Origin of the sequence: Caulobacter sp. S45 (assembly GCF_009765965.1) — a bacterium.
In the GTDB taxonomy this organism is placed as follows: Bacteria; Pseudomonadota; Alphaproteobacteria; order Caulobacterales; family Caulobacteraceae; genus CAHJWH01.
Genome location: NZ_LMUL01000010.1, coordinates 1 through 112,639 on the forward strand (window position 1 = coordinate 1; position 112,639 = coordinate 112,639).

The following is a 112,639-nucleotide window of genomic DNA, read 5'->3' on the forward strand; positions in this document are numbered from 1 at the left end:
TCGGCGGCGGGCGCCTCGGCCACGGGCTCTTCGACCGCAGGCTCTTCCACCGGCGGCGGGGGCGGCGCGGCGGCGGCGGCCGCGGCGGCTTCCGCACGGTCGGTCTCGCGCTGGGCGCGCTCGGCGGCGCGTTCTTCGGCCTTCTTGCCGGGCTTGCCCTTATTGGGGTTGTTGCCGTGCGCCCACTCGACCAGGCCGAGGGTGGACAGGAAGCGCGCCACGCGGTCGGTGGGCTGGGCGCCCTTGGACAGCCATTCCTTCACGCGCTCGAGCTTCAGGGTGAAGCGCTCGGGATGGTCCTTGGCCAGCAGCGGGTTGAACGTGCCGACCTTCTCGATGAAGCGGCCGTCGCGGGCCGAATGGCTGTCGGCGACGACGATGGAGTAGTAGGGGCGCTTCTTGGCGCCGCCGCGGGCGAGGCGAATCTTCAACATTTCAATCTGTCCTTCGGTCTGTTCTGTTTATTTCTTCTTCAGGCCCGGCAATCCGGGAAAGCCGCCGCCAAGTCCGGGCAATCCGCCCAGCCCTGGGAAACCGCCCGGCGATGGCGGTGTCTCGTCTCCGGCTTCGGGAAGCTTGCCGCCCCCCAAGGCCTTGAGCATGTCCATGTTCACGCCGCCGCCGGGACCGCCGGCCAGCGGCGAGCCCTTCAGCGCGTTCATCATGCCGCCGGGGGGCGTGACGCCCCGGGGCATGCCCTGCATGCCGCCGCCGCCCATGCCCAGCGCGGAGGCCATGCGGGCCATGTTCTTTCCGCCGTCCCGGCTCATCGCCTTGAAGGCGTCGGCCATCTGGCGATGCTGCTTGAGCAGGCGGTTGATCTCGGACACCTCGACGCCCGCGCCCTTGGCGACCCGGCGCTTGCGCGAGGCGTTGAGCAGGTCCGGCTTCTTGCGCTCGGCCTTGGTCATCGAGGTGATGATGGCTTCCTGGCGCTTGAACACCTGGTCGGTGATCCCGGACTCCGCGATCTGCTTCTTGGCCTTCTGCACGCCGGGCAGCATGCCGAGGATGCCCTGCATCCCACCCATCTTCTGCATCTGGCGGAGCTGGTCGGCGAGGTCGTCCAGGTCGAAGACGCCCTTGGCCATCTTCTTGGCCATCTTCTCGGCCTTGGCCTGGTCGAACTCGGCCGAGGCCTTCTCGACCAGGGCGACGATGTCGCCGGAGCCGAGGATGCGGCCCGCCACGCGCTCGGCGTCGAACACCTCCAGCGCGTCGAGCTTCTCGCCCGCGCCCAGGAACTTGATCGGCAGGCCGGTGACATGGCGCATCGACAGCGCCGCGCCGCCGCGACTGTCGCCATCGGTGCGGGTCAGCACCAGTCCGGTCAGGGGCAGGCGCTCGTGGAAGGCCTTGGCGGTGCGCACCGCGTCCTGGCCGGTCAGGGCGTCGGCGACCAGCAAGATCTCGTGCGGGTTGGCGATGCGGGAGATTTCCGCCGCCTCGCTCATCATCGACTCGTCCAGCGTCGTGCGCCCGGCGGTGTCCAGGATCAGCACGTCGAAGCCGCCGAGCCGCGCCGCCGACAGGGCGCGCCGCGTGATGTCGGGCGCCGACTGGCCGGCCATGATCGGCAGGGTGTCGACCTCGACCTGCTTGCCGAGGGTGGCCAACTGCTCCATGGCGGCGGGACGGCGGGTGTCCAGCGAGGCCATCAGCACCCGCTTGCGCTCGAACTTCTGGATGCGCGCGGCCAGCTTGCCGGAGGTGGTGGTCTTACCCGAGCCCTGTAGGCCCGCCATCATGATCACGGTGGGCGGCGTGGTGGCGAGGTTCAGCCCCATCGGCTGGCGGCCGCCCAGCATGTCGACCAGGCCGTCGTGGACGATCTTGACCACCTGCTCGGACGGCTTGACCGCGCGCAGCACGTCCTCGCCCGTCGCCAGTTCGCGGGCCTTGTCGATGAAGATCTTGACCACCGGCAGGGCGACGTCGGCGTCCAGCAGCGCCAGGCGCACCTCGCGCAGGGCTTCGTCGATATCGGCGGCCGACAGCACGCCCCGACCGGTCATCCGGTCGAAAACGGTCGTCAGCCTATCGCCTAAGCTCTCGAACATGTGCTCGCACCTCTATCGAACCGTCCTGACCGTATCGCCGCGCGCAAACGCAGACGACCCCCGTGGACGATAACGTCGACGGGGGGCCTCGCCGCCCTCGTCCGATCATCAGGCGATCGGGGTCGTGGCGGTGGAGGGCGCGATCAGGGATGGCGCCGAAGGGGTGGGCTTCTACGCCTGTAGGGGCGGCGGGTCAATGTAGGCGCGATCCGAGCCGCCGCGGTTTGCCACCCGAGCGGTCGTCGTGGCAGAAGCGCGCTTCAGTTGGGGGTTGGAGCTTCGCCATGTTCGCAGCCTTTCGAAAAACCGCACCCGCCACGTTCATATCGGCAGGTCTGCTGGCGTCCTTAGCGGTCGTGCCGCACGCCATGGCTCAAGGGCAGTCCCAAGCTCAGACCCAGGTCCCGACGCCCACGCTTTCGCCGGAACAGACCGCCAATCTCTACATGGCGGCGCTCGTCAACGACGATACCGCCCAGGCCCGACAGCTCGATGATTACCTGCGGCCGGGGATGGATGGAAAGGACGCCGTGGACGTGAAGCTGATCGGCGAGGCCGAGGCGCACATCGCCCTGATCACCGCCGACCACATGAAGGAAGGGGAGCCGCCCCAGCTCCAGCACAAGGTCGACGATGCGATCGACAGGTTCACCCGGACGCTGGTCGCTGCCGTCGCCCGCACGAAATGCAGCGCCGTCTCCAGCTCGGTCGCTCCGAACAGCGACGCGCCGGGACGGTTCGTCGCGACGGTGAACTACACCTGCCTCGTGCCGGACGCCCAGCCCCAGCTTATGAAGGATCAGGCCCGCATCGACGTTGCGAACCTGGACAAGATGGAGCCGGCGCAATTCAACGAGTCGTTCCGGTTGGTCAGCAACGCCTACGCTGCGGCCCAGGCGACCAAGCCGGTATCAGGGGTGTTTCACCTCTATTCCGACGCCGACAGGAAATATTGGATCAGCACCGACGCCAACGACGTGCTGACGGCGGTGAGCCGGGCGATCCTGACCCAGATACCCCGCTCGTAGGTCGTGGCGGCCGGGCGCGGGGCGCCGCTGCGCTTGCGCCCTCAGGCCTCCACCACTCGCCTGTACAGGTGCCAGGTGGCGTAGCCCAGCACCGGCAGCACCACCGCCAGGCCGATGAACAGTGGGATCGAGCCGAGCACCAGCAGGCCGGCCACGATCAGGCCCCAGGTCCCGAACGTCACGGGGTTGGTCGTCACCGCCTTGAGCGAGGTCTCCGCCGCCGTCAGCGGGCCCGCGCGCCGGTCCACCAGCATGGGGAACGAGATCGCGCTCACCGCCAGCGCCACCACTGCGAAACCCAGCCCGATCAGGTTGCCGACCACGATCATGGTCCAGCCCTGCGGGGTGGTGAACAGGCGCGACCAGAACTCCAGCGCATCAGCCGGCGGCTCGGCGCCCAGGGTGGCTGAGTAGACGCCCCAGGCGCACAGCAGCCAAAGGCCGAACAGGGCCGCGACGAACAGGGTCAGGATGGCGATTGACCTGAACGGCGGGGTCTTCAGCACGTCGAGCGCATGCTTCCAGCCGGCGTCCTCGCCCCGCTCGCGTCGCCGCGCCAGCTCGTAGAAGCCCGACGCCATCGGCGGTCCCATCAGGGTGACGCCGGCGAGCAGGGGAAAGGCCAGGGGCAGCATGTCGATGCGCTCGAAGGTGATGGCGCAGGCGATCAGGCCGACGATCGGATAGATCAGGCCCAGGAACACCATCTCGCCCCGCTTGGCGCGATAGTCGGCGAAGCCGCGCCGGAGTGCGATCTTCAGGTCTTCCATGCCGATCCGGCGCACGTTGACCGAATGGGTGGGGGTGGATGTCTGGACGATTGTGGTCGCCGCCATGGGTTTCCTCCATGCGGCCGGACGCGACGGCCGCGCCGTCTTCTTATGCTCCGATCATAGCACGCGACGGGACGGTTGGCAGCCTCAGATAGGCCGGGCCCTGCGCCGGTCCCATTGCTCCAGCTCGTGGGCGATGGAGCGGTCGATCAGGGTGCGCCAGACCGGCTCGGCGATCGCTTCGGACAGGCCGGCCTCGCGGGCGGCGGCCACGACCTTGGCGACCACGTCCTCGATACGGGCTGAGTCGTGGACCTTGTCGCGATCAGATTTGATGCGGGCGGCGGCGTCCATGTAGCGTTGGCGCACGGCCAGCAGCGCCACCAGCTGGCGGTCCAGCGCGTCTACCCCGGTGCGGACCTCGATCATGTCCTGGCAGGCTTCCGGGGCCTTGGGCTCTGCTGTGGGCATGGGGGGAAGCTCCTGGCGAGAGGGTGGCGAGGTGTGGCGTTGGCCGCCGCCGCCGATCCGCTATAAGGCGACGATGGTCAATCTACTCTTGGTGTTCTTCGCGGGGGGCGTGGGTTCGGTCTGCCGTTATTCGGTGGGCATGGGCTACCTGCGAACCTTCGGCACGAAGCAGCCCTATCTCGCCACCTTCGGGATCAATGTCCTGGGGGGACTGCTGATGGGTATGCTGATCGGTTTTCTGGCGCTCCGGGGCGGTCCGGGACAGGAAAAGCTGCGGCTGCTGCTGGGGGTGGGATTGCTCGGGGGGTTCACCACCTTCTCGTCCTTCTCGATGGAGACCGTGCTGATGCTCGAACGCAAGGCCTACGGGGCGGCGGCGGGCTATGTGGCCGGATCGGTGATACTGTCCATCCTGGCGGTCATGGCGGGCCTGTTGATCATGCGTAAGGCGCTGGCATGAGCGGCGTGAGGGAAGTCCGTACCCTGATGGTGGGCGCGGCCGAGGACGGTGTACGGTTGGACCGCTGGTTCAAGCGCCGCTGGCCGCACCTGAACCATATTCAGATCAACAAGCTGGTCCGCTCGGGCCAGGTCCGCGTCGACGGCGGCCGGGCCAAGGTCGACACCCGCCTGACCGTGGGCGTGCAGGTGCGCGTGCCGCCGCTGCCCGACGCGCCGGCCGAGGGCGACAAGCGCCCCGAGTTGTCGGATCGCGACATCGCCTACGCCCGCTCGCTGGTGCTGTACGAGGACGAGGAGGTGCTCGCCCTCAACAAGCCCTGCGGCCTGGCGGTGCAGGGCGGGACCAAGACCGTCAAGCACGTCGACCGCCTGCTGTCGGCCTGGGGGGAGGGGATGGACCGGCCGCGCCTGGTGCACCGGCTGGACCGCGACACCTCCGGCGTGCTGCTGCTGGGCAAGACCCCGGCGGCGGCGGCCAGGCTGTCGGGCGCCTTCGCCAAGCGGCGGGCCAAGAAGGTCTACTGGGCCGTCGTCGCCGGCAATCCCAAGCCGCCCCAGGGCGTGATCGAGCTGCATCTGGTCAAGAAGGGCGTCGGCGACCGCGAGCTGGTAGTCCCGGCCGATCCCAAGGAGTTCGGGGCCGAGGTGGCGGAGACCGAATACATCACCCTGGCCCGCGCCGCGCATCGGGCGGCCTGGGTGGCGCTGCAGCCCTATACCGGGCGCACCCATCAGCTGCGCGCCCACATGAAGGCCATCGGCCACCCGATCCTGGGCGATCCCAAGTACGGCGACGAGACCTCGGCCCAGCTGTCGGAAGGCATGAAGCTGCAACTGCACGCTCGCCGGCTGGAGCTGCCGCATCCGTCGCGCGGGCAGCTGATCCTGGAGGCGCCGTTGAGCCCCGAGATGCGGGAAGGCTTCGCCCGTTTCGGCTTCGACGAACACGAGGCCCCCAACGATCCCTTCGCCTCCAGTCAACGGCGGCGGCGATGAGCTCCCCTTCACCCCAGCGACCGCCCCCGCGTCCCGGCGCCGAATCGGTGGCGATCGGGTCGGCCTTGCAGGCGGCTTACGATCGTCTCCGCATCGGGCGTCTGGGCGAGGCCCACGCCATCCTGGCCCCGCTGGTGGAGGCGCAGCCCCGGGTCGCCGACGCCCGCTATCTGCTGGGCCTGACGCTGGAGAAGCTGAACGACCGTGTCGGCGCCGCGCGCGAGTTCCGCGCCGCCATCACGCTGGACAAGCGCAAGCCCGCCTATCACCTAGCCCTCGGCGACGTGCTCGGCATGGACGGGGACGTCAAGGGAGCCGAGCGTAGCCTGCGCAACGCCCTGGCGCTGGATCGCCGCTTCGAGCCGGCGGCGGTGTCGTTGTCGACCCTGCTGGCCATCACCGAACGCTATGCCGAGGCCTTGCAGGTCACCACGCCCTTGGTCGGCGCAGCGGACGCCTCGGAAGCCCTGCTGTCCGCCCACGCCGTGTCGCTGAAGGGGCTGGAGCGGCACGACGAGGCCCTCACGGCCTATCGGCGCGCCGTCGTCTCGGCCCCGCAGTCGGGCGTCGCGGAGCATAATGTGGCCGCCACCGCCGGCGACCTGATGCTCTACCCGGAGGCCGAGGCCGCCGCCCACCGCGCGTTCGCCAAGGGAATCGACGCACCCGAAACCTGGCTGACGCTGGGCCGCGCCCTACAGGGCCAGGACCGTTTCGACGCGGCGGAACAGGCGTTCCATGAAGCCATCCGTCGCCGCCCGTCCTATCCCGACGCCCACCGCAGCCTGAGCCAGCTGCTCTGGATGCGTAGCGAGGACCTAACGGCCGCCACCGCCTTCGTCGACGCCGCCATCGCCACCTATCCGATGGAGGGGTCGCTCCGCCTGCTCAAGTCCAGCCTGCACGACTACGCCGGCGACGCAGCCGGCGCCTACGCCGTGCTGGCCGAGGCCCTGGGTCCGCAGTCCGACGCGACCCTGCACGCCGCCGCCGCCCGCGCGGCCGTCCCGCTCGATCCGGTGAAGGCGATCGCCCATGCCGAGGCGGCGCTGGCGCTGGCCCCCAACGAGATTCAGGTCCACCTCTCCCTGTGCGAGGCCCAGCTGGCGGCGGGCCGCGCGGACGAGGCGGAGCGCACCGCTGAAGGGTTGCGCCGGGCGCGCCCGCTGGACCAGCACGTGCTGGGCTATCTGGCTGTCGCCTGGCGGCTGAAAGGCGATCCGCGCTATGGCGAGCTCTACGACTATGAGCGGCTGGTGCGGCCCTGGCGGATCGATACGCCCCAGGGGTGGTCGAGCCTGACCGCCTATCTCGCCGATCTGAAGGCCGCGCTGGAGCGGCTGCACAGCCTGCGCACCCATCCCGTCGGCCAATCCCTGCGCCAGGGCACCCAGACCGGCCAGAGCCTGCGCCACAGCGACGACCCCGCCATCCGCGCCCTCTTCCAGGCCATCGACGGCCCGATCCGCGCTCACATCGCCGAGCTCGGCAAGGGCAAGGACCCGTTGCGCGCGCGCAGTCTGGGCGGCTATGCGATGAAGGGGATCTGGTCGGTTCGGCTGCGGCCCGGCGGCGGCCGGCACGTGGACCATGTGCATCAGGAGGGCTGGCTTTCTTCGGCCTGCTACATTGATGTGCCGCCGGCCATCGAGGCCGAGGGACGCCAAGGCTGGATCAAGTTCGGCGAGCCGGGCATGCCCACCCAACCCAAGCTCGAAGCCGAGCATTTCGTGAAGCCGGAGCCGGGGTTGCTGGTGCTATTCCCCTCCTACATGTGGCACGGAACCGTGCCGTTCTCGGGCGAGGCGCCCCGGTTGACGGCGGCGTTCGATCTACTGCCCGCCAAGCCTGGCGCGACGCGATGACCGGCAGGACCGGCAAGGGCAAGCTTGCGGTGTTCGATGTCGACGGCACTCTGGTCGACAGTCGCGAGATCCTGAAACGGGCGTCCGACGCCGCCTTCATCGAGCTGGGTCTGACCCCGCCGCCTTATGACGAGTTGAGGCAGATCGTCGGTTTGAGCCTACGCGAGGGCCTAGCTCAGCTCGCCGGCGGTCAGCCGCCCGAGCGGGTGGAGGCTCTTGTGGCCCACTACAAGTCCAGTTTCAGCGGCTTGCGCCGCGAGCCCGGCTTTGTGGAGCCGCTCTACGCCGGCGCGGCCGACCTGCTCACACGGCTGAAGGCCCAGGACTGGCGCATCGCCATGGCCACCGGCAAGTCCCGCCGAGGCGTCGAGACCATCATCGAAATGCATTGCTGGGCGGACCTGTTCGACAGCACCCACTGCGCAGACGACGGTCCGGGCAAGCCCCATCCGGCCATGCTGCTCGAAGCGATGCACGCGTTGGACGCACGCCGCGAGGATACGATCATGGTGGGCGACACCTCCCACGATATCCGTATGGCCCAGGCGGCGGGTGTGCGGGCGGTGGGCGTCAGCTGGGGCTTCCATACCCGCGAGGAGCTGGAAGCCTGTGATCCTGCCTATATCGCCGACACCTTCGTCGAGCTGGAGGCGGAACTGGACCGGTTCGGGGCGACACCCGCCTAGGTGCACGCGCCTCGTTGGGACGAGGCCGCCTTGTCCCAAGAAAGCCTGCTTATCGCGGCAGGTTTGGCATGCGACTCAAAAGACGGGAGCGCTGTAAGGCTGTGGAAGCTTGGCGGAAAGCAAAACGTAGATGCGCGGGGGCGCAAAACGGGAAGGCTTCCTAGTGCTTCAGGACGGTCATGACGGCGCAGGCGATCACCAGCCAGCAGGCCAGCGACGCAACGACCGCGAAGCCGACGGTCTGGACGAAAGTCCAGCGGTTTTGGGCGCCCGATGAGGAATATTGAAGGCCATCGGCGGCGGGCTTCATGAAAACCATATATGTCCTCCCAGACGCACCGGCCGACATGCCCGGAGGCCGCCACCGAATTTATCGTTATCTTCGTTAACTCTACCCAGTGGCGGCAAATTGCAAGCGTCTGGGTGGTGTGCGTCGAGGCCGCAGTGGGCCTTGGTTGTGGTCTGCGCGTTGGGGCGGGGAAGCCTGCGGCGCCGCGATCAAGTTTGGATGGGCAGGTCCCATCCGGCGGTCGTCGTCACCCCCTTGGTCGAGGAGGCCATAGCCATGGCGCGTCGCATCGGATTGGCTGCATGGCCTCTATGCCTCTTGCTCGGCTTGATCGGCGGGCTCGGCGATCTGCTGTGGAGTTCGCAGTCGCACGCGGAGGACTGGTGGTCCGTCGCCAGCGGCGTCGACGGGCAACAGGTCAGTTCCGACGTCGACAGCCTCCTCTGTCAGAACCAGATATGTTCGGTCTGGGAACGGACGGCCTATAGCCAGGTCGCGGGAAACCAGGTCGCTTCCTTGAGGGATTTCGCGGAATACGATTGCGCCAAATCGACGACGCGCACCCGAAGGGAGGTGAGCTTCGATGCAGGCGGAAGGCAGATCCAGGATCTGAGCCGCGCCGACTCGGCATGGCGAACGGTCCAGCCGGATACGGTCGGCAGGTCGATGATGGCGTTCGCCTGCAGTTTCGACGCTTACAGGACCACGGCCACGGTCAGAGGGGTGGTCGACATCTATGGGCGTCGCTTCGCCCGACTATCGGAGCCTCGCCCGCTGGCTTCGGCGCGGATCGGCGACAGCCAGCCGATCCTGCCCCACGACCGACCGTTGCCGGCCCGACCGATCCAGGCTCGCGACACGCCGACGCATGCCAGGGAGGGCAAGGAGGTTGCTTCTCGCAGCCCGCCAGCGCCCAGCCGGCCCCAAGCTATCGCTCAGATCGCAGCCGCGGGCACGCGCGAAGGCGCGCAGTCGATCATAGACAGGCTGAAGCGGCGCCGGTCCGCGCCGATGAACGGCCTGGTCGCCCGCATCGAGCAGAAGGCCCTGCACGGACGGCAATTCTATCGCGTGCAGATCACGGGATTTGGATCGGAACAATCCGCCCGCGCGTTCTGCCGGGCGATGCGGCCTGGAACTGTCGAGAGCCCAGGGTGTTTCGTACTGTCCGCTGCATCCCGCTGACCATGCATGGGCCATGGCGATCCGTCGGTTGGGCGGATTTCCGCACCGTCCGGAAACTTGCCGTATTTCTCTGACGTTATGATGTTTCACAGGAGAAACCGATGAGCGTTCGCCACATCCTCGCCGCCGCCAGCGTCGCGGCCGTCTTCGCCTGCGCCTCCGGCGTGCACGCCCAGACCGCCCAGCGGGTCCAGGCCGCACAGACCGCGGAAACCAGCCACGAAGCCCGTGAAGGCGCGGACGATAAGGCTTTCGAAGCGCATCGTGAGAAACTGGATAAGGACCTCGCGGCCGCCCAGAAGTCCGGCGACAAGGCGTCGATCGCGCGTATCCAGAAAGAGCAGGCGGCTGACTACGCCCACCTCCAGCGCGCTAAGGCCATGTCGACGAAAGACACGGCTTACGACGCCCGGCTCAAGACCGAAGAAAAGCCTCACTAGCCCGATGGGGAATGGAAGCGCCGGCGACCATGGACGGACGCCGGCGGAGCGGCGCCTCTGAAAGACGGTTGCGGCCATGTCGATTTCGCCCGTAGGGCGAATTGGCTTGTATTGGAGGGGCGAACTCATAGCGTTTCTTTATGGCTAAGCTTTCTCGCCATCTGGACACGCTTGCGGTTTTGATCCTTGCCTGCCCCCTCGGGGGAATCGGGGTCGCCCTGTTGTTTGCCAGCCTGTGGCTCGGGCTGCTCGGCGTTTTCGCTCTGTTGTTGCTGGTAAGCGTGCTTCCGCGTGGGCGTGAGTTCTGGGCAAGCGTGTTCGCGCCTGCACCGAAGCTGACCGCTACGGATATGGTGATGTCCCAGTCGCGTTAATCGTCGCGTTAATCATTTAGGTCGAATGAATTTCGACCTGGCTATCGTGTGAATCGGCGCCGCATTGGTAGGGATTGCGGCAGATGTGCGGCGTGGCGCCTGTTGATCATGCGGGGTCGGCGGAAGACGAAGCCAAGCTTGACCTTATAGCGTCACAGTAACTCCACCGCCGGTTGGGTGAATTTTGGCAAGACCGCTTTGAAAAGAGGCTTGCGAAGTCGCCCACCTGCGCTCGCGCCATGAAGCCGTTTTGGGCAGGGCGCCGCATTTTCGGCCTGGGTAGGTTGATTACTAAGAAAAAACTGTGACAGCGGCGTTTGGAGGGTGGCGGCTATCAATAACCTCTAGTAAGAAAGAGGTGTGGTTGTACGTCGTGCTGCGGGCAGGAATCTGCGGTCGGGCGAGGCGACGGCCGGTAATGGATGGTCAAAGCGGCCATCGAGCAATGTGTTTCGGTCGGCCAGTGCGGCCGTCCCGTCTTGGTCTAGTGGAGTGTAGCGTAGAGTAGGGTTGCGGCGCCAAGCCAGAAGCTGCCGCAGGTTACCAGAACCAGGGCGGTTGTTTTCCGCGGGGACCATTTGGAACCCTCGGAAACGAAGGCTTGGTTCAGACGATCTTGGAGCAGGTGCACAGCTTCGCGATCGCGGGCCACATCGGTGGCGTCAGCCAGCCGGGGCCGCAGTTGAGCGTCGGCGACCGCGTAAGGATATGGCTCCAATCGGAGCTTTCGTTGAGCAGTCATGCGCTTCTCTCCTGGAGCGTTCTTTCTTATGGCGAGGACACCTAATTTTCCGTGCTCGTGTTTGCTTAATGTCGCAATAATGCCTCATTAGGTATAGCGCCCCGCGCCCTCCGGCGTTGGCAAACGATTTGCAAGTAGCGTCTTTAACCAAGCAAATGGGGGTCGCAGTGTCTCAAATCGGTTCACAGACGGTCGTGACTGGACTGGCGGACGCCCTTGACGCGTCCGATCGGGGAAAATCGACCCTGCGATCTGGTCATGGCGGCGGCCAATCCTCTGGCGCGTGGCGGATTGACACGGTGCGGGTCCTGGACTGCGTGCTGGCCTGCATGCTTCTGCTTTTCCTCGCACCGCTGCTGCTGGCCGTCGGGCTGGCGATCAAGTTGCAGGACGGCGGTCCGATCCTGTTTGCGCACCGTCGGATCGGTCGCGACGGCCGTACCTTTCCCTGCCTGAAATTCCGCAGCATGGTGGTCGACGCAGACCGACGCCTCGAGACCCTGTTGGCGAACGACGCGGACGCTCGCGCGGAATGGGCGCTGGACCACAAGCTTCGCCGCGACCCGCGCATCACCTGGCTCGGCGCCTTCCTGCGTAAGTCCAGCCTCGACGAGTTCCCCCAGCTCTTCAACGTCCTGCGCGGCGAAATGAGCTTGGTCGGTCCCCGTCCGATCGTGCAGGCGGAGGCCAAGCGTTATGGACGCCGCTTCGACGCCTATTGCCAGGTGCGCCCCGGCATCACCGGCCTCTGGCAGATCGGTGGCCGCAACGACGTGTCTTACCGCCGCCGGGTTGCGTACGATGTCCTGTTCGTCCGCATGCGGTCGCCGCAACTGTATCTGACGATCCTGGTTCGCACGGTGCCCGCGGTGCTGATGCGCAGTGGCTCCTACTAAGCTATCCTCGGGCGATGAATCGCTGCTTCTCGCTCCTTCGCGTCGCCTTAGCCGTCGCGACCATCGCCGCCCCGACCTTGGCGATGGCCCAGGGCGATCTTCCAACCGCGCCTAAGAAGCGGATCAATCCTACCTCCGGTTACGGGTCTCAGAGCATCGGGGGGGAGTTCCTCGACGCACCCGGATCAGCCGGTTCGGTCGGTCTTTCGAACACGAAGGCGGAGATGAAGAACGGGGCCACGGTCAGCAATGGCGCGCCCGCGACGGGAATGGGCGGCCTTTCCACGCCGGGCTATGGGAACCGGGTCGCCGGGGCGGCCACCGCCTACCATCGTCTGCCGGAAGTGGTGGAGGCCGCCGATCTCCTAACGCCCCAGCAGCGCGCCGCTCGCGCGATTTTGCCCGGCGCCCACCAGCCGCTGGTCGGTCAATGACTGGACGGCGCGTCTAACCCCTGACAACACTTCGTCATTGAGGGGCGACCGAGGCGACGTCATAGCGTCGAGCCTTCAGCGTGAGGTCCGATGAACGCCAACGCCGCCATCGACTTCACCGCCGAAGCCTTTGCCCTGCACGCGCAATCCCCCATGGGCCGGCAGGCTGCGGGAGAGGGCTTCCTTAACGGGTTCATACGCCATTCGGGCGTTTCCCGCTTCGTCGGTCATGCCGAGGCTGAAGCGGAATCCACCGTCTTCATCGACCGTATCCATGAGGTCGACCCGGCCGCCGAGGCGATCTGCGGCTCTCCCCGTCGCCTCGAGGCGGTGGAGGCCGAGGGGCTGCTGTTCTGTTATCACCCCATTCTGGCCGAACATGCCTGGCGCAGGCGTGCGCGCGGCGCGGCGCGCTACAGCCTCTGCGGCCTGACCCACACCATGTCGAGCCATCGCGTCATCACCGCCGCCACGGATCTGCTGACCGCGCCGATCCACCCCTGGGACGCGCTCATCTGCCCATCCCGCGCGGTGCGTGGCGTGGTGGAGGCGCTGCTCGAGCGTCAGCGCGACTATCTGAAGGAACGGTTCGGACCGATCGCCGTCGAGGCGCCGCAGCTGCCGGTCATTCCCCTCGGCGTCGACGGGGCCGCCTTCGAAGCGGCGCCGGGGTTTCGGGAGGCGGCGCGCGCGCGGTTCCAGGCGGGACCCGAGGATGTGGTCGTCCTGTACGTCGGACGTCTCAGCGCCCACGCCAAGGCCAATCCCCTGCCCATGTTCATGGCGCTGGAGCGGGCCGCCAAGGCGAGCGGCAAGCGCGTCCATCTCCTCCTTGTCGGCTGGTTCGCCGCCGCGCCCCAGGCCCAGATCTATCAGCAGGGGGCCGCGCGCCTGGCGCCGTCGATCACCACCCGCATCGTGGACGGCCGGCTGGCCGAAGGGCGCGCCAATGCATGGGCGGCGGCCGACATCTTCCTCCAGCTTGCCGACAGCGTGCAGGAGAGCTTCGGCCTGGCCCCAGTCGAGGCGATGGCGGCGGGCCTACCCTTGGTGGTTTCGGACTGGGACGGCTTTCGCGACACGGTCGAGGATGGGGTGCAGGGTTTTCGGGTCCCGACGCTGCAGCCGCGGGCGGGGGAGGGCGGCGATCTCGCGCTGAACTATGACCTCGGCCTCTACGACTATGATCAGTTCCTGGCTGCGGCGAGCATGTTCACGGCGGTGGACGTCGCAGCCGCGGCCGACGCACTCGCGCGTCTGATCGACGACCCCGGACTTCGCCGCAGGATGGGCGAGGCGGGGCGCGCCAGGGTGCGCCAGCTCTATGATTGGCGCGTGGTCATCAAGGCCTATCAGGCTTTGTGGGAAGAGCTCGCCGATCGCCGCGCCGCCGCCATGGCCGAGCTGCATCGTCCGCACCCCGCCTGGCGTCCGGATCGTCCGGACCCGTTCGATGTCTTCGCTGGCTTTCCGACTCGCGCCCTGGCCGGGACGGATTTGGTTCGGCCGGCGCGGCTGTCCGACTTGGCGGAGCGCCGCGCGATCCCGGGAGCGGCCATGATGGGGTCGTTGCTGCCGATCAACGCCGAGATCGAACCGCTGCTGGCGCGTCTGGCCCAGGGTCCGGCCACCGTCGCCGAACTGGTCGGGCTGCTGCCTGAGCCGCATCGCGCGTCGGGAGGGCGGGTGATCGCCTGGCTCGCCAAGATGGATTTCGCTGCGGTGGCCCCGGAGGGCGGCGCAAGATGAGCCGCATCCTCTTCGTCCGCGACGATTTCCTCAACGACAAGGCGCGGTTCGAAAAGGTCGTCGTGCATGGACATACGCCGACGCCCGAGCCGCATCTGGACAAGCGCAGGATCGGCGTGGACACCGGGGCCTATGCGACGGGGCTGTTGACCGCCATCAGGCTGCAGGAAACCCGGCAAACCCTGTTGCAGGCGCGGATCTGATACCCGCGGCCCATCGCATGCCCCGGTCGCGGCGGCGCCCCGCTTGCATATGGAACATTTCGGACCTGCACGCGCTGGAGACCGCATGAGCGAGTACTACGCCTATCAAGTGCTTCCCATCGCCGGCAGCGACATGCTGGCATGGGTGGTCTACGACGATCAGCATCGCGTCGTCGGCAGCGGCGCGGACGTCACCGAGTCCGACGCCCATGTCGCCATCCATCTCTGCGTCGAGACCCTTCAGCCCGGCGCGCCGCTGAGGGCGGTCGAGGGCTAGGCTCTCCCCTACGATCCGGACGCTCTGGCCCAGCGCTCGGAATCGCGGTCAACTCCGCGCAAGCAAGGGCCGACCATGACCGAGATCGCAGGCGTCCAGGTTGGCTTCGTGAAGGGCCAGCAAAAGCTGGAGATCACCTTCTCCGACACCCAGGTCGTCCACATCCCGCTGACCGAACAGGTGGCGCTGGTGCTGAACGCGGGGGGCTGGATGATGCGCGAGCACAGTGCGCGGGTGTTCGAGGCCGATCTCGGCGGCCCGAACCTGGTCAGCCGGCGGATACGGATGATCGATGTCAATCCTCCGCCGACCGAGGGCTGAGGCCTTCGCTTAGAGCGTCTGGCCGCGGAGCAGCTTGGGGACGTCGCCCAACAGGCCGCCGGCGTTGAGCATCATGGCCCGCTTCAGGCCCTGGCTGCGGTTCATCGCGCCGACCACGGCCCCTCGCACTGCTTTAAGCAGGGGCGTGTCGGAACCGTACGCGCGCACGAAACCGTCGGTGGCCACCGCGAAGGCGGCGCAGTCGAAGCGGCGCCAGCGGGCGTAGCGCTCCAGCACCAGGCCTGAGCCGATGTCCTCGCCCAGCCGTTGGGCGTCGACCACCACCTCGGCCAGGGCCGCCACGTCCTTGAAGCCGAGGTTCAACCCCTGGCCGGCGATGGGATGGATCGAGTGGGCCGCGTCGCCGACCAGGGCCAGCCGCGCGCCGACCATGGCGTCGGCCGACCTCAAGCCCAGCGGATAGGAGAACCGCGGTCCGGTCAGCTTGGCGCGGCCGAGCGCCGGGCCGAAGCGGCGGTTCAGGTGGGCCTCGAAGGCTTCCGGCGAGGCGTCGGCCAGGGCGCGGCCGCGGGCGGTGGGCTCCACCCACACCAGGCTGGCGCGCTGATCGGTCAGGGGAAGCGAGGCCAGCGCGCTGCCGGCCATGAAGTATTCGTGCGCCACGCCCTGGTGGGGCGTGTCCAGCTCCACGGTGGCGACCACCCCGGTCTGGCCATAGTCCCAGCCGTGGAAGCCGATCCCGGCCGCTTCGCGCAGGCGCGAGTTGCGGCCGTCGGCGGCCACCGCCAGCGGCGCTTCCAGCACCCGTCCGTCATGCAGGCGGAACCGGGCGGCGCGCGCATCCGTCTCCAGGCCCACGACCCGGGCGGGGGCGAAGGCGTGGACGCCGGCCGCCTCCAGCGCCGTGTTCAGCGCCGAACGCAGATGGCGGTTCTCGACCATCCAGGCCAGGGGCCCGCCGCCGGTCTCGTCGGAGACCTCCGCGGAATTGAAGTCCAGGAACACCGAGCGCGGCGGCGCGGCGCCGGCGGCGGGCATGGGCCCTTCGGAGACCAGGATGTGGGTGACGGGCTGGGCATGGGGTTCGAGCGCATCGGCCACGCCCAGCGCCTTGAATTGGAGGACGTTGCCCCAGGCCACCGCCCAGGCGCGGCCGTCGAATTCGGGCGCCAGCCGGGTCTCCAGCGCCTCGGCGTCGACGATGGCCACCACCAGCCCCGCCTTGGCCAGGGCCAGGGCCAATGTGGCGCCGGCCGGACCGGCGCCGGCGATGACCACGTCGAAGCGGAGGATCGGATCGGACATGACGCCCTTGTCCACCTCCGGCCGCGCGCCGTCTAGGGGGCGGCGGCGTTGCGCAGCGATCACGATGTGCATGGGGTAAAAGCGACGTTAACCCACCCGCCGTCATATGGGTTAAATCCTTGGTTTCAGTAGCGGAGTGGGGATGGCCAACGTTATGGCGCGTGCGAAGCCCCGATCGTTCCGGGCGGGCCCTGCAGCCCGCATGGTGGCGAGGGCGGATTCGGCGTGGAGCTCGGTGATAGCCCTGCGGCTGCGCGGCGCCCTGGGCGCTGCGTCGGGCGCCGTGCTGATCGCGGCCTTCGCCACCTATCGCGCCGCCGATCCCAGCCTGAACGTGGCCTCCGGCGATCTGCCCCACAACGCCATGGGCGCGCCCGGCGCCCTGCTGGCCGATATCGGGCTGCAGAGCTTCGGGCTGAGCGCCTGGATCGGCGCCCTGATGGTGATCATCTGGGGCTTCGCGCGGGCGGGGGCGGGCGATCCGCGCCTGAACCGGATGGAATTGCGCGTGCGTTTCCTGAGCGGGATGTTGGGCATGCTGCTGGCGGCGGGCCTGCTGGCCGCGCCCCAGCCGCCGGCGAGCTGGCCGCTGGCGCGCGGCCTCGGCGGCGTGTTCGGCGACGCCCTGCTGGACGGCCTTTCGCACGTCCTGGGGGTGATCGAGCTGCCGGCGCCCCGCTTGGTGGCGTCGATCTTCTTCGCGCTGTGCGCCGCTCCGGCCCTGGCCTATGGCGCGAGCCTGGGCTGGCGGGACGTGGTGGAGCTGTACGGCTGGGCGACGTCGCGGCCCCGCCGCAACGCGCTGCCGCCCCTGAGCCTGCCCGCGGAGTTGGATGACGAAGAAGACGCGCCGCCGCCGGTCCGCGCCAAGCGCCAGCGTCCGGCGAAGCCCGTCGAGGAAGCCGTTCGCACCGATCTCGAGATGAACCTGGGGGACGACGACCCGCCCTTCGACCTGGACGACGACGAGCCCTCGGCCCCGTTCACCGCCGATACGCCGGTTGCGGGTCTTCGCTCTGTCGCCAAGACCTCGAGCCGCGAAGCCCGCGAGCGCCAGAAGACCCTGGACCTGGGCGATGCTGCGGACGCGTTCATGCTGCCGGAGCTGGCCATGCTGGCCAAGCCCAAGCCCCGCGCCGCCGGGGTGGACGAGGCCTCGCTGCGCCAGAACGCCCGGATGCTGGAAACCGTGCTGGCCGAGTTCGGCGTGCGCGGCCAGATCGACCAGATCCGGCCCGGCCCGGTGGTCACGCTCTACGAACTGGTGCCGGCCGCCGGGGTGAAGTCGTCGCGCGTGATCGCCCTGTCCGACGACATCGCCCGCTCGATGAGCGCGCGCGCCTGCCGCGTCTCGGTGGTCCAGGGGCGCAACGCCATCGGCATCGAACTGCCCAATGCGCATCGCGAGACGGTCTACCTGCGCGACCTGCTGTCCTCGGCCGAATACGAGAAGCAGGGCGTCAACTTGCCCATGGCGTTGGGCGAGACCATCGGCGGCGAACCCTATGTCGCCGACCTGTCCAAGATGCCCCACCTGCTGATCGCCGGCACCACCGGTTCGGGCAAGTCGGTGGGCGTCAACGCCATGATCCTGTCGATCCTGTACCGGCTGACGCCCGAGCAGTGCCGCTTCATCATGATCGACCCGAAGATGCTGGAACTGTCGGTCTATGACGGCATCCCGCACCTGCTGGCCCCGGTCGTCACCGATCCCAAGAAGGCGGTGGTGGCGCTGAAATGGACGGTGCGGGAGATGGAGAACCGCTATCGCCTGATGTCCAAGATCGGCGTGCGCAACGTCGCCGGCTACAACGAGAAGGCCCGCGAGGCCCTGGCCAAGGGCGAGCACTTCGAGCGCACGGTGCAGACCGGCTTCGACGACAGCGGCCGCCCAGTCTACGAGACCGAGAAGCTGACCCCCAAGCCGATGCCGTTCCTGGTGGTGGTGATCGACGAGGTCGCCGACCTGATGATGGTGGCCGGCAAGGACATCGAGGGCGCGGTGCAACGCCTGGCCCAGATGGCGCGGGCCGCCGGCATCCACCTGATCATGGCCACCCAGCGCCCCTCGGTGGACGTGATCACCGGCACCATCAAGGCCAACTTCCCGACCCGGATCAGCTTCCAGGTCACCTCCAAGATCGACGCCCGCACCATCCTGGGCGAGCAGGGCGCCGAGCAGCTGCTGGGGCAGGGCGACATGCTCTACATGGCCGGCGGCGGGCGCGTCACCCGACTGCACGGTCCCTTCGTCTCCGACCAGGAGGTGGAGGACGTGGCCAAGTACCTGCGCGACCAGGGAACGCCGAACTACCTGGAGGAAGTCACCGCCGCGCCCGAAGAGGACGAGGATGGCGGCGGATCGGTGGACGGGGAGAGCCTGTCGGGCAACGACCTCTACGACCAGGCGGTGGCGGTGGTCACGCGCGACAAGAAGGCCTCGACCTCCTATGTCCAGCGCCGGTTGCAGATCGGCTACAACCGCGCCGCCTCCCTGATCGAGCGGATGGAGAAGGAGGGCGTGGTCAGCGCCGCCAACCACGCCGGCAAGCGCGAGATCCTGGCCCCACCACCACCGCCGATGTGAGCCGGGGCGGGTGGTGCGTGCTTCGAGACGCGCTACGCGCTCCTCAGCATGACGAAACTTGGTGGATTGCAGAAACCTTCGTCATCCTGAGGAGCCCGCAAGGGCGTCTCGAAGGACGCAGAACAACCGCCACTCGCCGCCCTGTTTGGAACCAGGTATGGGCCTACAAGCTTTGGCGTGAACGCCGACCAGGGACGATGACTTGACCTTCCTCCGCCAGACCGCCGTCGCCTTCGCCGCCCTGATGTTAGCGGCCGCGCCCACGCTCGCCCCGACCGTGGCGGCCGCCGCCTCCGCCAGCAGCCTGACCCCCGACCAACAGGCGCTGGTCAAGCGGGCGGGGAGCTACATCGAGGCGCTCAAGACCGTACGCAGCCGGTTCACCCAGATCGACGGGAACGGGGTCACGTCCACCGGCACGCTGTATCTCGACCGGCCCGGCAAGGCGCGGTTCGAATACGATCCGCCGGCGAGCCTGCTGGTGGTGTCGGACGGCTTCAACGTCGAGGTGTTCGACCGGCGGTTGAAAACCTACAGCCTCTATCCGTTCGAGCGCACGCCCCTGGTGCTGCTGCTGGCGCGCCATGTCCGGCTGGACCGGGGTGTGGTCATCACCGATGTCGAGCAGGTTCCGGGCGGCTTCGTCATCAACGCCCGCGATGGCCATAAACAGGCCGAGGGCAAGATCTCCATGCGCTTCAGCGACGTCGGCGGCGCGGGTGGGACAGTCGGCCTGCGCGGCTGGACCATCGTCGATGCGACCGGAAGGGAGACGCGCGTGCAGCTAGGCGCCCTGACCCCGATCGATCATCTCGATGCCAATCTGTTCAATATTCGCAGCCATTAACCGAGTGTGTCTAAATTATAACACGCAAATTCACAGTGTGCTGACCTTGACTTTCCGGCCCCGAGTGGCAATTTAAACACGCACTGGATGCGGCCGTTAGTCGCCTCCAGGCCGCTTTCGGAAATCCCCTCCCGAATGCAGGCCATACACTTGGAGCCCGGCGTCGCAGGACGCCGGGCTTCCTCTTTTTGGGCTGGAGGGCTCCGTTGCGGCTCAGGATCGCCACCTGGAACATCAATTCCGTCCGCCTGCGCCACGAGCAGGTGGCCCGCTTCGTCGCCGAGCAGGCGCCCGACGTGATCTGCCTGCAGGAGATCAAGTGCCGGGAGGGCGAGTTCCCGACCGGCGCCTTCGTGGACATGGGCCTGCCGCACCTGGCCATCGCCGGCCAGAAGGGCTGGCACGGCGTGGCCATCGCCTCGCGCCTGCCGATCGAAGCCGCATCCCCGCTCGACGTCTGCCGGGAGGGCCACGCCCGCTGCGTGTCCGGCGTGATCGCGGGCGTGGAGGTGCGCAACTTCTACATCCCGGCCGGCGGCGATATTCCCGACCGCGCGCTCAACCCCAAGTTCGACCATAAGCTCGACTTCTTCGAGCGGCTGACCCGCGAGATGGCGGCGCGCAACCCGGCCGATCCGATCCTGATCGCCGGCGACCTCAACGTCGCGCCGGGCGAGTTCGACGTCTGGAGCCATCGCCAGATGTCGCGGATCGTCAGCCATACGCCGGTCGAGGTGCGGGCCATGGCCGACCTGCACGCCTCGCTGGGGTTCACCGACTTGATGCGCGCGGCGATCCCCGATCCCCAGAAGCTGTTCACCTGGTGGAGCTACCGGGCCCAGGACTTCCGCGCTTCCAACCGGGGTTTGCGGCTCGATCACCTGCTGGCCTCGCCAGGCCTCATGCCGGCGGCCGTGCAGAACGGCGTGGTGTCGGCCCGGGTGCACGACGACGTACGCGAGTGGGAGCGGCCCTCCGACCATGCGCCGGCGACGGTGGACCTGGTGGTGTGAGCCGGAGCGTGCGGGACGTCTTGGTGTACGAGTCGTAAACGCCCCATCGCCTTTCGCGCGAACACGGCTGATAATCGCTTGATTCTATGGTGGGCATGCGATGCGTAAGCTGGCTGCGGCGCTCTTGAGCTGCGCCTACATATTCGCCGCCTTTGCGGTGGCGGCCCTGGTCTGGCGGGGCGGGGGCGGCTGGGGAGCCGGCTTTTCGGCGTTGGCCGGCGCGCTCGGGTTCGCCTTCGCCCTGCACGCCCTGATCGGGCGGACGCTGGACGGAGGCGCGATGCGCCGCGAGATCGCCGCCCTGCGCGAAGCCCACCAGATCCTGGCCGACCATATCGAGGACGCCCAGACCGCCATGGAGGTGCTGGGCCGCGCGGTCCAGACAGAGTCCGCCGAACGGGCCGAGGCCATCGTCTCCGAAGTGCGGATGCTGGAGGACCTGGTCGCCCATATGGGCGAGACGCTGACCGCCCGGCTGGACGCGCGCGGACCGGTGGGCGCCGGCGCCGCGTCCGTCGGCGGCGGGCGCGGTATCGATCGCCAGCGCGCCACCCTGCTGGAGACCGTTCGCGAGGCGCTGGCGGAGAACCGCGTCGATCTCTACCTACAGCCGGTGGTCAGCCTGCCGCAGCGCCGCACCATGTTCTACGAGAGCTTCACGCGGCTGCGCGACGCCAGCGGCCGGGTGATGATGCCGGCCGAGTATCTGACGGTGGCCGAGCCCGAGGGCCTGGTGCAGGCGATCGACAACCTGCTGCTGTTCCGCTGCGTGCAGATCGTGCGGCGGCTGGCGGAGAACGACCGCAAGGTCGGGATCTTCTGCAACATCTCGCTGGCCTCGCTCGGCGACGACGCCTTCTTCCCGCGCTTCCTGGACTTCATGGCCCAGAACCGCGACCTGTCCGGCGCCCTGATCTTCGAACTGGGCCAGAGGGCGTTCCGCGAGCGGGGCGCGCGGGAGAGCCGCAACATGGCCAAGTTGGCGGACCTCGGGTTCCGCTTCTCCATGGACAAGGTCTCCGACCTGGACCTCGACTATCCCGACCTGGCCCGCGCCGACGTCAAGTTCCTCAAGATCGGCGCGGAGACCCTGCTGCGCGAGATGACCGAGGTGGATGGCCGCGCGGTGTTCAAGAGCGTGCGCGACCTGGACGCGGCCGATTTCGTGCCTCTGCTCAGCCGTTACGGCGTCGAGGTGATCGCCGAGAAGATCGAGGCCGAGCGCCAGGTCATCGACGTGCTGGAGCTGGACGTGGTGCTGGGGCAGGGCCACCTGTTCGGCGAGCCGCGCCCGATCCGCGACGCGGTGATCGCCGAAACCGCCCCGCCGGCGGAGTTCATGCGCGGAAGCCTGCGTCGCGCCGCGCGCTAGGGGCTGGCCTCGGGTCGCCTCGGCGTGGCGGTTCACGCGCGCCCGTGCTAGGGTTTGGCGGGGTTCGGCATAAGGGTGAGACGATGCTCCAGGCTCTACCGATGATCGCGGCGATGCTCGCTTTGGCCGCCCCTTCGCACTCGATGCAGATGCCCACGGTGTACGAGCTGGGCCGTATTGAGCCGACCTGCATAAGCGATTTCGGCGACAAGGGCTTCGTCGTCCAAATGCCGAAGACGCCGGCATATGGTTCGAACCGTCTGCTACGGCCGATTAAAACTCCAGGCGCCGGCCAGATGAAACCACTGACGGGCGACAATAGGCGCGTGTGCATCGTCAAGGCGGAAGACAGTCGATAGGCGCTGATTTGCAGGAGGCGCTTCCTCTCCTGTTGACCCGCGCGCGCCGGCCCTCTAGCCCGCGCCCATGAGTTCACCGCAAATCCTGACCGGCCTCTCCGAGGTGTCGGACCGTTACGACGCCCTGCTGTGCGATATCTGGGGGGTGGTCCACAATGGGCGCGAGCCGTTCCAGCCCGGATGCGCGGCGCTGGTCCGCTATCGGGCCGAGCGGGGTCCGGTGGTGCTGATCTCCAACTCGCCCCGGCCCAGCGAAGACGTGATCGCCCAGCTCGACGCTCTGGGCGTGCCGCGCGGGGCCTGGACGGCGGTGGTCACGTCCGGCGACGCCACGCGGTTCGAGTTGAAGGCGCGGGCGCCGGGGCCGGCCTGGGCGCTGGGACCGGCGCGCGACGGATCGCTCTACGAGGGCACCGGCGTGCATTTCGCCGAGACGCCGGAAGAGGCGGCCTTCATCTCCTGTACGGGCCTGTTCGACGACGAGGTCGAGACGCCGGAGGACTTCCGCGAGCGGCTGACCATCTGCGCCGAGCGCAGGCTGGTGATGGTGTGCGCCAATCCCGACCGCATCGTGCAGCGCGGCGACAAGATCATCTACTGCGCCGGCTCGCTCGCGGACCTCTACGAGACCCTGGGCGGCCAGGTGACCATGGCCGGCAAGCCCTACGCCGCCATCTACCAGCTCGCCTTCGCCCAGGCGGACGGCAGGGCCGGGCGGTTGGTCCCGCGCGACCGGGTGCTGGCCATCGGCGACGGCCTGCCCACCGACGTGGCCGGCGCGAACCGGGAGGGGCTGGACATCCTGTTCGCCGCCGGCACCGGCATCCATGCGCCCGATGCGCTGGACGCTCACGGACGGCTGGACAGCGCCGGGGTGCGGCGGTTGCTGGACGGAGCGGGGTTGAGCGCGACCTATGTGACCGCGGAACTGGGGTGGTGACGTCACCCCTCTCCCCTTGCGGGAGAGGGAGGGGCCCAGCGAAGCTGGGAGGGTGAGGGGTCGACGGACGCTTACCGTTGATATCGCAGCAAGACCCCTCAACCTTCCCACACGTCTATCGACGCACGGGCCCCTTCCTTCTCCCGGAAGGGGAGAATGAGAGTTCTCACCCCACCCGCAGCGCATGCACGCTGAACAGGCCCTTCGGGTCGATCCAGACCGCCTCGGGTGTGTAGCCGGCCTCGCGGGCCAGGGCCTGGAACTCCTCCACGGCGTACTTGTTGGAGTCCTCCACGTGCACCAACTCGCCCTTGGCGAACCGGAAGGTGCGTCCGGCCACGCTCGCCTGCTGGTCGCGCAGGCTCTCCAGGTGGATGGCCACCTGTCCGCTCGCGGGGTCGTAGGTCACGTGATGGCGGAAGCTGGCCAGGTCGAAGTCCGCGGCCGCCTCGCGGTTGGCGCGGGCCAGCACGTTCAGGCTGAAGGCGGCGGTCACGCCCTGGGCGTCGTCATAGGCCGGCAGGACGATCTCGATCGGCTTCTTCAGGTCCACGCCCACGATCATCACCCCGTCGCCGGAGAGCTGACCCGCCCAGGCGCTCAGGAAGGCGCGGGCTTCCTCGCGCGGCAGGTTGCCGATGGTGGAGCCAGGGAAGAAGCCGACGCGGCGCGCGCGCTGGGTGAATTCCGGCAGCTCCAACGGCTGGGTGTAGTCGGCGCAGACGGCGGCGACCTCCAGGCCGGGGTGGTCGGCGGCGATCTCCTCGGCCAGTTGGATCAGGTGCGCGCGCGAGACGTCGATCGGCACGTAGGCGACGGGGACGTCCAGGGCGTCCAGCACCAGGCGCGCCTTCTGGCTGGAGCCCGCGCCGAACTCGACCAGGGCGGCGTGCGGCCCGATCACCGTGGCGATCTCGGCGGCCCGGTCGCGCAGGATCGAGAGCTCCGTGCGGGTCGGATAGTATTCGGGCAGCTCGCAGATGCGGTCGAACAGGCGCGAGCCGTGCTCGTCGTAGAGGAAGCGGGCCGGGATCGCCTTGGACGGCTGGGACAAGCCCTTCACCAGGGCTTCGGCGAAGCTTTCCTGGATGGGCGCGAAATCGTGCAACGTCACCCCCGGGGCGAGCGGGGCGGGAGCGGGCATGCTGAAAGTCCCGGACAGGTCGTTCATGGTGATCCCTAAGGCGCTACGACCGTATTAAGCGCGGCAGGCCCGAATGCGTTGCGGTTCGGGAAGTTGGGTAGGCGCGGCGAACACCGCAAGATAGCCCAACCCGCCTTTCAGCGGCGCCATGCTCAGCTGCCGATACCCCACCGCCTCGAACTCGCAGCGGAGCAGGGCGGGCGGCGTGCCGTGGGCGGAGGTCGGGCGGTCCAGCTCCTCCACCCCGACCTTGGCGCCGGGCTTGAGCGCTGGGGCCAGGTTGTAGAGAAAGGCGTAGGGGTGGGTGATCTCGTGGTACATGTGGACCAGGATCGCGGCGTCCAGCGAGCGGGCGGGCAGGCGCGGGTCCTGCGGTTCGCCCAGCGCGATCACCACATTGTCCAGCTTCTGGCGTGTCGCTTCGGTGGATAGGGCCATCAGGTATTCCGGCTCCACGTCCTCGGCCACCACCCGGCCCTTGGGACCGAGCATGCGCGCGAGGCGAACCGTGTCGTAGCCGGTCCCCGCGCCCATATCGCCCACGGTCATGCCGGGCTTGAGCCCCAGGCGGGCGATCAGCTGGGGCACTTCCCGCGCGGCGTCGCGCTGGCGGGCCTCGCCCCAGTCGGAGCCGACGATAGCGGCTACCGGCCGACCGGCCTCCGGGAATCTGGGCGGTGCGGGACGTGGCTCGCCCCAGGCGGCTGGGCCGGCGAACGCTGTCGCGCAGAGGATAGCCCAGATCGCGGCCTTCAAAGTTTGCTCCAACGCCATAACGTGTCTGATCTGAGATTACCGACCTTTCAGTATCGATGCTCGCGCCTTACCGCTAAGACGGGAAAAACTTTGCGAGGAAACGTTCGGTATGCGTGAGTTTCTCCTGTTGGGCGTCAGCCTGGCCGCCCTATGCGCCACCCCGGTTCTGGCCCAGGTCGCCAAGGCCAACGCCGCCGCCGTCGCCACACTGGCCCCGGACGTGCGGGCCTTGCTGGCGGAGTGGACCGGCCCCTACGGCGGCGTCCCGGCCTTCGACAAGGTCAAGGTCTCAGCCTTCGAACCGGCGCTGGACGAGGCCATCCGTGAGAACCTGGCCGAGGTCGACGCCATCGCCGACAATCCCGCGCCGCCCACCTTCGACAACACCATCGCCGCCCAGGAGCGGGCCGGCAAGGCGCTCAACCGGGTGATGACGATCTACGGCGTGTGGAGCTCCACCGAGAACAACGCCGACTTCCAGGCGGTGCAGACCCGCATGGACCCCAAGATCGCCGCCGCCCAGGACAAGATCAGCCAGAATCCCAAGCTGTTCGCCCGCGTGGACGCGATCTACAAGGCGCGCGACACCCTCGGCCTGAGCGCCGAACAGAAGCAGCTCGTCTGGATCTACTGGGTGGGCATGGTCAAGAACGGCGCCCAGCTCACGCCGGAGGCCAAGGCCCGCGTCACCGCCATCAACCAGGAGCTGGCCGGGCTCTACGCCCAGTTCAGCCAGAACCTGCTGGCCGACGAGGACGGCTATGTCCTGTATCTGAAGGCTGGCGACCTGGCGGGCCTGCCGCAGTCGCTGCGCGAGAGCGCCGCCCAGACCGCCGAGGCCAAGGGCCACAAGGGCGAGTGGGGCATCCAGAACACCCGCTCCTCGATGGACCCGTTCCTGACCTATTCCGACCGGCGCGACCTGCGCGAGAAGGTCTGGCGCACCTTCTACGCCCGCGGCGACAACCGGGACGCCCACGACAACACCCTCAAGGTCATCCCGCGCATCCTCCAGCTCCGCGCCGAGAAGGCCAAGCTGATGGGCTTCTCCAACTACGCCGCCTGGAAGCTGCAGGATGAGATGGCGAAAACACCCGATGCTGCGATGGCGCTGATGCTGCGGGTGTGGCCCGCCGCGACGGCGCGCGTGCACCAGGAGGTGGCCGACATGCAGGCGGTCGCCGACCAGGAGCACGCCAACATCAAGATCGCGCCCTGGGACTATCGCTACTACGCCGAGAAGGTCCGCAAGGCGAAGTACGACGTCGACATGAACCAGGTGAAGCCCTACCTGCAGCTCGACAACATCCGCCGCGCCATGTTCTGGACCGCCGGCAAGATGTATGGCTTCACCTTCACCAAGGTCGACGGCCTGCCGGTCTACGACGCCGACATGGTGACCTACGAGGTCAAGGACCGGGCCGGCAAGCACGTCGGCTTCTGGTACTTCGATCCCTATGCCCGCGCCGGCAAGAACTCCGGGGCCTGGATGAGCGACTACCGGCCCCAGCAGAAGCTGGACAGCGCCATCCCCGCGATCGTGTCCAACAACACCAACTTCGTGAAGCCGCCGCCGGGCAAGCCGGTGCTGATCTCGTGGGACGATGCGGTGACCATGTTCCACGAGTTCGGCCACGCCCTGCACGGGTTGAACTCCAACGTCACCTATCCGTCCCTGGCCAGCCCCAGCCAGGCCCAGGACTTTGTGGAGTTCCCCTCTCAGCTGAACGAGAACTGGCTGCCGACCCGCGAGGTGCTGGAGCAGTTCGCCGTCAACGCCGAGGGCCAGCCGATCCCGCCGGCGCTGGTGGGCAAGCTGCTGGCCAGCCAGAAGTTCAACACCGGCTTCGAAGTCACCGAGTACCTGTCGGCGGCGATCATCGATATGAAACTGCACACCGCGCCCCAGGGGCCGGGCGTTCCGCCGATCGACCCGGACGCCTTCGAGAAGGCGGAACTGGCCAAGCTGGACATGCCGTCGGAGATGGTGATGCGGCACCGCACGCCGCAGTTCCAGCACATCTTCGCCGGCGACGGCTATGCAGCCGGCTACTACAGCTACCTGTGGGCCGAGGTGCTGGATCACGACGCGTTCGAGGCGTTCCTGGAGGCTGGCGGGCCCTACGATCCCAAGATGGCCCAGCGTCTGCACGACGACATCATGCAGGTGGGCTACTCGGTCGACCCGGCGGTGGCGTTCCGCAACTTCCGCGGCCGCGACCCCAAGGTGGACGCCTATCTGCGCGCCAAGGGCTTCCCGGTCGAGGCGGCCGGGACAGCGGCGGCTGGCGGCCAATAGCTGAACGCAAAAGCCCCAGCCGGTTCGCACCGGCTGGGGCTCATGATCGACGTCGAACGGCGGCTAGATCAGCAGCCGTCGTTGTTCCAGTGGTAGCGGCTCTGCTGCGCATCCCACACCCAACGGCCGCAGGCGGCGCCGGTCTGAGGACCATTGCCGGCCTGGGGCGCGTAGCCCGACGGCGGGGCGTAGCCGCCCTGGGGCGCCGCGCTGGGCGGCGGCGGAGCGCCGTAATTTTGCGCCCAGGGATCGGCGTAGCCGGGGCCGGCCGGCGGATCGTAGGCGCCGTCATAGCCGCCATACCCGTAGTAGCCGCTATAGATCGAGCCCGGATAGTAGCCGTACCAGGGCGAGTACAGGTCGTAGGCGTAGAGCGCGCCTAGCCCGAGGCCGAACCCGTAGTAGGGCCAGAAGCCATAGCCGTAACCGAAGCCGCGACCGCCACGGAACCCGCCGCCACGGAACCCGCCACCGCGGAAACCCCCGCCGCCATGGAACCCACCACCGCCACCGCCGTGGAAACCTCCGCCGCGCTGCGCGGACGCGACAGCAGGCGCCGCCACAACAGCGGCGCAGGCGAACAATGCAAGAACCTTACGCATGACGACCTCCGAGTTAGGAAAAACATAGGAGGCCTTTCCTGAACCCAAGCTGAACCGTTGTGAGCTTCTTGCGCAGCCGTCAACCATCGCCATGATGCCGGCTCCAGAATGATGGAGTCCCTCTTTGCGCCGTCTCGTGTTGTTGCTCGCCCTGTTCGGTTCCGTTTCGGGAGCGGCGTTCGCCCAGGAGGAGCCGCAGCCGCAGCCCACTCCGCTTCCATCGCCCGTCGCCGAGCCGCGCGACATCGCCTATCCGGGCGTGATCCAACTGTCGGTCGACGCCACCGATCTGCAGCGCAAGATCTACCAGGTGCACGAGACTATCCCGGTCGCGGGGCCCGGACCGATGGTGCTGCTCTATCCGAAGTGGCTACCCGGCAACCATTCCCCGAGCGGCCCGCTGGACCAACTCGGCGGCCTGACGATCATGGGCGGCGGCAAGCGGATCGAATGGACGCGCGATCCGGTCGACGTCTACGCCTTCCACATCGACGTACCCCCGGGCGTGAGCACGCTGGAGCTGAGCTTCCAGGACATGACCCCGACGGAAATGCGGGTCGGACGGGTCGCTGTGACCCCCGACATCCTGAACGTGGAGTGGAACGCCACCACCCTGTATCCAGCCGGCTATTTCTCCCGCCAGATCAATGTCGCCACCACCTTGAAGCTGCCCGAGGGCTGGCGCTTCGGCACGGCGCTGGAGCCGGCCTCCACCCAGGGCGACACCACCACCTTCAAGACCGTGCCCTTCAACACCCTGGTCGACTCGCCGTTGCTGGCCGGACGCTATTTCAAGCGCATCGATCTTGATCCCAACGGGCCGGTTCCGGTGCACCTGGACGTGGCGGCGGACCGGGCGGACCTGCTCGAGGCGACGCCGGAGCAGATCCAGGCGCACGTGAACCTGGTGAGCCAGGCCTACAAGCTGTTCGGCTCGCACCACTACGACCACTACGACTTCCTGCTGTGGCTCAGCGACGACATGGGCGGCGAGGGGCTTGAGCATCACCGCTCCAGCGAGGACGGCACCGAGGCCGGCTACTTCGCCGACTGGAAGAACACCGTCTCCGGTCGCGACCTGCTGGCCCACGAGTACACCCACTCCTGGAACGGCAAGTTCCGCCGTGGGGCGGACCTGTGGACGGCCAGCTTCAACGTCCCGATGCGCGACAGCCTGCTGTGGGTCTACGAGGGCCAGACCCAGTACTGGGGCTTCATCCTGGCGGCCCGCGCCGGGCTGTGGACCAAGTCCGAGGCGCTGGACGCCATCGCCGCCACCGCCGCCACCTATGATCACCGCGTCGGGCGGGCCTGGCGCGCGCTGGAGGACACCACCAACGACCCGATCATCTCCCGTCGCCACCCGACGTCATGGCGCAGCTGGCAGCGCAGCGAGGACTACTATTCCGAAGGCCAGCTGGTCTGGTTCGACGTCGACACCCTGATCCGCGAGCGCACCGGCGGGAAGAAGTCGCTGGACGACTTCGCCAAGGGTTTCTTCGGCGTGCGCAACGGCAGCTTCGTCACCGACACCTACACCTTCGAGGACGTGGTCAAGGCGCTGAACGAGGTCACGCCCTACGACTGGACCAGCTTCCTGCGCACCCGGCTCGACGGGCACGCGGCGTCCGCCCCGTTGGACGGGATAACCCGTGGCGGCTACCGGCTGGTCTATGACGACGTGCAGTCCAGCTACTTCGCGTCCAACGAGCGCAAGCGCAAATCCACCGACCTGCTGTACTCGCTGGGGATGATGCTGGATCACGACGGCAAGCTGACCGAGGTGCTGTGGGACGGGCCGGCGTTCAAGGCGGGGCTGATCACCGGCGCCCAGGTCGTGGCCGTGAACGGTGCGACCTACGACGCCGCCAAGCTGAAGGACGCGGTCAAGCTCGCCAAGGGGACGACCGCCCCGATAGAGCTGCTGGTCAAGGCCGACAACCGCTACCGCACCGTCAGCATCGACTACCACGCAGGCCTGAAATACCCGCACCTGGAGCGGATCACGGGCACGCCCGCGCGGCTGGACGAAATCCTGGCGGCGCGGAAGTAGGGAAGTCTCCTTCTCCCCTTGTGGGAGAAGGAAGGGGCCCCGCGTCGACAGACGCGTGGGAAGGTTGAGGGGTCGACGAGCGCTTATCGCCCGATCGCAGCAAGACCCCTCACCCTCCCAGCCGAGGCTGGGCCCCTCCCTCTCCCGCAAGGGGAGAGGGGGCGGCGTGTCACCCCACCCCGAGAATCCAGCCCTCTTCGCGCTCGACCCGCTCGACCAGTTCGGGATCGGCGTCCTTGGGCGCGGCGAAGGCGGGGCCGAGGCGGCCTTGCTCGTCCAGGCGGGCGAAATGCTCGCACAGGGCGCGGACCTGGGCGCGGTCGTTCACCTCGCCGGGCTCGGCCTTGACCTCGACCATGGCCGGATAGATTTCGGCGATCACCGCCTCGCGCCCATCGAGGTCGGCCGGCGTCAGCTCGCGCCAGCCGCTCTGGAACGGCCACAGCAGCGCCTTGTCGCCCAGCTCGTCGGCCAGCCGCTTCACCGCCGGGACGCCGACAAGCGTCTGGCCGCCGACCGCGCCGTTGCCGAACACCTGCCACACGCTCTTGGCCCCCGCGCGCCCGGCGCCCTGGGTCGCCTGCTCGGCGCGTCGCAGCACGGGCAGGGCGAAGTCCGCCGGAGGGATGGTCTTGGTGGAGGACAGCCAGGTCTGGGCGTCGCGCGCGGGCGCGCCCCAGAACGGCCAGGGCTGCTCGGTCATCAGCCGGTTCATCTTGGCGGCGACGGCGAAGCGGTTGTTGGTGTTGTCGGGCTTGTCCACCACGTTGGCCGCCAGGAAGGCCCACATGGCCGCATAGTCATGGGTCTTCAGCTTCAGCATCTCGGCCGTACCGGCGGGATAGCCCAGCGAGAAGTCGAAGCCGATCAGGGCGGTGTCGTTGCGTCGGCGCAGATCGGTAAGGATCGCGCGCAGCTGCGCTTCGGCCGCGTGACGGGTCGGCGGATTGAACGCCTCGAAGGTGGGACGGAAGCGGATGTCGCGCTTGGTCACCCCGATCCAGATGGAGTCCTTGCCGGTCTTGGCGGTGGTGGCCGCGCTCCAGTCCACCATGACGTAGGAATTGAACAGGCGGGGCACGGGGAGCGTCCTTGAACGGGTGACGAGCGCTCTCTTAGCCGCCCCTGCGGCGACAATGAAGGGCGCGCGCGCAGGCAGGGCAGGTGATCGTCGCGCGCGGGCGGGTTATAGGCTGCGCCAACAGCCCCCACCGTGCGCATGTCGAGCGACGCGGCGGGCGGTTCGGAGGTCAAGGGCGAGATGGATCAACTCAAGGCCGGCGTCGTGGGCGCGGGCGTGTTCGGCGGTTTCCACGCCCGTAAATACGCCGAGCTGGAAGGCGTGGCGTTCGTCGGCGTGTTCGATCCCCACCAGGATCGCGCCCAGACATTGGCCGAGACCTGGGGCGGCCAGGCCTTCCCCACGCTCGAAGCCCTGCTCGACGCCTGCCACGTGGTCACGATCGCCAGCCCGGCGGAGACCCACGCCGTCACCGCTTCCCGCGCCCTGGATCGCGGCCGCCACGTCTATGTGGAGAAGCCGCTGGCGGTGAACGAACGCTCCGGCCAGGCCCTGGTCGAGAAGGCTGAGGACGTGCGCCTGGTGTTGGCGTGCGGTCATCAGGAGCGCGTGATGTTCGAGGCCATGGGCCTGTTGAACACCCCCGAGACGCCGATCCGACTGGAATCCGTGCGTCGCGGCCTGCCCAGTCCGCGCAGTCGCGACGTCTCCTGCGTGCTGGACCTGATGATCCACGATCTCGACCTGGCGGTGCGGCTGGCCGAGTCGGGGGTGATGGAATACGGGGCGCTGGAGGTGCGGGCCGAGGGCGTGTTCGACGAGGTCCGGGCCGAGGCGACCTTCCGCAGCGGACTGAAGGCGGTGTTCAGCGCGTCGCGCATCGCCGACAAGCGCGAGCGGACCATGCGGCTGGTCTATCCCTCGGGCGAGGTGGAGATCGACTTTCTCGCGCCGTCGTTCCGCAACACCACCTCGTTCGCTCTCAACCCCGATTTCGCTTCGACGCCCGCCGGCCGCGATCCGTTGGGGACCAGCGTCTCGGCCTTCCTAGCTACGGTGCGGGGCGAGCGTCCCCGGCCGGTTGTGGACGGGATCGAGGGGCTGGAGGCCCTGCGCCTGGCGCTGATGGTGGAAGAAGCGGCGGGCCTTCGCTGAGTTCTTCTCCTCCCCGGCGAAGCGGGGGAGGAGAATAGAACGACCTACCTCGCCTTCAGCACCCGTGCGGCGCCGATCAGGGCCAGGTGGGGGTGGGTCACGACATAGGTGGGGATCGCGGTCAGGTAGGGCGACAGCCGCCCTTTGGCCTCGAACGCGCGTCGGAAGCCGCCACGGTTCAGCACCTCGATGAGCTGCGGCGCGATCCCGCCGGCCAGATAGACGCCGCCCTGGGCGCCGTAACTGAGGGCGAAGTCGCCGGCCACCGATCCGAAGATCGAGCAGAACCGCTCCACCGCATGGCGGGGCAGGTCCTCGCCGGCCAGGGCCTGGGCGGTGATCTGGGCGGGGGTGGCGTGGGGGGCGTCGGCCCCGACGATGTCGGCCATGGCCCGGTAGATGTTGAGCAGGCCGGGGCCGGACAACAGGCGCTCGATCGAGACGCGGTCGAACTGCACGGCCAGCCGGCGCAGGATCTCCACCTCCAGCTCGTCCACGGGCGCGAAGCTGGCGTGGCCGCCTTCGCCCGCCGTCACCAGCTCCTCGGATTTGCGCCGGGTCAGCGCCGAGACCCCGAAGCCCGTGCCCGCACCCATCACCGCCAGGGTATGGCCCGGCGGCGGAGCCGGCGTAGCGCCGATCGGGCGCAGGTCGCTCGCGGTTAGGTCTGGGATGCCGAACGCCAGCGCCTCGTAGTCGTTGATCACCCGCGCCCGCTCAAAGCCTGTCTCCCGCAGAGCCTCCTCCGATACGCGCCAGGGCAGGTTGGTGAAGGCGGCGACGCCGTCCGTCACCGGGCCCGCCACCGCCACGCATACCGCGTCGGGTCTTTTCGACGAGCCCATGTCGTCGAGATAGGCCGAGATCGCCGCCTGCAAGGAAGGGTGGTCGCAGCAGTTGTAGGTCCTGGGCGCCTGGGGCCGGGCCCCTACGTCCGCCAGCTCCACGATGGCGAAGCGGGCGTTCGTCCCGCCGATGTCGCCGACCAGCGCCGTGTCCAAGGTTTAAGCCTCCGAAACGGCCGGTCAGGCCTCGATCAGGTCTTCCGTTCGGCAATGGCCGGCGGCCCGCGTCGTTCCCGGCATAGCCAGGATCGCGCCTGATAGCTTGCTATGATAACGCTGTCATCTAAGTTTAGTTTGAACGCCCGCGCGTCCTCGTTGGATATAGGCCCATGCTGCATCCTGTCCCCGCCTCCACCCGCGCCAAGTCACGTCATGCGTCCGAGGGGCTGGTGATTTTCGGGGGGACGGGGGACCTGGCGCTGCGGATGCTGTTCCCCTCGCTCTATTTCCTGGAAGACGAGGGGCTGCTGCCGCCGGACCTGCGGATCATCGGCACGGCGCGCTCGGACCTCGAGGACGCGGCCTTCGCCGCCCAGGTCAAGAGCGCGGTGCAGACCCGCGCCGGCGACGACTTCTCCGACGAGACCTGGGCCCGGTTCGCGCCCCGCCTGCGCTATGCGGCGGTGGACGTGCAGGACGCGGCCGCCTTCTCGCGCCTGGGCGAGGTGCTGGAGGCTCGGCGGGCGATCTTCTATCTGTCCACCTCGCCGGCCCTGTTCGGCGCGGTGTGCCAGAACCTCCAGGTCGCGGGTCTGGTGCGCGACGACAGCCGCGTGGTGGTCGAAAAGCCGATCGGGCGGGACCTGAAGAGCTGCCAGGCGATCAACGACACCCTGGCCTCGATCTTCACCGAGGACCGCATCTTCCGGGTCGACCACTACCTGGGCAAGGAGGCGGTGCAGAACCTGTTGGCGCTGCGCTTCGCCAACACCCTGTTCGAGCCGCTGTGGAACAAGGCCAGCATCGACCACGTGCAGATCACCGTGGCCGAGACGGTCGGGGTCGAGGGGCGCTGGAGCTATTACGACGACTACGGCGCGCTGCGCGACATGGTGCAGAACCACCTGCTGCAGCTGCTGAGCCTGGTGGCGATGGAGCCGCCGGCCAGCCTGGACCCCGACTCGGTGCGCAACGAGAAGATCAAGGTGCTGCAGTCGCTGCGCCCGATCACGGGCCGCGACGTGGAGCGCAACACCGCGCGCGGCCAGTATATCGCAGGCGTCGCGGACGGCCGCTCGGCGCCCGGTTACGCCGACGAGTCCGGCGGGGACTCGAGCGAGACCGAGACCTTCGTCGCCCTGCTGGCGCACGTGGACAACTGGCGCTGGGCCGGCACGCCCTTCTACCTGCGCACCGGCAAGCGCCTGCCGGCCCGCAGCTCGGAGATCGTGATCCAGTTCCGCGAGGTGCCGCACTCCATCTTTGGCGGCGTGGACCTGATGGCCAACCGGCTGACCATCCGCCTCCAGCCGGAGGAGGAGATCTCGCTGGCGCTGATGAACAAGACGCCGAGCCTGGAGCACAACGGCATGACCCTGAAGCCGCTGTCGCTGAACCTCAGCCTCAGCCACGCCTTCAAGGACGAACGCCCGCGCCGCATCGCCTACGAGCGGCTGCTGCTGGAGGTGCTGCACGACAACCAGACCCTGTTCGTGCGCCGCGACGAGCAGGAGACCGCCTGGCGCTGGATCGACGCCATCCGCCACGGCTGGGACCACAAGTCGACCAAGCCCTCGCCCTATCCGGCGGGCACCTGGGGTCCGTCGAGCGCCTTCGCCCTGATCGAGCGGCACGCCCACAGCTGGTGCGAATAGGGGGTCACATGTCCATCCCGCTGAACCCCGTCGTCGCCGAAGTCACCGACCGCATCCGCGAGCGTTCCCGCGAGCACCGCGCCGACTACCTGGCGCGCATGGCCGCCGCCCACGACAAGGGGCGCGGTAGCCGGCTGCTGTCGTGCGGCAACCTAGCCCACGCCTTCGCCGCCTCGCCCCTGTTGGACAAGAAGCTGCTGAAGGCCGGGCAGTCGGTGAACATCGGCGTGGTCAACGCCTACAACGACATGCTCTCCGCCCACCAGCCGCTGGGCGCCTATCCCGACCTGATCAAGGCCGCCGCGCGCGAGGAGATGTGCACCGCCCAGGTCGCCGGCGGCGTGCCGGCCATGTGCGACGGCGTCACCCAGGGCCAGCCGGGCATGGAGCTGTCGCTGTTCTCGCGCGAAGTGATCGCCCTCTCCACCGCCGTCTCTCTGTCGCACAACATCTTCGACGCCGCCCTGTGCCTGGGCGTGTGCGACAAGATCGTGCCGGGTCTGTTCATCGGCGCCCTGTCGTTCGGCCACCTGCCGGTGCTGTTCGTGCCCGCCGGTCCGATGGAATCGGGCATCCCCAACAAGCAGAAGGCCAAGGTGCGCGAAGAGTACGCCGCCGGCCTAGTCGGGCGCGAAGCCCTGCTGGAGAGTGAGGCGGCCTCCTATCACGCGGCGGGCACCTGCACCTTCTACGGCACCGCCAACTCCAACCAGATGCTGATGGAGCTAATGGGCGTGCACCTGCCGGGCACGGCCTTCGTCAATCCCGATACGCCGCTGCGCACCGCCTTGACCCGCGAGGCCGCCAAGCGGGCCATAGCCCTGGCGCGGTCGGGCGAGGCGCCCATGTGCCGGGTGATCGACGAGCGGGCCGTGGTCAACGGCCTGATCGGGCTGATGGCCACCGGCGGATCGACCAACCACACCCTGCACATGGTCGCCATGGCGCGGGCGGCGGGGATCGTGATCACCTGGGAGGACTTCGACCAGATCTCGCGCGCGACGCCGCTGCTGGCGCGGGTCTATCCCAACGGCTCAGCCGATGTGAACCACTTCCAGGCGGCGGGCGGCATGGCCTTCCTCACCCGCGAACTGCTGGACGCCGGCCTGCTGCACGAGGACGTGACCACGGTGGCGGGCACGCTGCGCGCCTATACCCAGGAGCCGGGGCTGGACGGGGATACACTGGTCTGGCGCGACGCGCCGGCGACCTCGCTCGACCTGGACATCCTGCGCCCCGCCTCCAATCCGTTCGACCACGAGGGCGGGCTGCGGGTGCTGGAGGGCAATATCGGCCGCTCGGTGATCAAGATCTCCGCCGTCGCGCCAGAGCACCGGGTGGTCGAGGCGCCCGCGCGGGTGTTCCATGACCAGGACGATTTCCTGGCCGCCTTCAAGCGCGGCGAGCTCGACCAGGACATGGTCGTGGTGGTGCGCTTCCAAGGCCCGCAGGCGAACGGGATGCCCGAGCTGCACAGCCTGACCCCGGCGCTGTGCCTGCTGCAGGATCGCGGACGCAAGGTGGCGCTGATCACCGACGGGCGCATGTCCGGCGCCTCGGGCAAGGTCCCCGCCGCCATCCACCTGACCCCCGAGGCCGCCGACGGCGGACCGATCGCCCGCATCCGCGATGGCGACATCATTCGTTTGGACGCCACGGCCGGCACGCTGGAGGTGAAGGCCGAGGGCTTCGCCGCGCGCGAGGTCGAGCGCTTCGTCCAGCCCCAGTCCGGCCTCGGCCGCGAACTATTCGCGCCGTTCCGCCAGCTCGCCGCCCCGGCCGAGCTGGGCGCCGGCCTGTTCTTCCAAGAGACCCTCTGATGAGCACGATCGCCGCCGAATACGTCATGCGGATCAGCCCGGTGATCCCGGTGCTGACCGTCCCCGACGTGGCCCACGCCGCCCCGCTGGCCTCGGCCCTGGTGGCGGGCGGGCTGCGAGTGCTGGAGGTGACGCTGCGCACCCCCGACGCCTTGCAGGTGGTGCGCGAGATGGCCGCCGCCTGTCCCGATGCGGTGATCGGCGCCGGCACGGTGCTGAACGCCGACGCGCTGAAGCGGGCGGTGGATGCGGGGGCCAGGTTCATCGTCAGCCCCGGCCTGACTAAGGCGGTCGCCCGCGCGGCGGAGGCGGCGGGCGTGCCCCTGCTGGCCGGGGTGGCGACCGCGACCGACATCATGCGCGGCCTCGACCTGGGCCTGACGCGGTTCAAGTTCTTCCCGGCCGAAACCTCGGGCGGCGCGCCGGCCATCGCTGCCTTTGCGGGCCCGTTCGGCGAGGTCGCCTTCTGCCCGACCGGCGGCGTCACCCTGGACAACGCGCCGCGCTATCTGGGGATGAAGAACGTGCTCTGCGTGGGCGGTAGCTGGATTTGCTCAAAGGATGCGGTGGAAGCTGGCGACTGGGCCCGGATCACCGCCCTTTCCAAGGGCGCGGCGGCGCTGGCGCGCGCGGCGGCGGGATAGCGGCGGTGTAGCCCCTCTCCCCTTGCGGGAGAGGGAGGGGCTCAGCCTTGCTGGGAGGGTGAGGGGGCGACGGACGTTCGCCGTTGATATCGCAGCAAGACCCCTCAACCTTCCCACGCGTCTATCGACACGCGGGCCCCTTCCTTCTCCCGCAAGGGGACAAGGCGGTCGAGGCTTCATGGCGCTGCGCATGACCGATTTTTTAGGAAGCCAGCGTCGTCGGCGCGTCCTACTGTGTCGTCAAAATTCAATGGATCGGACATGCATAGACGCGATCTCCTCCTAGGTTCAGCGGGCGCCCTGGCGTTCGTGGCGCTCTCCCGCGCTGAGGCGCAGCCGGCGACCAGTTCCGCCTCGGCCCAGCTCAAGGCCCTGTTCGACCAGTTCATGGCCGAGGACCTGGACCACTCCCCCGAGACCGTCACCAGCCTGGGCCTCGACAAGGGCGCGCGCGCCGCCCAGAAGTTCAAGCTGGACGACGGCTCCCTGGCGGCGACCGCCGACGCCAAGCGCCGCAACGCCGAACAGCTCCGCAAGCTCATGGCGATCGACCGCGGTGCGCTGAGCGGCCAGGACGTGGTCGACTACGACAGCGTCCTCTACGTCACCGACATCCAGGACCAGGCCAACCGGGCGTTCAATTACGGCGGCGGTGGTTCGGGCGCGCCTTACGTGGTCAGCCAGCTCACCGGCGCCTACCAGAGCGTGCCGGACTTCCTGGACAGCCAGCACACCGTCGAGACCAAGGCCGACGTCGACGCCTACCTCTCGCGCCTGGAGGGCTTCGCCGTCGCCGTGGACCAGGACAGCGAGCAGGTCCGCCATGACATCGGCCTGGGCGTGTTCCCGCCCGACTTCATCCTCGACAAGACCCTGATCCAGCTCAAGGCCCTGCGCGACGCCACCCCGGACAAGTCCAACCTGGTGCAGTCGCTGGTCCGCCGCGCCAAGGACAAGCACATCCCCGGCGACTACGCCGACGTGGCCGCCCGCATCTATACCGGTAAGGTGCAGCCGGCGCTGGACCGCCAGATCGCCATGATGTCAGACCTGCGCGGCCATGCGGTGCATGACGCCGGGATCGCCCGCCTGCCCCAGGGCGAGGCCTATTACCGCCTGTCGCTGCAGAACTGGACCACCACCGACGGCGACCCGGCCGATATCCACAAGACCGGCCTGGAGCTGGTGGCGGACTACAGCGCCCAGATCGACGCCATCCTCAAGTCGCGCGGCATGAGCCAGGGCACGGTGGGCGAGCGTCTGCGCGCCCTCTACGACGACCCGCAGTATCGCTATCCGAACACCGACGAGGGCAAGGTCAAGCTGATCGCCGACCTCAACGTCAAGGTGAGCGAGGTCCAGGCCAAGCTGCCCCAGTGGTTCAAGACCCTGCCCAAGGCCAAGCTGGACATCCGTCGCGTGCCCAAGGCCACCGAGGCCGGCGCGCCGGGCGGCTATTACCAGAACGGGTCGCTGGATGGCTCGCGGCCGGGCGCCTACTACATCAACCTGCGCGACACCGCCGAGACGCCGAGCTGGGTGCTGCCCACGCTGACCTTCCACGAGGGCATTCCGGGCCACCATCTCCAGCTGTCGCTGGCGCAGGAAGCCACCCTGCCCACGATCCGCAAGATCCAGTTCTTCTCCGGCTACGGCGAAGGCTGGGCGCTCTACGCCGAGAACCTGGCGGTCGAGATGGGGATGTACGCGGACGACCCTCTCGGCCACGTCGGTCAGCTCCACGACGCCATGTTCCGGGCGGTGCGCCTGGTGGTCGACACCGGCCTGCATTCGCAGGGCTGGAGCCGCGAGAAGGCGATCCGCTATGCCGTGGACGCGCTGGGCGACCAGGACGCCACCCTGACCACCGAGGTGGAGCGCTACTGCGTGTGGCCGGGCCAGGCGTGCAGCTACATGCTGGGCAAGCTGGAGTGGCTGCGCCTGCGCCAGAAGGCCAAGGACGCGATGGGCGACCGGTTCGACATCCACACCTTCCACGACGCGGGCCTGCTGTCGGGCGCCATGCCGCTGGCGGTGCTGGACCGGCGGATCGAGACCTACATCCAGCAGGGCTGACGTCGCTTACTGGGCGGGATCGGGTGCGGCGGTTTCCAACTCGGGAGCCGTCGCGCGCGGCCATTTGCCGATCATGATGCGCTCCATCTTGTAGCCCATCTCGGCGCGCTGCTGGTTGTAGTTACCCATATCGCCGGTGGCGTAGAGTGAATACAGGAACGCCCAGTCGCGCTTGGTCAGGTCTCTGTAATAGGGGCGTCCCGCCGCGCGATCGGCGAATATCGACAGCACGCTCGGCGCGTCGCCGACGTTGGGAACGGTCTTGATCCGGGCGAGGGTCACCATGCTGATGTAGGAGCCGACCGCTTCCATCGGCAGGCCCTTCAGCTGAGCGCCGTCGACGATGACCAGCGCGAAGCTGAAGTTGTCGCGGAGCCCCTTCAGGCTGGCCATTGGGTCATAAAGGTGCACCACGCCGCCCAGGCTGGTCTGGTTGGCGCTGCCCACATCCAGGCTGGCCGACGTCGATCCCGCGCCCGGATCGTCGGAGCTGTAGGGCTCCGCCTGCATCCACCAGCGCACGGGTTCCTTGGAGGTGAGGAAGGCCTCGATCTTGTTGCGATCCGGCAGCCAGGTGTGGCCCTCCATGTCGATATCGTCGAACATCAGCGACGCCTTGCGCCGGAACTTCAGCGCCAGCGCGTCGGGCTTGTCGCTGAAGGCCACGACGAGGTTGGGTTGGCACTTGCCCGACGCCTTCTGGATGCCGAGGCGACCGGCGGTGTCCAGGATGCGGCGTTCGACATAGGCCGCCTGCGTGGCCTCCAGGCCGGCGACCCGCAAGCAGATGGAGCCGGACCAGACCGCCAACTCACCATGTTGGGAGGGCTGGGCGATGTCGTCGATATAGGCGTTCATCGACTTCTGCCGAGGCCGCGTCACGGTGATGCCGGGGACGGTGACGTTGACGCCCGGCCTGGACGGCGTGTCTTGAATGCGGGCGGACGCGGGATGGGTTGTCGCCAGGAGGTCTAGCAGAGCGGCCCCGAACCCCAAGACACCCGAACGTCGCCAACGCATCGGCTCATCCTCCGGTAGATAGACGTCGTAAGACTATGCCTGCGCGTCGTCTCCGGCAAATGACGAAGTCTTGCAGCTCAGACGCGAAGACGCCAGGCTCGCAATCCCGCGAGGGCCGCCCTAGTTGGCGCGCTTGGCGGCGATGGAGATGTTCACCTGCACCTTGAGCGCCACGGTGTCGCCGCCCTTGAACTGGCCCTGGCCGACGCCGAATACGCTGCGGTCGATGGGCAGCGAGCCGGTCATCTTCGCGGTGGGGCCGTTGATAGCCAGGGTGAAGGGCAGGCTGACCGGGCGAGTGACGTTGCGGATGGTCAGGTCGCCCTGGGCCACATAACGGCCGGGGCCGGCGGCGACGATCTTGTGGCTGACGAAGGTCGCGCGGGGGAAGGCTTTGACCGAGAACCAGTCGGCGGTGGGCATGGCCTCGTCGCGGGACTGGTCGCCGGTCTTGGCCGAGGCGGTGTCGATCACGGCGGTCACGTGGGAGGCGGCCAGGTTGGCGGGATCGAAGGCGATCTGAGCGTCCCAGCGGCCGAAGCCGCCGTTGAACGCCTGGCCGCTCATGGCGCCGGTGAAGCCCAGGCGCGAGGCGGCCTTGTCGACGCTCCAGGTCGGGACGGGGGCGGCGACGGCGGGCAGGGCGACGAGCGCCAGGCTGGCGGCGGCCATGGGGACGGTCAGGGTGGCGGCGAGAAGGTGGGAACGCATGATCAGGACTCCGATGTGAGAGGCGCGCGACGGGCGAGCGGCAGCATGCGGCCGAGCACGGGATCGCGATCCAGGAACTGATGTTTGACCACGGCGCCGAGATGCAGCGCCAACAGTCCGAGCGAGCCCCAGGCCAGGACCACATGGGTCAGGTCGAAGGCGTGGTTCACGCTGGCCTTGGGTCCGGCGGCGAGGTCGTGGACGCCGGGGAAATGGGGCCAGGGGATGGTGTGGTACAGCAGGGTAGGGATGTTCAGCGGGCTGGTGGACACCACGATCCAGCCGCTGAGCGGCATGCCGATCATGATTACGTAGAAGCCCCAGTGCACGGCGTGGGCGGCGGCCTTCTCCCAGGGCTTCAGGGTCGAGGGTTGCGGCGGGGGCGGGTTCATCAGCCGCCAGGCGAGGCGCGCCAGGCTGAAGACCAGGATGGTGATCCCGACCGACTTGTGCAGCTGGAAGATGTTGAACTTCGCCAAGCCGTTCACGAAGCCCATGCGGAAGCCGAGGTACAGGTTGGTCACGATCAGGGCGGCGATCAGCCAGTGCAGCAGGATCGCGACCGTCGAATAGCGTGTGTGGGCCATGTTCGATTCTCTACATGGAAAAGGCCCGACGCGGAAAACGCCGGGCCTTCGCGTCCCTTAGGAGGCCTTCTTGTGGAAGGCCGCATTGATGGTCAGGTGCACCTCGTCGCTGACCAGCGGCACGTACTTGGTCACGCCGAACTCGGCGCGCTTGATCTCGCCCGAGACCTCGAAGCCGGCGGTGTAGCTTTTGTCGAGCGGGTTCATGCCGGCCCCGATGAAGCGGGCCTTCAGCACCACCGGGCGGGTGACGCCGTGCAGGGTCAGCTCGCCCGCCACATTGGCGGTGGACGGGCCGGTCTGGGTGATCTTGGTCGAGTGGAAGGTCATGGCCGGATACTTGGTGGCGTCGAGCCAGTCGCCGCTGCGCAGTTCGTCGTTGAGCGTGGTGTTGGTGGTGGTCACGGTCTCGACCGGGACGCTGACGTTGAGTTCGGTGGCCGCCAGGGTCTTGGGATCGAGCTTCAGTTCGCCGGTGGCCTTGGAGAACACGCCGGAAAAGTTGCTGAAGCCGAGGTGGGAAACGGTGAACATCACCTGGGTATGGTTGCCTTCGACGACGTAGGCTCCGCCCTGGACGGCGGCGGGGTTGGGGTTGGCGGGGCTCTGGGCCTGGGCGGCGGCGCCCAGCAGCAGGCTGGCGGCGAAGGCCAGCGGCATCATGATCTTGGTCATGGAAGGTCCTGTCTCGGTCGGTTCGCGGATTGCGAGGAAAAGGGGCCGCGGCGCCTCGCGGGCGCCGCCGGGTTTCAAAGGATCAGCCGAACAGCTTGGTGGCGATCTCGGCCACGTGCTTGCCCTGGAAGCGGGCGCCGGCCAGTTCGCTCTCGCTGGGTTGGCGCGAGCCGTCGCCGTCGGCCATGGTGGTCGCGCCATAGGGTGAGCCGCCCTTGACGACGTCCACGCCCATCTGCCCGCCGAAGCTGTAGGGCAGGCCGACGACCACGAAGCCGAAGTGCAGCATGTTGGTGATCATGGAGAACAGGGTGGTCTCCTGGCCGCCGTGCTGGCTGGCGGTGGAGGTGAAGGCCGAGCCGACCTTGCCGTTCAGCACGCCGCGCATCCACAGGCCGCCGGCCTGGTCGAGGAAGGCCGCCATCTGCGAGCTGATCCGCCCGAAGCGGGTGCCCGTGCCCAGGATGATGGCGTCGTAGTGCTCGAGGTCGGCGATGGTCGCGACCGGGGCGGCCTGGTCGAGCTTGAAGTGGGCGGCCTTGGCGACTTCGAGCGGGGCGGTCTCGGGGACGCGCTTGATGTCGACCTGGGCGCCGGCTTCCCGCGCGCCGGCGGCGATCGCCTCGGCCATCGTCTCGATGTGGCCGTAGCTGGAGTAGTAGAGCACGAGAACCTTGGCCATCTGGGCCTCCTGATTTTGCGGTTCGAGGGGGAGTGGTTGAAGAAAAGTGCAGCCCCGGACGCATGGTCCGGGGCTGCGTTGGTCAGGCTGCGTCGACGAGAACAAGCTCCGCGTCGTCGATCGCGGTCACAGTCAGCACCGCTTCCTCGCGGATCGCGGCGCCGTCGCGGGTGTTCAGCCGCACGCCGTTGACCTCGACCGAGCCCTTGGCTGGCACGAGATAACCGCGACGGTCGGCCCCGAGGGCGTATTCAGTGGTCTCGCCGGCCTTCAGCGTGGCGCCCAGCACCCGCGCGTCGGTGCGGATGGGCAGGACGTCCTTGTCTTCGGGGAAGCCGCTGGCCAGGGGCACGAACCGGCCCGACCGCTCGCCCTTGGGGAAGGGACGCGCACCCCAGCAGGGCGGACCGCCGCGCTGGGTCGGCTCGATCCAGATCTGGAACAGGCGCGTGGTGTCCTTCTCCAGGTTGTACTCGGAGTGGCGGATGCCGGTGCCGGCGCTCATCACCTGGACGTCGCCGGCCTCGGTGCGGCCGGTGTTGCCCAGGCTGTCCTGGTGGGTGATCGCCCCCTCGCGGACATAGGTGATGATCTCCATGTCGGAGTGGGGATGGGGTGGGAAGCCTGTGCCGGGGGCGATGGCGTCGTCGTTCCACACCCGAAGCTGGCCCCAGTCCATCCGCTGGGGATCGTAGAAGTTGGCGAACGAGAAGTGGTGCTTGGCGTCGAGCCAGCCGTGATTGGCGCCGCCGAGGCGCTCGAAGGGTCGGCGTTCGATCATGATCGATCTCCTAACCGGGGAGGGACGCCAGGGTGGCGTCCCGTTCGAGGAGGAAGATGGGCGCTTGCCCTTCGCAAGAAAATAGAAATGATGGAAATCTACTGTTGCCGGAGTTTGCATGTCGCGCTTGCCGGATTTCGAAGCCTGGGCCGTGTTCGCCAAGGTGGCCGAGACGGGATCGTTCGCCCGCGCCGCCGAGGAACTGGGCCTGTCCAAGCCGACGGTGTCCAAGGCGTTGGGTCGCCTGGAGGAGCGGCTGGGCACGGCGTTGTTCCATCGCACCTCGCGTCGCCTGTCGCTGACCGGCAGCGGCCGCGCCTCGCTGGAGCGGGCCTCGCGCATCCTGGACGACGGGGAGGCGGTGGAGGCGGAAGCCGCCGCCCAGTCCTCAACCCCGCGCGGTCTCGTGCGCATGGCTGCGCCGATGTCCTTCGGCATCGAGCACCTGGGTCCCGTCCTGCCCGCCTTCTTCGCCCTGTATCCTCAGGTCTCGCTCGAGATCAGCCTCAGCGACCAGCGGGTGGACCTGGTGACCGAGGGGTTCGACCTGGCGCTGCGGATCGGGCAGCTCAACGATTCCAGCCTGCTGGCGCGGCGCCTTTGCGCGGTGCGGATATTGATGGTCGGCGCGCCGGCCTATTTCGAGCGGCATGGGCGGCCGAGCCATCCGCGCGACTTGGCCGGTCACGTCGGGTTTGGCTACACCTATGGTTCCAGCGCCGACGCCTGGCGGTTCCATCACCCGCTCGAGGGGGACTACAGCATCGCCGTGCCCCAGATCCTCAAGACCAACAACGCCGACGTGCTGCGCGCCTCGCTGCTGGCGGGGCTGGCGATCGCGTTCCAGCCGGAGTTCCTGGTCTGGCGCGAACTGGAGGATGGGCGGCTGGACTCGGTGCTGGAAGACTGGATGCCCCAGGGCCACGCCATCCACATTGTCACCCCGCCCAGCCCGCTGCGTCCGGCCAGGGTCCAGGTCCTGATCGATTTCCTGGCCAGCCGCTTTTCGAACGCTCCGCCCTGGGCGGCGGGGAGCGATTGCGAGAAGGTCGGATTTCGTGACTGACAACCGGGCAGGTTCATCCATGTCGACGTCCGCGCCGCCGCTTACGAGCAAGGTCGAAACCGCCATCCGCCTGGGCGTCGACTTCGGCGGCACCAAGATCGCGGCGGCGACGCTGGATGGCGGCGGGCGGGTGCTGGAGACGCGGCGGGTCGACAATCCGGGCGGCTATGACGCCGCCGTCGCCGCCGTGCGCGATCTGGCCGACGCCCTGTCTCCGCCAGGCACGCCCATCGGCCTCGGTGGACCGGGATCGCCGTCGCCCGTCACCGGGCTGATCCGCAACGCCAACAGCACCTGGCTGAACGGACGCAACTTCGGCGCGGACCTGGAGGCGGCGACCGGCCGGCCCGTGCGGTTGGCCAACGACGCCAACTGCTTCGCCCTGTCCGAGGCGACGGACGGGGCGGCGGCGGGCGCGAAGGTGGTGTTCGGCGTCATCATCGGCACCGGCGTCGGCGGCGGGATCGTGGTCGACGGGAAGCTGGTCGCGGGGGCGGGCGGGGTGGCCGCCGAATGGGGCCATATCCCCCTGCCGTGGATGCAGCCCGATGAGTATCCGGGACCTCGGTGCTGGTGCGGCCTGCACGGCTGCATGGAGACCTGGGCCTCGGGTCCGGCGCTGGAGCGCGACTACGGTCAGGGCGTCCGCGCGCCGGAGATCGTGGCGCGGGCCCGGTCCGGCGAAGCCGACGCCCGTGCGGCCCTGACCCGCTACGTCTCGCGCCTGGGACGCGGGTTGGCGGTGATCTGCAACGTGCTGGACCCCGACGTGATCGTGCTCGGCGGCGGCATGTCCAATGTCGAGGAGCTGTACGCGGAACTGCCCGCCGCGATCGCGCCCTTCCTGTTCACCGACCAGCCCGAGACGCGCGTGGTGCGCAACCGGCACGGGGATGCTTCCGGCGTGCGGGGCGCCGCCTGGCTGTGGTGAGGATCGCGGCTCCGCTGGAAACCCGCCGCCGCTCCGGCTAGAGCATGGTCATCCGGGTTGGGATCGCTCCCATCCGAACGCGTCGAGGTGTTCTGTGACCTATCTCCCCGCCCAGGATCGCTACGACAAGCTGATGCCTTACCGCCGCACGGGCCGTAGCGGGCTCGACCTGCCGGCGATCTCGCTGGGGCTGTGGCACAACTTCGGCGGCGACGATGTATTCGAGACCGGCCGCGCGGTGCTGCGCCGCGCGTTCGACCGGGGCGTCACCCATTTCGACCTCGCCAACAACTACGGGCCGCCCTACGGCTCGGCGGAGGAGAATTTCGGCCGCATCCTGGCCGCCGACTTCAAGCCCTACCGCGACGAGCTGGTGATCTCCACGAAGGCCGGCTGGGACATGTGGCCGGGGCCGTACGGCGGTATCGGCGGATCGCGCAAGTACCTGCTGGCCAGCCTCGACCAGAGCCTCAAGCGTATGGGCGTGGACTATGTCGACATCTTCTACTCCCACAGGGTCGACCCGACGACGCCGCTGGAGGAGACCATGGGCGCGCTCGCCCACGCCCATCGGCAGGGCAAGGCGCTGTACGTCGGCATCTCGTCCTATTCGCCGGAGCTGACGCGCCAGGCGCACGCGATCCTGAAGGCGGAGGGCGTGCCGCTGCTGATCCACCAGCCGTCCTATTCGATGCTCAACCGTTGGGTCGAGGACGAGCTGCTTGGCGTGCTGGGCGAGCTGGGCGTGGGCTGCATCGCCTTCTCGCCGCTGGCCCAGGGGATGCTGACGACCAAGTACCTGGACGGCGTGCCCAAGGATTCCCGCGCCGCGCGCGACTCCTCGCTCGGGAAGGATTTGCTGACGCCCGAGAACATCGCGCGCATCCGCGCCCTCGACGCCCTGGCGACCAAGCGCGGCCAGACCCTGGCGCAGATGGCCATCGCCTGGATCCTGCGCGATCTGCGCGTGACCTCGGCCTTGGTCGGCGCGCGCACGCCGCAACAGCTCGACGATTCCCTGGACGCGGTGAACCGCCTCGACTTCAGCTCCGAAGAGCTGAAGGAGATCGATCGCCACGCGACCGAGGGCGGGATCGACCTGTGGAGGGTGTCCTCGAAACTGTAGGCGGGGCTTGGAGTTTGTGCGTGCTTCGAGACGCCCCCTTCGGGGCTCCTCAGCATGACGGGCCTTGGTGTGGACTGAAAAATTTCGTCATGCTGAGGAGCGCGAAGCGCGTCTCGAAGCACGCACGACGCCGCCGCCTGCCGAGCTCTAGAGCAAATCCGGCGGCGGCTTCCCGGCGAAGAAGGCGTCCAGGTTGTCCACCGCCCGGTCGCCCATCGCCTCACGCGTCTCGGTGGTGGCGCTGCCCATGTGCGGCAGCAGGACCACGTTCTCTAGGTCGAGGAAACCGTCCGGCACCTCGGGCTCGGCGCTGAACACGTCCAGCCCCGCCCCGGCGATGGTCCCGGCGCGGAGCGCCGCCTCCAGCGCCGCCTCGTCGACCACCGAGCCGCGCGCGGTGTTGATCAGCAGGGCGGTCGGCTTCATCTTCTGCAGGCGCGCGGCGTCGATCAGGTGGTGGGTGTCCGCGCCGCCGGGAATGTGCAGCGAGACCACGTCCGCCTCCGCCAGCATATCGTCCAGGGGCCGCCAGCGGCCGCCGGTCTCGGCCTCGACCTCGGGGGCGGCGGGGCGTCGGCTGCTGTAGAGGATCGACATGCCCAGGCCGTGACGCGCCATCCGCGCGGTCGCCTGGCCGATGCGGCCGAAGCCGACCACGCCCAGCGTCTTGCCGACCAGGGTGGTCCCCAACAGCCGGGTGGCGCCCCAGCCAACCCATCGCCCGGCGCGGACCTGTCGCTCGCCCTCGCCGGCGCGCCTGGCGATCATCAGCATCAGGGTCAGCGCCAGTTCGGCGGTGGCGTCGGTGAGCACGTCGGGGGTGTTGCTCACCGCGATCCCGTGACGACGGCAGGCCTCCAGGTCGATATGGTTCACGCCCACGCCGTAGTTGGCGAAGATCTTCACTCTCGCCCCTTCGCGCGCGACCACGTCGGCGGTGATCGAGTCGACCACCGTGGGGCAGATGGCGTCGAATTCCATCATCGCCTCGGCCAGGACGGCGGGCGACAGGGGTTGGTCGTCGGGGTTCAGCACGACGTCGTAGGCGGCGGCCAATCGGCGCTCCACCGCTTGCGGCCACTTGCGGGTCAGCAGCACCTTGGGCCGGGTCATCGCGCCTCCGATATCGATAAGGCGCGGTCTAGCAGGTGGGACGATCGAGATGAAGCGATGGGCCTGACGGAAGCACGCCGTCGCTGGAAGACGCCTACGGCTGGATCAGGCCGCCGCGCGCTTCAACGGATCGGAGGCGCGGAAGACGCCGATGTTGGCTTCGGTTTCTCGAAAGTCCGTCGGGGCGACCTCGTTCTGGCCGAGCACCAGCACACCGTCGTCCGCAAGGGCGGGGGCGAACTGCTGCAGCAGCACCGCGCGGGCGGCGGGATCGAGATAGCTGACCACGTTGCGGCACAGGATCAGGTCGAAGCGGCGCACGCTGCGGCGCGCCTCCATCAGGTTCAGCCGGCGCCAGCGGATTTGGCCGCGCAGATGCGGCGAGGCGCTCCACATCTCGTCCACCTTCTCGAAGTGGCGGAGCAGATAGCGGATCGGCAGGCCGCGCTGGACCTCGAACTGGGTGTAGATGCCCGCATGCGCCTTTTCGAGCGCGCGCTGGGACAGGTCGGTGGCCACGATCTCCAGCCGCAGGCCCGGCATGGTGTCGGCCGACTCCAGCGCCAGCATGGCCAGGGAATAGGCTTCCTGGCCGGTGGCGCAGCCCGCGCACCAGACCTGGATCAGCTTTTCCGCCCGCCCCGCCAGCAGGCCGGGCAGGGTGTGGTCGCGCAGGTGCCCGAATACGTCGGGGTCGCGGAAGAAGGCGGTGTCAGTGACCGCCAGCGCCTCGCAGGCGGCGTCCAGCAAGCGCTCGTCGCCGCCGGCCAGCAGGCGCTGCCCGAGTTCGTCCACCGAAGCCGCGTTTTCCCGCCGCGCCAGCAGGGCCAGGCGGCTCTCGACGAAATAAGCCTTGTCGCCGCGCAGCAGCAATCCTGCGCGCGCCTGGACGATCCGGCTCAGTTCTGCGAGGTCGGCAGGGTTCACAGCAGACCCGCCAGTCCGAACTTGTGGGCGACAATGTCGCCGTCGAACGGCTTCATGATGAATTCGTCGGCGCCCTGGTCGAGCGCCTCGGCGATGCGGGCGGGTTCGTTCTCGGCGGCGCAGAAGACCACGATCGGACGGCCGCCCTCGGGCTCTTGGCGCAGGGTGCGCACGAATTCCAGGCCGTCCATGTTAGGCATCCGCCAGTCCACCAGGATGGCGTCGGGCATGGCGGTGCGGCAGAAGGCCAACGCCTCGGCGCCGTCGCTGGCTTCGGCGGTCTCGAAGTCGAGCGCTTCCAGGATGCGGCGAGCCACCTTGCGCACGACCCGGCTGTCATCGACGACCAGGCACATCTTCATGCGCGACGCTCCACTCCAGGATACGCTGGGATGGGGAATTTCCATTTCCATCGCACCAGCTTGCGCGACGGAACAAGCCGCCGCGATCCCTTCGCAAACTAGTCGCGTCTGGTTAAGGAGCCGTGGAGCGGTTGGGTTGCCAGGAAGTAAACAGCGTCGCGCCCGCGTCGCAGGGCGTCTACTCGCTCCAGCTCGAATTAAGGATCATGTCGCAGAAGTTGAGCCGTACATAGCTGGGGTCGCGCAGGCTCAGCACGTCGGCCTTGACGTTGCCGAAGGTTGTCAGCGGCTTGTGGATCGTCCCGCAGGCGAAGGCGTCGATGATCCCGTTCTTGAAATCGTGACCGCGCGGGTGATGCGCGCAGACCTCTCGTCGCTGTTCGGCGCTGAAGGCGTCGTAGTCCAGCCCCAGGACATCCATCTCGACACCGGCGGTGACTAGGGCGACGACCGGACGCTTGTGCTTGGGGATGCCGGGCGTGGTGTGCAGCGCGATGGCGTCCCAGACGTCGTCCACGTCGCTCTCGTTCACGCCGTGCGCGCGCATGAAGGCTGCGGCGGCGTTGGCCCCGTCGACCTCGAAGCGTTCGTCGGCGCTGACGTACGGCGGCTGTAGTCCCATGTCGTGGAACATCGCTCCCAGGTAAAGCAGTTCGGCGTCGACCTTCAGCCCCTGGCGCTGGCCGCTCAGGGCCCCGAACAGGAACACTCGGTTGGAGTGGTGGTAAAGCAGCTCGGATTCGGTATCGCGGACCAGTTGCTCCGCTTCGAGGACTATCCTGCTGTCGGGAATGGCGACGCCGGCGATGATCTTGGGCATGTGAGGCTCCTTTGGGGATGATCTGGGCGCGTCGCCCGAGCGGCGGGCCCTGGGATGTCGGCCCCATCATCCGCCAGGGGAGGGGGGCGGGCCACGGGCTCGAACCCTGCAAAACCGCCAAACAGACACGCATTCCGGCCGCCCATAGGCATCGAGGCGGGTTTCCTGAAAGCGCGGGGTCGTTTGCGACCGCGTGGGCGTGGCGTATGCATCCAGTTCGCGCGGCTATGCGCACGGTGTCTGGAGTTCTTCGTCTTGAAGACCGTGGCCCTCGCGATCTTTCCCGGCGTCCAGGCGCTGGACGTGGCCGGGCCGCTCGACGTGTTCAACGAGGCGAACGGCTTCCTGGGCGAGGACCAGCGCTATGGGCTCTGTCTGGTTGGCGCCGATCGCGCGGCCGTCAGGGCCTCCAACGGCATGTCGATCACGCCGGACCTCGCCTTCCACGAGGCGCGACCGGCCTACGATCTGGCGCTGGTGGCGGGAGGACCTGGGCTTCCGACATCCGAACCCGAGCCCCGGTTGACCGAATGGCTGGTGGCGATGGCCGAGAGCTGCCCGCTGTACGGGTCGATCTGCACTGGCGCGTTCGCCCTGGGCCATGCCGGGCTGATCGACGGCCGGACCGTGACCACCCACTGGCAGGATGCGCCTTTGTTGGCCCTACGGTTTCCCCGGGCCCGTGTCGAACTCGACCGGATTCACATCCGCGACGGAACGCTCGTCACTTCGGCGGGAGTGACCGCCGGGATCGATCTGAGCCTGGCGATCGTCCAGCAGGACCACGGCCCCGAGGTGGCGCTGGCGGTGGCCAAGCGTCTGGTGGTGGTCGCCCAGCGCCAGGGCGGCCAATCCCAGTTCAGTCCCTACCTGGTCCCGTTCGCGGCGGAGGACTCGCCGATCGCCCGCGTCCACGCCCACGTCATGGCCCATCTGCGTGAGGCGAACAGCGTGGAGATCCTGGCCCAGGTCGCGGGCATGAGCCCACGCACCTTCGTGCGCGTCTTCAAGCGGGAGACCCGGATCACCTCAGCCGAGTTCGTCGAACGCGCCCGCATCGACGCGGCGCGTCGTCGCCTCGAGGGCGGCGATCTGGCGTTGAAGGGCGTGGCCTATGAATGCGGCTTTGGCGGCGCCGAGCATATGCGCCTGGTGTTCATGAAGCGCCTGGGCGTCACGCCGAACCAGTATCGCGCCAGCTTCAGGGCGAGCTGACGGCTCCGGGCGACGTCGCTAATCCGCCGCGACCCGCGCGCGCAGCGTCACCCGCTCCTCGGCCACGGCGAAATCGACCCGACCGCCGGCCGCCTTCAGCAGCAGGTGCAGATAGTAGGCCTGCACCCAGTGGCCGCCGAGGCCGCCTTCCAGCTTCTCGCCGCGCAGGCCGGTGGTCACTTCGGGCCGAAGGCGGGCGCGCGGCCCGACGGCCTCCACCCACAGCAGCACGTCGTTGTCCTGGATCGTGGCCGAGATGCGCGCCAGCCCGCCGGTCGGCAAGGCGCCGGCGCCGATCTGGGCCAGGTTGAGCAGGGCGCGGGCGGCGGTCTTGTTCAGCCCCGCCATGGGCGTGGACCACTCCATCTGCGGGCGGACATGGGCGAAGACGCCGCGCGCCAGTTTCTCCAACTCGCGCACGTCGAAGGTCTCGGCCGAGGCCGAGGCGCCGAACGCCACCCGCGCGAAGGCCAGCATGTCCACCAGCTTGCGCGCCGAGGTGTTGATCAGGTTCATGGCGTCTTCGCGCATGTCGGCGGCGGTGGGGTCCTCCAGCAGGTCCAACCCCGAGACGATGGCGCTCGCCGGACTGACGAAGTCGTGGCAGAGGCGCGCGGATAGCTGGGCCGCCAGCTCGCCGGCTGTGACCGGTTCGGCGGGGGGCGTCAGAGGGTCGTCCCAGGTCGGGGCGGACGACGGTGCGTAGTCGGTTTCGGGCATGGGATCGGTCATGGTCGGGTCTGCACTCGGAAGTCTTTAGCGTGGCTGGACCGAAGTGTGTTGGAAATACGGCTTGGCGTCGCGTCCGGAGCTCCGCTCGTCCTCATGGCTTTTGCGGATGGGCGGCGGTCGGGCGGGACATCCGATCTCGGCGCAATAAAAAACCCCGGAAGCGCTGGGCTTCCGGGGGCCTTCATTTCGGATTCTTTTCCCGCTCAGTTCGCGAGGCGGCGGAGAAAGGAGGGTATGTCCAGATCCTCCGTCGAATCATGGGGTTCGATGTTCGGCTGGATGGCGGGCTGAGCGCTGCCGCCGCCCTGGACCGCACGCGTGGGCGCGGGCGGGGGATTGGGCTGAGGATGATGAGCGCCCTGCGAATAGTCCTGACGCGGACGACCGCCGAACAGGCTGAGCCAGCCGCCCTTCTTGGGCTCGGGCTGTCGGGGCGCGTAGCCCTGGCGGTTCTCGTAGGCCGGGCGCTGGGCCAGGCTTTGGGGCGCGGGCCGCTTGGTCAAGCCGAGCTGCTCGTCTTCGCTGTCTTCGACCGAGGGGTCGATGATGCGGATGATCGGCTCGGGCGCCGGAGTTACGACCGGCTTTTCCTGCGCCGTCCCGGTGGTGGCGGCCGATTCGGGACGCGCGGGCTCGGGCCACAGGGTGGGCGTCGACGACGGGGTCGAATAGGACGTCGAGGGCGCTGAGGTCGGCCAGGCCGGTTGCTCGCCCGCCGCGCGGGCGGGAGTGGTCTGGACGCGCAGCGGCGGGGCTGCGGGCAGGGGCGCAGGCTGGCGAAGGTTGGGGCGCTGAGCCGGGTCGGCCTGGGTCTGGACGCCGGCGTCCATGCCGGTGGCCACGACGGAGACGCGGATGCTGCCTTCCAGCGACGGGTCGAAGGCGGCGCCGAAGATGATGTTTGCGTCCGGATCGACTTCCGACGAGATGGCGTTGGCCGCTTCGTCGACTTCCAGCAGGGTCATGTCCAGGCCGCCGGTGACGTTGACCAGCACGGCCTTGGCGCCCTTGAGCGAGACCTCGTCCAGCAGCGGGTTGGCGATGGCGTTCTGCGCGGCCATCAGGGCGCGGTCCTCGCCATTGGCCTCGCCGGTGCCCATCATGGCCTTGCCCATCTCGGTCATCACCGAGCGGACGTCGGCGAAGTCGAGGTTGATCAGGCCCGGCATCACCATCAGGTCGGTGATCGAGCGCACGCCCGAATGCAGCACCTGGTCGGCCATGGCGAAGGCCTCGGCGAAGGTGGTGCGCTCGTTGGCGACGCGGAACAGGTTCTGGTTGGGGATGACGATCAGGGTGTCGACGTAGCGCTGCAGTTCGCTCACGCCGGCGTCCGACAGGCGCATCCGGTGACGGCCCTCGAAGTGGAACGGCTTGGTGACGACGCCGACGGTCAGGATGCCACGCTCGCGCGCCGCCTTGGCGATGATCGGCGCCGCCCCGGTGCCGGTGCCGCCGCCCATGCCGGCGGTGATGAACACCATGTGGGCGCCTTCGAGGTGCTCGCCGATCTCGGGGAAGCTCTCCTCGGCCGCGCTCATGCCGACCTCGGGGTGCGCGCCTGCGCCCAACCCTTGGGTGACGGTGATGCCGAGCTGGATGCGGCGGTCGGTCTTGGCGAACTGGAGCTGTTGCGCGTCGGTGTTGGCGACGACGAACTCGACACCCTCGAGGCCCGCCTCGATCATGTTGTTGACGGCGTTCCCGCCGGCCCCGCCGACGCCGAACACGACGATCCGCGGCTTCAATTCCGTGGCGCGAGGCGCCGAGAGATGTATCGCCATGGATTTCTTTCCTTAGACCGACGGCCCCACGATCCGACGACGGACGACCATTCTTGGCATCCCACCGCGGCGCCGATAAGACACCCTTATCCTTAACCCGTAGTTAACCCCTACCCCGAGTCGCGGATTCGATAAGACCCGATGCAGTAACAATTCACTGATTCGGCGCGCAATTTCAGTAGCGTTTTTCCCTGCGCTGAATTTGCGCAGGCCAATGGGGCGAACGATTGGCGGCATGGGCGATGGCGGTCGAGACGCTTCCGGTTTCCTTCCTGGCGGATGGGGAGGAAGTAGAAGCTCGCGCGGTTTGCCGCTGGAGTTGTGGGCGAGGACTCCGCCCTACAGGTTCTCGCGCAGCCAGCCCGCCGCGCGTTGCAGGACGCCGGCGTTGGGGTCGATCGGCTCGCGGGGCTGGGTGCTGCGCGAAGACCCGGCGAGCGAGCGGGCGGAGACCGCCTCGCGCGGACCGAAGGCCGAACGGTGCAGCACGCCGGCGGCGGCGCAGAACCCCGGACCCGCGGCGGCCTCGGCCAGGTGTGGCGCGCGGCGCGGCCGACCCAGGCGAACCGGGCGGTCGAACACCCGCACCGCCACTTCGCGCACGCCGACAAGCTGGCTGGCCCCGCCGGTCAGCACGATGCTGGCGCCGGATTCGAACGGCACGCCGGAGGCCTTCAGGCGCTCGCGCACCAGTTCCAGGGTCTCTTCCACGCGCGGGGCGATGATGCCCTTGAGCAGGCTGCGCGGCGCGATCACCGCGCCGGCGCCGGGATCGTCGCCGCGCGGCGGCGCCTCGATCATCTCACGGTCCTCGTTGGCCGAGGCGATGGCGGAGCCGTGCAGGGTCTTGATCCGCTCGGCGCCGGCGATGGTGGTCGACAGGCCGCGCGCGATATCGGCGGTCACGTGGCTTCCGCCCACCGCCAGGCTGTCGACGTGGAGCAGGGAGCCGTCGCCGAACACCGCCACCGAGGTCGAGCCGCCGCCCATGTCGATGCAGACCGCGCCCAGGTCCATCTCGTCGTCTTCCAGCGCCGCCAGCGCCGAGGCGAACGGGGCCGCGACCACGCCTTCGAACTGCAGGTGCACAAGCTCAAGGCAGTGGCCGAGCGTCTGGAAGGCGCTTTCGCTCATGGTCACGACCAGCAGGTCCAGGCTGAGGCTGCGGCCGAACATGTTGCGCGGGTCGCGCAGGCCGCGCGCGCCGTCCACCGACCAAGCCACCGGCAGCAGGTGGATCGGACGCCGGCCCAGGAAGCGGCACTGGTTCACCGCCAGGGCCAGGGCGCGCGACAGGTCGTGGTCGCTGATCGGCCGGCTGGACAGCTGGATGGTGGTGGAGGAGCGGTGGCTGGCGAGCTGGCCGCCGGCAGTGGTGATGACCACGCCCGAGACGCTGGCGCCCGCCATGTTCTCGGCCCGCTCGACCGCCTGGGCGATGGCGTGGGCGGCCTCGTCCATGTTGATGATCGCGCCGCCGCGGATGCCGTTGGAGCGCACGTGGGCCACGCCCGCGACGTTGATCGAGCGGTCTTCGCGCTTGGCCCCGTCCGGCTTCATGATGAAGCAACCGACCTTGGAGGCGCCCAGATCCACCGCCGCCACCAGGTGCTGGCGGTTCTGGCCGGAGAGCATCTTCAGCCCGTCACGGGCCTCCCGGCGATCACGAAGGTTGGACATCTCCTCGGCTCCTGGTCAGGTCTTGGCGGCGGTGGGCGCGGGCGGCGCGGATGGGGTGTGGGGCGTCTGGGCCTGGGCGGATTGCGTGGCCGCCGGCTGGCGCGGACGCACGATCACCATTTCGGGATCGCGCAGGTCGATGCGGGCGAAGCCGAGGTCGAGCAGGCGGTTCTTCTGGTCCAGCTGGTCGAGCTGGATCAGGGCGGCGTCCTCGCCGACGGCGGGAAGCTGGATCAGGCTGCCGTCTTTCAGGCGCAGGTCCCAGCGGCGCTGGTCCACCCGCACCAGGGCTTCCAGGCGGCTCATCAGGCGCGGACGGGTCTGCACCAGGGGCAGCACGCCGTTGGCGGCCTGGGGCGCGCCGGCGCCCACGATCAGCGGCAGGTCGACGAACAGGCCAGGGTCGGCCTCTGGGATCACCTGCCCGTCGGGATCGACCACGTGCGACTGGCCCTGGTCCTGCCACACCGCCAGGCGCGGACGCTCGGACACCGCCAGCACCACGGTGTCGGGCAGCAGGCGCAAGATGCGCACCGACTTGACCCAACCCACCTGTTGCACGCGTTCGCGTACGGCCTTGAGGTCCACGCCCATCAGCGGCGCGCCATGCTCCACGGCGGCGGCGCGCACGATGTAGGGAACGGAAAAGCGCGAAGCCCCCTCGACCTCGACATTGGCGACCCGGAAGCCCGCACGGGCCAACTGGCCGGCCACCGCCGTGTTCACCCCGACCTGCAGCGCGCGCGCCCGCCCGCCGGTGGCGAGGGTCAGCCCGACGGCGGCGACCACGACGGCGCCCGCGGCGGCCAGCACCAGGCGCGGCCGTCCACCGAACCCGCGCGGTGCGGGGCCGGGCGCTGGTCGGCGACCGCCCCTCGCGGGCGCGGTTCCGCCGTTAGGTCGGGCGACCTTGGGGCCGTCCCGCTTCATCGCGGGCATGAGGCGTCCTCTACGATCCAAAGCACGAGACGGTCGAAGTCCAAACCAGTGTGGGCGGCCTGCTCCGGCGCGAGCGAGGTGGGTGTCATGCCGGGCTGGGTGTTCACTTCCAGTAGGACCAGATCACCCTTAACTTCGTCATAACGGAAGTCGGATCGGGTAAGACCTCGGCAACCCAATGCGATGTGCGCCCGCTCGGCCATGCGCATGGCGACCGCTGTTATCTCAGGGGAAATCGGCGCGGGGACCACGTGTTTGGAGCCGCCTTCGCCGTATTTGGCCTCGTAGTCGTAGAAGCCCGAGGCTGCGACGATATCGGTCACCGCCAGCGCCCGCGCGCCGCCGGCCTCGCCCAGCACCGCCACCGCCAATTCGTGTCCGGCGATGTAGGGCTCGATCATCACCTCCTCCCCGAAGGCCCAGTCGTCGCGGCCCAGTTCCTCGGGCGGCCGGTTGGCGCCCTCGAACACCAGGAAGACGCCGACCGAAGAGCCCTGGGCGTTCGGCTTGACCACATAGGGCGGGGCCATGACGTGCTCGCGCGCCGCCACGTGGCGGTCGAACAGGCCGCCACCCGGCACCGTCACCCCCGCCGCCGCCAGCACCGCCTTGGCCTTGGCCTTGTCCATCGCCAAGGCCGAGGCGAGCACGCCGGAGTGGGTGTAGGGGATGTCGAGCGTCTCCAGCACGCCCTGGACGCAACCATCCTCGCCCCAGGCGCCGTGCAGGGCGTTGAAGGCGATCTCGGGCCGCGCAGCGGTCAGGACTTCGGCTAGGTCGCGGCCGGCGTCGATCCGCGCCACCTTGGCCCCCAGCCGTTCCAGGGCCGAGGCGCAGGCCTCGCCGGACACCAGGCTGACCTCCCGCTCGGGGCTGAGTCCGCCCAACAGCACGGCGATGCGACGGTCGGCCAGGGGGCGTTCGGACATGGAGGCTCTCATCCGCTTGGGCCCAGGTGCGGGCCGTTAAGGGACGGAGCTAATGCGGGATTTCGGCGACGACGCAAACGTCGCGTTTCAGAGTCGAAACGCCGCGGACGGGGATAATCACCTTCTCCCCTTGCGGGAGAAGGAAGGGGCCCGCGTGTCGATAGACGCGTGGGAAGGTTGAGGGGTCTTGCTGCGATATCAACGGCGAACGTCCGTCGACCCCTCACCCTCCCAGCAAGGCTGGGCCCCTCCCTCTCCCGCAAGGGGAGAGGGTCTATCGTCGCCCGATCCGCTTCACTTCCCAGTGGAGCTCCACGCCGAGTTTCGCGAGCACGTCGGCGCGCACCGCTTCGCCCAGGCCCTCCAGGTCGGCGGCGCTGGCGTTATCGGTGTTGATCAGGAAGTTGGCGTGCTGGGGGGAGAACATCGCCCCGCCGTGGGGCTTGCCGCGCCAGCCGGCTTCGTCGACCAGTTTCCAGGCGCTGTGGCCGTCGGGGTTCTTGAAGGTCGAGCCGCTGGTCTTCTCGCGGATCGGCTGGGAAGCTTCGCGCCGGGCGGTGATCGCGTCCATGCGCCCGGTCACGGCGGCGGGATCGTCCGGACGCCCCTGGAACAGAGCGCCGGTGAAGATCAGCCAACGCTCGGCCGCCGCGCCGCACCTGCGGTAGCTGAAATCCATCTCGGCGTTGGAGAACACGACGCGTTCGCCCGAACGATCCAGCGCATAGGCTTCGACCAGCACGTCCTTGGTCTCCGCGCCGTAGCAGCCCGCGTTCATCATGCAGGCGCCGCCGATGGTCCCCGGCACGCCGGTGTAGAATTCCAGCCCCGCCATGCCCGCCTTCGCCGCCGCCTTGGCCGCCTGGGCGTCGAGCGCGGCCGCGCCCGCCCGGATGCGGTGGTCGTCGAGCGCTTCCGTGGCGGCGAACGCCCGTCCCGCCAGGCGGATCACCACGCCCTCGACCCCGCCGTCGCGCACCAGGGTGTTGGAGCCGACGCCTAGCGGCGTCACCGGCACGCCCGGATCGAGACCCGCCAGGAACGCCGACAGGTCCGCCTCATCCGCCGGCAGGAACAGCACATCGGCCGGACCGCCGACGCGCAGCCAGGTGAACGGCGCCAGCGCCTCGTCGCGCAGCAGCTTGCCTCGCACGGTGGGCAGGCGGTCGGTCCAGCTCATGCCGGCTGAGTTCCCGCGCTGGTGAATGCAGTGTGGATATGCATTGCGTGCTTCGAGACGCGGCTAACGCCGCTCCTCAGCATGACGAAGTTTTTTGCGATGCCCCCACATTCGTCATCCTGAGGAGCCCCGAAGGGGCGTCTCGAAGGACGCAGGAGCCGGTCAGCCTGCCGCCTCACCCCAGCGCGTCCAGCTGGCCGGGCAGGGCGTAGGCCCAGGCGGTGATGTCGCCGGCGCCCAGGCACACCACCAGGTCGCCGGCCGTCGCGTGCTCGCGCACGGCGGCGGCGAGGGCGGCCGGGCTTTCGAGCGCGCTGGCGCTGCGGTGGCCGAAGCGGCGCAGGCCCGCCACCAGGGCGTCCTTGTTGGCGCCTTCGATCGGCTGTTCGCCGGCCGGGTAGACGTCGGCCACCAGCACGCTGTCGGCGTCGTTGAAGCAGCCGCAGAACTCCTCGAACAGGTCGTGCAGTCGGGTGTAGCGGTGCGGCTGCACCACCGCGATCACCCTGCCGCCGCCGTTCTGCACCTCGCGCGCGGCCTTGAGCACGGCGGCGATCTCGACGGGGTGGTGGCCGTAGTCGTCGATCACCCGCACCCCGTGGGCCACGCCCGTGGTGGTGAAGCGGCGCTTGACGCCCTCGAAGCCCGCCAGGCCGGCGCGGATCGCCTCTTCGCTCACGCCGAGTTCGTGCGCCACGGCGATGGCGGCCAGCGAATTCAGGACGTTGTGGCGTCCGGTGATTGGCAGGCGCAGCTTCTCGAACACGATCCGCACGTCCTCGCGCGGCGAAATCTGGCAGTCGAAGCAGGCCCCGTCCGCGCCCATCTCGATATTGACCGCGCGCACCTCGGCCTGGGGATTGGTCCCGTAGGTGATCAGCCGCCGGTTCTCCACCCGCGAGGTCAGGGCCTGCACTTCCGGGTGGTCCAGGCAGACCGCCGCGAAGCCGTAGAAGGGGATGTTCTCGACGAAGTCGCAGAAGGCCTTCTTCACCTTCTCGAAGTCGCCGTAGTGGTCCAGGTGCTCGGGGTCGATGTTGGTGACGATGGCCACGGTGGATTTCAGCCGCAGGAAGGTGCCGTCGCTCTCGTCGGCCTCCACCACCATCCAGTCGCCCTCGCCCATCTTGGAGTTGGAGCCGTAGGCGTTGATGATCCCGCCGTTGATCACCGTCGGGTCCAGCCCGCCCGCGTCGAGCAGGGCCGCGACCATCGAGGTGGTGGTGGTCTTGCCGTGGGTGCCGCCCACCGCGATCGAGAAGTGCAGCCGCATCAGCTCGGCCAGCATCTCGGCGCGGCGCACCAGCGGGATGTGGCGGGCGCGGGCCTCGACGTATTCGGGATTGTCCGGCTTGACGGCCGAGGAGAACACCAGGGCCGAGGCGCCGTCGACGTTCTGGGCCGCATGGCCGATGTGGATCTTGGCGCCCAGCGTCTCCAGCCGCTCGGTGTTCGCCCCGGCCTTCTGGTCGGAGCCCTGCACCGCATAGCCCGCGCGCAGCATGATCTCGGCGATGGCGCTCATGCCGATGCCGCCGATGCCCACGAAGTGGACCGGGCCGATGGGGAAGGGCGTGGGGCGCAGGCGGGTGGAGGACATTACACAGACCTTGGGTCGGGCTTGGGCGCCATCATCGGCCGATGATCCGCCGATCTCGCCGATGGCTATCGAATCCCGATCCACAAATAGGGGAATAGGGACCTTAACGGTCCCTGCGCTTTCGCATCCCTGCCTTGTCCGAACAAGGGCCGGGAAGTCACACAAGCGTCACCGGCGAGCCGTCGCCTCCACCAGGTCCGCCAGGCGTTCGGCGGCGTCGGGGCGGCCGGCGGCGTGCGCGCCCTCGGCCATCTTGTCCAGCACGTGGGGGGTGGTGAGCAGGCCCTCCAGCACCTCGGCCAGCTTCTGAGGGGTGAACTTCTTCTCCGTCAGGATCACTGCGGCGCTCGCCTCGGCCAGCAGCTCGGCGTTGTAGGTCTGGTGGTCGTCCGCCGCGATCGCCAGGGGGACCAGGATCGAGGGCCGTCCGGCCACCGCCAGCTCGCTCACGGTCGAGGCGCCCGCGCGCCCGATCACCAGGTGGGCCGAGGACAAGCGCTTGGCCATGTTGCGGAAGAAGGGCGCGACCTCGGCCTCGACGCCGGCCTTGGTGTAGGTGCGGCGCGCGAAGTCCAGCGAATCCATGCGCGTCTGCTGCTCGACCCGCAGGCTCAGCCGCAACGTTTCCGGCAACATGGCCACCGCCGCTGGCACGGTTTCCGACAGCAGCTTGGCTCCCTGGCTGCCGCCGGTGACCAGCAGGGTGAAGACACCGCCCGGCAGGACGTAGGGCTGGTCGTACAGGGCGCGGATCTCGGGCCGTACGGGGTTGCCCACCACCATCGGCTTCAGCTTGCCCGGCGCCCTGCGCAGGATGGGAAAGGCGCAGGCGACCTTATCGACCCGCTTGCTGAGATAGCGGTTCACCCGCCCCAGCACCGCGTTCTGCTCGTGGATCAGGCGGGGGATGCGCGCCTGTTTGGCCGCCAGCAGGGCGGGTAGCGAGGGATAGCCGCCGAAGCCCACCACCACCGAGGGCCGCAGCCGCACATAGGCTCGGCGCGCCCGCTTCACGCCCGCCCGGATGCGCAGCCAGCCCCGGACCATGCCGATGGGGTTGCTGAGCTTGAAGGTGGCGGCTTCGAGCGCCAGCCGTTCGGCGGCCGGGAAGTCGGCGGCGTACTGGTCGCCCCGGGTGTCGGTGGCCAGGATCACCCGCCAGCCGCGTTCGGTCAGCACCCGCGCCAGGGCTTCGGCGGGGAACAGATGTCCGCCGGTGCCCCCTGCGGCGAGGACGACGGTGCGGTTGGCCTCGGTCACGACAGATTCCATTCCCGGCGCCTCGAATCGCTAAGCGACGCGCGCAGGATGACTCAAGTTGGTGTCGTCTGTTAACCGCGCTTGATGGCCTGACTGGCCGGCGGTTTTCACATCAGCGATGCGCCGGCGGGCGCGGGGCCTTCGGAGCTGGCGTAGGCGCCGGGACGGCGGCGGGTCAGGGCCAGCGCCATGCCGAGCGTCAGCCCCATGGCCAGCATCGAAGAACCGCCATAGCTGATGAAGGGCAGGGTCATGCCCTTGGTCGGGATCAGGTTCAGGTTCACCGCCACATTGATGAAGGCCTGCTCGCCCACCAGCACGAACAGCCCAGCCGCCGCCACCTGCTCGAACGGGTCGGCCAGCTTCATCGACTTGTACAGCCCGCGCACCACAAGGAAGCCGAACAGGCCGATCAGACAGAGCGAGAAGATCAGGCCGTACTCCTCGGCCGCCACCGAATAGATGAAGTCGGTGTGCAGGTCGGGCACGTGGCGTTTCATCACCCCTTCGCCGGGACCGCGCCCGAAGAAGCCGCCGTGACGGATGGCCTCGGCGGCCTTGTCCACCTGATGGGTGTCGGTCCCCTCGGGGTTCAGGAACTTATGGAAGCGCGCGGCCACGTGCTGGAAGGTCAGGTAGATGATCACCATGCCGGTGGAGGCCACCGCCCCCAGGCCCAGGATCCAGCGGATCGGCACCCCGGCCATGAAGAAGGCCACCCCGAACGCCACGGTGATCAGCACTGTCTGGCCCACGTCCGGCTGGATCAGCAGCAGCACGACCGACAGCAGATACAGGCCGAACGCGATAGAGACGCCCGGCACGCCCTGGCCCTTCTGGCCCTCCGAGAACATCCAGGAGACCAGGATCATCAGGGCGGGCTTGAGGAATTCCGACGGCTGCAGCGAGAAGCCGCCGATCTCCAGCCAGCGCTGGGCGCCCTTGGCGGCGTGGCCTAGCAACGGCAGGGCCATCATCACCAGGATCGACAGGACGTAGACGACGAAGGCGGTGCGCCGGATTCCCTGGGCGGACAGAGTGGAGATGGTCAGCAGGATGGCCGCGCCGCCCGCCGCGTAGACGCACTGGCGCACCGCGAAGTGGAACGGGTCGTGATAGCCGATCCGCGCCGCCGCCGCCGGGCTGGCGGCGAACGACAGCATCACGCCCAGCCCGATCAGGATGGCGGTGGAGCCCAGCAGCAGGTGGTCGGTGGTCCACCACCATTGGCCGAAGCGCGAGCGGTCCGTCCGGGCGAAGGCGTGGGGCGTGAACGTCATGGTCGCGTCCGGAATTCGATCATGCTCGGGGCGGGACTAAGGCTGGCGAGCCATGCCGACGGGGCGTGGCTCGCAATGATTCTCGCCCGCAACATTGCGTGGGTCAGGGTTAAGGGGACGTTGCAATCCGGCGGATCGGTGGATCAGCTGGCGGCTTGTCGTGGCGTCGTGGCCAGGCCGTGCACCAGCGACCGGAAGGCGTCGCCGCGGACCTCGAAGTCGGGGAACTGGTCGAATGAGGCGCAGGCGGGCGACAGCAGCACCACTGCGTCGCGGCCCTTGGCCGCCGCATCGTGGAAGGCCGCGTCCACCGCGCGCAGCAGGTCCCCGCACTGTTCGACGGGCGCGGCTCCGGCCAGGGTGCGGCCGAATTCCTGCGCCGCTTCGCCGATCAGGTAGGCCTTCTCCACCCGGCCGAACAGGTCGCGCAGGGAGTCGATGCCGCCGGCCTTGGGACGCCCGCCGGCGATCCAGTAGAACTTGGGGATGGCGCTCATGGCCTGGCGGGCGGCGTCGGCGTTGGTGGCCTTGCTGTCGTTGACGAAACGCACCCGCCCGACCGTGCCCACATCCTCCATGCGGTGCGCCAGGCCCGGGAAGCTCATCAGCGCGTCGGCGGCGTCCTGGGGCGACACGCCGAGCGCCAGGGCGGCGGCATAGGCGGCGGCGGCGTTTTGCCAGTTGTGGCGGCCGGGAAGGCCGGGCGCGCGGCTCAGGTCCGCCACCTCCGTCACCCGTTCGCCGATGGCGTCGTAGAGCACGCCCTGCAGCGCATACAGGCCCCGGCCCATCGAGCGACCGGCCGAGATCGGCACGATGGTGCGTCCGTTGCGGGCCAGCAGTTCGGTGCAGATGTTCTGGCCCCAGGCGTCGTCCACCCCGACGATGGCGGTGTCGCCCTTGCCCTGGTTCAGGAACACCCGGCGCTTGGCGGCGACATAGCCGTCCATGCCGCCGTGACGGTCCAGGTGATCGGGCGAGATATTGAGCAGGATGGCCGCGTCGGCCTTGAGGCTCGATGTCAGGTCGAGCTGGTAGGACGACAGCTCCAGCACGTAGACCGCGCCGCCGTGCATGTCTTCGAGCCCCAGCACGCCCGCGCCGATATTGCCGCCGACGTGGGCGTCCTTGCCGGCCGACTTCAGGATGTGGCCGAGCAGGGCGGTGGTGGTGGATTTGCCGTTGGTGCCGGTGACGGCGGCGATCTTCGGCCGCTTCCAGGGATCGACGGCGTTCACCGTGCGGGCGAACAGCTCGATGTCGCCCAGGATCTCCACGCCCGCGGTCTGGGCCTTCCTGACCGTCCAATGGGGGGTGGGGTGGGTGAAGGGCACGCCGGGCGAGACCATCAGGGCGTCAAACTGGGCGAAGTCCGCCTTGGACAGGTCCACCACGGGCAGGCCTTGGGCGGCGGCGCGCGAGCGGGCCTCCGCGTTTTCGTCCCACAGGGCGACCTTGGCGCCGCCCGCCAGCAGCGCGCGCGCGGCCGTCAGCCCGGTGCGGGCCAGCCCGAACACCGCGACATGCTTGCCGTCGAAACCTTTGACCGGGATCATCGTGCGGTCACCGGAGCTTCAGGGTGGCGAGGCCGGCGAGCGCCAGCAGGATGGAGACGATCCAGAACCGGATCACCACCGTGGATTCCGCCCATCCGAGTTTCTCGAAGTGGTGGTGGATCGGCGCCATCAGGAAGACGCGCTTGCCGGTGCGCTTGAAGTAGCCGACCTGGATCATGACGCTCAGCGTCTCGGCCACGAACAGGCCGCCGATGATCACCAGCACGATCTCGTGCTTGGCCACCACCGCCATGGTCCCGAGCGCGCCGCCGAGCGCCAATGAACCGGTGTCGCCCATGAAGATCTTGGCCGGGGGCGCATTGTACCAGAGGAAGCCCAGGCCGGCCCCCATCAGCGCCCCGCAGATGATCGCCATCTCGCCGGCGCCGGGCACTGGGTGGACCTGCAGATAGTCGGCGAACTTAAGGTTACCCACGATGTAGGCGATGAAGCCGAAGGCGGCCGCCGCGATCATCACCGGGACGATGGCCAGGCCGTCCAGCCCGTCGGTCAGGTTCACCGCGTTGGAGAAGCCGCCGATGAACACCATGCCGAAGACGATGTAGAACCAGCCCAGGTTCAGCAGCGCCTCCTTGAACACCGGGAAGGCGACCGAGGTGCGCACCGCCGCCTCCGGCATCTTCTGGCCGAAGCGGATGATCAGATAGACCGCCACCCCGGCCACCAGGAACTGGACCAGCAGCTTCATGCGCGATGAGACGCCCGCCACCGTCTGCTTGGTGACCTTCTCGTAGTCGTCCATGAAGCCCAGCCCGCCATAGGCGGCGGTGACGAGCAGCACGACCCAGACATAGACATTGGTCAGGTCCGCCCACAGCAGGGTGGCGACCATCAGCCCGGCCAGGATCATGAAGCCGCCCATGGTGGGCGTGCCCTTCTTTTCCAGCAGGTGGCGCTCGATCCCGTCGGTGCGGATTGGCTGGCCCTTGCCCTGCTTGGTGCGCATCCAGCGGATGAAGCGCGAGCCCATTCCGACCGCCACGATGTAGCCGGTCACGAAGGACAGGCCCGTGCGGAAGGTCAGGTAGCGCAGCAGGTTGACCACGGGCACGTAGTGGAAGTGCGTGTCGCGGTGCGCGTCCAGGAACTGGAAGATCAGGTAGATCATGGGCGCGGCGCTCCGGCCGGAGTTTGGGTGGCGGCGCCGCTCAGCGCCTGGACGATCAGCGAGGCCTTCGATCCGTTGGAGCCCTTGACCATCACCGTGTCGCCCGCCCGCACGGCGGAAACCACCATGGGCGCGAGTTCGGCGGCGCTGGGCGCCCAGGCGCCGCGGCGAGCCGCGGGCAGGGCGTCCCAGAGATGGCGCATGAGGGGACCAGCGAGGAAGACGGCGTCCACTTCCGCCGATTCCAGGTCCGCGGCCAGGGTGGCGTGATGCCCTGCGGCGTCCGGTCCGAGCTCCAGCATGTCGGTCAGCACGGCGATCCGGCGATGGGGGGCTGTGGCCAGGGTGCGGATGGTCGCGCGCATCGAGATCGGGTTGGCGTTGTAGCTCTCGTCAACCAGGGTGACGGCCCCGCCGGCGAACGGCAGGCGCTGTTCGGCGCCGCGCCCGGCCAGCGGCGCGAAGTCCGCCAGCGCGTCCAGCGCGCGCTCGACCGGCGCGCCGAGCGCCTCCACCGCCAGCAGCACCGCCAGGCTGTTCGGGCCCCAGTGCGCGCCGCCCTGGGCGATGGGGATGCGGATAGGTCGGCCATGCAGGCGCGCTTCGATCACCGCACCGGCGCCGTCGCGCTCGAAGCCGACCAGTTCGGCGTCGCGGCCTTCGCGGCCGAACGACAGCACTCGCGCACCCTTGGCCCTGGCGGCGTCGGCCAGCAGGTCGAACCAGGCGTCGTCGGCGTTCAGCACCGCCACGCCGCCCGGCGCCAGACCCTCGAAAATCTCCGCCTTGGCCAGGGCCACGCCAGCCTCGCCGTCGGGGAAGTTCTCCACGTGGACGGGGCCAACGGTGGTGACCACCGCCACGTGCGGGCTCACCAGCTTGGACAGGGGCGCAATCTCGCCCGCATGGTTCATGCCGAGTTCGAGCACCGCAAATTCCGTGTCTAGGGGCAGGGCGGCGAGCGTCAGGGGCACGCCGATATGGTTGTTGAACGACTTCACCGGCGCATGGCTCCGGCCGGAAAGCCTAAGGGCGGAGGCCATGGCCTGGGTGACGCTGGTCTTGCCGACCGATCCCGTCACCGCCGCGCGCCGGGCGGGCGAGCGCTCGCGGGCCGCAACAGCAAGCCGTTCAAGCCCTTGTAAAGTTTGATTAACCTTAACGACTGGACCTAAAGCGTCGCCGCGCGAGACCAGGGCGCCGGCCGCTCCGGCGGCGAAGGCGGCGGTCAAGAAGTCGTGACCGTCCCGTTCGCCGTCCAGGGCGACGAACAAGTCGCCGGACTTCAGGGTGCGGGTGTCGATCGACAGGCCGGAAACCACGAAGGGCGCGCCGCCCGCCTCGCCGCCCGTCGCCCGCGCGATCTGTTCAGATGTCCAGAGGGGCTCACGCATGGGCGTCTTGCCCTTGCAGGGCGGCGCGGGTCTCGAACACGTCGTCGAAGGGGTGGACGACGCCGGCCACGGTCTGGCCCTGCTCGTGGCCCTTGCCGGCGATCACCAGGATGTCGCCTTCGCCGAGCTGTTCGACGCCCGCGCGGATGGCGGCGCGACGGTCGCCGACCTCCACCGCGCCGGGGCAGCCTTCCAGGATGGCGCGGCGGATCGAGGCGGGGTCTTCGCTGCGGGGATTGTCGTCGGTGACGATGGCGATGTCGGCGAAGCGCGCGGCGGCGCGTCCCATCAGCGGGCGCTTGGCCCGGTCGCGATCGCCGCCGGCGCCGAACACCACGATCAGGCGGCGGCGCACGTGTGGCCGCAACGCCTCCAGCACCGTGTGCAGGCCGTCGGGGGTGTGGGCGTAGTCGACATAGGCCTCGCCGCCATTGGGACCGCTTCCGACCCGTTGCAGCCGGCCCGGCGCACCCTGCAGAGTCTCCAGCGCCGCCATCACCGCCGCCGGTTCTTCGCCCGCCGCGATACACAGGCCCGCCGCCACCAGCACGTTGGAGGCCTGGAAGCCGCCGGCCAGGGGCAGGCGGACCTCGAATATTCTGTCGGCGACCTGCACCGTCATGTGCTGGCCGTAGGGCTCGGGCGTGCGGGCGACCAGGCGCACGGCAAAGCCAGTCTCGCCCACCGACATGATCGAATGGCCGTTGACCACGGCGGCGGCGGCGAAGGCGGGGAAGTCGGCGGCGTCGGCGTTCAGCACCGCCGTCGTCCCGCGCGGCAGCAGCTGCTCGAACAGGCGCAGCTTGCAGGCGCGGTAGGCGTCCATGCCGCCGTGATAGTCCAGGTGGTCCTGGCTGAGATTGGTGAAGCCCGCCGCCTTCAGGGTCAGCCCGTCGAGCCGCCGCTGGTCCAGGCCGTGGGACGAGGCCTCCAGCGCCAGGTGGGTGACGCCCATATGGGCCAGCTCGGCCGCGAGGCGCGCGACCTCGGCGGCGTCGGGGGTGGTCAGGCCCGGTGGGGTCAGCACCTGGTCGGCGGTCTGGACGCCCAGCGTGCCCATGCTGGCGGCCTTGCGGCCCAGCGTCGTGAAGATCTGGCGGCAGAAGGTGGCGACCGAGGTCTTGCCGTTGGTGCCGGTGACGGCCACCACCACGGCGGGTTCCGCGCCGTAGAAGCGGCGCGCGGCCAGGGCGTACAGACGCCGCGCATCGCAGGCGCGCACCAGCGGCACGGACTGGTCCGGGGTGTCCTGGGGCGCCAGGATCGCGCTCGCGCCGGCCGCCACCGCGCGGTGGATGTAGTCGCGGCCATCGGCCTCTGCGCCGGGGAGGGCTGCGAACAGGAAGCCGGGCTTGACCTTGCGGCTGTCGGCGGTGACGCCGGCGATCTCCGGGTCGGCCTCGGGCGGCAGGTCGCGCGCGGTCAGGACGGAGAGACGCGGGCTCATTCGGCGATGTCCGAGGGCTTGGCGCCGGGGCCGTTTGGGGTCGGGCTGTCGGCGGTGATCACTCGCTGCACGCCCAGGAACGGCGCGATCCGGTCGATGACGGCGCCGGCCGTGGGGGCCGCGTTCCAGCCCGCGGTGATCAAGCCGAAGCTGTCCTTGGTCGCGTGGGGGGAATCCAGGGTGACGACCACCAGATAGCGATCGGCGTTGATGGGACCGTCGGTCGGGAACACCGCCACGAAGGACGAGACGTTGTTCTTGCCGTAGTGGCCGTTCTCCGGCTTTTGCGCCGATCCCGTCTTGCCGCCGACCCGCAGCCCCAGGGCGTCCGCCTTGTGGCCGGAGCCTCTGGGATCGGTATGCGCGTTCATGCGCATGAGCTGGAGCATGGTGTAGGAGGTCTGCTCCGAGATCACCTGCACGCCTTTGGCTTCGTGGCCGGGCGCGACCTTGAGGACGGTCAGCGGGCGGTACACCCCGCCGTTCATCAGCGCGCTATAGCCGGTCGCGAGCGCCAGCGGGCTGACGGAAATGCCCTGTCCGAACGCCATGTGGGCCAGGGTGTCGTCGTCGAACTTGCGTGGCAGGATGGGGCGGGCGGACTCGTACATTTCGCTGGGCGCCGCCTTGAGCAGGCCGAAGCGGCGGAAATAGGTCGTCATCCGATCCGGGCCCGCCATCAGCGCCAGCTTGGCCGCGCCGATGTTGGAGGAGTGGGTGAACACCTGCCAAAGCGCCAGGGTGCTGTCGCCCTTGTCGAAGTCGTGGATCAGCCGGCCGCCGCTCATCAAGGGCGCGTGCACGTCGAAGGTGCTGTCGATGTTCACCACGCCCGTATCCAGGCCCATGGCGATGGTGAAGGCCTTGAACACCGAACCCAGTTCGTAGACCGAAGCGGCCTCATGATTGGTCAGGTTGGGGATGGGCGACTTGCCCGGCGCGTTGGGGTCGTAGTCCGGCAGGCTGGACATGGCCAGAATCTCGCCGGTGCGGATATTGACCACCATGCCCATCGCGTTGAGCGTGCCGAACTTGTCGGAGGCCTTCAAAAGCTCGTCCTGCAGCGCCGCCTGGACCCGCAGGTCCATGGCCAGCTGGACCGGCTCGCCCGCGGCGGCGGCTTCGTGGATCTGGGCGTCGAGCGCCTTTTCGGCGCCCGACAGGCCCCGACCGCCGGCGTCGGTGAAGCCGATCAGGTGTTCGGCCGTGGCGCCTAGCGGATAGACCCGCTTGGCTTCTTCCTCGAAGCTGATCCCGGGCAGGCCCAGGTCGTGGATCGCCTGCATCTCCTGGGGCGTCAGGCCGCCGCCCAGGTATTCGCGCCGGCCGGCGTGCAGCGCCCGCTCGAGCCGCTCGGGGGCGAGCTTGGGGAACACCGGCAACAGTTTGCGCCGGATCTCGTTGGTGTCCCAGATTTCGCGCGGGTCGAGATAGAGCCCGTAGTGGGTGAGGTCGACCGCCAGCAGCCGGCCGTCCCGGTCCACCAGGTCCGCCCGCGCGCCGGCCAGAGGCGCGGCCTCGCGCCCGGCGGCCTCGATCGGCGCGAACAGGGCCGCGCGGGTGGCGCGCAGGCCCAGTGTCACGAAGGCCAGGGCGAAGATGGCCAGCACGAAGAAGATACGCAGCCGGGTGTCGTCCACCGCCCGGCCCGAGGTCTTGGCCCGCTCGAACGCGCGCTCGACCGACCACATCCGCCCGGTCAGCCAGCGCCAGACCTGCAGCGGGCCATAGGGTTCGCGGTAGTCGCCGTGGAAGTCGACCGGGCTCATCGCACAGCGCCCTCCGAGGCCGCTGGCGCGGGCTTCGGCGGCGTGGCGGCCTTGACCACCTTGGCCGGCGGCGCAGGCGTATCGGCGGCGCGGGCGATCTCCATCAGGCTGGTGGAGTTGGTCTCGCGCTTGGCGTCGATCGGGGCGAGGCCGAGATATTGCTGGGACAGCCGCTCGATCCGGGCAGGCTCCTCGAGGTGGGCCAGCTCCGCGTTGAGCAGGCGCACCCGGTGCTGCTCTTCGGTGATCTGGTCGTCGACGTCGCCGATCCTGGCGGTCTCGCCGCCCGCGTGGGCCTTGCTGAAATAGACCCCCAGGACCAGGGCCGTCAGGCAGAAGAAGGCGGCCAGCTCCGCCAGGCGGAAACCGCGGATGCGCTTCTGGAACAGGAAGGTGAAGGGGGTCATGCGGCCGCCTTCCAGGCTGGAGCTTCGGTGCGGGCGGCGGCGCGCAGCTTGGCGGAGCGGGCGCGGGGGTTGAGCGCGACCTCGCTCTCGCCCGCGGCCCAGGCGCCGTTGAACAGCAGGTGGAAGCTCGGGGCTGGACCGGCGGCGGTTGGCGGCAGGTGGCGCGAGCCCAGCGGCGTGCGTCCGCCGCGCTCGATCATGAACGCCTTGACGATCCGGTCTTCCAGGGAATGGAAGGTCACTACCGCCAGCCGCCCGTCCGGCGCCAGCACGCGCTCGGCGGCTTCGAGGCCCGCTTCCAGCTCGCCCAGCTCGTCGTTCACCGCGATCCGCAGCGCCTGGAAGGTGCGGGTGGCCGGATGGGTCGGGGCGCCGCGCCGGCCGCCCAACGCGGTCTCCACCGTGTCGGCCAGGTCGGCGGTGCGCAGGAATGGCTGGGTTTCGCGCCGCAGGACCAGGGTCTTGGCGATGCGTCGCGCGGCCGGCTCCTCGCCATAGCGGCGCAGGATGCGGACCAACTCGTCGGCCTCGGCGGTGTTGACCAGATCGGCGGCGGTCGGGCCGTCCTGGGCCATGCGCATGTCCAGCGGGCCGTCGCGCATGAAGGAGAAGCCGCGCTCGGCCTCGTCCAGCTGCATCGACGAGACGCCGAGGTCGAAGGCCAGCCCGTCGCAATGGGCGACGCCGGCCTCGGCCAGGGCCTCTTGCAGTTCGGAGAAGGGGCGGCGGATCAGGCGGAAGCGTTCGCCATATGTGGCGCTCAGCGGGCCGGCGAACCGCTCGGCGTTGGGGTCGCGATCCAGCGCCACCACGCGCGCGCCGGCCTCCAGGAAGGCGGTCGTATAGCCGCCGGCGCCGAAGGTGGCGTCGACGATCACGGCGTCGGGCCGGGGCGCGATGGCCTCGACCACTTCGGCCAGCATGACGGGGAGGTGAGGGCGCTCGGTCATTGGCCGCTCACCGCGCGGATCGGGCGCTGGGCCGTGCGCAGCGCCGCCAGTCCCTCGCGCGCCGCCTGGCGCTCGGTCTCGCGGCGGGCGCGGTAGGCGTCCAGCGACCAGATCTGGAAGCGGTCGCCCAGGCCGACCACGGCGACCCAGTCGGTCAGGCCGAATTCCTCGCACAGAGTCTCGGGCAGCACGATGCGCCCCGCCGTGTCGAAGGCCAGCTGGCGCATGCCGCCGAGCACGCTGAATTCCAGGGCCGAGCGCAGGGGGTCGCCGAAGGGGAGTTCGTCCATCAACCCCTGATAGCGCTGGAACAGGGCCTGGCCGCCGCCCTCCAGGCAGTCGGCCTCGATGGAGGGGAAGCAGAACACGCCGTCGAACCCGCCGGCCCCGCTCGGCGCCGCGGCCGCGCGGAAGTCCTGCGGCACGACAATGCGCCGTTTCGCATCCAGCTGCTTCTCGAAGGTTGAGAGAAACACCCTTCACCCAGTCCCTCGGCCTAAGCCGCAATAAGCCTCCGCGCCATCGCTTTGGGCTACAATGGGTTAACATGGGCTTGAGTGGGAAACAATGACACAAACGGGGCCAAATCGTCCCAGAGATCAGATGTCAACGGGCGGGCCGTCAGTATTAACAGGTTATAAACAGAACATACACAGAACAGATGGGGCGGGAATGTGGCGAGAGTGAAATGTGGGCCAGACGGCCTGTAAGCCGGGTTCTGTGCCGCCTGCGGACAGGCGCGACGATCATTCCTCTGGACCGTCCGTTGCCGGACGGTTCTCGCGACCAACCCGGACACCTCGGACCAGCGACGGCCCTACCCTCTTGCGAGGGCGCGATGTCCCTATTCGGTCTTGCTCCAGGCGGGGCTTGCCATGCCGTCCCTGTCGCCAGGTCCGCGGTGCGCTCTTACCGCACCCTTTCACCCTTACCCCTGCTAAACTCACGCGCGAGGGGCGGTTTACTTTCTGTGGCGCTATCCCTGGGATCGCTCCCGGCGGGTGTTGCCCGCCGCCTTGTCGCCGTGGAGCCCGGACTTTCCTCGACCTCCCCGAAAGGAAGCCGCGACCGCCCGGCCGTCTGGCCCAGGGCTCAAATGGGCCGGGACGGCGCCGCGGTCAACCGTGCGCGGACAGATGTAGGGCGCGCGTTCAGGCCGACGGCGCGGCGGCGCGCAGCCTGAGCAGGGCCATCAGACGAGCGCGGGTGTCGCCGTCCGCCCGCCCATCGATCAGATCGGCCCGCCAATGGCGCTGGAAGGCGGAGACGATCACGCCGGTGGCGGCGTCGTAGATCCCCGTCGGCGGGCAGTCGTAGCCCAGCCGGGTCAGCCCGGCCTGCAAGGCGAAGACGGCCGCGCCCTGTTCGCCCTCGCCGATCTCCGCGCCCGGGGCGGGCGGGGGATCGACCCACAGGCCGTGGCCGGCGTCCGCCAGCCTGCGCCAGGGGAACAACTCGCCGGGATCGATCTTGCGGTCGGGCGCGACGTCGGAATGGCCGACGATGTCGCTGTCGGCGATTGACCAGCGCCCCCGGATTGCGTCGAGCAGCCCGATCAGGGCGTCCATCTGGGGGGCGGGAAACGGGACGTAACCCCACTCGTGACCCGGATTGACCAGCTCCACCCCGATGGAGCGCGCATTGACGTCCCGTTCGCCCCGCCAGAACGAGACGCCCGCATGCCAGGCGCGCCGCTCCTCGGCCACCAAGCGGAATACGCGGCCGTCCTGCTCGATCAGGTAGTGGGCGGAGACCTTGGCCGCCGGATCGCAAAGGCGCGCCAGGGCGGCCTCGCCCGAGGTCATCCCCGTATAGTGGAGGACCACCATGTCGGGCGGGCTCTTGCGGATGTCGAAGTTGGGGGAGGGCGCCTCGATGGGCGTCCCGGCGTCGGCAGGCATGGAGGGGAAGTCCTGGGGCTTGCGCCAGATCAGCGCTGGCGGTCTTCCCAGTCATAGGCCACCCAGGCGTGCCCCGCACGATGCGCCTGCACAGTCGCCGGCCGGGGACGCACCCGCCAAGCCAGGGCCGCGAGCGCGAACAACGCGGCCGCCATCACCATCACCACCGCCAGGGTTGCTGCGAACACCAGCGCCAGCATGAAGCCCGCCAAGGCGACCAGGCCCGTGGCCACGGCGCTGACGACGCCGAACAGGGGAGAGATCGACGACGGTCTTCCACGCTCCACGATCGGGATAGCCTGCCCAGACCAGCGCGCCATTTCATTCACGTCCAGCACTCCTTCGGCAAGTCGAACGCGGAGGGACGATCCTTGTTGCAACACCAATCTCGGGTTCGTAGGCGCGAACGTCAACCCGCCGCGCTGCTTACAACGGCCGCTTGACGCCAAATGAGCACACATGCCGGGTTTTGGGGCTCGATTGCGGGGCGAAATGTGGATTTCGGACCCGTTCGATGATCCGAAGCCTGATGAGATCGCCCGCTTTCTTTCCACTTTGAAACAGAACGCGGCTTGACCGCGACGGCGGGGTGAGGCGAGCTTGCTCGTGCAGGGGTTGCAGGGTGGGCCGCATGCGGTGGATGTTGGGTTTGGCGGCCTTGGCCGCGGCTGGCGGCGCTTCGCTGGCGGGGAGCGGATCGGCGCAGGCGGCCTGCCAGCTCCAGCAGGTCGGCGAACTGCCGGTGGTGTTCGCCGAAGGACATCTGCTACTGCCGACCTCGATCGACGGCCAGCCGGCGATGATGGTGGCCGAGACAGGCGGCACAAGCGCGCTGTACGGCGACTCGCCGCAGAAGCTGGGCATCACCACTCACCGCTTCAACGGGACGAGAAGTCTGACGGTGGGCGGCATCGGTGGATTGGCCGACGCTCAGCTCGCGACGATCAAGGAACTGCGCTTCGGCAAGTTCACGATCCACAACACAGAACTGCTGGTGGCCGGCAAGAATCCTCACTCCGCCACGGTCATGGGGAACATTGGAGAGGATGTCTTCTACAATTACGATATGGAGATCGATGTTGCGCACGGCGTCATCCGTCTGCTGAAGGCGACTGGGTGCAGCGACGCGGAAATGCCCTACTGGGGGGCCGCCTATTCACAGGCTCCGCTCGAGCCGATCAGGGACATCAATCCGAGGCTGATCACGACCCTGACGCTGAACGGCCACGAAGTCCGGGCTCAACTCGACACCGGAGCGCCCGGCACCTGGATCACGCCGGCCGCAGCTTCGGCCGCTGGCGCTCGCGAAGATGCGGCGGCGCCCGCTCGTGCGCTAAGGGGGATCGGCGCGCACTCGGTCGATAGCTCCGTCTACGTGTTCGATACGGTCGGCATAGGCGACGAGACCATCAAGAACACCCGAATGAGGGTGGCGGACCTGTTCCGCTACAATACGATCGAGAAGGCTGGCACCCACCTCGGACGCGACACCAGCGATCGGCCGCGCGCCCTGATCGGGCTCGACTTCTTCAGGTCGCACCGGGTCATGATCTCGCCCAGCCACAACAAGATCTATTTCAGCTACATCGGGGGTCCGGTGTTCCTGCCTCCCCCGAGAGCTGTCGCCCAGGCGCAGCCTGTGGGAAGCCCCGCGCCGGCCCCCGCCACGCAACCGCCTCCCACGCCAGCTTCTCCCCAGCCGTAGTAGCCGGCAACGGCCTCGCCGGCCTGTCGTCCGAAAGCCGCGCAATGGCCGCGCTGTGTTGCAGCGCGGACCGAATGGCTTGCCTCCGCGCGATGGAGATATAAACGGAGCGTCCGGGCGCGTTGTCGCCGCCCAGAGGATTCTTAGGTTATGCTGACCTTCCTGTTCGCCTTGGCGCTGGCGCAGGCCGAGCCCCAGGGCGTGGCCGCCGCTGCGGCGATCACGCCTCCCGTCGCCGAAGACGGCGAGGTCCCCAAGGGCGCGCCGGCCGAGGACTACGACTTCGTGGCCTGGTGCCACGGGGCGCTGACCGGCCACATGGCGCTCTACACCCTGGTCAAGCCCGAGCTGAAGAGCATTGAGCGGCCGGAAGAGGTCGACGGCGACGAGAAGGCCGACCTGGAGCAGATGAAGGCCGGGCGCGAATATCTGGCGCTCTACACCAGCGCGCTCCGCGCCGCCGCCAAGTCGCATCCCAAGGCCATGGCCGACCGCCGCGACAAGGCCGAGGCCCAGGGCGAGGCGATCTGGGACGCCGCCAAGACCGCCGAACCGCGCAGCCGCATGTGGTCGTGGCTGCTGTGGGACCTGCCGGGTCGCTGCGAGGTCGCCGCCAAGCGGCTGGAGACCCGTTCGGGCATCCTGGGCGCCGCCTTCAAGTCCACCGCCGCCGACGTCCAGGCCGGCGACGCCACCGCCGCCAACGCCTCGGCCGCCGAGGCCCAGCCCACCAAGGTCGAGTCCGACGCGCCCAAGGTCGCAGCGCCACCCGCAGCCGTGGACGGCGGGCCCAAGGACGGCGCCGCCCCGACGCCCGCGCCCGCCGAGGCGCCGAAGAATATCGACGACGCGCTCGCCCCCGCGGCGGCCGCGCCCGTCGATCCCGCCAAGCCCGCCCCGCCGCTGCGCGGGCCGCAGTAGGCCCGTTCAGGTCCGCAGTCCTCAGGAAGACCGATGTCTCTGGAATCCCCCGCGCTCAGCCGCGTCAAGCCCTCGTCCACCATGGCGATCGCCGCCCAGGCCCGCGCCCTGGCCCGCGCCGGACGCAACATCATCGCGCTCGCGGCCGGCGAGCCGGACTTCGACACCCCTGAGAACATCAAGGAAGCCGCCATCCGGGCGATCCGGGAGGGCAAGACCAAGTACACCGACGTCGACGGCCTGCCCGAGCTGAAGGAGGCCATCGCCGGCAAGTTCGCCCGCGAGAACAACCTGACCTACAAGCCCAGCCAGGTGAACGTCTCGCCGGGCGGCAAGCCGGTGATCTACAACGCCATGGTCGCCACGCTGGGTGCAGGCGACGAGGTGATCATCCCCACCCCCTACTGGGTGTCCTATCCCGACATGGTGCTGCTGGCCGGCGGCGAGCCGGTGTTCGTCCCCACCACCGCCCAGAACGGCTTCCTGCTGCAGCCCGAGGACCTGGAGCGCGCGATCACGCCGCGCACCAAGTGGCTGATGCTGAACTCGCCGTCCAACCCGTCGGGCGCCGCCTATTCGCGCGAAGCCTTGAAGGCGCTGGGCGAGGTGCTGCTGCGCCACCCCCACGTCTGGGTGCTGACCGACGACATGTACGAGCACCTGCTCTATGACGGCTTCAAGTTCTCCACCATCGCCGAGGTCGTGCCCGAACTGTACGAGCGCACCCTGACCATGAACGGCGTGTCCAAGGCCTACGCCATGACCGGCTGGCGCATCGGCTACGCCGCCGGCCCCGAGCGGTTGATCAAGGCCATGGCCAAGGTGATGAGCCAATCCACCTCCAACCCCTCGTCGATCTCGCAGTGGGCGGCGGTCGAGGCCCTGAACGGCCCGCAGGACTTCATCGCCACGCGCTGCAAGGCGTTCGAGGAGCGGCGCGACCTGGTGGTCTCGATGCTGAACCAGGCCAGCGGCATCCATTGTCCCAAGCCGGAAGGCGCCTTCTACGTCTATCCGTCGTGCGAGGGGCTACTGGGCAAGCGCGCGCCCTCGGGCAAGGTGATCGACAGCGACGTGGCCTTCACCGCCGAGCTGCTGGACGCCGAGGGCGTGGCCGTGGTGCAGGGCGACGCGTTCGGCCTATCGCCCTTCTTCCGCATCTCCTACGCCACCTCGACGGCGGAGCTGGAGGACGCCTGCGCGCGTATCCAGCGCTTCTGCGCCAGCGTGACCTGAGCGGGATCGGCGAGCCGGGAACATGAGCCTCGGAACGGGTCTCTGGAGCGCGCTCGCCGTCTCGGCGGGTGTGGCGACGGCGCTCACCGGGCTGATCGCCTGGGCCGGACCGGTGGACCCGCCGCGCGAGCGGGGCATGCACTATCGCCCGACGCCGACTTCCGGCGGTCTGGCGATCCTGGCGGGGACCAGCCTGGGCGCCTTCGCCTTCGCCATCCTTGCAAGGGGAGGGGACGGGGCGGCGCTGAGGATCGCGGCGACCACCCTGGGCTTCGCGGGCGCGCTTGGCCTGCTGGGCGCGGTGGACGACATGGTCGACATCGGCGCCAAGGCCAAGCTGCTGATCCAGGCGCTGGCGGCCTTGCTGTACGCCACGCTGGTGGCGCGAATCGAGGCGGTCCCGCTCGCGGCCGGGCTGGCGATTCCGCTCGGGCCCGTGCTGGGCGCGCTGGGGACGGCGCTGTGGATCGTAGTCGCCACCAATGCGGTCAACTTCATGGACGGGGCCAATGGGGTCGCCGCTGGCGCCCTGGCCATCGCGCTCGGAGTCCTGGGCTTGGCGTGCCTTGGCGGCGGCGCGCCCGCGCTGGGCGGCGTGGCCCTGGCGGGTGCGGCCGCCAACCTCGGCTACCTGCCATGGAACGTCAGGGGGCGGCTGTTCCAGGGCGACGCGGGAGCGCTGTTCTCGGGGTTCCTGGTCTCGGCCGTGGCGGCGGCTGCGGCGGGGCGGAATGGGGTGGGGCCGGTGTGCTTGTACGTGGCGCCCATCGCCCTGCTGCCCTTCCTCACCGACGTGCTGCTAACCCTGCTGTACCGCGCGCGGCGAAAGCAGAACCTGCTGCAGGCCCACCGCGACCACCTGTTCCAGCTCTGGCTGCAACGCACCGGCCGCTCGCACGCGGCGCTGGCGCGGCGGGTGGGGGTGGTGATGCTCGGGTTCGGAGTCTATGCGGTGGGCGTGCAGCACGCGCCGGCAGACCTGCAGCCGCCCTTATTCTTTGTTGGGCTGATAGTGAGCGTCCTGGGATGGGTCGCCTGGCGGCGCAATCTCACAAGAGCCCGATCCGAGTAGCTTAGCTTCTGGCGCTGCTCTAGCGTGCGATCTTATTTCTTTCGTGCTCAGGTAGCTGCAGATGTCCTCCCACGACTTAGCATTGACGCTCATCCGGGTAACGGCGGCGCTGCAGCTCGTTCAGAGCGCTGTTACTGCGGTATTCAGCGTGGCCCGAGGTGCATTGACCGTGGTTGGATTCGGTCATCTCACGCTTATTCTGGTTCAACTCACCATTCCCGCTGAAGAAGCGGTCGCAGCGATATTGTTCTTAGCCTTCAGCGCGCCTTTAGCGCGTTTCAGCGCAAAGGCTACTCAAGCGATGAGCTTCTCTTAAGCCGAAGTCAGAATAGGGCGATCAAGGCCAGTGTTGGAAATGCTGGCGCTCGTTCGCACCTTCGATCGCGACTAGGCCGCCCGATCCACCGCGAAGTCCGCAAGCGCTTCCAGCGAGACCCGCCACTCGTCGCGCGGGAAGATCTGCAGCGCGGTCTTGGCCTCCTCGGCGTACTCGTGCGCCAGGGCCAGGGTGGAGGCGATGCCGCCGGTGGAGGCGATCAGGTCCCGCGCCCGGCGGAAGTCGGCTTCGGACTGTTCATGCTGGCCGACGGTGCGTTCCCAGAACGCCGCCTCCTGCGCGCCGGTGCGCTGGATCGCCAGCAGCAGCGGTAGGGTTACCTTGCCCTCGCGGAAATCGTCGCCGGCGTTCTTGCCCAGGGTCTCCGACGTGCCGCCATAGTCGAGCGCGTCGTCGGCCAGCTGGAAGGCCAGGCCGAGCTTCAGCCCATAGGCCGCCACCGCCGCGATCTGCCCCGCCGTGGCGCCGGAAACCACCGCGCCCGCTTCGGCGGCGGCGGCGAACAGCTCGGCGGTCTTGCCGCGGATGATCTCCAGATAGGTGGCCTGGTCCAGTTGCAGGTCGTGGGCGCGGGTGAGTTGCAGCACCTCGCCCTCGGCGATCACGCGCGAGGCGCGGGCCAGGATGCCGAGCGCCTGCAGCGAGCCGGTCTCGACCATCAGCTCGAAGGCGCGGGCGAACAGGAAGTCGCCGACCAGGACGCTGGCCGAGCCGCCCCAGATCAGGTGCGCGGCGACCTTGCCGCGCCGGAGCTGGGAGCCGTCGACCACGTCGTCGTGCAGCAGGGTGGCGGTGTGGATGAACTCCACCGCCGCCGCCAGCTTGCGGTGGGCGTCGCCGCGCGCGCCGCACAGCCGCGCCGCCGCCACCGTCAGCAACGGGCGCAGGCGCTTGCCGCCGGCCTCGACCAGATGGTCGCCCAGCGCCGGGATCAGCGGGACGTCGCTTTGCAGGCGATCGTGGATCAGGGAATCGACGCCCGCCATGTCGACCGTGGACAGGTCGAAAAGGTGCTGCACCGAACCTTCGGGTTCCAGGCGCTGGGCGGTCGCCACTTCCAACTAACGTGCTCCTGCTCGCGCGCTCGGACTCGGGCGCAACACCGGCGCGAGGGGGTCGCCGTCGGGCGGCACAATGGTTACACCGCCTGCCATGGTCAAGGATATGGGTGTCCAGCCGGACGATAAGCAGCATGTATCTGTTCCCCCTCGCCCCGACGAGACGACGGAGGACCGCGTGCTCGGCGGTCGCATCCTGCTGCGCCAGCCCCGGGTCGGTTATCGCGCCGGGCTGGACGCCGCCCTGCTGGCGGCCGCCGTCGAGCTGAAGCCGGGGGAGCGGGCGCTGGAGGCCGGCTGCGGCGCCGGCGCGGCCCTGCTCCAGACCGCCGTCCGCTCGCCGGGGACGTCGCTGGTGGGGCTGGAGCGGGATTCCACAGCGCTGGGCTTGGCCCACGTCAACATCGTGCTGAACGGGCTGGGCGATCGGATCGAGGCGCTGCACGGCGACGTCAGCCTGCGGTTGCCCGCGTTGGGCGGCGGGCCTTTCGACGCGGCGTTCGCCAACCCGCCCTTCTTCGATGATCCCAATGCGCTGAAGACCCCCCATCCCAGCAAGCGCGACGCCTGGATCGCCGATGGGGGGCTGGGCGCCTGGACCACCTTCCTGCTCAAGGTGGTGAAGGAGAACGGCCGCATCACCGTGATCCACCGCGCCGACCGGCTGGCGGATTTGCTGGCGGGGCTGGGCGAGGGGGCGGGATCGTTCCGCATCCGCCCGATCCACCCCTTCGCCGACGAGCCGGCCAAGCGGGTGCTGGTGCGCGCGGTCAAGACCGGCAAGGCCCCGCTCGTGCTGCTGCCGCCGCTGGTGATCCATGAACGCGAGGGGGCCAAGCACACGCCGGAGGCCGAGGCGATCCTGCGCGGCGAGGCGGGGCTGGGGTGGTGAGGCGGTGATGGGGTGCGTGCTTCGAGACGCGGCTGGCGCCGCTCCTCAGCATGACGAAGGATCTTGGAACCCCCACCATCCGTCATGCTGAGGAGCCCCGCAGGGGCGTCTTGAAGCACGCAGATCGCCGACCCCACCTTGTGTGTCCCCCACGCCACACCCACATCGGTCGAGCCGTCGGGCGTGCTTCCAAGAAGGCGTCCGCCGAACATCCGCCGAGAGGGGAAGCCTGAATGAACATCGACGCCTATTCGGATCGCGCCAAGCAGGCGATCCAGGCCGCGCAGCAGGTCGCGCTGGTCCGCAGCCATCAACAATTCTCGCCCGAACACCTGGCCAAGGCCCTGCTGGACGAACGCGACGGGCCCAATGGGTCCGGCCTCGCCCGCACCCTGATCAGCCAGGCCGGCGGCCGTCCCGACGACGCGGTGGCCGCCGTCGACGCCGCCCTGAACAAGATACCCAAGGTCGAGGGCGGCTCCGGCCAGCTCTACATGAAGCCTGAGCTGGCGCGCGTGCTGGCCGTGGCCGAGGACAAGGCCAAGGCCGCCGGCGACGCCTTCGTCACCACCGAACGCCTGCTGCTGGCGCTCGCCACCGACGGCGGGGAAGCCGCCAAGGCGCTGAAGGCGTCGGGCGTCACGCCGGAGTCGCTGGACGCCGCCATCGCCGCCGTCCGCAAGGGCCGCACCGCCGACAGCGCCTCGGCCGAAGAGGGCTACGAGGCCCTGAAGCGCTACGCCCGCGACCTGACCGAGGCCGCCCGCGCCGGCAAGCTCGACCCCGTGATCGGCCGCGACGAGGAGATTCGCCGCACCATCCAGGTGCTGTCGCGCCGCACCAAGAACAATCCCGTGCTGATCGGCGAGCCCGGCGTCGGCAAGACCGCCATCGTCGAGGGGCTGGCGCTGCGCATCGTCAACGGCGACGTGCCCGAGGGACTGAAGGACAAGCGCCTGCTGGCGCTGGACATGGGCTCGCTGATCGCCGGGGCGAAGTATCGCGGCGAGTTCGAGGAGCGGCTGAAGGCGGTTCTCTCCGAGACCACCAGCGCCAATGGCCAGATCATCCTGTTCATCGACGAGATGCACACCCTGGTGGGCGCCGGGAAGGGCGACGGGGCGATGGACGCCTCCAACCTGCTCAAGCCGGCGCTTGCGCGCGGCGAGCTGCATTGCGTCGGCGCCACCACGCTCACCGAATACCGCAAGCACGTGGAGAAGGACGCCGCCCTGGCGCGCCGCTTCCAGCCCGTGTTCGTCAGCGAGCCGACGGTGGAGGACACCATCTCCATCCTGCGCGGCCTGAAGGAGAAGTACGAGGTCCACCACGGGGTGCGCATCAGCGACAGCGCCATCGTCGCCGCCGCCACCCTGTCCAACCGCTACATCACCGACCGCTTCCTGCCCGACAAGGCCATCGACCTGGTCGACGAGGCCGGTAGCCGCGTGCGCATGGCGGTGGACTCCAAGCCCGAGGCCCTGGACGAGATCGACCGCCGCCTGGTGCAGCTGAAGATCGAGCGCGAGGCCCTGAAGAAGGAGACCGACGACGCCTCCAAGCGCCGCCTGGAAAAGCTGGAGGACGAGATCGCCGACCTGGAAGGTCAGTCCGAGGACATGACCGCCCAGTGGCGCACCGAAAAGTCCAAGGTCGGCGCCGCCGCCGCCGCCCGCGAGGCGCTGGACCGGCTGCGTGGCGAGCTGGAGCAGGCCCAGCGGCGCGGCGACCTCGCCCGTGCGTCTGAGATCCTCTACGGCCAGATCCCGGTGGTCGAGCGCCAATTGTCCGAGGCCGAGGGCCAGGAGAAGGCCGCCGACACCCTCAATCCCGAGGTGGTCGACGCCGAGCAGATCGCCGCCGTCGTCTCGCGCTGGACCGGGGTGCCGGTCGAGAAGATGCTGGAGGGCGAGCGCGACAAGCTGCTGCGCATGGAGGACGTGCTGCGCCAGCGCGTGGTCGGCCAGGAGGAGGCGCTGGTCGCCGTCTCCGACGCGGTGCGTAGAGCCCGCGCCGGGCTGAAGGACCCCAGCCGCCCCATCGGCTCGTTCCTGTTCCTGGGTCCGACCGGCGTCGGCAAGACCGAGCTGACCAAGGCCCTGGCCGAATTCCTGTTCGACGACGAGAGCGCCATCACCCGGCTCGACATGAGCGAGTACATGGAAAAGCACTCGGTCAGCCGCATGATCGGCGCGCCTCCCGGCTATGTCGGCTACGACGAGGGCGGGGCGCTGACCGAGGCGGTGCGTCGCCGGCCCTATCAGGTGGTGCTGTTCGACGAGGTGGAGAAGGCCCACCCCGACGTGTTCAACGTGCTGCTGCAGGTGCTCGACGACGGGCGGCTGACCGACGGCCAGGGGCGCACGGTGGACTTCCGCAACACCCTGATCGTGATGACCTCCAACCTGGGCTCCGAGGCCCTGGCCAACCTGCCCGACGGCACCGGGGTCGAGGTGGCGCGGCCCATGGTGATGGAGGTGGTGCGCGGCCACTTTAGGCCCGAGTTCCTCAACCGGATCGACGAGGTGATCCTGTTCCAGCGCCTGGGTCGCGCCCAGATGGACAGCATCGTCGCCATCCAGTTGCAACGGGTGGAGAAGCTGCTGGCCGACCGGCGCATGGCCATCTCGCTCGACCCCGGCGCCCTGCACTGGCTGGGCGAAAAGGGCTACGACCCGGTCTACGGCGCGCGCCCGCTCAAGCGCGTGATCCAGAAGGAACTGATCGACCCCATCGCCCGCAAACTATTGGCCGGCGAGCTGGAAGACGGCTCGGTGATCGAGGTGCAGGCGGGGGACGGCAAGCTGGAGATTGGGCGGGCGACGATACAGTAGGGGGTGGGGTGGTTTGTGGGAGGCGGTTTCCGCCTCCCATGTTTTCTCACGTTGCGGGGTCATTCTCGCAAGCCGGTCTTAATCTGCGTCAGGCCGTGAATGGCCGGCCCGGCAGTTGCTCGACGTATTCAGCATGATCGCTCAGGTCAGTATCATGAGTGGTTGCCAGTATACCGTCGACGAGGAGGCCCTCCCGGCCATCATCGGAAACTATGTGACCGCTCCCGATGGGGATCGGATCAACTTTCCAGGTCATTCGATTCCGCTTGCCCGTCCCATCACTGAAATGAACAACTCGACAAAGCCTGTTGGCTGGTTCTTTGACTATTGCAACGTGGTCCGCTCGGATGTCGCTCAAGCGCACTGCGCACAGTCGACCCCAGTAGGGTCGGCCTTTGACGTGCGGACAGTCCTCATATTCCTGGCCACAGATCGTACATTCCTGCCGACCGACGATTAGTCCAGCGCTTAGGAACACTTGCGGCGGAAAGATTACGCTTTCGATCGCCGCCATCCGCTTGGCATTCTGCTCTAGGTGAGCAAAGCCACGGTGCGCCCGGATCGCGTCGCCAATGCTCCGCTGAGCAGCGATCAAGCTTTCCCATGCCTTTTCCTCTCGGCCTTCCTTGAGGTCCAGCCACATGGTAATTTCGTCACGCAGATAACGGGTGACGCACTCGCACCCGAGGAACTTATTTGCCATGTCTTCATCGCCGCGCTTGATGGCCTGCGCCTTCCAAGCCACGAGTCTGCCGGTAAGCTCGTTAAGCTGGTCAATGGCCTCGCGTTGAAGATCCGCGTCGCGAACAATGAAAAGGTACTTCTCAACGCCGGTAACGACCGCGTTGAAGGCGTCGATTTCCGGCGAACACGCTTCACTCATCGCACACCCGTCGTATTGCTTCATCCAGCGCAGCTAGACCAGCTACGCTACCCTCGTAGGTGATCTGCTTGTAGGTGCGGTCGGGAGTCTTCTCTACCACCACGCCAAGGCGGATTTGGTGCGAAGGCGCTCCTCGAAAATAGTCGGTTAGATAATTGGAGACGACGCTTAAGGCTACGGAGACGGCAGTTCGGTCATTGCTCCAAAGACTAGCTGCGATGAACAGTAGCGCCTGCCAATCGTGACTCTTGTTATGAATGAATGAAAATCGCTCGCCGTCAGGCAGTAAATCAGAAACCGCGAGGCCATCGTTCCGCAGTAGAGTCTTTAGGGTGCTGCCTTCACCCTGAATCAGTAGCTTGGCGCGGCTGGTAGCGGTGGCGAAGTTGTCTGGCATTACCGCAATGCCGACAGGCACTTTACAGCCAAGCTCGTTGGCCCGCGCGGCGACGTTGATGTAGTCGGCAATCTCAACGCTCACAGTATTCGCGAAGCCTCATTTTGCTGTTGGGTGCTACTGCGTCTAAATCTTAGCCCCCATAACACGCCATAGATCGCCATGGTCGCGCCTTCGTGGGACACGCTCGCGGAAGTTCGCCTCACCGCCCCATCAGCGCCTCCGCCCGCTTGTCATCCGCCACCGCGCGCCGGTCGTCGCCCAGCGCCGCATAGGCCAGGCTGCGGTCGCGGAACAGTTTGGCGGCGGCGGGGTCCAGGCGGATGGCGTCGGTGAAGTCGGCGATGGCGTGGCGGTTGTCGCGCAGGGCGTAGTAGATCAGGCCGCGCGTGCGCAGGGTCGAGGCGTCGCCCGGCGCCAGCCGGATCGCCTCGCCCAGGTCGGCCAGGGCACGCGCGTCGTCGTGCAGGCGGTGGTATTCCAGCGCCCGCTCCCCGAACGCCTTGGCGTCGTCGGGCGACAGGGCGATCTGGGCGCTGAGGTCGGCGATGGCGTGGGCGGTGTCGCCCGACAGGCCGTAGGCGCGGGCGCGATTCCCGTAGATGGAGGCGAGCCTGGGGGCGAGCTTCAGCGCCTCGGTGAAGTCGGCTATGGCCGGGCCGTACTGGCCCAGGCCCAGGTGCGCCAGCCCCCGGTTGTTGAGCGCGGGGACCAGCTTGGGATCGAGCTTCAGCGCCGCGTCGTAGTCCGCGATGGCTTGGTCGCGCGCGCCGCTGGCGGCGTAGGCGTCGGCGCGGGCGGCGAGCGCGCGGGCGTACTTGGGGTCGGCCTTCAGGGCGGCGTCGTACTCGGCGATGGCGGCCTGGGTCTGGCCGGTGGCGCTGTAGACCTCGCCCATGTTCAGCCGGCCCGAGGCCAGCTCGGGGTCCAGCTTCAGGGCCTGGGCCTCGTCGGCGGCGGCGCGGGTCAGCTCGCCCAGCGCCTTGAAGGCCCGGCTGCGGTCGTCCAGCGCCACGGGGTCCTGGGGATCGTGCCGGATGGCCAGGTCGTAGTCGGCCAGCGCCAGCGGATAGCGCCCGGTGTTGGCGTAGGTCTCGCCCCGGCTGCGATAGGCGGCGGCGTTGTCCGGGTCGGTGCGGATCGCCGCCGAATAGTCGGCCAGGGCCCGCTCGGCGTCGCCGGCGTTGGCGTAGGCGGCCGCGCGGTCGCGATAGGCGTCGGTCAGCCGGGGGTTCAGGCGGATGGCCTGGCCGTAGTCGTCCCGCGCCTTGGCCGCCTCGCCCAGGCTGGCGTAGACCAGGCCGCGATGCAGATAGAGGTCGGCGTCGACGGCGGCCTTCTGGTCGGGCTGCGAGGCCGGGTCGTGCGGGTCGATCCGCAGCGCTGTGGTGAAGTCCTCGACCGCGCCGTTCGCGTCGCCCAGCGTCAGGCGGGCGACGCCGCGGTTGTTGTAGCTGATCGCCTTGACCCGGGCGTCGTTGTAGACGTCGCCGATCATGCGGGTGCAGGCGGCGATGGCGGCCTGGGCCTCGCCCGTGCGGCACTCCGCATCCAGCTTGCGCCGCACCTCCATGTTGCGCGTCCACGTATCGGCCGCGATGCCCGAGCTTTGGGTGAAGGCCAGGGCGGTCTGATGCGGGACAACCGCCGCCGCCAGACAGAACAGCAAGAGACGTTTCATGCGCACCCCACCCACGCGTTAAGGTGGCAAATGTGCACACGATTTTTGGCGGTTGTCAGCCGTCCTGGTTGACTTGGTGCGGCGCCCATCCGGCCGGCGCCATCTCGAACCCTGCGAACTCGAACGCCGGCGCCACTACGCAGGCGACCAGCGCCCAGCCGTCGAGCGCCTCGGCCGACTGCCATTCGCCAGGGCGCACCACCTGCTGGAGCGTGTCGCCGCCCGCGATGTCCGGGCCGATCCGGTGTTCGACCACGCTGGATTCGCCGTCCAGCGCGGTGAGCAGGCGCAGCGCGCCGCCGCCCTGGTGCAGCCACAGCTCGCTGGCGTCGACGCGATGCCAATGCGAGCGCTGGCCGGCCTCCAGCAGGAACAGGATCGAGGTGGCGCAGCCGCGTGTCCCGCCGTCCGTCGGCGGCCCGCGCCAGGTCTCGCGATACCAGCCGCCCTCGGGGTGGGGCTGGAGGTCGAGCTTGGCGATGATCTCGCGCGCCGAGGGTCCGGCGGCGGGCATGGCTCAGACCTCGCCGAACACCCGCTGGAACACGGTGTCGACGTGCTTGAAGTGGTAGCCCAGGTCGAACAGGGCCTCCAGCTCGGCCGGCTGCATCACCGCGTTCACTTCGGGGTCGGCGTTGAGGAAGTCGAGGAACTTGCCCTCGCCGCGCCAGACCTTCATGGCGTTGCGCTGGACCGCCGCATAGGCGTCCTCGCGCGACACGCCCTTTTGCGTGAGGGCCAGCAGCACGCGCTGGGAATGCACCAGGCCGCCCAGGTGGTCGAGGTTGCGGGCCATGTTGTGCGGATAGATCATCAGCCGCTCCATCACGCTGGCCAGCCGGCGCAGGGCGAAGTCCAGGTGGACGGTGGCGTCCGGGCCGATGCCGCGCTCGACCGAGGAGTGGCTGATGTCGCGCTCGTGCCACAACGCCACGTCCTCCAGCGCCGGGATCACCGCCGAGCGCACCAGCCGCGCCAGCCCGGTCAGGTTCTCGGTCAGCACCGGGTTGCGCTTGTGCGGCATGGCCGACGAGCCCTTCTGGCCGGGATCGAACGGCTCCTCGGCCTCCAGCACCTCGGTGCGCTGCAGGTGGCGGATCTCCACCGCCAGCCGCTCGACCGAGGAGGCGACGACGGCCAGGGCCGAGAAGAAGGCGGCGTGCCGGTCGCGCGGGATCACCTGGGTCGAGACCGGCTCCACCGCCAGCCCCATCTTGTCGGCGACATACTCTTCCACGCGCGGGTCGACATTGGCGTAGGTGCCCACGGCTCCCGAAATGGCGCAGGTGGCGATCTCGGTGCGGGCTTCGATCAGGCGCTTCTTCGCGCGGACGAACTCGGCGTAGTGGCCGGCGAGCTTTAGCCCGAAGGTGGTCGGCTCGGCATGGATGCCGTGGCTGCGGCCCAGCGTGGGCGTCAGCTTGTGCTCGAAGGCGCGGCGCTTGAGGGCGGCCATCACCAAATCGACGCCCTCGACCAGCAGGTCGGCGGAGCGGGCGAGCTGCACCGCGAAACAGGTGTCGAGCACGTCCGACGAGGTCATGCCCTGGTGCAGGAACCGCGCCTCCTCGCCGACGATCTCCGACACGTGGGTCAGGAAGGCGATGACGTCGTGCTTGGTCGTGCGCTCGATCTCGTCGATGCGGTCGGCGTCGAACGTGGCGTGCTTGCCCTTGGCCCAGATGGCCTCGGCGGCGGATTTCGGGATGGTCCCGAGTTCGGCCATGGCGGTGGCGGCGTGGGCCTCGATCTCGAACCAGATGCGGTAACGGGTCTCGGGCGACCAGATGGCGGCGGCGTCTGCGCGGGCGTAACGGGGGATCATGGTCGGGGGATGGAAGCGGGGAGGGCCTATGTCAAGACGATCTCGGTCACCGATCCGGTTTCGCCTCGCGCGCGAGCTTTTTGGAGTTGGCCCGGCTTATGCATCATAGTGGTAAATGAACGCCGGTTTGTCCGGTTGCTGGAACGACCCATGAAGCCGTTGCTGAGCGTCCTGATCCTGTCCTCCCTCGCTTCCCCGGCCTTTGCGCAAAGCAACTGTGTCGGCCGCGTGCTGCTGCCGCCCGTCGAGAGCCGTCACGGCGAGCGCGTGCTCGAGGCGCCGGGTCGCATCGAACGCTTCCACACCCCCGCGCGGGTGGAACGCATCGCGCACCGCGTCCTGGTGCGCCCGGCGCGCGAGGAGCGGGTCTCGCTGCCGGCCCTGTATCGCACCTGGCATGGCTACGAACATGTCCAGGGCCGCCCGCACTATGTGCGCACCGAGCCTCGCTACGAGACGGTCAGCGAACGGGTCGTCGTGGCGCCCGGCCACTACGTGTGGGAGCGCCGCTATGGCCCCATGGTCTCCAGCGGCCCGCCGCAGCCCGGCCAGACCATGGTCACGCCCACGGGCGAGATCATGTGCAAGGTCTGGTGCCCGGCCCGTTACGAGACGGTGCAACGCCGGGTGATGGCCGAGCCGGGCCATATGGTCGCCGTGCCTACCACGGTGGAGCGCGAGATCACCCGCACGGTGATGGTCCGTCCCGCTTCGGTCCAGGTCCGCCGCATTCCAGCCGAATACCGCTACACCTACGCCACTCGCCTGATCGCGCCCGCTCATTGGTACGTCCGCCGCACCGCCGCCCGCTATGGCGTGCGCGAGGTGCGCGAGATGCATGACGGCGGCGCGGGGTGGGCGCCGGTGGTGTGCGGCGGTCCGCTGTCCCGTCCCGCCATGGCGCACCTGCAGGCGTCGCTGAACGCCCAGGGCTACGCCGCCGGTCCCGCCGACGGCCTGGGTCGGCCCGAGACCTACACCGCGCTCCATCGCTTCCAGGTGGAGCACCGCCTGGCCGCCGGCCAGATCACGGTCGAAAGCGCCCGCGCGCTTGGCGTGGTGCAGTAGCGGCGACGCCCTGCGTGCTTCGAGACGCGGCTTGCGCCGCTCCTCAGCATGACGAAGGTTTTGGCAGTTTACCCCCATACGTCATCCTGAGGAGCTTAGAAGGGGCGTCTCGAAGGACGCAAAAGGTTTCACGCGCCCGTCATTCGAGCCCGCTGCGACTCTGCGGCGCGGGAACGCGTTATCCCTCCGCGTCTTAGATACGGCGAGTCGACGAGGAGCCTTTGCAGTGGAACTGATTATCGGGTCGAAGCGGTGGTCGAGCTGGTCGATGCGGCCATGGCTTGTGCTCAAGCACGCCAATGTGGGCTTCGACGAGCGCCTGATCCCGCTGCGCCGCCACGACACCACCCCCGCCGTCGCCGCCCTGTCGCCCAGCGGGCTGATCCCGGCGCTGAAGGACGGCGACCTGCTGATCTGGGACTCGCTGGCGATCTGCGAATACCTGGCCGAGAAGCTGCCCCAGGCCAACCTGTGGCCCAAGGACCCGGCCGCCCGCGCCCTGGCGCGCTCGGCGGCGTCGGAGATGCATTCCGGCTTCGCCTCGCTGCGGGGCGAATGCCCGATGGAGCTGGTGGACGAGCCCCACGACGCCCAGTTGTCGGAGGCCACCCACGACAATATCCGCCGTATCGTCAAGCTGTGCGCCGACCTGCTCGGCCGGCCCGAGCGTGTCGGCGGGGCGTTCCTGCTGGGCGAATGGTCGATCGCCGACGCCTTCTACACCCCGGTGGCGACGCGCTTCGTCAGCTATGGCGTGAAGCTGTCGGACTTCGGCGACCGGGGCGAGGTGGGCGCCTACATGGAGGCCCTGCTGGAGACCCCGGCATATCTGGCGTGGCTCGAAGGCGCCAAGGCCGAGGCCTGATCGACGGCTGCTAGGGCCTTACATCAGCCCCTTGCTCTTGAAGCTGACCACCCCGTCGCGCCCCACCACCAGGTGGTCGTGGACGGAGACACCCAATACGCGGGCCGCTTCGACCACCTGACGGGTGACGTCGATGTCGGCCTGCGACGGGGTGGGATCGCCGCTCGGGTGGTTGTGCACCAGGATCACCGAGGACGCCGATAGCTCCAGCGCGCGGCGCACCACCTCGCGAGGATAGACCGGCGCGTGGTTGATGGTGCCCTGGTTCATCACCTCGTCCAGGATCAGCTGGTTCTTGTGATCCAGGAACAGCACCCGGAACTGTTCGCGCGGCTCGTGCTGCAGCGCCACGCGCACATAGGCGAGCAGCGCGCTCCACGACGAGATCACCGTCCGCTTGGCCGCCGGCTCGCGCCCGATCCGCTGCGCCAGCTCGTGCACCAGCTTCAGGTCCAGCGCGGTGGTCTCGCCCACGCCGGCCACGGTCTTGATGTCGGCGACGGAGGCGGACAGCACCGCGCCCAACGAGCCGAACCGGGCCAGCAGCGCCTTGGCCTTCTGCTTGGTGTCGCCTCGGGGCGCGGAGCGGAACAGGTAGAGTTCGAGCAGTTCGTAATCGGGCAGGGCGCCGAGCCCGGCCGCGTGGGCGCGGGTCCTCAGCCGTTCGCGATGGCCGAGGCCAGGGCTCGCGGCGCCGGGCGTCGCGGCGTTGGTCGGTTGTTGCATGCGTGTGTCCCCGAACGCCGCCAGCATGAGGCGATCGGACCGCGCCGTGAAGAGGGCGCTATGCCGGTTATGTGTGCTTGGAGACACGCGTCGTGCGCTTCGGCGCGCCAGGTTGCGCCAGGCGCACTTCCGCCTTGTTCGCCTGCAATCTCCGGGCAGGGTCCGGGTGCTATGCGCAAAAGCGTTCCCGTTAGGGCGGGTTCGGACGGATGCGCGTTTGTGTTGTCCATGTCACTAAGTTGGGCAAGACCGACGCCGGACGCCGCTCGTCAAATCGTATACCTTGACGAACCGATATATTATCTCGTAACGCCCGGTGGCCCTAGGGAAGCGTTATTCTGTAACACAAACGATCCGACGGGCATGATCGGGGATGACTATGACATTGAAGACCGGCCTGCTCGCCACGGGAAGCGCATTGGTTCTGTTTGGCCTGGCCGTATCGGCCCAGGCTCAAACCCAGACGCCGACCGCAGACAGCCATGACGCCGTTTCGGAGGTCGTGGTCACCGCCCAGCGCCTCAACGAGGCGCGGCAGTCGATCGAGCCGTCGCTCGGCGCTTCGACCTACACCGTCACCAACGCCATGATCCAGGCTCAGCCCGGCGGCGACAACCAGCAGCTCAACCAGGTGGTCCTGCAGCTGCCCGGCGTGGTGCAGGACAGCTTCGGCCAGATCCACGTGCGCGACGACCACAACGGTATCCAGTACCGCATCAACGGGGTGATCCTGCCCGAAGGCATCTCGGTGTTCGGCCAGACCCTGAGCCCGCGCCTGGTGGACCGGCTGGACCTGATCACCGGCGCGCTTCCCGCCCAGTACGGCCTGCAGACCGCCGGCATCATCGACGTCACCACCAAGAGCGGGTTGGAGAACGGCGGCGTGGCCTCGATCTACGGCGGCAGCCACGGCACCTACGAGCCCAGCATCGAGTACGGCGGCCACAGCGGGAATACCAACTTCTACGTCTCGGGCGAATTCCGCCGCACCCAGCTCGGCATCGAGAGCCCCGACGGCAGCAACACGCCGGCCCACGACCGGGCCGACGAGGGCAACCTGTTTGTCTATATCGACCACACCATCGGCGCCTCGGACCGGATCTCGTTCATCGGCGGCTATTCCAACGACCGCTTCCAGATCCCCAACACGCCGGGCCTGCAGCCGAGCCTGGGGTTGAACGTCAACGGGATCACCAACTCCCCGAGCGACCTGCTGAACGAGACCCAGCGGGAGATCACCGGCTACGCCATCGGCAGCTGGCTGCACGACGGCGGGAACTACACGGTGCAGACCTCGTTGTTCAGCCGCTATTCGACCCTGGACTTCCGCCCGTCCGCGGACCTGGGCGACCTGCTCTACACCGGCATCTCCCAGAACGCGCTGAAGCGCGACACCGCCTTCGGCCTGCAGACCGAGGGCGTCTACAAGCTGACGCCGGACCACACCCTGCGTGGCGGGATCATCATCCAGGGCGAGCGCGCCACCAGCGACACCGCGTCCCAGGTGCTGCCAACCGATGATACGGGCGCGCAGACCTCCAACGTCCCCGAGACCATTCTGGACAATGGCGGCAAGACCCAGTTCACCTACAGCGTCTACCTGCAGGACGAGTGGAAGTTGCTGTCCAACCTGACGCTGAACTACGGCCTGCGCGGCGACGTGCTGAACAGCTATCGCAACGAGAGCCAGCTTTCGCCGCGGGCGAACCTGGTGTGGATCCCGCTGCCCGGCGCCACCATTCACGCCGGCTACGCCCGCTATTTCAACCCGCCGCCCTTCGAGCTGGTCGCCAGCCCCACCGTGGCCAAGTTCCAGAACACCACGGCGGCGTCCGAGGTCACGGCCGACACTGTGCCCAAGGCCGAGCGGCAGAACTACTACGACATCGGCGGCGAGCAGAAGCTGCTGCACGGTCGTCTGACGCTGGGCGTCGACGTCTGGTACCGCAAGTCCCAGAACCTGATCGACGAAGGCCAGTTCGGCGCGCCGATCATCCTGACGCCGTTCAACTACGAGAAAGGGCTGATCTTCGGGCAGGAGTTCACCGCCAACTATTCCGAAGGGCCGCTCACCCTCTACGCCAACTTCACCCACGAGCGGGCGCAGGGTAAGGATATCGACTCCAGCCAGTTCAACTTCAGCGCCGCCGACCTCGCCTATATCTCCCGGAACTATATCTATCTGGACCACGATCAGACCTATACGGGCTCGGCCGGCGGCTCCTATCTGATCCGCGACGGCGCGATCGGCGGCACGCGGGTCGGGTTCGACATGCTCTACGGTTCGGGTCTGCGTCGCGACCAGGACCTGCCGGACGGAAGCTCGGTGCCCAACGGGGCTCACGTGGCGAGCTACGTGACCGTGAACCTGACCGCCTCGCACCACTTCGACCTGCCGTACGCGGGCCACGTGGACGTGCGCTTCGATGTCGTCAACGTGGCGAACAAGATCTACGAGATCCGCGACGGGACCGGCGTCGGCGTCGGCGCGCCCCAGTTCGGCGCCGGACGCGGCTTCTTCGGCGGGATCAGCAAGACCTTCTGATCCTGAGGCGTCCACAGCCTCCACGCCCGCCACGACCACGTGTCCGGCGGGCGTTTCGCCGCCTGGAGCGTTTTCCGAATCTATCGGTTCGGCTGAACACTCTGGTTTCCTGATTCAGCGCATTTTCTTCACGCGAACCGGTATCCACTTCGCTCGAAAATGCTCTAGTGTGGCTTGACGCCATTTCGATCGGCCAGATCCGCTTCCGCCGCAGCCATTTTTGCAGAAAGATGAAGTAACTTGGCGGTTGTATCAAGTTGATGCGCATCGGCCATGGCGCCGAGCTGTGCAGCTATATCGGCGATGTATTTGGCGCAGACGCTGCGTGAATACTGCATCTTGCCAACCCCGCGATCTTCGACGGGTGTGGGCGCCGTCGCCTCGACGCTGGCGATCAGGAGGGTCTTTTCCGCCTGGGTCCCCATCAGGCTCAATCTATTTTCGACCCAGAACACCTGTCCGTCGGCGCGTTTGTATCGCTTCCGATAGATGAGGGGCTCTCCAGTCTCGACCACGTGCCGGTTGATCCTGAAGCTGGCGCTCTTGTCGTCCGGGTAGGTGACTGCGTGCATGGAGAAACCCATGGCCAACGCGTCGGTGTAGCCGAGCATGGCCGTGAACCTGCGGTCGGCGCTCAAGACCCGGCACTCGAGGTCCGCAATGCAGAATCCAACGGTAAGTGCGTCGAATGCTTCAAGCATATTACTGTTCCGCAAAAGAAACAATTCTTTATTCGAGAGGCATTTTGCCTTCGTATCCACCGAATCTAGGTGATGTGCCTATCGCTTGATGTGATCAAGGCCGTGTAATTTAAAGAGTACCTGAAACATCTGTGACGTTTGGCCCGTCAGATCCGTGTCATCCATGAGCGGCGGAGATTCGTAAGGAAGCTGCTGGGTATGGTGTGGAGATCGTCAACATATTCGGACTCGACGTCAAGCCGATTGCGCCGGTGCGTGCGCAATGTGTCCAGGCGCCATCTTTACGTGCGGACGAAGGTCGTCCCGGGCCTGGGCGTCTCATCCACCGCCAGGCTGAAGATGTCGGGTCGGGAATAGTGGCCGGCGACGTCGAGATCATAGCGTGAGCGGACGATGTCCCGTTGGTCGATCACGGCCGTGAGCAGGGCGGTCTCGGCGTCGAGCGGACCGGCCAGCACGTCGCCCAGCGGGCCGACGATCATGCTGCCGCCGCCGATCAGCGGACGGTCGTCGCGCCAGCCCTCCACCGTGATCCCCAGTTCCGCCGGAGACGGCTGCACCTGGCAGGCGCTGATCAGGAAGCAGCGGCCCTCGTGGGCGATGTGGCGCATCGAGCTGCGCCAGATGTCGCGCTCGTCGACGGTCGGCGCGCACCAGATCTCCACGCCCTTGGCGTACATGGCTGCGCGGAACAGCGGCATGTGGTTCTCCCAGCAGATCGCCGCCCCGATTCGCCCGGCCTTCGACGCGATCACCGGCAGGGTCGAGCCGTCGCCCTGGGACCAGATCAGCCGCTCGGTTCCAGTCGGCATCAGCTTGCGGTGCTTGGCGACCAGGCCCAGCCCAGGCTCCAGGAACACCGCCGTGCAGAACAGCGACGACCCCGCCCGCTCGATCACGCCCACCACCAGGGCCGCGCCGGTGCGATCCGACAGCCCCGCCAGCGCCGCCAGCTCCGGCCCGTCGAGGTCGACGGCGTTGTCGTGATAGCGGGCGAACGTCTCGCGCCCCTCGGGCAGGCGATAGCCCAGGCGCGTGCCGAACGTCTCCCCCTTCGGATACCCGCCCAGCAGCGCCTCGGGCATCACCACCAGCGACGCGCCGGACGCTGTGATCTCATCTTCGAAGGCGAGGACATGGTCCAGGGTCGCGGCCTTGCCCCGATAGTCAGAACCGATCTGCAGGGCGGCGACGACGGTGGTGTTCATGGCGGCGACCGTTACCCCGATTTCATCGCGCTATAGAAGGCGAATGTCCGGGCCAGCCCGTCCAGCCAATCGGTGTAGGCGTAACCGAATTGGTTCTCATCCTTCAGGCTGATGGTGGACGTCTCATTCGGTTGGTTGAGCACCGTCACCTCGATCGCCCGCCCGGACAGTCCCTGGACGTCGGCGATCACATCGCCGACGCATTTCAGTGTCGAGGGGCCGAAATGACTTTTGGCCGCCACATCCGCTCCGCTAAGTACGCGTTCAAGGGCGGAAAGCAATATTCCGACGGCATCCTGAACATATATGTACTGCCTATAGGTGCCGTCAGTTCTGGTCCTGACCACAAGCGGCGTGTCGTTGGCGGTGGCGATACAGACGCTCGGAACCAATCGCTCCAAGTGCACGTCGTTTTCCCCGTAGAAGTTGGGAAACCTCAGAAGATGGATCGGGAGATTGTAGCTCGCACGGAAGCTTTCGACCATGATGTCCGCACAAGCCTTTGAGCTGTCATAGGCGAAGACGGGCCGGTAGGGCGTTTCCAGCTCGCAGTCCTGCTGCTCCCCGAAACTCTTATCGGTGGCGACATAGATCAAAGGCGTCTCGGGACCGGATAGCCGCAAGGCCTCCAGCAAGTTCGAGGTCTCGACGATGTGGGCGTGTACGGCTTCCAGCGGATTCGCCCGGCAGTATCCGACATCCACTATGCCGGCGAGATGGAATACCGCGGCCGGTCGATTGACCGATATCCACCGATTCAATGCTTCCGGATCTCTCCGAATCGAAAGCGGTATGTTGTAGGTCTCATAGCCGTTTCTTAGCAGCGCGGCTCCGAGGTGACGACCGAGAAACCCGTTGAGGCCGGTGGTCCCAATGAGCCTTTTCATGTCGTCTCCGGTGGACTTTCGAGCATCGTCTGCGCGGCGCGGGGCCATACCACACAGCCCGCCGCCGCCGGCGCGATCCGGCATCTGGTGGCCGCTGGTTCCGGGTCGGTCAAGACCAAACCCGTCAGGCATGGCCCGACCGAAAGCCCTGGTCCCGGCGGGGCGCCCGCTGGTCCCGTGTGTGCGCCGTCCCTACAGCTTCACCGTCGGCCAGCCGTCCGGCGTCCACACGATCGGCGAGATGCGCAGGGTGCTCGCGCCCTGATGGGCGGCGTCGTAGGTGTGGTAGACGAGATAGTCGCGGTCCTTTTCGCGCAGCACCGCCTCGTGGCCCGGCCCGCGCCAGTGCATGTCGCCACGCAGTTCCAGCGTGCCGAAGCCCTCGGTCATCGGCTTGCCGTCGCGGCCGAGGAACGGGCCGGTGACCGACTTCGAGCGGCCCATCACCACATAGTAGCTACTGGCCACGCCCTTGCAGCAGTAGTCGTAGGAGGCGAACAGGAAGTACCAGCCGTCGCGCTCGATCATGAACGGCGCTTCCACCGCGTCCGGCGCGCCGACGGGGGCGGGGCGGCGGATCAGGTCGTGGACCTGGCGGTCGCCGGGGTGCGGCTTGCCGGTCTTGGCGTCCAGGCGGATCATCTTGATCCCGCCCCAGAAGCTGCCGAACACCAGCCAGTGATTACCCTCGCGATCCTGGAATTGCGCCGGGTCGATGCAGTTGTAGTCGTCGGAACGCTGGGAGGCGAACACCAGCCCCTCGTCCTTCCAGGCATAGGTCTTGTCGGCCGGGTCCAGAGTGGCGTTGGTGTAGAGCCCGATGGCCGAGCGGTTCGAACCGAAGGTCGAGAGCGCGTAGTACAGGTGATAGCGCCCGTCGATCACCGAGATGTCGGGCGCCCACATCGCCTTGGTGCCGGGCACCGCCTCCTGGGCCCAGGGCGGGAGGTGGTCGAACAGGTTCCCGCGCGCTTCCCAGTGCAGCAGGTCCTTGGACGTGCGCCAGGGACAGTGGTGCTCGCCCTCCTTGCCCAGCTGGTCGCTGCCGAACACATAGTAGGTGTCGCCCTGCTTGATGATGCAGGGGTCGTGGGTTCCGGTCAGGTCGCCGCTCATGCGGTCGCCGAACGAGGTCTCGGCCGGATGGGGCTGGGCCTCCGGCGCGGCCAGCTCGCCCGGAACCTGGGCCGTCGCGAAGGCGGAGCCGAAGGCCAGGGCGGCGGCGGAGACGATTCCGCCCTGGAGCAGGAGACGGCGGGTATGCATGTCAAGGCTCTCCCATGGGCGCGCGTCCGGCGGGCGGCCGCGGCGATGGTTCTGGATGGCGTGGCGAGAGGGGCGGGCCGTTACTTCGGCTCGGTGGAGAACTTGTAGATCGAGACCTGGCGGAACACCTGGCCGGGATCGAGCCGCACGCTCGGGAAGTCGGGCCGGTTGGGCGAGTTGGGGAAGTGTTGCGGCTCCAGCGCCATGCCGTCGGACTGGCGGTAGATATAGCCCTCCTTGCCCGCCACCGTCCCGTCCAGGAAGTTGCCGGAATAGAACTGCACGCCGGGTTCGGTGGTCCACAGTTCCATCACCCGGCCCGACGCCGGATCGTCCAGGCGCACGGCCAGCTTGGGCTTTTCGGTCACGCCGCCGCGCAGCACGAAGTTGTGGTCGTAGCCCTGGCCGTAGAGGAGCTGGGCGTCGGTCCCGGTGTGGATGCGCTGGCCGATCAGGTGCGGGGTGCGGAAGTCGAACGGGGTGCCGGCGACCGGCGCCGGATCGCCCTCGGGGATCAGCACGGCGCTGACAGGTGAATACTTATCGGCCGCGATCATCAGGCGTTGGCCCAGGATATCGCGCCCCGACGATGCGCCGGCCAGGTTGAAAAAGCTGTGGTTGGTCAGGTTGACCACGGTCGGTTTGTCGGTGGTCGCCTGGTAGCGGATGGTCAGGGCGTTCGCTTCGTTCAGGCTGTAGGTCACCGCGACCTTCATAGTCCCCGGATAGCCTTCCTCGCCGTCGGGGCTGGTATAGGTGAAGGTGGCGCTGGCGACCGGGCCGCTCTTCAGCTCGCCTATGCCCCAAACCACCTTGTCGAAGCCTTTGCGGCCGCCGTGCAGGGCGTTGGGCCCGTCGTTGATCGCCAGGGTGTAGCTCTTGCCGTCCAGGCTGAAGCGGCCCTTGGCGATGCGGTTGGCGTAGCGGCCGACCGTGGCCCCGAAATACTTGGGCGTCTTCAGGTAGCCAGCCATTTCGGGGAAGGCTAGCACCACGTCGGCCTTGCGCCCCGTGCGGTCGGGGACGACCAGGGACTGCAGGGCCGCCCCATAGGCGATGATCCGCGCGCTCACGCCGTGGGCGTTGGTCAGCGTCACCGCCTCCACCGGGGTCCCGTCGGCGGTGGCGCCGAACGGGGTCTTGCGTGCGTCGCCTGCGTGCGCCGCGCCGGCGGCCAGCAGCGCCGACAACGCCGTACCGATGATCAGACCTAGCCTCACGCGACCTCCCACTTTTGCCCGTCTGTTGCGATCCACTGCGATCACCCGACAAATCTATAAGTCAGACAATAGGCGGTTTGCCGGCGGGCTTGCAAGAGGGCGCTTGGCGATGGGGAGGGGGGCTGGGCGGTGGATGCGGGCCTGCGTGCTTCGAGACGCGCGCCCGATGCGCGCTCCTCTGCATGACGAAAGGTAGTGAAATCAATCGTCTATCTATGTTCCCATGCGTTCGTCATGCTGAGGAGTTCCGCAGGGGCGTCTCGAAGCACGCGCTCCATCGCCGCCCCTCACAGCGAAAGCCGCGTATCCTCCTGCGCCTGGGCGACCAGGGCCTGCATGGCGATGCGGGCCTCGTCGGGACTGCCCATGGCGATGGCGTCGAACACCTTCCAATGCTCCGGCATGGGGTCGCGGGGCAGGGAGCGGTCGCGCTGCTTGTAGATGGTGGTCCAGCGCACCGCGGCCCCGATGCCGCTGGCCAGCGAGATCACCACCGGGTTGCGGGTGGCGTCGAGCACCGCGTCGTGGAACTCCCGATCGGCCGCGCGGCCCTCGTCGGTGGCCACGGTGTTGCGCTCCATATCCTGCAGCGCGCGCCGCATCCGCGATACGTCGTCGGAGGTGCGCCGGCTGGCCGCGAGGGCGGCGGCCTCCGGCTCCACGATCATCCGCAGTTCGAACAAACCCTTGAGAAATTCGAGGCTTGGCTGGGATTCGAACAGCCAGGCCAGCACCTCTGGGTCGAGCAGGCGCCAGTGGCTTTGCGGACTGACGCGGGTGCCGGTCTTGGGCCGGCTCTCCACCAGGCCCTTGGCGGCGAGGATGCGCATGGCCTCGCGATAGGCGCTACGCGACACCTGCAACTGCTCGCTGGAGGCGATTTCGTTGTCGAGTAGATCGCCGGGCTTATAGGCGCCGGAGACGATCAGGACGCCGAGCTGGCGGGCGATGGCGGTGTGTATCCGCTCCTTGGCGGGCGCCGGTTTCTCGCCCTGAGGGGCGTCGCTCCTACCACGCATTCCGTTCTCCGCTGCCCGATCGAGTTGAGCATAGGCGACGGCGGGAGGAAAAGGGTGAACCGCGCTGTCGCATAAAGCCCTCTTGCAGCCGAATGTACAGCTTGTATTACTCGGACAAAATGAAATGGCGCTGTCAGGCGCCGCTCGATGGTTGGGAGAGACGCATGAACGCCAGGATGTTGCGACCGTGGGCGGCCTTCGCGGCCATTGTAACGCTTGGTGCGCCGGGGGTTTCCGGGCCCGCCTCGGCGGCTCCGACCATCGCCGCGCCGACCCAGGCCAGCGTCGTCGTCCGACTCGACCAGCCGGGCCCGACCATCGACCGGCACGTCTACGGCCAGTTCGCCGAGCACCTGGGGACGGGTATCTATGGCGGCGTCTGGGTGGGTGAGAACTCGCCGATCCCCAACACCCGCGGCTATCGCAACGACGTGCTGGCGGCGCTGCGCGAGCTGCACGTGCCGGTGATCCGCTGGCCCGGCGGCTGCTTCGCCGACGAGTATAACTGGCGCGAAGGCATCGGCCCGCGCGACAAGCGGCCGGTGCGGGTCAACACCAACTGGGGCGGGGTCGAGGAGCCGAACAGCTTCGGCACCAACGAGTTCATGACCTTCACCGAGCTGGTCGGGGCCGACGCCTACGTGGCCGGCGACATCGGCAGCACCCCGCCGCGCGACCTGGCCGAATGGGTCGAATACATCACCTCGCCCACCCGCTCGACCCTGGCCCAGGAGCGCCGGACCAACGGGCGCGAACAGCCCTGGAAGCTGCCCTATCTGGGCGTCGGCAACGAGGTCTGGGGCTGTGGCGGCCACATGCGGCCCGAATACGCCGCGGACCTGTTCCGCCGCTACCAGACCTTCGTCAAGGTCCCGGCCGGCGAGAAGCTGATGAAGATCGCCAGCGGCCCCAACGTGGACGACTATAATTTCACCGAGGTGATGATGCGCGAGGCGGCCCAGTACATGGGCGGCCTCAGTCTGCACTACTATACCGTGCCCACCGGCGTTTGGGCCAAGAAGGGCTCGCCGGTCGACTTCGGCGAGGACCAGTGGATCTCGACTCTGTCTCGCGCCCTACACATGGACGAGCTGATCACCCGCCATAGCGCGATCATGGACAAGTACGATCCGAAGAAGCGCGTGGCCCTGGTGGTCGACGAGTGGGGGGTGTGGACCGACGTCGATCCGGGAACCAATCCGGGCTTCCTGCGCCAGCAGAACAGCCTGCGCGACGCCCTGGTGGCGGCCTCGACCCTGAACATCTTCCACGCCCACGCCGACCGAGTGCGGATGGCCAACATCGCCCAGATGGTCAACGTGCTGCAGTCGATGATCCTGACCGACGGGCCGAAGATGGTGCTGACGCCCAGCTACTATGTGTTCGACATGTACAAGGGCTTCCAGGACGCCACAGCCTATCCGGTGCAGGTGAAGACGTCGGACTACAGCTACGCCGGCTTCACCGTGCCCGAGGTGCAGGCCTCCGCCGCCAAGGGCGCCGACGGGGTGGTGCACGTGGCCCTGGTCAATCTCGATCCGCATCGCTCCGCCGATGTGGCCGTGGCCCTGCAAGGGGCTTCGTTGAAGACGGTGGCGGGCAGGGTGCTGACCGGCCCGGCGATCAACAGCATCAACACGTTCGAACACCCCGGCCTGGTCAAGCCCGTGGTCTTCGCCGGCGCGAAGCTGGAGGGCGGGGCGTTGAAGGCCGTGCTGCCGCCGAAGTCCGTGGTGGTCCTGGACCTGCGCTGATCCCCGACGCCTGACGCCGTCCGTGGCCTGGAGGTCGCGGACGGCGTGTCGCGCCTGTCGGACGCCAAAGGCCGCTTGACGCGGATTTTATATGTCATACAAATGGCGAAAGGTCAGACAAATGAGATCTGACGGGAGGGAAGTCGAATGTCCGCACGCCTACAACTGCTGTCGTCCGCCGCCGTTGCGACGGTCCTTTGGGGGCTGACGTGCGCATCCGCAGGCGCCCAGACCGCTGGAAGCCAGTCCACGGCGCCGATCGCGACGGCGGCCGACACCGGCTCCACGCCCCAGGCCGCGGCTGGCGCTGCGCCCGAGGCGGGCTCCACGCCGGGTTCGGGCAATACGGTCAACGAAGTGGTGGTCACCGGCCTGCGCGCCAGCTTGCAGGGCGCCCAGTCGATCCGGCGCAACTCCACCGACATCGTCGACTCCATCGTCGCCCAGGACATCGGCAAGTTCCCGGACAACACCGTCGGCGATGCGCTCCAGCGGATCACCGGCGTGCAGATCACCCGCGCGGCGGGCGAGGCGTCCAGTGTGCTGGTGCGCGGCCTGCCCAACGTGACCACCGAGATCAACGGCCGGGACATCTTCACCACCACCGGCCGCTCGGTGTCGTTGTCTGACCTGCCGGCCGAGCTGGTCTCGGGCCTGGACGTCTACAAGACGGTTTCCGCCGATCAGCTCGAAGGCGGCATCGCCGGCCTGATCAACATCCGGCTGCGGCGCCCGCTCGACTTCGACGGGCTGGAGGTCGCCGGCACCGTGCGCGGCATCTATGGCGATCAGCGCGACGCGCTCGATCCCAACGGCAGCCTGCTGGTCAGCGACCGCTGGCATACCGGCATCGGCGATGTCGGGGCGCTGCTGTCGCTGTCGTATCAGAAGCGGCGCTATCTGGACGAGACGGCCTTCAACTTCGTCTCCATCGCCGGGCCGACCAATCCGGCCACCGGCCAGCCGCTGCAGATCCCGCAGACCACCGGCGATATCGCCGCGCTCGGCGACCGTACCCGCTATGGCGCGAACTTCTCGGCCCAGTGGCGGCCGAGCAACAATTTGGAGTTCTATTTCGACAGCATCTACACCGGCTATCGCAACAACACCTCGAACGATTACTTCATTGGCATCCCGGGCGCCGGGAATCTGCAGTCGTTCACCACCGAGCCGGGCAGCAACGAGGTCGCGTCGCTTTCCTCGCTGAACAACTTCACCCTGACCAGCAACCAGGCGTTCGAGGCCCGCACCGACACCTTCCAGAACGCGTTCGGCGGCAAGTGGAGCCACGACCGCCTGACGGTGACCAGCGACGCCTCCTACACCTACAGCATCTTCCAGCAGCGCGACGTCATCCTCGACACCCGCTTCAATGCGCCGACCTATGCGGTGAACTTCCTGCAGAACGGCACGCCGAATTCGGTGCTAGGCGGGGTCGACGTCACCAGCGCCAACAACTTCGATCTGAACCAGTTGTTCGACGACCACGAACGCCAGGTCGGCGACGAGCTCGCCCTGCGGATCGACGCGACCTACGATCTCGACCTGCCCTTCATCAAGTCGGTCACGGTCGGGTTTCGCTACGCCTACCGGACCGCCAACAGCGAGGCCAGCAACGGCAACGGCATCCCCGCGCCCGCCGGCTCGGCCATCTCGGCGGCGAGCCTACCGGGCCTGGGCACCCTGTCGCCGGCCAACTTCCTCGGCGGCGACCGGTCGCTGGCGGTGACCCAGTGGTTCAACGCCGACCCGCAATATACGCTCAGCCACACCGACCAGCTGCGCGCCCTGTTCGGCCAGGCGCCCGGCGAACAACCCTATGATCCGGCCCTGACCTTCCACGCCACCCAGCACAGCTACGCCGGCTACATCAAGGCCAACTTCGACTTCAGCGTCGCCGACCACCCGGTGACCGGCGACTTCGGCGTGCGCGTGGTGGACACCGACGAGAGCCTGCTCGGTTTCCAGGTGCTGCCGTTCACCACCAATGTATCGGCGGTGGACTCCACGCCCTCGTACCAGAACGTGCTTCCGTCCTTCAACGGCAAGGTCGGGTTGATCCGCAACGTCTACTTCCGTGTCTCGGCGGGCAAGACCGTGACCTTCCCCGACTTCTCGGCCCTGAACCCGGCGCTGAGCCTGAACTCGCCCGGCCCGACCCTGATCGGCACCGGCACTGCCGGCAACCCGAACCTGAAGCCGACCACCTCGACCAACGTGGATGCGGCGCTGGAGTGGTACTTCGCCAAGACCGGCAGCGTGACCGGCACCTACTTCCACCGCGACATCAACGGCTACATCGAGAACTTCGGCGTGCCGACGGTGGTCAACAACATCAGCTATCTGGTCACTGAACCCGAAAGCACCGGGGCCGGCGAACTGCAGGGGCTGGAGCTGGCCTACCAGCAGTTCTACGACTTCCTGCCGCCGCTGTTCAAAGGCTTCGGCACCCAGGCCAACTTCACTTACATCGACTCCTACACCATGTCCCCCGCGTCGCCGGGCGCGCCGTCGGTCAAGCAGGCGCTGGCCAACGTCTCGCGCTACTCCTACAACTTGGTCGGCATCTACGAGCGCGGGCCGTTCTCGGCGCGTCTCGCCTACAACTGGCGCAGCAAGTATGTGGTCGCCTTCAACGCCGGCGGCGACCAGCCCCAGACGATCATCTCCCAGCCCTATGGCGACCTCGACATGTCGATGAGCTACGCCCTGACGCCCAAGCTGGTGCTGACCGCCGACCTGGCCAACCTGACCCGCACGGTCTCGCAGGACTATTTCGGCAACCCGACCCTGTTCCCGCGCGACACGGCGCGCTCCGACCGCACCTTCGAGCTCGGCCTGCGCTTCCGTCTGTAGGCGGTCTCCCCGCCGCCCGCACCCGGCCCGCGCCCCGATCCGTCAGCCGATGGGTCGGGGCGCGGCTGGACCATCGACAGCCAGGGGGTTTGGGCGCATCAACGCTGCAAAGTAAGACGTCGGAGTGTAGCGTGATGAGAGCCGTGGCGTTGTCGGCGGTGGCCCTGATGGTGTTGGCGCTGGCAGGGTCCAGCGCGCTCGCCCAGCCCCCGCCCATGGAGGCCCTGCCCGAGATCCTGCACCTGGAGCTGAGCCAGCATCCGGCCTGGCGGCTCTACAAGGACTCCGCCGCCGTCGACCGGGCCGAGAGTGCGCGCCAGGGCGAACAGGCGGAAGAGCTCAACGCCCTGCCCACGCCCGCGCGCCTGGACGCCCTGCTGCACCAGATGCAGAAGCAGCAGGCCGCCTTCCAGCGCCAGGCCGAGGCCACGCGCGCCTTCTACGCCGTGCTCTCGCCCGAACAGCGCACCATCTTCGACCAGGTGACGCGCCTGCCGGTGCGTTCACCGCCTCAGGGCTACCGGCCGCAACAGTCCCGCTACAATCCCCCGACCAGCAGCCTGCCGGTCCCGCCGGCCTACGCCCCGCTGCCCACGCCCGAACGCTAGCGAGGGGCGGGGCTACAGCCCCACGCCCAGCCGGTTCAGCGCCACCCCGGCGACGGCGGCGGCGCCGAGCGCCCACATCGGACTGCGGCGGCTGAACACCACGAAGGCGGCCACAGCGGCGGTGAGGCCGGCCGCGATCAGGCCATGGTCGGAGGTGCGCGCCATCACCACGCCGCTGGCGACGATCAGCCCGACCGCGATGGGACCTAACACGCGCTGCAGCCGGCCGATCCAGGGCGAGGCCGACCACCGCCGCCACGCCCGCCCGGCCGCGAACGCCAGCAGCGAGGAGGGCAGGTTCATCGCCACTGTAGCCACTAGCAGCCCCGCCAACCCCGCCACCCGCCAGCCGATCAGGCTGACCAGCAGCACATTGGGACCCGGCGCGGCCTGGGAGATGGCGAACAGGTGGGCGAACGCGCCGTCGTCCATCCAGTGCAGCCGCCCGACCACCTGGCGCTGGATTTCCGGCACCGCCGCATTGGCCCCGCCGACCGCCACCAGCGACAGGCCGCCGAAGGTCTTGGCCAGCGCGAGCAGCACGCCAGGCTTCATCGCGGCGACCTGCGCACGAAGCTCAGCCCCACCCCGATGGGCGCCAGCGCCAGCACGGTCGCCAGCAGGGGCGCGCGGAACGCCGCCACCGCCACCAGGGCGCAGCCGCCGACCAATAGCGCGATGGCGTCGGGCCTGAGCTTGCGCGCCATCTTCAGCCCCGTGCCGATCACCAGCCCGGCTGCGCCGACCGCCACTCCGCTCAGCGCCCCGCGCACGTCGGGCAAGCTCCCGAACCGGTCGTACAGCGCCGCCGCCGCGATCAGCACCGCCATCGGCGCCGACAGCAGGGCCAGCACCGCGATCGCCGCCCCCGCCGCCCCCTGGAACCGGTCTCCGATGATCACCGCGGCGTTGATGGTGTTGGCGCCGGGCAGGATCTGGCCGAAGCCGAGCACGGCGGCGTAGTCGGCCTCCGCCATCCAGCCCCGCTCCTCCACGATCACGCGGCGCGCCCACGGCCCCACCCCGCCGAACCCGATCAGCCCGATCTTGAGGAAGCCCAGGAACAGCGCAGCCTTGGTGACGTGGGGCGGGACGAAGAGCTGGGCGGGGGATGGGGGCTGTAGGGACGGCTGCATGGGGCGAAGCTATAGCCTCCCTCCCCCTCGAAGGGGGAGGGTCGGGGGGGCCACGCTCTCAAGAGCACCGACGAGGCGCCGCCACAGACCTTCGACAAGCCGCCTGCTCTCACCCCCATCCCCGGCCCTTCCCCCTTCGAGGGGGAAGGGAGCAGCCCTCAGCGCGCCGCGATCAGCGCCCGCACCGTGCCCGGCGGACCGTTCAGCGCGTCCTGGAACAGCGCGATGTCGAAGCCGCACATGGCGCGGGCCTCCACGTCCGTCGCCGGCCGGCGCGCGTGGCCGAACATGTCGGCGACCAGGGCCTTGTCGGCGGGGGCGAGCCGGTCCAGCGCACTGAGGGCGAGCGCACGCGCCTGGGCCGGGGCCAGCGGCTGGGCGGGCGCGACCGGGCGGGTGGCGATCTGCTCCAGCACCGCGGCGGTGGTGTCGGCGTCCATCCGCTTCATCTGCGGCGTCATGATCGTGGACAGGTCGACCCGCGCCGACCCGCCGGCCAGCATCGAGATGCACGCGGCCGGCGCCTTGTCGCGCATCACCTTGGCCTCCGCCGTCAGCAGGCCGAACAGCCTGGTCGCCGAGGCGTCGTCGATCTGGCGGGCGTGCTCGCGCACCGTCTCGCCGATGATCGGGGCGACCGCGTTGTGCAGCGCGATCCTGTCGGACGGGGTGGCCTTGGCGACGGCGACGATGCGCTGGTACTTGTCGGGATAGTATCTGTGCAGGATGGCGAGCGTCGGGCTGGACGCATCGATCCGGCTCTCGGCGGAGGGCGCCAGCACCACCCGCGCCGCCATCGATCCGCCGATGGCGGCGATCACACCGAGGATGGGCGCCAGGTTGGCCGTGCGGGTCCCGGGCTTGCCCAGCCGCTTGCCGACGAACCACCCCACCGCCGCCCCCAGAGCCCCACCGACCCCGCCGCCCACAGCGCCGATCAAGACCGCCGAATCCACCACGCCGTCATCTCCGGTTGTGGGCGGGTGGTGTCATGGATCAGGGGAGGGGGGAAGGGTGGAGCATGTAGCCCTTACGAATATCCATTTGTATGAACGAGGGTGACGCTCCGACGCAGCGCCTAAATCTTGAAATGGACGAGCGCGCTAACGAATATATAGTCTAGGTGTTTTTCGGATTGAGCATTAGGCCATATCAGGCAGTGGAACATGTCGGGCGATTATTCAAAATATAAGCACAACCATTATGTGCCTGAATGGTATCAGCGTCGGTTCATGCTGCCTGATCAAGCGAAGCTGCAATATCTTGACCTCAATCCGGAGGTGATGACGCGGAACGGTCACAGCTGGGCGCGAAGAAATTTGCTAATCCGGGGGCCGAAGTTGTGTTTCGCTCAAGATGATCTATACACCACGCGATGGGGAACAATTAGCAATGTCGATATCGAGCGTTTTTTCTTTGGTGAATTAGACGATCAGGCAAAGGCGGCTGTTAAGTATTTCTCCGAATATGATCATACAAAAATCGATCAGAAATCGCTTCACGCATTCATCCGCTTTATGAGCGTTCAGAAGCTTCGGACGCCGAAAGGCCTTGCGTGGCTACGTTCCTTCACCAATAGCCCGAATCACAATTTCACCTTGCAAGAGCTTCAGCGGCTCCAAAATCTCTTTAGTGCGACCTGGACCGACGCAGTCTGGCAAATCGCCGACGCCTCACAATCGCCAACCAAATTCATTGTCTCAGACAATCCCGTTACAATCTACAATCGAGAATGTTTTCCAGGCTCAGCGGTATGTCTTCCGCCGAACGATCCCGACATTAGACGGGCTGGGACGCAGACAATCTTTCCGCTGTCGCTGGACAAGGTTCTGCTGGTGACGAATCGTACGTGGGTCCGTAATCCGTACCAGGACGCTACAAAGATGGGGCCCAACAGACGGCTAATGCGTGACGCAATGTTCAATTTCACAGAAATACAGACTGAGAGAGTTCTGAACGAAGAAGAAGTGCGCGAAATCAACTACATTATTAAGCGGCGCGCGCTTCGCTACATTGCAGCTGCCGAAAAAGATTGGCTCTACCCGGAACAGTATCTACGTTCTGACCATTGGCGCAAAATGGGGGACGGTTATCTTTTGATGCCTGACCCGCGTCATGTGGTGATGGGGGGGAGCATCTACGTTGGCTACAAAGGCGGACGATCAGAGGCCTTTGGTTCGTACGGTCACCGACCATGGGAGCCTGGTTATGAAGATGAGGCTAGAGACGCGGTCGAATCCCGAGCGCTTTTGAAGTTTCAAGATGAATTCTCTGCCATGTTCGGCCCGAAGTACCGGGGTATCTCTATGCAGTTTGGTAGAAAAATCAGGCGCGAGGAGATGGAGGAATTCCACCGACATCATCTTGATCGTGATCGTAATGAGCGAAAAAAACCGGGTGAGCGTCAGAGGCGTCGAAGATTGATGAGAGTTAGTTAGTGGTTGTGCCATGGCCGCCCAGCTTCCCCCGTCCACTCGACAGCTCGCGGGATCGGTGCATTATCCGCGCTTTCGGGGGACCTCATGATCAGAATCTCAATGGCCGCGCTGGCTGTCGCCATGGCTGTGGCCGGGGCTGCATCGGCGGCCGACATCACCGACGATCAGATCGCTGCGCTGAAGATCGGCGCGACCACCTATAGCGAGATCGTCGCTCAATTCGGCAAGCCGATGTCGGTCGAGACCTCATCCGACGGCTCCAAGACCATCACCTACAATTCGAGCCATACGCACGTGAAGGCGGCTACCTTCGTGCCCATCGTCGGGATGTTCGCGGGCGGGGCGAGGGGCGACGTCTCCACCAACCGCTTCGAGTTCAACGCCGATGGGGTGCTGACCAAAACCTGGCAGAGCGAGACCCACATCAACTGCAAGACCTTCGGCGGCTGTAAGAGCCAATAGGTCGGGATGATCGGGGCGGCGCGTCTCGCACCGCCGTCCCTACCGCCCCCTTCCAGACTTCCCCCGCTTCACCCCCGACGGCTTGCCACCGCCAGGTCGGCCGCCCGTTCGCTGGCGCACGCCCAGCCGCGCCCTCGGCGCGTTGGGGTCGGCGGGTTCGGCTTCGCTGAGCATCTCGAACAGCAGGCCGCCGGTGACCGGGGTGGCCTCCAGTAGGCGGACCCGGACCCGCGCGCCCAGCCGCCAGCGGGCGCCGGTGCGTTCGCCGACCAGGGCGTGGGTGCGGTCGTCGTGGACGAAGTACTCGCTGCCCAGCGAGGAGACCGGGACCAGGCCGTCCGCGCCGGTGTCCTCCAGCCGCACGAACAGGCCGAAGCGGGTGACGCCGGTGATGCGGCCCTCGAACTCGGCGCCCTGGCTGTCGGCCAGGAAGGCGGCGACGTAGCGGTCGGTGGCGTCGCGCTCGGCGGCCATGGCGCGGCGCTCGCACATGGTGATGTGCTCGGCGGTCTCGGTCATGCGCGTCACCTCCACGTCGCTCAGCCCGTCGTCGCCGAGTTTCAGCGCGCGGATCAGCGCCCGGTGCACCATCAGGTCGGCGTAGCGGCGGATCGGCGAGGTGAAGTGGGCGTAGCGGCTGAGGTTGATACCGAAGTGGCCGATGTTGTCGGGCGAGTAGATCGCCTGCATCTGGGTGCGCAGGACCACCTCGTTGACGATCTCGGCGTGCTGGCCGCCGCGCGTCTCGGCCAGCAGGTGGTTGAAGCGCTTGGTGGTGGCGGGCTCGCCCTTGCTCCACTTGATGGCGATGGTGGACAGGAAGTCGCCGAGCGAGAACAGCTTCTCCTGGCTGGGCGCGTCGTGGATGCGGTAGATCAGCGGCGTCTTCTTCTGCTCCAGGGTCTCGGCGGCGCAGACATTGGCCTGGATCATCATCTCCTCGATCAGCTTGTGCGCGGGCAGCGACTTGCGCTTCTCGATGGAGATCACCTCGCCCTCGGGGCTGAGCTTGATGCGGCGTTCCTCGGATTCGATCTCGAGCGGCGAGCGGGCCTCGCGGCCGATCTTCATGGTGTCGTAGGCGGCCCACAGCGGGCGCAGGATCGGGTCGAGCAGGGGGCCGGTCGCGTCGTCGGGCTCGCCGTCGATGGCGGCCTGGGCCTGCTCGTAGGACAGCTTGGCGGCCGAGCGCATCAGGCCGCGCACGAAGCGGTGGCCGATCTTGCGGCCGCTGCGGTCGAACCGCATCTCGACCGCCATGCAGGCGCGGTCCTGGCCCTGGACCAGGCTGCACAGCCCCGCCGACAGCCGCTCGGGCAGCATGGGCTCGACCCTGTCGGGGAAGTAGACCGAATTGCCCTTGTCCCAGGCGGTGCGGTCGAGCGCTGTGCCGTTGCGCACGTAGGCGGCCACATCGGCGATGGCGACCCAGACCACGTGGCCGCCTTCGTTGGACGGGTCGGTGTCGGGCTGGGCGTAGACGGCGTCGTCGTGGTCGCGCGCATCCACCGGGTCGATGGTGACGAGCGGCAGGTCGCGCAGGTCGGTGCGGTTCTTCAGCGTCGGGGCCGGCGCAGCCTCGGCCTCCTCCTCGACCTCGGTGGGGAAGCCGGTGGGGATGCCGTGGGCGTGGATGGCGATCAGGGAGGCGGCGCGCGGCTGGTCCTCGCGCCCGACGATTTCCAGCAGCATGCCGGGCTTGGGGCCGTAGCGATGGCTGGGATGGCCGACGCCCAGCTGGGCCACGACCAGGTCGCCGTCTTTGACCTTCTCGGCGTCCTGGCCGGTGAGCAGCAGCACGTCCTTGACCTTGCGGTCGACCGGTTCGACGCGGGTCTCTTTGCGGGCCTTGCGGATCACGCCGAGGATCTTGGTGGTGCTCGATCCCAGCCGCTTGATCAGCTTGGCCTCGACCTCGCCGTCCTCCATGCGCACGAAGCGGACCAGCACCCGGTCGCCCAGGCCCGGCGCGCCGGCGATCTTCTCGGCCTTGTCAGGCGACAGCCGCACCAGGGGCGTGTCGCCGCCCGCGCCGGTCAGGCGCACGAACAGGTCCCCGTCCACGTCGCGCTCGGTCACGTCGGCCACGCCGACCGGGGGCAGGGCGCCGGCCTCGGCCACGCCCCGGCGCCCGCGCTTGCCCAGCGCGCCGTCGCCCTGCATCGCCTTCAGCATGACGCGCAGGCCGCGGCGGTCGGCGCCCTTGAGGCCGAAGTGCTTGGCGATCTCGGTCACGTCGGTCTGGCCGGCGTCGCGGATGTAGGCGGCCAGGACCTCGCGCGACGGCATGGCGGCGGAGAGCTGGCCGTCCGGCGGCGCATCGGCGTCGGTGCGGGGGCGCTTGGGGCGGGGGTGGCGTGAGAAGGGGCGCGACATCTCGGGCACTATAGGGCGTTTGGGCTGAGTCGGCTTTCTCTCCTTCTCGCCTTGCGGGAGAAGGAAGGGGCCCGGCGAAGCTGGGAAGGTTGAGGGGTCTCGCCACGCCATGCGGGAAACGCCCGTCGACCCCTCACCCTCCCATTGCCTATGCAATGGCCCCCCCCTCTCCCACAAGGGGAGAGGGGTTGGCGCCACTTGCCCTGGGCGCCCTCGCCGGGCGAGTGTCGCCGACCTGACCGACTCGCGAGATCCATACAATGCGCCGTCTGCTCCTCCTCGCCGCCGTGGCGATCCCCTCCGTGGCCTCGGCGCAGGACGCCCCCGCCCGCCTGGTGCGCCAGACCACGAGCGCGGTCAGCGAGGCGGAATTGCGCGCCACCGTCGCGCACCTGGTCACCTACGGCACCCGCCACACCCTGTCGGACACCACCTCGTCCACCCAGGGCATCGGCGCGGCGCGGCGCTGGGCGGCGGGGCGGTTCGCGGTCATCGCCAAGGCGTGCGGCGGTTGCCTGGAGATCGCCACGCCGCAGGAGACCTTCACCGGAAGTCGCCTGCCGCCCGCGGGCGCGGTGGTGCAGGACGTGCTGGCGATCCAGCGCGGGACCGCCGATCCGGACCGGGTGATCGTGATCAGCGGCCATATCGACAGCCGGGTGAACGACGTGATGGACGCCACCTCCATAGCCCCCGGCGCCGATGACGACGGCTCGGGCGTGGCGGCGGTGATCGAGGCGGCGCGGGTGCTGTCCAAGCACAAGTTCCCCGCCACCTTGGTGTTCGCCATCGACAGCGGCGAGGAGCAGGGGCTGTACGGCGCGCGCGTGTTGGCCAACTACGCCG

At 68.3% G+C, this 112,639-nt stretch carries 105 protein-coding genes and 1 other RNA gene (1 of these 106 cut by a window edge); 48 read left to right on the forward strand and 58 right to left on the reverse strand.

Going from position 1 to position 112,639, the window contains the following annotated elements; genetic code table 11:
• Together rpsP and ffh are read right to left on the reverse strand one after the other, a co-directional pair.
• Positions 1 to 434: 30S ribosomal protein S16 (gene rpsP / locus GSQ87_RS04445; RefSeq protein WP_158913632.1), on the reverse strand; the 434-nt coding region annotated here is incomplete at its 3' end.
• A 27-nt stretch (positions 435 to 461) separates the two neighbouring features.
• A complete protein-coding gene (ffh, locus tag GSQ87_RS04450) occupies positions 462 to 2,060 on the reverse strand; it encodes a signal recognition particle protein (RefSeq protein WP_158913635.1) in 1,599 nt (532 codons plus the stop codon).
• A gap of 284 nt (positions 2,061 to 2,344) precedes the next feature.
• Between ffh and GSQ87_RS04455 the strand changes: the two genes are divergently transcribed.
• Positions 2,345 to 3,088, forward strand: coding sequence for a hypothetical protein (locus tag GSQ87_RS04455; RefSeq protein WP_158913638.1), 744 nt, complete (start codon positions 2,345 to 2,347; stop codon positions 3,086 to 3,088).
• Between the two features lie 41 nt (positions 3,089 to 3,129).
• On the opposite strand, the gene GSQ87_RS04460 is transcribed toward GSQ87_RS04455, so the two are convergent.
• The gene (locus tag GSQ87_RS04460; protein WP_158913641.1) at positions 3,130 to 3,924 is read right to left on the reverse strand and encodes a DUF2189 domain-containing protein; all 795 of its coding nucleotides are present in this window, start codon (positions 3,922 to 3,924) and stop codon (positions 3,130 to 3,132) included.
• Positions 3,925 to 4,008: 84 nt separating this feature from the next.
• A complete protein-coding gene (locus tag GSQ87_RS04465; protein WP_158913643.1) occupies positions 4,009 to 4,332 on the reverse strand; it encodes a chorismate mutase in 324 nt (107 codons plus the stop codon).
• Positions 4,333 to 4,405: 73 nt separating this feature from the next.
• Here GSQ87_RS04465 and crcB point away from each other — a divergent pair, with 73 nt between their 5' ends.
• From crcB to GSQ87_RS04485, 4 genes are read left to right on the forward strand one after another with little or no spacing between them, the layout of a single operon-like run.
• The gene (crcB, locus tag GSQ87_RS04470; RefSeq protein ID WP_158913646.1) at positions 4,406 to 4,792 is read left to right on the forward strand and encodes a fluoride efflux transporter CrcB; all 387 of its coding nucleotides are present in this window, start codon (positions 4,406 to 4,408) and stop codon (positions 4,790 to 4,792) included.
• Entirely contained in the window at positions 4,789 to 5,790 is a 1,002-nt protein-coding gene (locus tag GSQ87_RS04475) for an RluA family pseudouridine synthase (RefSeq protein ID WP_158913649.1), read from the forward strand. The genes crcB and GSQ87_RS04475 overlap by 4 nt, the downstream gene beginning before the upstream one ends.
• Positions 5,787 to 7,655, forward strand: a complete 1,869-nt coding sequence (locus GSQ87_RS22985) for a putative 2OG-Fe(II) oxygenase (protein ID WP_158913652.1) — start codon at positions 5,787 to 5,789, stop codon at positions 7,653 to 7,655. Before GSQ87_RS04475 ends, GSQ87_RS22985 begins: the two co-directional genes overlap by 4 nt.
• Positions 7,652 to 8,341 carry an HAD family hydrolase gene (locus GSQ87_RS04485; protein WP_158913654.1) on the forward strand — a complete coding sequence of 230 codons (690 nt, stop codon included), beginning with the start codon at positions 7,652 to 7,654 and terminating at the stop codon, positions 8,339 to 8,341. Before GSQ87_RS22985 ends, GSQ87_RS04485 begins: the two co-directional genes overlap by 4 nt.
• A 160-nt stretch (positions 8,342 to 8,501) precedes the next feature.
• Here GSQ87_RS04485 and GSQ87_RS04490 read toward each other — a convergent pair whose 3' ends face one another.
• Entirely contained in the window at positions 8,502 to 8,660 is a 159-nt protein-coding gene (locus GSQ87_RS04490) for a hypothetical protein (RefSeq protein WP_158913656.1), read from the reverse strand.
• A gap of 246 nt (positions 8,661 to 8,906) precedes the next feature.
• Between GSQ87_RS04490 and GSQ87_RS04495 the strand changes: the two genes are divergently transcribed.
• The 10 genes from GSQ87_RS04495 (at position 8,907) to GSQ87_RS04540 (ending at position 15,251) form a co-directional block, all read left to right on the forward strand.
• Positions 8,907 to 9,815, forward strand: coding sequence for an SPOR domain-containing protein (locus tag GSQ87_RS04495; RefSeq protein ID WP_158913658.1), 909 nt, complete (start codon positions 8,907 to 8,909; stop codon positions 9,813 to 9,815).
• 101 nt (positions 9,816 to 9,916) lie between these two features.
• Positions 9,917 to 10,255 carry a hypothetical protein gene (locus tag GSQ87_RS04500; protein WP_158913661.1) on the forward strand — a complete coding sequence of 113 codons (339 nt, stop codon included), beginning with the start codon at positions 9,917 to 9,919 and terminating at the stop codon, positions 10,253 to 10,255.
• A 140-nt stretch (positions 10,256 to 10,395) separates the two neighbouring features.
• Complete coding sequence (locus GSQ87_RS04505; protein WP_158913664.1) at positions 10,396 to 10,629, forward strand: hypothetical protein; 234 nt, start codon at positions 10,396 to 10,398, stop codon at positions 10,627 to 10,629.
• 601 nt (positions 10,630 to 11,230) lie between these two features.
• Positions 11,231 to 11,416, forward strand: coding sequence for a hypothetical protein (locus GSQ87_RS04510; RefSeq protein ID WP_158913667.1), 186 nt, complete (start codon positions 11,231 to 11,233; stop codon positions 11,414 to 11,416).
• Positions 11,417 to 11,670: 254 nt separating this feature from the next.
• Complete coding sequence (locus tag GSQ87_RS04515; protein ID WP_254062744.1) at positions 11,671 to 12,267, forward strand: sugar transferase; 597 nt, start codon at positions 11,671 to 11,673, stop codon at positions 12,265 to 12,267.
• A 224-nt stretch (positions 12,268 to 12,491) separates the two neighbouring features.
• Positions 12,492 to 12,701 carry a hypothetical protein gene (locus tag GSQ87_RS04520; RefSeq protein WP_158913669.1) on the forward strand — a complete coding sequence of 70 codons (210 nt, stop codon included), beginning with the start codon at positions 12,492 to 12,494 and terminating at the stop codon, positions 12,699 to 12,701.
• Between the two features lie 90 nt (positions 12,702 to 12,791).
• On the forward strand, positions 12,792 to 14,450 hold the full coding sequence (locus tag GSQ87_RS04525) for a glycosyltransferase family 4 protein (RefSeq protein ID WP_158913671.1): 1,659 nt from the start codon (positions 12,792 to 12,794) through the stop codon (positions 14,448 to 14,450).
• Entirely contained in the window at positions 14,447 to 14,653 is a 207-nt protein-coding gene (locus tag GSQ87_RS04530) for a hypothetical protein (protein WP_158913674.1), read from the forward strand. The genes GSQ87_RS04525 and GSQ87_RS04530 overlap by 4 nt, the downstream gene beginning before the upstream one ends.
• Positions 14,654 to 14,738: 85 nt before the next feature.
• On the forward strand, positions 14,739 to 14,930 hold the full coding sequence (locus GSQ87_RS04535; protein WP_158913677.1) for a hypothetical protein: 192 nt from the start codon (positions 14,739 to 14,741) through the stop codon (positions 14,928 to 14,930).
• Positions 14,931 to 15,005: 75 nt separating this feature from the next.
• Positions 15,006 to 15,251, forward strand: a complete 246-nt coding sequence (locus GSQ87_RS04540; protein ID WP_158913680.1) for a hypothetical protein — start codon at positions 15,006 to 15,008, stop codon at positions 15,249 to 15,251.
• A 9-nt stretch (positions 15,252 to 15,260) separates the two neighbouring features.
• On the opposite strand, the gene GSQ87_RS04545 is transcribed toward GSQ87_RS04540, so the two are convergent.
• A complete protein-coding gene (locus GSQ87_RS04545; RefSeq protein ID WP_158913683.1) occupies positions 15,261 to 16,517 on the reverse strand; it encodes an FAD-dependent monooxygenase in 1,257 nt (418 codons plus the stop codon).
• 202 nt (positions 16,518 to 16,719) lie between these two features.
• Between GSQ87_RS04545 and GSQ87_RS04550 the strand changes: the two genes are divergently transcribed.
• The 6 genes from GSQ87_RS04550 (at position 16,720) to GSQ87_RS04575 (ending at position 23,635) form a co-directional block, all read left to right on the forward strand.
• Positions 16,720 to 19,104 (forward strand): DNA translocase FtsK 4TM domain-containing protein, encoded by a 2,385-nt coding sequence (locus GSQ87_RS04550; RefSeq protein WP_158914394.1) that lies wholly within the window; start codon positions 16,720 to 16,722, stop codon positions 19,102 to 19,104.
• A 202-nt stretch (positions 19,105 to 19,306) separates the two neighbouring features.
• On the forward strand, positions 19,307 to 19,951 hold the full coding sequence (locus GSQ87_RS04555; RefSeq protein ID WP_158913685.1) for an outer-membrane lipoprotein carrier protein LolA: 645 nt from the start codon (positions 19,307 to 19,309) through the stop codon (positions 19,949 to 19,951).
• 206 nt (positions 19,952 to 20,157) lie between these two features.
• Entirely contained in the window at positions 20,158 to 20,964 is an 807-nt protein-coding gene (locus GSQ87_RS04560; protein ID WP_158913687.1) for an exodeoxyribonuclease III, read from the forward strand.
• A gap of 100 nt (positions 20,965 to 21,064) precedes the next feature.
• Positions 21,065 to 22,336 (forward strand): EAL domain-containing protein, encoded by a 1,272-nt coding sequence (locus tag GSQ87_RS04565; RefSeq protein ID WP_158913688.1) that lies wholly within the window; start codon positions 21,065 to 21,067, stop codon positions 22,334 to 22,336.
• A gap of 101 nt (positions 22,337 to 22,437) precedes the next feature.
• Positions 22,438 to 22,695: a hypothetical protein gene (locus tag GSQ87_RS04570; RefSeq protein WP_158913691.1), complete on the forward strand. Its 258-nt coding sequence runs from the start codon at positions 22,438 to 22,440 to the stop codon at positions 22,693 to 22,695.
• A gap of 67 nt (positions 22,696 to 22,762) precedes the next feature.
• Positions 22,763 to 23,635: a TIGR01459 family HAD-type hydrolase gene (locus tag GSQ87_RS04575; protein WP_158913693.1), complete on the forward strand. Its 873-nt coding sequence runs from the start codon at positions 22,763 to 22,765 to the stop codon at positions 23,633 to 23,635.
• A gap of 166 nt (positions 23,636 to 23,801) precedes the next feature.
• On the opposite strand, the gene egtD is transcribed toward GSQ87_RS04575, so the two are convergent.
• Positions 23,802 to 24,806 (reverse strand): L-histidine N(alpha)-methyltransferase, encoded by a 1,005-nt coding sequence (gene egtD / locus GSQ87_RS04580; protein WP_216839001.1) that lies wholly within the window; start codon positions 24,804 to 24,806, stop codon positions 23,802 to 23,804.
• 27 nt (positions 24,807 to 24,833) lie between these two features.
• Positions 24,834 to 25,535 (reverse strand): methyltransferase domain-containing protein, encoded by a 702-nt coding sequence (locus tag GSQ87_RS04585; protein WP_216839002.1) that lies wholly within the window; start codon positions 25,533 to 25,535, stop codon positions 24,834 to 24,836.
• A gap of 109 nt (positions 25,536 to 25,644) precedes the next feature.
• Here GSQ87_RS04585 and GSQ87_RS04590 point away from each other — a divergent pair, with 109 nt between their 5' ends.
• A complete protein-coding gene (locus GSQ87_RS04590) occupies positions 25,645 to 27,834 on the forward strand; it encodes a M3 family metallopeptidase (protein ID WP_158913698.1) in 2,190 nt (729 codons plus the stop codon).
• A 68-nt stretch (positions 27,835 to 27,902) separates the two neighbouring features.
• Here the strand turns inward: GSQ87_RS04590 and GSQ87_RS22410 are convergent, their stop codons facing one another.
• The gene (locus GSQ87_RS22410) at positions 27,903 to 28,436 is read right to left on the reverse strand and encodes a hypothetical protein (RefSeq protein WP_216839005.1); all 534 of its coding nucleotides are present in this window, start codon (positions 28,434 to 28,436) and stop codon (positions 27,903 to 27,905) included.
• Between the two features lie 124 nt (positions 28,437 to 28,560).
• On the opposite strand from GSQ87_RS22410, the gene GSQ87_RS04600 reads away from it, so the two are divergent.
• Positions 28,561 to 30,489, forward strand: a complete 1,929-nt coding sequence (locus GSQ87_RS04600) for a M61 family metallopeptidase (RefSeq protein WP_158913701.1) — start codon at positions 28,561 to 28,563, stop codon at positions 30,487 to 30,489.
• A 169-nt stretch (positions 30,490 to 30,658) separates the two neighbouring features.
• Here the strand turns inward: GSQ87_RS04600 and GSQ87_RS04605 are convergent, their stop codons facing one another.
• Positions 30,659 to 31,570, reverse strand: a complete 912-nt coding sequence (locus GSQ87_RS04605) for a cobalamin biosynthesis protein CbiG (RefSeq protein WP_158913704.1) — start codon at positions 31,568 to 31,570, stop codon at positions 30,659 to 30,661.
• Positions 31,571 to 31,708: 138 nt separating this feature from the next.
• Here GSQ87_RS04605 and GSQ87_RS04610 point away from each other — a divergent pair, with 138 nt between their 5' ends.
• Entirely contained in the window at positions 31,709 to 32,665 is a 957-nt protein-coding gene (locus tag GSQ87_RS04610) for a Gfo/Idh/MocA family protein (RefSeq protein WP_254062758.1), read from the forward strand.
• A gap of 44 nt (positions 32,666 to 32,709) precedes the next feature.
• Here the strand turns inward: GSQ87_RS04610 and glk are convergent, their stop codons facing one another.
• Complete coding sequence (glk, locus tag GSQ87_RS04615) at positions 32,710 to 33,666, reverse strand: glucokinase (RefSeq protein ID WP_158913706.1); 957 nt, start codon at positions 33,664 to 33,666, stop codon at positions 32,710 to 32,712.
• 173 nt (positions 33,667 to 33,839) lie between these two features.
• On the opposite strand from glk, the gene zwf reads away from it, so the two are divergent.
• The 4 genes from zwf to GSQ87_RS04635 all read left to right on the forward strand — a co-directional run bounded on the left by zwf (position 33,840) and on the right by GSQ87_RS04635 (position 39,864).
• On the forward strand, positions 33,840 to 35,324 hold the full coding sequence (gene zwf / locus GSQ87_RS04620; protein WP_158913709.1) for a glucose-6-phosphate dehydrogenase: 1,485 nt from the start codon (positions 33,840 to 33,842) through the stop codon (positions 35,322 to 35,324).
• A gap of 14 nt (positions 35,325 to 35,338) precedes the next feature.
• Positions 35,339 to 37,144, forward strand: a complete 1,806-nt coding sequence (gene edd / locus GSQ87_RS04625; protein WP_158914400.1) for a phosphogluconate dehydratase — start codon at positions 35,339 to 35,341, stop codon at positions 37,142 to 37,144.
• Entirely contained in the window at positions 37,144 to 37,788 is a 645-nt protein-coding gene (gene eda / locus GSQ87_RS04630; protein ID WP_158913711.1) for a bifunctional 4-hydroxy-2-oxoglutarate aldolase/2-dehydro-3-deoxy-phosphogluconate aldolase, read from the forward strand. The genes edd and eda overlap by 1 nt, the downstream gene beginning before the upstream one ends.
• Before the next feature lie 261 nt (positions 37,789 to 38,049).
• A complete protein-coding gene (locus GSQ87_RS04635) occupies positions 38,050 to 39,864 on the forward strand; it encodes a DUF885 family protein (protein ID WP_174241401.1) in 1,815 nt (604 codons plus the stop codon).
• A 6-nt stretch (positions 39,865 to 39,870) separates the two neighbouring features.
• Here the strand turns inward: GSQ87_RS04635 and GSQ87_RS04640 are convergent, their stop codons facing one another.
• The 6 genes from GSQ87_RS04640 to GSQ87_RS04665 all read right to left on the reverse strand — a co-directional run bounded on the left by GSQ87_RS04640 (position 39,871) and on the right by GSQ87_RS04665 (position 44,320).
• On the reverse strand, positions 39,871 to 40,884 hold the full coding sequence (locus tag GSQ87_RS04640) for a hypothetical protein (protein WP_158913714.1): 1,014 nt from the start codon (positions 40,882 to 40,884) through the stop codon (positions 39,871 to 39,873).
• A 120-nt stretch (positions 40,885 to 41,004) separates the two neighbouring features.
• Positions 41,005 to 41,595 carry a YceI family protein gene (locus GSQ87_RS04645; RefSeq protein WP_216839007.1) on the reverse strand — a complete coding sequence of 197 codons (591 nt, stop codon included), beginning with the start codon at positions 41,593 to 41,595 and terminating at the stop codon, positions 41,005 to 41,007.
• A gap of 2 nt (positions 41,596 to 41,597) precedes the next feature.
• Positions 41,598 to 42,182, reverse strand: coding sequence for a cytochrome b (locus GSQ87_RS04650; RefSeq protein WP_158913716.1), 585 nt, complete (start codon positions 42,180 to 42,182; stop codon positions 41,598 to 41,600).
• A gap of 57 nt (positions 42,183 to 42,239) precedes the next feature.
• Positions 42,240 to 42,857: a YceI family protein gene (locus tag GSQ87_RS04655; protein WP_158913719.1), complete on the reverse strand. Its 618-nt coding sequence runs from the start codon at positions 42,855 to 42,857 to the stop codon at positions 42,240 to 42,242.
• Between the two features lie 82 nt (positions 42,858 to 42,939).
• Entirely contained in the window at positions 42,940 to 43,539 is a 600-nt protein-coding gene (wrbA, locus tag GSQ87_RS04660) for an NAD(P)H:quinone oxidoreductase (RefSeq protein ID WP_158913721.1), read from the reverse strand.
• An 82-nt stretch (positions 43,540 to 43,621) separates the two neighbouring features.
• Positions 43,622 to 44,320, reverse strand: a complete 699-nt coding sequence (locus GSQ87_RS04665; RefSeq protein WP_158913724.1) for a pirin family protein — start codon at positions 44,318 to 44,320, stop codon at positions 43,622 to 43,624.
• Between the two features lie 118 nt (positions 44,321 to 44,438).
• On the opposite strand from GSQ87_RS04665, the gene GSQ87_RS04670 reads away from it, so the two are divergent.
• The 3 genes from GSQ87_RS04670 (at position 44,439) to mgrA (ending at position 47,443) form a co-directional block, all read left to right on the forward strand.
• Positions 44,439 to 45,386: a LysR family transcriptional regulator gene (locus GSQ87_RS04670; protein WP_158913726.1), complete on the forward strand. Its 948-nt coding sequence runs from the start codon at positions 44,439 to 44,441 to the stop codon at positions 45,384 to 45,386.
• A gap of 19 nt (positions 45,387 to 45,405) precedes the next feature.
• Positions 45,406 to 46,317: an ROK family protein gene (locus GSQ87_RS04675; protein ID WP_158913728.1), complete on the forward strand. Its 912-nt coding sequence runs from the start codon at positions 45,406 to 45,408 to the stop codon at positions 46,315 to 46,317.
• 94 nt (positions 46,318 to 46,411) lie between these two features.
• The gene (gene mgrA / locus GSQ87_RS04680) at positions 46,412 to 47,443 is read left to right on the forward strand and encodes an L-glyceraldehyde 3-phosphate reductase (protein ID WP_256375869.1); all 1,032 of its coding nucleotides are present in this window, start codon (positions 46,412 to 46,414) and stop codon (positions 47,441 to 47,443) included.
• A gap of 147 nt (positions 47,444 to 47,590) precedes the next feature.
• On the opposite strand, the gene GSQ87_RS04685 is transcribed toward mgrA, so the two are convergent.
• The 4 genes from GSQ87_RS04685 to GSQ87_RS04700 form a co-directional block, all read right to left on the reverse strand.
• A complete protein-coding gene (locus GSQ87_RS04685) occupies positions 47,591 to 48,556 on the reverse strand; it encodes a D-glycerate dehydrogenase (protein WP_158913732.1) in 966 nt (321 codons plus the stop codon).
• Between the two features lie 105 nt (positions 48,557 to 48,661).
• Entirely contained in the window at positions 48,662 to 49,483 is an 822-nt protein-coding gene (locus tag GSQ87_RS04690) for a protein-glutamate O-methyltransferase CheR (RefSeq protein WP_158913734.1), read from the reverse strand.
• Positions 49,480 to 49,845: a PleD family two-component system response regulator gene (locus GSQ87_RS04695; RefSeq protein WP_158913735.1), complete on the reverse strand. Its 366-nt coding sequence runs from the start codon at positions 49,843 to 49,845 to the stop codon at positions 49,480 to 49,482. The genes GSQ87_RS04690 and GSQ87_RS04695 overlap by 4 nt, the downstream gene beginning before the upstream one ends.
• Positions 49,846 to 50,023: 178 nt before the next feature.
• Positions 50,024 to 50,665 carry an HD domain-containing protein gene (locus tag GSQ87_RS04700; protein ID WP_158913737.1) on the reverse strand — a complete coding sequence of 214 codons (642 nt, stop codon included), beginning with the start codon at positions 50,663 to 50,665 and terminating at the stop codon, positions 50,024 to 50,026.
• Positions 50,666 to 50,929: 264 nt separating this feature from the next.
• On the opposite strand from GSQ87_RS04700, the gene GSQ87_RS04705 reads away from it, so the two are divergent.
• Complete coding sequence (locus GSQ87_RS04705; RefSeq protein ID WP_254062765.1) at positions 50,930 to 51,880, forward strand: GlxA family transcriptional regulator; 951 nt, start codon at positions 50,930 to 50,932, stop codon at positions 51,878 to 51,880.
• 18 nt (positions 51,881 to 51,898) lie between these two features.
• On the opposite strand, the gene chpT is transcribed toward GSQ87_RS04705, so the two are convergent.
• The 20 genes from chpT to GSQ87_RS04805 form a co-directional block, all read right to left on the reverse strand.
• Complete coding sequence (gene chpT / locus GSQ87_RS04710) at positions 51,899 to 52,612, reverse strand: histidine phosphotransferase ChpT (protein ID WP_158913742.1); 714 nt, start codon at positions 52,610 to 52,612, stop codon at positions 51,899 to 51,901.
• Between the two features lie 203 nt (positions 52,613 to 52,815).
• Positions 52,816 to 54,396, reverse strand: coding sequence for a cell division protein FtsZ (ftsZ, locus tag GSQ87_RS04715; RefSeq protein WP_158913745.1), 1,581 nt, complete (start codon positions 54,394 to 54,396; stop codon positions 52,816 to 52,818).
• Positions 54,397 to 54,735: 339 nt separating this feature from the next.
• Positions 54,736 to 56,076 carry a cell division protein FtsA gene (gene ftsA / locus GSQ87_RS04720; protein ID WP_158913747.1) on the reverse strand — a complete coding sequence of 447 codons (1,341 nt, stop codon included), beginning with the start codon at positions 56,074 to 56,076 and terminating at the stop codon, positions 54,736 to 54,738.
• 15 nt (positions 56,077 to 56,091) lie between these two features.
• Complete coding sequence (locus GSQ87_RS04725) at positions 56,092 to 57,015, reverse strand: cell division protein FtsQ/DivIB (RefSeq protein WP_158913750.1); 924 nt, start codon at positions 57,013 to 57,015, stop codon at positions 56,092 to 56,094.
• On the reverse strand, positions 57,003 to 57,944 hold the full coding sequence (locus tag GSQ87_RS04730) for a D-alanine--D-alanine ligase (protein ID WP_158913752.1): 942 nt from the start codon (positions 57,942 to 57,944) through the stop codon (positions 57,003 to 57,005). The genes GSQ87_RS04725 and GSQ87_RS04730 overlap by 13 nt, the downstream gene beginning before the upstream one ends.
• A 274-nt stretch (positions 57,945 to 58,218) precedes the next feature.
• Complete coding sequence (gene murB / locus GSQ87_RS04735) at positions 58,219 to 59,124, reverse strand: UDP-N-acetylmuramate dehydrogenase (RefSeq protein WP_158913755.1); 906 nt, start codon at positions 59,122 to 59,124, stop codon at positions 58,219 to 58,221.
• Positions 59,125 to 59,299: 175 nt separating this feature from the next.
• Positions 59,300 to 60,724, reverse strand: coding sequence for a UDP-N-acetylmuramate--L-alanine ligase (murC, locus tag GSQ87_RS04740; RefSeq protein WP_158913757.1), 1,425 nt, complete (start codon positions 60,722 to 60,724; stop codon positions 59,300 to 59,302).
• A 168-nt stretch (positions 60,725 to 60,892) separates the two neighbouring features.
• The gene (murG, locus tag GSQ87_RS04745) at positions 60,893 to 61,996 is read right to left on the reverse strand and encodes an undecaprenyldiphospho-muramoylpentapeptide beta-N-acetylglucosaminyltransferase (RefSeq protein WP_158913760.1); all 1,104 of its coding nucleotides are present in this window, start codon (positions 61,994 to 61,996) and stop codon (positions 60,893 to 60,895) included.
• A gap of 95 nt (positions 61,997 to 62,091) precedes the next feature.
• Positions 62,092 to 63,264: a putative lipid II flippase FtsW gene (gene ftsW, locus GSQ87_RS04750; RefSeq protein ID WP_158913763.1), complete on the reverse strand. Its 1,173-nt coding sequence runs from the start codon at positions 63,262 to 63,264 to the stop codon at positions 62,092 to 62,094.
• Positions 63,265 to 63,407: 143 nt separating this feature from the next.
• On the reverse strand, positions 63,408 to 64,820 hold the full coding sequence (gene murD, locus GSQ87_RS04755; protein ID WP_158913765.1) for a UDP-N-acetylmuramoyl-L-alanine--D-glutamate ligase: 1,413 nt from the start codon (positions 64,818 to 64,820) through the stop codon (positions 63,408 to 63,410).
• Between the two features lie 7 nt (positions 64,821 to 64,827).
• A complete protein-coding gene (gene mraY, locus GSQ87_RS04760) occupies positions 64,828 to 65,949 on the reverse strand; it encodes a phospho-N-acetylmuramoyl-pentapeptide-transferase (RefSeq protein WP_158913768.1) in 1,122 nt (373 codons plus the stop codon).
• Positions 65,946 to 67,343: a UDP-N-acetylmuramoyl-tripeptide--D-alanyl-D-alanine ligase gene (gene murF, locus GSQ87_RS04765; protein ID WP_158913770.1), complete on the reverse strand. Its 1,398-nt coding sequence runs from the start codon at positions 67,341 to 67,343 to the stop codon at positions 65,946 to 65,948. The genes mraY and murF overlap by 4 nt, the downstream gene beginning before the upstream one ends.
• Entirely contained in the window at positions 67,336 to 68,790 is a 1,455-nt protein-coding gene (locus GSQ87_RS04770) for a UDP-N-acetylmuramoyl-L-alanyl-D-glutamate--2,6-diaminopimelate ligase (protein ID WP_158913773.1), read from the reverse strand. Before GSQ87_RS04770 ends, murF begins: the two co-directional genes overlap by 8 nt.
• Positions 68,787 to 70,559 (reverse strand): penicillin-binding protein 2, encoded by a 1,773-nt coding sequence (locus GSQ87_RS04775; RefSeq protein WP_158913775.1) that lies wholly within the window; start codon positions 70,557 to 70,559, stop codon positions 68,787 to 68,789. Before GSQ87_RS04775 ends, GSQ87_RS04770 begins: the two co-directional genes overlap by 4 nt.
• A complete protein-coding gene (locus GSQ87_RS04780) occupies positions 70,556 to 70,966 on the reverse strand; it encodes a cell division protein (RefSeq protein ID WP_158913778.1) in 411 nt (136 codons plus the stop codon). The genes GSQ87_RS04775 and GSQ87_RS04780 overlap by 4 nt, the downstream gene beginning before the upstream one ends.
• On the reverse strand, positions 70,963 to 71,916 hold the full coding sequence (rsmH, locus tag GSQ87_RS04785) for a 16S rRNA (cytosine(1402)-N(4))-methyltransferase RsmH (RefSeq protein ID WP_158913781.1): 954 nt from the start codon (positions 71,914 to 71,916) through the stop codon (positions 70,963 to 70,965). The genes GSQ87_RS04780 and rsmH overlap by 4 nt, the downstream gene beginning before the upstream one ends.
• Positions 71,913 to 72,392 carry a division/cell wall cluster transcriptional repressor MraZ gene (locus GSQ87_RS04790; protein WP_158913783.1) on the reverse strand — a complete coding sequence of 160 codons (480 nt, stop codon included), beginning with the start codon at positions 72,390 to 72,392 and terminating at the stop codon, positions 71,913 to 71,915. The genes rsmH and GSQ87_RS04790 overlap by 4 nt, the downstream gene beginning before the upstream one ends.
• A 215-nt stretch (positions 72,393 to 72,607) precedes the next feature.
• Positions 72,608 to 73,000: RNase P RNA component class A (rnpB, locus tag GSQ87_RS04795), an RNA gene on the reverse strand.
• Between the two features lie 67 nt (positions 73,001 to 73,067).
• On the reverse strand, positions 73,068 to 73,817 hold the full coding sequence (locus tag GSQ87_RS04800) for an N-acetylmuramoyl-L-alanine amidase (RefSeq protein ID WP_158913786.1): 750 nt from the start codon (positions 73,815 to 73,817) through the stop codon (positions 73,068 to 73,070).
• Between the two features lie 29 nt (positions 73,818 to 73,846).
• Positions 73,847 to 74,137, reverse strand: coding sequence for a hypothetical protein (locus tag GSQ87_RS04805; RefSeq protein WP_216839065.1), 291 nt, complete (start codon positions 74,135 to 74,137; stop codon positions 73,847 to 73,849).
• A 329-nt stretch (positions 74,138 to 74,466) separates the two neighbouring features.
• On the opposite strand from GSQ87_RS04805, the gene GSQ87_RS04810 reads away from it, so the two are divergent.
• From GSQ87_RS04810 to GSQ87_RS04830, 5 genes are all read left to right on the forward strand, one after another.
• Entirely contained in the window at positions 74,467 to 75,522 is a 1,056-nt protein-coding gene (locus GSQ87_RS04810; protein WP_158913791.1) for a pepsin/retropepsin-like aspartic protease family protein, read from the forward strand.
• A gap of 150 nt (positions 75,523 to 75,672) precedes the next feature.
• A complete protein-coding gene (locus tag GSQ87_RS04815; protein ID WP_158913793.1) occupies positions 75,673 to 76,443 on the forward strand; it encodes a hypothetical protein in 771 nt (256 codons plus the stop codon).
• A gap of 33 nt (positions 76,444 to 76,476) precedes the next feature.
• Positions 76,477 to 77,679 (forward strand): pyridoxal phosphate-dependent aminotransferase, encoded by a 1,203-nt coding sequence (locus GSQ87_RS04820; protein WP_158913796.1) that lies wholly within the window; start codon positions 76,477 to 76,479, stop codon positions 77,677 to 77,679.
• Positions 77,680 to 77,701: 22 nt separating this feature from the next.
• Positions 77,702 to 78,751 carry a hypothetical protein gene (locus tag GSQ87_RS04825; protein WP_158913798.1) on the forward strand — a complete coding sequence of 350 codons (1,050 nt, stop codon included), beginning with the start codon at positions 77,702 to 77,704 and terminating at the stop codon, positions 78,749 to 78,751.
• Between the two features lie 61 nt (positions 78,752 to 78,812).
• The gene (locus GSQ87_RS04830) at positions 78,813 to 79,067 is read left to right on the forward strand and encodes a hypothetical protein (RefSeq protein ID WP_158913801.1); all 255 of its coding nucleotides are present in this window, start codon (positions 78,813 to 78,815) and stop codon (positions 79,065 to 79,067) included.
• Between the two features lie 71 nt (positions 79,068 to 79,138).
• Here GSQ87_RS04830 and GSQ87_RS04835 read toward each other — a convergent pair whose 3' ends face one another.
• Positions 79,139 to 80,149, reverse strand: a complete 1,011-nt coding sequence (locus tag GSQ87_RS04835; RefSeq protein WP_371416649.1) for a polyprenyl synthetase family protein — start codon at positions 80,147 to 80,149, stop codon at positions 79,139 to 79,141.
• Positions 80,150 to 80,252: 103 nt separating this feature from the next.
• On the opposite strand from GSQ87_RS04835, the gene GSQ87_RS04840 reads away from it, so the two are divergent.
• Together GSQ87_RS04840 and clpB are read left to right on the forward strand one after the other, a co-directional pair.
• Complete coding sequence (locus GSQ87_RS04840; protein WP_158914408.1) at positions 80,253 to 81,038, forward strand: tRNA1(Val) (adenine(37)-N6)-methyltransferase; 786 nt, start codon at positions 80,253 to 80,255, stop codon at positions 81,036 to 81,038.
• 233 nt (positions 81,039 to 81,271) lie between these two features.
• Positions 81,272 to 83,872: an ATP-dependent chaperone ClpB gene (clpB, locus tag GSQ87_RS04845; protein ID WP_158913804.1), complete on the forward strand. Its 2,601-nt coding sequence runs from the start codon at positions 81,272 to 81,274 to the stop codon at positions 83,870 to 83,872.
• Between the two features lie 88 nt (positions 83,873 to 83,960).
• On the opposite strand, the gene GSQ87_RS04850 is transcribed toward clpB, so the two are convergent.
• The 5 genes from GSQ87_RS04850 to purB form a co-directional block, all read right to left on the reverse strand.
• Complete coding sequence (locus GSQ87_RS04850) at positions 83,961 to 84,779, reverse strand: hypothetical protein (RefSeq protein ID WP_216839009.1); 819 nt, start codon at positions 84,777 to 84,779, stop codon at positions 83,961 to 83,963.
• Positions 84,748 to 85,236: a hypothetical protein gene (locus tag GSQ87_RS04855; RefSeq protein WP_158913807.1), complete on the reverse strand. Its 489-nt coding sequence runs from the start codon at positions 85,234 to 85,236 to the stop codon at positions 84,748 to 84,750. Before GSQ87_RS04855 ends, GSQ87_RS04850 begins: the two co-directional genes overlap by 32 nt.
• 118 nt (positions 85,237 to 85,354) lie before the next feature.
• Positions 85,355 to 86,833, reverse strand: coding sequence for a tetratricopeptide repeat protein (locus GSQ87_RS04860; protein WP_158913809.1), 1,479 nt, complete (start codon positions 86,831 to 86,833; stop codon positions 85,355 to 85,357).
• Positions 86,834 to 86,888: 55 nt separating this feature from the next.
• Positions 86,889 to 87,347, reverse strand: a complete 459-nt coding sequence (locus GSQ87_RS04865; RefSeq protein ID WP_158913812.1) for a cupin domain-containing protein — start codon at positions 87,345 to 87,347, stop codon at positions 86,889 to 86,891.
• A gap of 3 nt (positions 87,348 to 87,350) precedes the next feature.
• The gene (gene purB, locus GSQ87_RS04870) at positions 87,351 to 88,658 is read right to left on the reverse strand and encodes an adenylosuccinate lyase (RefSeq protein WP_158913815.1); all 1,308 of its coding nucleotides are present in this window, start codon (positions 88,656 to 88,658) and stop codon (positions 87,351 to 87,353) included.
• A gap of 150 nt (positions 88,659 to 88,808) precedes the next feature.
• Here purB and GSQ87_RS04875 point away from each other — a divergent pair, with 150 nt between their 5' ends.
• Together GSQ87_RS04875 and GSQ87_RS04880 are read left to right on the forward strand one after the other, a co-directional pair.
• Entirely contained in the window at positions 88,809 to 89,726 is a 918-nt protein-coding gene (locus GSQ87_RS04875) for a peptidoglycan-binding protein (protein ID WP_158913817.1), read from the forward strand.
• A 226-nt stretch (positions 89,727 to 89,952) separates the two neighbouring features.
• A complete protein-coding gene (locus tag GSQ87_RS04880; protein WP_158913819.1) occupies positions 89,953 to 90,591 on the forward strand; it encodes a glutathione S-transferase family protein in 639 nt (212 codons plus the stop codon).
• 18 nt (positions 90,592 to 90,609) lie between these two features.
• Here GSQ87_RS04880 and radC read toward each other — a convergent pair whose 3' ends face one another.
• Complete coding sequence (gene radC, locus GSQ87_RS04885; RefSeq protein WP_158913821.1) at positions 90,610 to 91,317, reverse strand: DNA repair protein RadC; 708 nt, start codon at positions 91,315 to 91,317, stop codon at positions 90,610 to 90,612.
• A 379-nt stretch (positions 91,318 to 91,696) separates the two neighbouring features.
• Here radC and GSQ87_RS04890 point away from each other — a divergent pair, with 379 nt between their 5' ends.
• The gene (locus GSQ87_RS04890) at positions 91,697 to 93,862 is read left to right on the forward strand and encodes a TonB-dependent receptor (RefSeq protein ID WP_158913824.1); all 2,166 of its coding nucleotides are present in this window, start codon (positions 91,697 to 91,699) and stop codon (positions 93,860 to 93,862) included.
• A gap of 164 nt (positions 93,863 to 94,026) precedes the next feature.
• Here the strand turns inward: GSQ87_RS04890 and GSQ87_RS04895 are convergent, their stop codons facing one another.
• The 6 genes from GSQ87_RS04895 to GSQ87_RS04920 all read right to left on the reverse strand — a co-directional run bounded on the left by GSQ87_RS04895 (position 94,027) and on the right by GSQ87_RS04920 (position 100,163).
• Positions 94,027 to 94,563, reverse strand: coding sequence for a PAS domain S-box protein (locus GSQ87_RS04895; RefSeq protein ID WP_158913827.1), 537 nt, complete (start codon positions 94,561 to 94,563; stop codon positions 94,027 to 94,029).
• A gap of 281 nt (positions 94,564 to 94,844) precedes the next feature.
• Positions 94,845 to 95,771, reverse strand: coding sequence for a carbon-nitrogen hydrolase family protein (locus GSQ87_RS04900; RefSeq protein ID WP_158913830.1), 927 nt, complete (start codon positions 95,769 to 95,771; stop codon positions 94,845 to 94,847).
• 11 nt (positions 95,772 to 95,782) lie between these two features.
• Positions 95,783 to 96,790 (reverse strand): NAD(P)-dependent oxidoreductase, encoded by a 1,008-nt coding sequence (locus GSQ87_RS04905; RefSeq protein ID WP_158913833.1) that lies wholly within the window; start codon positions 96,788 to 96,790, stop codon positions 95,783 to 95,785.
• Between the two features lie 60 nt (positions 96,791 to 96,850).
• Complete coding sequence (locus GSQ87_RS04910; protein ID WP_158913835.1) at positions 96,851 to 97,924, reverse strand: arabinan endo-1,5-alpha-L-arabinosidase; 1,074 nt, start codon at positions 97,922 to 97,924, stop codon at positions 96,851 to 96,853.
• An 80-nt stretch (positions 97,925 to 98,004) separates the two neighbouring features.
• Entirely contained in the window at positions 98,005 to 99,144 is a 1,140-nt protein-coding gene (locus GSQ87_RS04915) for an aldose epimerase family protein (RefSeq protein WP_254062746.1), read from the reverse strand.
• A 287-nt stretch (positions 99,145 to 99,431) separates the two neighbouring features.
• Complete coding sequence (locus GSQ87_RS04920) at positions 99,432 to 100,163, reverse strand: FadR/GntR family transcriptional regulator (RefSeq protein WP_158913837.1); 732 nt, start codon at positions 100,161 to 100,163, stop codon at positions 99,432 to 99,434.
• Between the two features lie 164 nt (positions 100,164 to 100,327).
• Here GSQ87_RS04920 and GSQ87_RS04925 point away from each other — a divergent pair, with 164 nt between their 5' ends.
• The 3 genes from GSQ87_RS04925 to GSQ87_RS04935 all read left to right on the forward strand — a co-directional run bounded on the left by GSQ87_RS04925 (position 100,328) and on the right by GSQ87_RS04935 (position 105,381).
• Positions 100,328 to 101,917: an alpha-N-arabinofuranosidase gene (locus tag GSQ87_RS04925; protein WP_158913840.1), complete on the forward strand. Its 1,590-nt coding sequence runs from the start codon at positions 100,328 to 100,330 to the stop codon at positions 101,915 to 101,917.
• Between the two features lie 147 nt (positions 101,918 to 102,064).
• A complete protein-coding gene (locus GSQ87_RS04930) occupies positions 102,065 to 104,773 on the forward strand; it encodes a TonB-dependent receptor (RefSeq protein WP_158913843.1) in 2,709 nt (902 codons plus the stop codon).
• 134 nt (positions 104,774 to 104,907) lie between these two features.
• Complete coding sequence (locus GSQ87_RS04935) at positions 104,908 to 105,381, forward strand: Spy/CpxP family protein refolding chaperone (RefSeq protein WP_254062767.1); 474 nt, start codon at positions 104,908 to 104,910, stop codon at positions 105,379 to 105,381.
• A 12-nt stretch (positions 105,382 to 105,393) separates the two neighbouring features.
• On the opposite strand, the gene GSQ87_RS04940 is transcribed toward GSQ87_RS04935, so the two are convergent.
• The 3 genes from GSQ87_RS04940 to GSQ87_RS04950 form a co-directional block, all read right to left on the reverse strand.
• Positions 105,394 to 105,936, reverse strand: coding sequence for a chromate transporter (locus tag GSQ87_RS04940; protein WP_158913849.1), 543 nt, complete (start codon positions 105,934 to 105,936; stop codon positions 105,394 to 105,396).
• Positions 105,933 to 106,517 carry a chromate transporter gene (locus tag GSQ87_RS04945; RefSeq protein ID WP_158913852.1) on the reverse strand — a complete coding sequence of 195 codons (585 nt, stop codon included), beginning with the start codon at positions 106,515 to 106,517 and terminating at the stop codon, positions 105,933 to 105,935. Before GSQ87_RS04945 ends, GSQ87_RS04940 begins: the two co-directional genes overlap by 4 nt.
• A 158-nt stretch (positions 106,518 to 106,675) precedes the next feature.
• Positions 106,676 to 107,458 (reverse strand): hypothetical protein, encoded by a 783-nt coding sequence (locus tag GSQ87_RS04950; RefSeq protein WP_216839010.1) that lies wholly within the window; start codon positions 107,456 to 107,458, stop codon positions 106,676 to 106,678.
• A gap of 225 nt (positions 107,459 to 107,683) precedes the next feature.
• Here GSQ87_RS04950 and GSQ87_RS04955 point away from each other — a divergent pair, with 225 nt between their 5' ends.
• A complete protein-coding gene (locus tag GSQ87_RS04955) occupies positions 107,684 to 108,955 on the forward strand; it encodes a DUF4238 domain-containing protein (protein ID WP_158913857.1) in 1,272 nt (423 codons plus the stop codon).
• A gap of 84 nt (positions 108,956 to 109,039) precedes the next feature.
• Complete coding sequence (locus GSQ87_RS04960) at positions 109,040 to 109,417, forward strand: hypothetical protein (protein ID WP_158913859.1); 378 nt, start codon at positions 109,040 to 109,042, stop codon at positions 109,415 to 109,417.
• 39 nt (positions 109,418 to 109,456) lie between these two features.
• On the opposite strand, the gene rnr is transcribed toward GSQ87_RS04960, so the two are convergent.
• Positions 109,457 to 111,706: a ribonuclease R gene (gene rnr, locus GSQ87_RS04965; protein WP_254062773.1), complete on the reverse strand. Its 2,250-nt coding sequence runs from the start codon at positions 111,704 to 111,706 to the stop codon at positions 109,457 to 109,459.
• A 347-nt stretch (positions 111,707 to 112,053) separates the two neighbouring features.
• On the opposite strand from rnr, the gene GSQ87_RS04970 reads away from it, so the two are divergent.
• Positions 112,054 to 112,639, forward strand: partial view of a M20/M25/M40 family metallo-hydrolase gene (locus tag GSQ87_RS04970; protein ID WP_158913864.1) — the 5' portion only. 770 nt of this gene lie beyond the right edge of the window; the window shows 586 of its 1,356 coding nt (coding positions 1–586); its start codon is at positions 112,054 to 112,056; the stop codon falls past the right edge of the window.

Coding starts and splice junctions, on each gene's coding strand:
- ffh (WP_158913635.1), bottom strand. CDS start 2,060: ATGTTCGAGAGCTTAGGCGATAGGCTGACGACCGTTTTCGACCGGATG.
- GSQ87_RS04455 (WP_158913638.1), top strand. CDS start 2,345: ATGTTCGCAGCCTTTCGAAAAACCGCACCCGCCACGTTCATATCGGCA.
- GSQ87_RS04460 (WP_158913641.1), bottom strand. CDS start 3,924: ATGGCGGCGACCACAATCGTCCAGACATCCACCCCCACCCATTCGGTC.
- GSQ87_RS04465 (WP_158913643.1), bottom strand. CDS start 4,332: ATGCCCACAGCAGAGCCCAAGGCCCCGGAAGCCTGCCAGGACATGATC.
- crcB (WP_158913646.1), top strand. CDS start 4,406: ATGGTCAATCTACTCTTGGTGTTCTTCGCGGGGGGCGTGGGTTCGGTC.
- GSQ87_RS04475 (WP_158913649.1), top strand. CDS start 4,789: ATGAGCGGCGTGAGGGAAGTCCGTACCCTGATGGTGGGCGCGGCCGAG.
- GSQ87_RS22985 (WP_158913652.1), top strand. CDS start 5,787: ATGAGCTCCCCTTCACCCCAGCGACCGCCCCCGCGTCCCGGCGCCGAA.
- GSQ87_RS04485 (WP_158913654.1), top strand. CDS start 7,652: ATGACCGGCAGGACCGGCAAGGGCAAGCTTGCGGTGTTCGATGTCGAC.
- GSQ87_RS04490 (WP_158913656.1), bottom strand. CDS start 8,660: ATGGTTTTCATGAAGCCCGCCGCCGATGGCCTTCAATATTCCTCATCG.
- GSQ87_RS04495 (WP_158913658.1), top strand. CDS start 8,907: ATGGCGCGTCGCATCGGATTGGCTGCATGGCCTCTATGCCTCTTGCTC.
- GSQ87_RS04500 (WP_158913661.1), top strand. CDS start 9,917: ATGAGCGTTCGCCACATCCTCGCCGCCGCCAGCGTCGCGGCCGTCTTC.
- GSQ87_RS04505 (WP_158913664.1), top strand. CDS start 10,396: ATGGCTAAGCTTTCTCGCCATCTGGACACGCTTGCGGTTTTGATCCTT.
- GSQ87_RS04520 (WP_158913669.1), top strand. CDS start 12,492: ATGAAGAACGGGGCCACGGTCAGCAATGGCGCGCCCGCGACGGGAATG.
- GSQ87_RS04525 (WP_158913671.1), top strand. CDS start 12,792: ATGAACGCCAACGCCGCCATCGACTTCACCGCCGAAGCCTTTGCCCTG.
- GSQ87_RS04530 (WP_158913674.1), top strand. CDS start 14,447: ATGAGCCGCATCCTCTTCGTCCGCGACGATTTCCTCAACGACAAGGCG.
- GSQ87_RS04535 (WP_158913677.1), top strand. CDS start 14,739: ATGAGCGAGTACTACGCCTATCAAGTGCTTCCCATCGCCGGCAGCGAC.
- GSQ87_RS04540 (WP_158913680.1), top strand. CDS start 15,006: ATGACCGAGATCGCAGGCGTCCAGGTTGGCTTCGTGAAGGGCCAGCAA.
- GSQ87_RS04545 (WP_158913683.1), bottom strand. CDS start 16,517: ATGTCCGATCCGATCCTCCGCTTCGACGTGGTCATCGCCGGCGCCGGT.
- GSQ87_RS04550 (WP_158914394.1), top strand. CDS start 16,720: ATGGTGGCGAGGGCGGATTCGGCGTGGAGCTCGGTGATAGCCCTGCGG.
- GSQ87_RS04565 (WP_158913688.1), top strand. CDS start 21,065: ATGCGTAAGCTGGCTGCGGCGCTCTTGAGCTGCGCCTACATATTCGCC.
- GSQ87_RS04570 (WP_158913691.1), top strand. CDS start 22,438: ATGATCGCGGCGATGCTCGCTTTGGCCGCCCCTTCGCACTCGATGCAG.
- GSQ87_RS04575 (WP_158913693.1), top strand. CDS start 22,763: ATGAGTTCACCGCAAATCCTGACCGGCCTCTCCGAGGTGTCGGACCGT.
- egtD (WP_216839001.1), bottom strand. CDS start 24,806: ATGAACGACCTGTCCGGGACTTTCAGCATGCCCGCTCCCGCCCCGCTC.
- GSQ87_RS04590 (WP_158913698.1), top strand. CDS start 25,645: ATGCGTGAGTTTCTCCTGTTGGGCGTCAGCCTGGCCGCCCTATGCGCC.
- GSQ87_RS22410 (WP_216839005.1), bottom strand. CDS start 28,436: ATGCGTAAGGTTCTTGCATTGTTCGCCTGCGCCGCTGTTGTGGCGGCG.
- GSQ87_RS04610 (WP_254062758.1), top strand. CDS start 31,709: ATGTCGAGCGACGCGGCGGGCGGTTCGGAGGTCAAGGGCGAGATGGAT.
- zwf (WP_158913709.1), top strand. CDS start 33,840: ATGCTGCATCCTGTCCCCGCCTCCACCCGCGCCAAGTCACGTCATGCG.
- eda (WP_158913711.1), top strand. CDS start 37,144: ATGAGCACGATCGCCGCCGAATACGTCATGCGGATCAGCCCGGTGATC.
- GSQ87_RS04635 (WP_174241401.1), top strand. CDS start 38,050: ATGCATAGACGCGATCTCCTCCTAGGTTCAGCGGGCGCCCTGGCGTTC.
- GSQ87_RS04640 (WP_158913714.1), bottom strand. CDS start 40,884: ATGCGTTGGCGACGTTCGGGTGTCTTGGGGTTCGGGGCCGCTCTGCTA.
- GSQ87_RS04645 (WP_216839007.1), bottom strand. CDS start 41,595: ATGCGTTCCCACCTTCTCGCCGCCACCCTGACCGTCCCCATGGCCGCC.
- GSQ87_RS04650 (WP_158913716.1), bottom strand. CDS start 42,182: ATGGCCCACACACGCTATTCGACGGTCGCGATCCTGCTGCACTGGCTG.
- GSQ87_RS04655 (WP_158913719.1), bottom strand. CDS start 42,857: ATGACCAAGATCATGATGCCGCTGGCCTTCGCCGCCAGCCTGCTGCTG.
- wrbA (WP_158913721.1), bottom strand. CDS start 43,539: ATGGCCAAGGTTCTCGTGCTCTACTACTCCAGCTACGGCCACATCGAG.
- GSQ87_RS04665 (WP_158913724.1), bottom strand. CDS start 44,320: ATGATCGAACGCCGACCCTTCGAGCGCCTCGGCGGCGCCAATCACGGC.
- GSQ87_RS04670 (WP_158913726.1), top strand. CDS start 44,439: ATGTCGCGCTTGCCGGATTTCGAAGCCTGGGCCGTGTTCGCCAAGGTG.
- GSQ87_RS04675 (WP_158913728.1), top strand. CDS start 45,406: ATGTCGACGTCCGCGCCGCCGCTTACGAGCAAGGTCGAAACCGCCATC.
- GSQ87_RS04685 (WP_158913732.1), bottom strand. CDS start 48,556: ATGACCCGGCCCAAGGTGCTGCTGACCCGCAAGTGGCCGCAAGCGGTG.
- GSQ87_RS04695 (WP_158913735.1), bottom strand. CDS start 49,845: ATGAAGATGTGCCTGGTCGTCGATGACAGCCGGGTCGTGCGCAAGGTG.
- GSQ87_RS04700 (WP_158913737.1), bottom strand. CDS start 50,665: ATGCCCAAGATCATCGCCGGCGTCGCCATTCCCGACAGCAGGATAGTC.
- chpT (WP_158913742.1), bottom strand. CDS start 52,612: ATGACCGATCCCATGCCCGAAACCGACTACGCACCGTCGTCCGCCCCG.
- ftsZ (WP_158913745.1), bottom strand. CDS start 54,396: ATGGCGATACATCTCTCGGCGCCTCGCGCCACGGAATTGAAGCCGCGG.
- ftsA (WP_158913747.1), bottom strand. CDS start 56,076: ATGTCCAACCTTCGTGATCGCCGGGAGGCCCGTGACGGGCTGAAGATG.
- GSQ87_RS04725 (WP_158913750.1), bottom strand. CDS start 57,015: ATGCCCGCGATGAAGCGGGACGGCCCCAAGGTCGCCCGACCTAACGGC.
- GSQ87_RS04730 (WP_158913752.1), bottom strand. CDS start 57,944: ATGTCCGAACGCCCCCTGGCCGACCGTCGCATCGCCGTGCTGTTGGGC.
- murB (WP_158913755.1), bottom strand. CDS start 59,124: ATGAGCTGGACCGACCGCCTGCCCACCGTGCGAGGCAAGCTGCTGCGC.
- murC (WP_158913757.1), bottom strand. CDS start 60,724: ATGTCCTCCACCCGCCTGCGCCCCACGCCCTTCCCCATCGGCCCGGTC.
- murG (WP_158913760.1), bottom strand. CDS start 61,996: ATGGAATCTGTCGTGACCGAGGCCAACCGCACCGTCGTCCTCGCCGCA.
- ftsW (WP_158913763.1), bottom strand. CDS start 63,264: ATGACGTTCACGCCCCACGCCTTCGCCCGGACGGACCGCTCGCGCTTC.
- murD (WP_158913765.1), bottom strand. CDS start 64,820: ATGATCCCGGTCAAAGGTTTCGACGGCAAGCATGTCGCGGTGTTCGGG.
- mraY (WP_158913768.1), bottom strand. CDS start 65,949: ATGATCTACCTGATCTTCCAGTTCCTGGACGCGCACCGCGACACGCAC.
- murF (WP_158913770.1), bottom strand. CDS start 67,343: ATGCGTGAGCCCCTCTGGACATCTGAACAGATCGCGCGGGCGACGGGC.
- GSQ87_RS04770 (WP_158913773.1), bottom strand. CDS start 68,790: ATGAGCCCGCGTCTCTCCGTCCTGACCGCGCGCGACCTGCCGCCCGAG.
- GSQ87_RS04775 (WP_158913775.1), bottom strand. CDS start 70,559: ATGAGCCCGGTCGACTTCCACGGCGACTACCGCGAACCCTATGGCCCG.
- GSQ87_RS04780 (WP_158913778.1), bottom strand. CDS start 70,966: ATGACCCCCTTCACCTTCCTGTTCCAGAAGCGCATCCGCGGTTTCCGC.
- rsmH (WP_158913781.1), bottom strand. CDS start 71,916: ATGACCGAGCGCCCTCACCTCCCCGTCATGCTGGCCGAAGTGGTCGAG.
- GSQ87_RS04800 (WP_158913786.1), bottom strand. CDS start 73,817: ATGCCTGCCGACGCCGGGACGCCCATCGAGGCGCCCTCCCCCAACTTC.
- GSQ87_RS04805 (WP_216839065.1), bottom strand. CDS start 74,137: ATGGCGCGCTGGTCTGGGCAGGCTATCCCGATCGTGGAGCGTGGAAGA.
- GSQ87_RS04815 (WP_158913793.1), top strand. CDS start 75,673: ATGCTGACCTTCCTGTTCGCCTTGGCGCTGGCGCAGGCCGAGCCCCAG.
- GSQ87_RS04820 (WP_158913796.1), top strand. CDS start 76,477: ATGTCTCTGGAATCCCCCGCGCTCAGCCGCGTCAAGCCCTCGTCCACC.
- GSQ87_RS04825 (WP_158913798.1), top strand. CDS start 77,702: ATGAGCCTCGGAACGGGTCTCTGGAGCGCGCTCGCCGTCTCGGCGGGT.
- GSQ87_RS04830 (WP_158913801.1), top strand. CDS start 78,813: ATGTCCTCCCACGACTTAGCATTGACGCTCATCCGGGTAACGGCGGCG.
- GSQ87_RS04840 (WP_158914408.1), top strand. CDS start 80,253: ATGGGTGTCCAGCCGGACGATAAGCAGCATGTATCTGTTCCCCCTCGC.
- clpB (WP_158913804.1), top strand. CDS start 81,272: ATGAACATCGACGCCTATTCGGATCGCGCCAAGCAGGCGATCCAGGCC.
- GSQ87_RS04850 (WP_216839009.1), bottom strand. CDS start 84,779: ATGAAGCAATACGACGGGTGTGCGATGAGTGAAGCGTGTTCGCCGGAA.
- GSQ87_RS04860 (WP_158913809.1), bottom strand. CDS start 86,833: ATGAAACGTCTCTTGCTGTTCTGTCTGGCGGCGGCGGTTGTCCCGCAT.
- GSQ87_RS04865 (WP_158913812.1), bottom strand. CDS start 87,347: ATGCCCGCCGCCGGACCCTCGGCGCGCGAGATCATCGCCAAGCTCGAC.
- purB (WP_158913815.1), bottom strand. CDS start 88,658: ATGATCCCCCGTTACGCCCGCGCAGACGCCGCCGCCATCTGGTCGCCC.
- GSQ87_RS04875 (WP_158913817.1), top strand. CDS start 88,809: ATGAAGCCGTTGCTGAGCGTCCTGATCCTGTCCTCCCTCGCTTCCCCG.
- radC (WP_158913821.1), bottom strand. CDS start 91,317: ATGCAACAACCGACCAACGCCGCGACGCCCGGCGCCGCGAGCCCTGGC.
- GSQ87_RS04890 (WP_158913824.1), top strand. CDS start 91,697: ATGACATTGAAGACCGGCCTGCTCGCCACGGGAAGCGCATTGGTTCTG.
- GSQ87_RS04895 (WP_158913827.1), bottom strand. CDS start 94,563: ATGCTTGAAGCATTCGACGCACTTACCGTTGGATTCTGCATTGCGGAC.
- GSQ87_RS04900 (WP_158913830.1), bottom strand. CDS start 95,771: ATGAACACCACCGTCGTCGCCGCCCTGCAGATCGGTTCTGACTATCGG.
- GSQ87_RS04905 (WP_158913833.1), bottom strand. CDS start 96,790: ATGCCTGACGGGTTTGGTCTTGACCGACCCGGAACCAGCGGCCACCAG.
- GSQ87_RS04910 (WP_158913835.1), bottom strand. CDS start 97,924: ATGCATACCCGCCGTCTCCTGCTCCAGGGCGGAATCGTCTCCGCCGCC.
- GSQ87_RS04920 (WP_158913837.1), bottom strand. CDS start 100,163: ATGCGTGGTAGGAGCGACGCCCCTCAGGGCGAGAAACCGGCGCCCGCC.
- GSQ87_RS04925 (WP_158913840.1), top strand. CDS start 100,328: ATGAACGCCAGGATGTTGCGACCGTGGGCGGCCTTCGCGGCCATTGTA.
- GSQ87_RS04930 (WP_158913843.1), top strand. CDS start 102,065: ATGTCCGCACGCCTACAACTGCTGTCGTCCGCCGCCGTTGCGACGGTC.
- GSQ87_RS04935 (WP_254062767.1), top strand. CDS start 104,908: ATGAGAGCCGTGGCGTTGTCGGCGGTGGCCCTGATGGTGTTGGCGCTG.
- GSQ87_RS04940 (WP_158913849.1), bottom strand. CDS start 105,936: ATGAAGCCTGGCGTGCTGCTCGCGCTGGCCAAGACCTTCGGCGGCCTG.
- GSQ87_RS04945 (WP_158913852.1), bottom strand. CDS start 106,517: ATGCAGCCGTCCCTACAGCCCCCATCCCCCGCCCAGCTCTTCGTCCCG.
- GSQ87_RS04955 (WP_158913857.1), top strand. CDS start 107,684: ATGTCGGGCGATTATTCAAAATATAAGCACAACCATTATGTGCCTGAA.
- GSQ87_RS04960 (WP_158913859.1), top strand. CDS start 109,040: ATGATCAGAATCTCAATGGCCGCGCTGGCTGTCGCCATGGCTGTGGCC.
- rnr (WP_254062773.1), bottom strand. CDS start 111,706: ATGCCGTCGCGCGAGGTCCTGGCCGCCTACATCCGCGACGCCGGCCAG.